At 60.6% G+C, this 115,343-nt stretch carries 109 protein-coding genes, 1 tRNA gene, 1 pseudogene and 1 riboswitch (2 of these 112 only partly in view); of the genes and pseudogenes, 49 read left to right on the top strand and 62 right to left on the bottom strand.

Annotation, left to right across the window (positions count from 1 at the left end; translation table 11 throughout):
- Positions 1 to 377, top strand: the 3' portion of a protein-coding gene (locus GOQ28_RS06760; RefSeq protein WP_160355902.1) for a Bug family tripartite tricarboxylate transporter substrate binding protein. Its footprint begins 616 nt before the window's first position; the window shows 377 of its 993 coding nt (coding positions 617–993); its start codon lies beyond the left edge, outside the window; it ends in the stop codon at positions 375 to 377.
- Here the strand turns inward: GOQ28_RS06760 and GOQ28_RS06755 are convergent, their stop codons facing one another.
- A complete protein-coding gene (locus GOQ28_RS06755) occupies positions 378 to 1,295 on the bottom strand; it encodes a LysR family transcriptional regulator (protein WP_160355901.1) in 918 nt (305 codons plus the stop codon). It lies immediately after the preceding gene.
- A gap of 181 nt (positions 1,296 to 1,476) precedes the next feature.
- Between GOQ28_RS06755 and GOQ28_RS06750 the strand changes: the two genes are divergently transcribed.
- Positions 1,477 to 2,445: a FecCD family ABC transporter permease gene (locus tag GOQ28_RS06750; RefSeq protein WP_160355948.1), complete on the top strand. Its 969-nt coding sequence runs from the start codon at positions 1,477 to 1,479 to the stop codon at positions 2,443 to 2,445.
- Positions 2,445 to 3,302: a heme ABC transporter ATP-binding protein gene (locus GOQ28_RS06745; RefSeq protein ID WP_160355900.1), complete on the top strand. Its 858-nt coding sequence runs from the start codon at positions 2,445 to 2,447 to the stop codon at positions 3,300 to 3,302. The genes GOQ28_RS06750 and GOQ28_RS06745 overlap by 1 nt, the downstream gene beginning before the upstream one ends.
- Here GOQ28_RS06745 and rodA read toward each other — a convergent pair.
- The 5 genes from rodA to GOQ28_RS06720 all read right to left on the bottom strand — a co-directional run bounded on the left by rodA (position 3,299) and on the right by GOQ28_RS06720 (position 9,236).
- Positions 3,299 to 4,435 (bottom strand): rod shape-determining protein RodA, encoded by a 1,137-nt coding sequence (gene rodA / locus GOQ28_RS06740; protein WP_160355899.1) that lies wholly within the window; start codon positions 4,433 to 4,435, stop codon positions 3,299 to 3,301. The two genes, GOQ28_RS06745 and rodA, sit on opposite strands and share 4 nt — an antisense overlap.
- Complete coding sequence (gene mrdA / locus GOQ28_RS06735; protein WP_160355898.1) at positions 4,432 to 6,648, bottom strand: penicillin-binding protein 2; 2,217 nt, start codon at positions 6,646 to 6,648, stop codon at positions 4,432 to 4,434. The genes rodA and mrdA overlap by 4 nt, the downstream gene beginning before the upstream one ends.
- 23 nt (positions 6,649 to 6,671) lie before the next feature.
- A complete protein-coding gene (mreD, locus tag GOQ28_RS06730; protein ID WP_336603750.1) occupies positions 6,672 to 7,241 on the bottom strand; it encodes a rod shape-determining protein MreD in 570 nt (189 codons plus the stop codon).
- Complete coding sequence (gene mreC, locus GOQ28_RS06725) at positions 7,228 to 8,112, bottom strand: rod shape-determining protein MreC (RefSeq protein WP_160355896.1); 885 nt, start codon at positions 8,110 to 8,112, stop codon at positions 7,228 to 7,230. The genes mreD and mreC overlap by 14 nt, the downstream gene beginning before the upstream one ends.
- An 80-nt stretch (positions 8,113 to 8,192) precedes the next feature.
- A complete protein-coding gene (locus tag GOQ28_RS06720; RefSeq protein ID WP_160348918.1) occupies positions 8,193 to 9,236 on the bottom strand; it encodes a rod shape-determining protein in 1,044 nt (347 codons plus the stop codon).
- Positions 9,237 to 9,460: 224 nt separating this feature from the next.
- Between GOQ28_RS06720 and gatC the strand changes: the two genes are divergently transcribed.
- Genes gatC through gatB form a run of 3 tightly spaced genes read left to right on the top strand, consistent with a single transcriptional unit; the run spans position 9,461 to position 12,771 of the window.
- Entirely contained in the window at positions 9,461 to 9,769 is a 309-nt protein-coding gene (gatC, locus tag GOQ28_RS06715; protein ID WP_160355895.1) for an Asp-tRNA(Asn)/Glu-tRNA(Gln) amidotransferase subunit GatC, read from the top strand.
- A gap of 3 nt (positions 9,770 to 9,772) precedes the next feature.
- Positions 9,773 to 11,317, top strand: a complete 1,545-nt coding sequence (gatA, locus tag GOQ28_RS06710; RefSeq protein ID WP_160355894.1) for an Asp-tRNA(Asn)/Glu-tRNA(Gln) amidotransferase subunit GatA — start codon at positions 9,773 to 9,775, stop codon at positions 11,315 to 11,317.
- Positions 11,314 to 12,771, top strand: a complete 1,458-nt coding sequence (gene gatB / locus GOQ28_RS06705) for an Asp-tRNA(Asn)/Glu-tRNA(Gln) amidotransferase subunit GatB (RefSeq protein ID WP_160348921.1) — start codon at positions 11,314 to 11,316, stop codon at positions 12,769 to 12,771. The genes gatA and gatB overlap by 4 nt, the downstream gene beginning before the upstream one ends.
- 151 nt (positions 12,772 to 12,922) lie before the next feature.
- On the opposite strand, the gene pyrE is transcribed toward gatB, so the two are convergent.
- Positions 12,923 to 13,588 (bottom strand): orotate phosphoribosyltransferase, encoded by a 666-nt coding sequence (gene pyrE, locus GOQ28_RS06700; RefSeq protein ID WP_160348922.1) that lies wholly within the window; start codon positions 13,586 to 13,588, stop codon positions 12,923 to 12,925.
- Positions 13,589 to 13,810: 222 nt separating this feature from the next.
- On the opposite strand from pyrE, the gene GOQ28_RS06695 reads away from it, so the two are divergent.
- The 4 genes from GOQ28_RS06695 to GOQ28_RS06680 all read left to right on the top strand — a co-directional run bounded on the left by GOQ28_RS06695 (position 13,811) and on the right by GOQ28_RS06680 (position 21,846).
- Entirely contained in the window at positions 13,811 to 14,599 is a 789-nt protein-coding gene (locus tag GOQ28_RS06695) for an exodeoxyribonuclease III (protein ID WP_160348923.1), read from the top strand.
- Between the two features lie 412 nt (positions 14,600 to 15,011).
- Positions 15,012 to 16,355 carry an NADP-specific glutamate dehydrogenase gene (gene gdhA, locus GOQ28_RS06690; RefSeq protein WP_160355893.1) on the top strand — a complete coding sequence of 448 codons (1,344 nt, stop codon included), beginning with the start codon at positions 15,012 to 15,014 and terminating at the stop codon, positions 16,353 to 16,355.
- 751 nt (positions 16,356 to 17,106) lie between these two features.
- Positions 17,107 to 19,377 carry a hypothetical protein gene (locus GOQ28_RS06685; protein WP_160355892.1) on the top strand — a complete coding sequence of 757 codons (2,271 nt, stop codon included), beginning with the start codon at positions 17,107 to 17,109 and terminating at the stop codon, positions 19,375 to 19,377.
- 324 nt (positions 19,378 to 19,701) lie between these two features.
- Entirely contained in the window at positions 19,702 to 21,846 is a 2,145-nt protein-coding gene (locus tag GOQ28_RS06680) for a hypothetical protein (protein ID WP_160355891.1), read from the top strand.
- Between the two features lie 127 nt (positions 21,847 to 21,973).
- Here the strand turns inward: GOQ28_RS06680 and GOQ28_RS06675 are convergent, their stop codons facing one another.
- The 4 genes from GOQ28_RS06675 to metX all read right to left on the bottom strand — a co-directional run bounded on the left by GOQ28_RS06675 (position 21,974) and on the right by metX (position 25,857).
- The gene (locus GOQ28_RS06675) at positions 21,974 to 22,612 is read right to left on the bottom strand and encodes a trimeric intracellular cation channel family protein (protein ID WP_160355890.1); all 639 of its coding nucleotides are present in this window, start codon (positions 22,610 to 22,612) and stop codon (positions 21,974 to 21,976) included.
- A 96-nt stretch (positions 22,613 to 22,708) separates the two neighbouring features.
- A complete protein-coding gene (locus GOQ28_RS06670) occupies positions 22,709 to 23,953 on the bottom strand; it encodes a muropeptide transporter (RefSeq protein WP_160355947.1) in 1,245 nt (414 codons plus the stop codon).
- 54 nt (positions 23,954 to 24,007) lie between these two features.
- Positions 24,008 to 24,625 carry a methionine biosynthesis protein MetW gene (metW, locus tag GOQ28_RS06665; RefSeq protein ID WP_160348928.1) on the bottom strand — a complete coding sequence of 206 codons (618 nt, stop codon included), beginning with the start codon at positions 24,623 to 24,625 and terminating at the stop codon, positions 24,008 to 24,010.
- The gene (gene metX, locus GOQ28_RS06660; RefSeq protein WP_160348929.1) at positions 24,622 to 25,857 is read right to left on the bottom strand and encodes a homoserine O-succinyltransferase MetX; all 1,236 of its coding nucleotides are present in this window, start codon (positions 25,855 to 25,857) and stop codon (positions 24,622 to 24,624) included. The genes metW and metX overlap by 4 nt, the downstream gene beginning before the upstream one ends.
- Positions 25,847 to 25,926: riboswitch (SAM riboswitch) on the bottom strand. (Overlaps the previous gene by 11 nt.)
- Positions 25,927 to 26,154: 228 nt before the next feature.
- Between metX and GOQ28_RS06655 the strand changes: the two are divergent.
- Positions 26,155 to 26,379: pseudogene (locus GOQ28_RS06655) on the top strand (LuxR C-terminal-related transcriptional regulator); the annotation flags it as partial.
- A gap of 73 nt (positions 26,380 to 26,452) precedes the next feature.
- Here the strand turns inward: GOQ28_RS06655 and GOQ28_RS06650 are convergent.
- Entirely contained in the window at positions 26,453 to 27,010 is a 558-nt protein-coding gene (locus tag GOQ28_RS06650) for a hypothetical protein (protein WP_160355888.1), read from the bottom strand.
- A gap of 144 nt (positions 27,011 to 27,154) precedes the next feature.
- Between GOQ28_RS06650 and gshA the strand changes: the two genes are divergently transcribed.
- Complete coding sequence (gene gshA, locus GOQ28_RS06645) at positions 27,155 to 28,750, top strand: glutamate--cysteine ligase (RefSeq protein WP_160355946.1); 1,596 nt, start codon at positions 27,155 to 27,157, stop codon at positions 28,748 to 28,750.
- 35 nt (positions 28,751 to 28,785) lie between these two features.
- Here gshA and GOQ28_RS06640 read toward each other — a convergent pair whose 3' ends face one another.
- Complete coding sequence (locus tag GOQ28_RS06640; RefSeq protein WP_160355887.1) at positions 28,786 to 30,072, bottom strand: ankyrin repeat domain-containing protein; 1,287 nt, start codon at positions 30,070 to 30,072, stop codon at positions 28,786 to 28,788.
- Positions 30,073 to 30,503: 431 nt separating this feature from the next.
- Positions 30,504 to 30,842 (bottom strand): STAS domain-containing protein, encoded by a 339-nt coding sequence (locus GOQ28_RS06635; RefSeq protein ID WP_160348933.1) that lies wholly within the window; start codon positions 30,840 to 30,842, stop codon positions 30,504 to 30,506.
- Positions 30,843 to 30,880: 38 nt separating this feature from the next.
- Here GOQ28_RS06635 and GOQ28_RS06630 point away from each other — a divergent pair, with 38 nt between their 5' ends.
- From GOQ28_RS06630 to GOQ28_RS18605, 6 genes are all read left to right on the top strand, one after another.
- The gene (locus GOQ28_RS06630; protein WP_236844251.1) at positions 30,881 to 31,393 is read left to right on the top strand and encodes an ATP-binding protein; all 513 of its coding nucleotides are present in this window, start codon (positions 30,881 to 30,883) and stop codon (positions 31,391 to 31,393) included.
- Between the two features lie 189 nt (positions 31,394 to 31,582).
- Positions 31,583 to 33,580, top strand: coding sequence for a SpoIIE family protein phosphatase (locus GOQ28_RS06625; RefSeq protein ID WP_236844250.1), 1,998 nt, complete (start codon positions 31,583 to 31,585; stop codon positions 33,578 to 33,580).
- 143 nt (positions 33,581 to 33,723) lie between these two features.
- Complete coding sequence (locus GOQ28_RS06620) at positions 33,724 to 34,872, top strand: ABC transporter substrate-binding protein (RefSeq protein ID WP_336603749.1); 1,149 nt, start codon at positions 33,724 to 33,726, stop codon at positions 34,870 to 34,872.
- A 158-nt stretch (positions 34,873 to 35,030) separates the two neighbouring features.
- Entirely contained in the window at positions 35,031 to 35,612 is a 582-nt protein-coding gene (locus tag GOQ28_RS06615) for a hypothetical protein (protein WP_160355884.1), read from the top strand.
- 311 nt (positions 35,613 to 35,923) lie between these two features.
- Complete coding sequence (locus tag GOQ28_RS18610; protein WP_236844249.1) at positions 35,924 to 36,139, top strand: RNA polymerase sigma factor; 216 nt, start codon at positions 35,924 to 35,926, stop codon at positions 36,137 to 36,139.
- An 18-nt stretch (positions 36,140 to 36,157) separates the two neighbouring features.
- Entirely contained in the window at positions 36,158 to 36,481 is a 324-nt protein-coding gene (locus tag GOQ28_RS18605) for an RNA polymerase sigma factor (RefSeq protein WP_336603748.1), read from the top strand.
- Here the strand turns inward: GOQ28_RS18605 and sctC are convergent.
- The 21 genes from sctC to GOQ28_RS06505 all read right to left on the bottom strand — a co-directional run bounded on the left by sctC (position 36,454) and on the right by GOQ28_RS06505 (position 52,144).
- The gene (sctC, locus tag GOQ28_RS06605; protein WP_336603747.1) at positions 36,454 to 38,259 is read right to left on the bottom strand and encodes a type III secretion system outer membrane ring subunit SctC; all 1,806 of its coding nucleotides are present in this window, start codon (positions 38,257 to 38,259) and stop codon (positions 36,454 to 36,456) included. The genes GOQ28_RS18605 and sctC overlap by 28 nt on opposite strands.
- 28 nt (positions 38,260 to 38,287) lie before the next feature.
- Positions 38,288 to 38,683, bottom strand: a complete 396-nt coding sequence (locus tag GOQ28_RS06600; protein WP_160355882.1) for a type III secretion system chaperone — start codon at positions 38,681 to 38,683, stop codon at positions 38,288 to 38,290.
- Complete coding sequence (gene sctU, locus GOQ28_RS06595) at positions 38,683 to 39,735, bottom strand: type III secretion system export apparatus subunit SctU (RefSeq protein WP_160355881.1); 1,053 nt, start codon at positions 39,733 to 39,735, stop codon at positions 38,683 to 38,685. The genes GOQ28_RS06600 and sctU overlap by 1 nt, the downstream gene beginning before the upstream one ends.
- Positions 39,732 to 40,532: a type III secretion system export apparatus subunit SctT gene (gene sctT / locus GOQ28_RS06590; RefSeq protein ID WP_160355880.1), complete on the bottom strand. Its 801-nt coding sequence runs from the start codon at positions 40,530 to 40,532 to the stop codon at positions 39,732 to 39,734. The genes sctU and sctT overlap by 4 nt, the downstream gene beginning before the upstream one ends.
- A gap of 14 nt (positions 40,533 to 40,546) precedes the next feature.
- Positions 40,547 to 40,810, bottom strand: coding sequence for a type III secretion system export apparatus subunit SctS (gene sctS, locus GOQ28_RS06585; protein ID WP_160348942.1), 264 nt, complete (start codon positions 40,808 to 40,810; stop codon positions 40,547 to 40,549).
- Positions 40,811 to 40,828: 18 nt separating this feature from the next.
- A complete protein-coding gene (sctR, locus tag GOQ28_RS06580) occupies positions 40,829 to 41,503 on the bottom strand; it encodes a type III secretion system export apparatus subunit SctR (RefSeq protein WP_160348943.1) in 675 nt (224 codons plus the stop codon).
- Positions 41,500 to 42,669: a type III secretion system cytoplasmic ring protein SctQ gene (gene sctQ / locus GOQ28_RS06575; protein ID WP_160355879.1), complete on the bottom strand. Its 1,170-nt coding sequence runs from the start codon at positions 42,667 to 42,669 to the stop codon at positions 41,500 to 41,502. The genes sctR and sctQ overlap by 4 nt, the downstream gene beginning before the upstream one ends.
- Complete coding sequence (locus GOQ28_RS06570) at positions 42,669 to 43,307, bottom strand: hypothetical protein (protein ID WP_160348945.1); 639 nt, start codon at positions 43,305 to 43,307, stop codon at positions 42,669 to 42,671. Before GOQ28_RS06570 ends, sctQ begins: the two co-directional genes overlap by 1 nt.
- The gene (gene sctO / locus GOQ28_RS06565; protein WP_160355878.1) at positions 43,304 to 43,798 is read right to left on the bottom strand and encodes a type III secretion system stalk subunit SctO; all 495 of its coding nucleotides are present in this window, start codon (positions 43,796 to 43,798) and stop codon (positions 43,304 to 43,306) included. The genes GOQ28_RS06570 and sctO overlap by 4 nt, the downstream gene beginning before the upstream one ends.
- A 2-nt stretch (positions 43,799 to 43,800) precedes the next feature.
- Positions 43,801 to 45,132, bottom strand: coding sequence for a type III secretion system ATPase SctN (gene sctN, locus GOQ28_RS06560; protein WP_160348947.1), 1,332 nt, complete (start codon positions 45,130 to 45,132; stop codon positions 43,801 to 43,803).
- A gap of 27 nt (positions 45,133 to 45,159) precedes the next feature.
- Entirely contained in the window at positions 45,160 to 45,798 is a 639-nt protein-coding gene (locus GOQ28_RS06555; protein ID WP_160355877.1) for an HrpE/YscL family type III secretion apparatus protein, read from the bottom strand.
- Positions 45,768 to 46,418, bottom strand: a complete 651-nt coding sequence (locus GOQ28_RS06550) for a SctK family type III secretion system sorting platform protein (protein WP_160355876.1) — start codon at positions 46,416 to 46,418, stop codon at positions 45,768 to 45,770. Before GOQ28_RS06550 ends, GOQ28_RS06555 begins: the two co-directional genes overlap by 31 nt.
- Positions 46,415 to 47,248: a type III secretion system inner membrane ring lipoprotein SctJ gene (sctJ, locus tag GOQ28_RS06545; RefSeq protein ID WP_160355944.1), complete on the bottom strand. Its 834-nt coding sequence runs from the start codon at positions 47,246 to 47,248 to the stop codon at positions 46,415 to 46,417. The genes GOQ28_RS06550 and sctJ overlap by 4 nt, the downstream gene beginning before the upstream one ends.
- A gap of 29 nt (positions 47,249 to 47,277) precedes the next feature.
- Positions 47,278 to 47,718 carry a type III secretion system inner rod subunit SctI gene (gene sctI, locus GOQ28_RS06540; protein WP_160355875.1) on the bottom strand — a complete coding sequence of 147 codons (441 nt, stop codon included), beginning with the start codon at positions 47,716 to 47,718 and terminating at the stop codon, positions 47,278 to 47,280.
- Complete coding sequence (locus GOQ28_RS06535; protein WP_160355874.1) at positions 47,715 to 48,149, bottom strand: hypothetical protein; 435 nt, start codon at positions 48,147 to 48,149, stop codon at positions 47,715 to 47,717. Before GOQ28_RS06535 ends, sctI begins: the two co-directional genes overlap by 4 nt.
- Before the next feature lie 18 nt (positions 48,150 to 48,167).
- Positions 48,168 to 48,638 carry a tetratricopeptide repeat protein gene (locus tag GOQ28_RS06530; protein ID WP_236844248.1) on the bottom strand — a complete coding sequence of 157 codons (471 nt, stop codon included), beginning with the start codon at positions 48,636 to 48,638 and terminating at the stop codon, positions 48,168 to 48,170.
- 19 nt (positions 48,639 to 48,657) lie between these two features.
- Complete coding sequence (sctE, locus tag GOQ28_RS06525) at positions 48,658 to 49,887, bottom strand: type III secretion system translocon subunit SctE (RefSeq protein ID WP_160355873.1); 1,230 nt, start codon at positions 49,885 to 49,887, stop codon at positions 48,658 to 48,660.
- Between the two features lie 14 nt (positions 49,888 to 49,901).
- On the bottom strand, positions 49,902 to 50,654 hold the full coding sequence (gene sctB / locus GOQ28_RS06520) for a type III secretion system translocon subunit SctB (protein WP_160355872.1): 753 nt from the start codon (positions 50,652 to 50,654) through the stop codon (positions 49,902 to 49,904).
- Entirely contained in the window at positions 50,641 to 51,150 is a 510-nt protein-coding gene (locus GOQ28_RS06515) for a SycD/LcrH family type III secretion system chaperone (RefSeq protein ID WP_160348954.1), read from the bottom strand. Before GOQ28_RS06515 ends, sctB begins: the two co-directional genes overlap by 14 nt.
- Positions 51,151 to 51,174: 24 nt before the next feature.
- Complete coding sequence (locus GOQ28_RS06510; protein ID WP_160355871.1) at positions 51,175 to 51,474, bottom strand: hypothetical protein; 300 nt, start codon at positions 51,472 to 51,474, stop codon at positions 51,175 to 51,177.
- Positions 51,475 to 51,595: 121 nt separating this feature from the next.
- Positions 51,596 to 52,144 carry a hypothetical protein gene (locus tag GOQ28_RS06505; protein WP_160355870.1) on the bottom strand — a complete coding sequence of 183 codons (549 nt, stop codon included), beginning with the start codon at positions 52,142 to 52,144 and terminating at the stop codon, positions 51,596 to 51,598.
- Between the two features lie 304 nt (positions 52,145 to 52,448).
- Between GOQ28_RS06505 and GOQ28_RS06500 the strand changes: the two genes are divergently transcribed.
- The 7 genes from GOQ28_RS06500 to GOQ28_RS06465 all read left to right on the top strand — a co-directional run bounded on the left by GOQ28_RS06500 (position 52,449) and on the right by GOQ28_RS06465 (position 58,654).
- Complete coding sequence (locus GOQ28_RS06500) at positions 52,449 to 53,447, top strand: TyeA family type III secretion system gatekeeper subunit (RefSeq protein WP_160355869.1); 999 nt, start codon at positions 52,449 to 52,451, stop codon at positions 53,445 to 53,447.
- A complete protein-coding gene (locus GOQ28_RS06495; RefSeq protein ID WP_160348958.1) occupies positions 53,447 to 53,827 on the top strand; it encodes a hypothetical protein in 381 nt (126 codons plus the stop codon). Before GOQ28_RS06500 ends, GOQ28_RS06495 begins: the two co-directional genes overlap by 1 nt.
- 17 nt (positions 53,828 to 53,844) lie before the next feature.
- Positions 53,845 to 54,243: a hypothetical protein gene (locus GOQ28_RS06490; protein ID WP_160355868.1), complete on the top strand. Its 399-nt coding sequence runs from the start codon at positions 53,845 to 53,847 to the stop codon at positions 54,241 to 54,243.
- Positions 54,244 to 54,250: 7 nt separating this feature from the next.
- Positions 54,251 to 54,637, top strand: a complete 387-nt coding sequence (locus tag GOQ28_RS06485; protein WP_160355867.1) for a tetratricopeptide repeat protein — start codon at positions 54,251 to 54,253, stop codon at positions 54,635 to 54,637.
- Positions 54,638 to 54,646: 9 nt separating this feature from the next.
- Complete coding sequence (gene sctV, locus GOQ28_RS06480; protein ID WP_160355866.1) at positions 54,647 to 56,743, top strand: type III secretion system export apparatus subunit SctV; 2,097 nt, start codon at positions 54,647 to 54,649, stop codon at positions 56,741 to 56,743.
- Between the two features lie 28 nt (positions 56,744 to 56,771).
- A complete protein-coding gene (gene sctD, locus GOQ28_RS06475; protein ID WP_160355865.1) occupies positions 56,772 to 58,073 on the top strand; it encodes a type III secretion system inner membrane ring subunit SctD in 1,302 nt (433 codons plus the stop codon).
- A 323-nt stretch (positions 58,074 to 58,396) separates the two neighbouring features.
- Positions 58,397 to 58,654 (top strand): EscF/YscF/HrpA family type III secretion system needle major subunit, encoded by a 258-nt coding sequence (locus GOQ28_RS06465; protein WP_160348964.1) that lies wholly within the window; start codon positions 58,397 to 58,399, stop codon positions 58,652 to 58,654.
- Positions 58,655 to 58,684: 30 nt separating this feature from the next.
- On the opposite strand, the gene GOQ28_RS18790 is transcribed toward GOQ28_RS06465, so the two are convergent.
- Positions 58,685 to 59,125, bottom strand: a complete 441-nt coding sequence (locus GOQ28_RS18790; RefSeq protein WP_160355863.1) for a type III secretion system chaperone — start codon at positions 59,123 to 59,125, stop codon at positions 58,685 to 58,687.
- 525 nt (positions 59,126 to 59,650) lie between these two features.
- Here GOQ28_RS18790 and GOQ28_RS06455 point away from each other — a divergent pair.
- Complete coding sequence (locus tag GOQ28_RS06455) at positions 59,651 to 60,115, top strand: type III secretion system chaperone (protein ID WP_160355862.1); 465 nt, start codon at positions 59,651 to 59,653, stop codon at positions 60,113 to 60,115.
- Between the two features lie 78 nt (positions 60,116 to 60,193).
- Entirely contained in the window at positions 60,194 to 62,011 is a 1,818-nt protein-coding gene (locus tag GOQ28_RS06450; protein ID WP_160355861.1) for a hypothetical protein, read from the top strand.
- Positions 62,012 to 62,266: 255 nt separating this feature from the next.
- On the opposite strand, the gene GOQ28_RS06445 is transcribed toward GOQ28_RS06450, so the two are convergent.
- Positions 62,267 to 62,341, bottom strand: a tRNA-Arg gene (locus tag GOQ28_RS06445).
- 210 nt (positions 62,342 to 62,551) lie between these two features.
- On the opposite strand from GOQ28_RS06445, the gene GOQ28_RS06440 reads away from it, so the two are divergent.
- Complete coding sequence (locus GOQ28_RS06440) at positions 62,552 to 63,454, top strand: c-type cytochrome (RefSeq protein ID WP_160355860.1); 903 nt, start codon at positions 62,552 to 62,554, stop codon at positions 63,452 to 63,454.
- A gap of 123 nt (positions 63,455 to 63,577) precedes the next feature.
- Here the strand turns inward: GOQ28_RS06440 and GOQ28_RS06435 are convergent, their stop codons facing one another.
- The 5 genes from GOQ28_RS06435 to GOQ28_RS06415 form a co-directional block, all read right to left on the bottom strand.
- A complete protein-coding gene (locus tag GOQ28_RS06435) occupies positions 63,578 to 65,104 on the bottom strand; it encodes a 3-hydroxyacyl-CoA dehydrogenase (protein WP_160355859.1) in 1,527 nt (508 codons plus the stop codon).
- A 144-nt stretch (positions 65,105 to 65,248) separates the two neighbouring features.
- Entirely contained in the window at positions 65,249 to 66,475 is a 1,227-nt protein-coding gene (locus GOQ28_RS06430; RefSeq protein WP_160348982.1) for a CaiB/BaiF CoA transferase family protein, read from the bottom strand.
- 164 nt (positions 66,476 to 66,639) lie between these two features.
- A complete protein-coding gene (locus tag GOQ28_RS06425; RefSeq protein WP_160348983.1) occupies positions 66,640 to 67,788 on the bottom strand; it encodes an acyl-CoA dehydrogenase family protein in 1,149 nt (382 codons plus the stop codon).
- 59 nt (positions 67,789 to 67,847) lie between these two features.
- Positions 67,848 to 68,471, bottom strand: coding sequence for a TetR/AcrR family transcriptional regulator (locus GOQ28_RS06420; protein ID WP_160348984.1), 624 nt, complete (start codon positions 68,469 to 68,471; stop codon positions 67,848 to 67,850).
- Positions 68,472 to 68,667: 196 nt separating this feature from the next.
- Positions 68,668 to 69,501: an enoyl-CoA hydratase/isomerase family protein gene (locus GOQ28_RS06415; protein ID WP_160355858.1), complete on the bottom strand. Its 834-nt coding sequence runs from the start codon at positions 69,499 to 69,501 to the stop codon at positions 68,668 to 68,670.
- 119 nt (positions 69,502 to 69,620) lie between these two features.
- Here GOQ28_RS06415 and GOQ28_RS06410 point away from each other — a divergent pair, with 119 nt between their 5' ends.
- From GOQ28_RS06410 to GOQ28_RS06400, 3 genes are all read left to right on the top strand, one after another.
- Positions 69,621 to 70,511, top strand: a complete 891-nt coding sequence (locus tag GOQ28_RS06410) for an NAD(P)H-hydrate dehydratase (protein WP_160355857.1) — start codon at positions 69,621 to 69,623, stop codon at positions 70,509 to 70,511.
- Between the two features lie 96 nt (positions 70,512 to 70,607).
- Entirely contained in the window at positions 70,608 to 70,841 is a 234-nt protein-coding gene (locus GOQ28_RS06405; protein WP_160348987.1) for a hypothetical protein, read from the top strand.
- Between the two features lie 394 nt (positions 70,842 to 71,235).
- Complete coding sequence (locus tag GOQ28_RS06400) at positions 71,236 to 72,861, top strand: ABC transporter substrate-binding protein (protein ID WP_160355856.1); 1,626 nt, start codon at positions 71,236 to 71,238, stop codon at positions 72,859 to 72,861.
- 54 nt (positions 72,862 to 72,915) lie between these two features.
- On the opposite strand, the gene GOQ28_RS06395 is transcribed toward GOQ28_RS06400, so the two are convergent.
- The gene (locus tag GOQ28_RS06395; RefSeq protein ID WP_202109640.1) at positions 72,916 to 73,797 is read right to left on the bottom strand and encodes a LysR substrate-binding domain-containing protein; all 882 of its coding nucleotides are present in this window, start codon (positions 73,795 to 73,797) and stop codon (positions 72,916 to 72,918) included.
- Between the two features lie 311 nt (positions 73,798 to 74,108).
- Here GOQ28_RS06395 and GOQ28_RS06390 point away from each other — a divergent pair, with 311 nt between their 5' ends.
- The 10 genes from GOQ28_RS06390 (at position 74,109) to GOQ28_RS06345 (ending at position 85,104) form a co-directional block, all read left to right on the top strand.
- Positions 74,109 to 75,080 (top strand): succinylglutamate desuccinylase/aspartoacylase domain-containing protein, encoded by a 972-nt coding sequence (locus GOQ28_RS06390; protein WP_160355854.1) that lies wholly within the window; start codon positions 74,109 to 74,111, stop codon positions 75,078 to 75,080.
- 35 nt (positions 75,081 to 75,115) lie between these two features.
- Complete coding sequence (locus GOQ28_RS06385; RefSeq protein ID WP_160355853.1) at positions 75,116 to 76,729, top strand: ABC transporter substrate-binding protein; 1,614 nt, start codon at positions 75,116 to 75,118, stop codon at positions 76,727 to 76,729.
- 190 nt (positions 76,730 to 76,919) lie between these two features.
- Entirely contained in the window at positions 76,920 to 77,897 is a 978-nt protein-coding gene (locus GOQ28_RS06380; protein ID WP_160355852.1) for an ABC transporter permease subunit, read from the top strand.
- Between the two features lie 4 nt (positions 77,898 to 77,901).
- Positions 77,902 to 78,819, top strand: coding sequence for an ABC transporter permease (locus GOQ28_RS06375; protein WP_160348993.1), 918 nt, complete (start codon positions 77,902 to 77,904; stop codon positions 78,817 to 78,819).
- Complete coding sequence (locus GOQ28_RS06370) at positions 78,819 to 79,802, top strand: ABC transporter ATP-binding protein (RefSeq protein ID WP_160348994.1); 984 nt, start codon at positions 78,819 to 78,821, stop codon at positions 79,800 to 79,802. Before GOQ28_RS06375 ends, GOQ28_RS06370 begins: the two co-directional genes overlap by 1 nt.
- Complete coding sequence (locus GOQ28_RS06365) at positions 79,799 to 80,800, top strand: ABC transporter ATP-binding protein (protein WP_160355851.1); 1,002 nt, start codon at positions 79,799 to 79,801, stop codon at positions 80,798 to 80,800. The genes GOQ28_RS06370 and GOQ28_RS06365 overlap by 4 nt, the downstream gene beginning before the upstream one ends.
- A 6-nt stretch (positions 80,801 to 80,806) precedes the next feature.
- The gene (locus GOQ28_RS06360; RefSeq protein WP_160348996.1) at positions 80,807 to 81,709 is read left to right on the top strand and encodes an alpha/beta hydrolase; all 903 of its coding nucleotides are present in this window, start codon (positions 80,807 to 80,809) and stop codon (positions 81,707 to 81,709) included.
- Positions 81,710 to 81,742: 33 nt separating this feature from the next.
- Positions 81,743 to 82,873, top strand: coding sequence for a M20 family metallopeptidase (locus tag GOQ28_RS06355; protein ID WP_160348997.1), 1,131 nt, complete (start codon positions 81,743 to 81,745; stop codon positions 82,871 to 82,873).
- Between the two features lie 86 nt (positions 82,874 to 82,959).
- Entirely contained in the window at positions 82,960 to 83,865 is a 906-nt protein-coding gene (locus GOQ28_RS06350) for an amidohydrolase family protein (RefSeq protein ID WP_160355850.1), read from the top strand.
- Positions 83,866 to 83,874: 9 nt separating this feature from the next.
- Entirely contained in the window at positions 83,875 to 85,104 is a 1,230-nt protein-coding gene (locus tag GOQ28_RS06345; protein ID WP_160355849.1) for an MFS transporter, read from the top strand.
- A 44-nt stretch (positions 85,105 to 85,148) separates the two neighbouring features.
- Here the strand turns inward: GOQ28_RS06345 and GOQ28_RS06340 are convergent, their stop codons facing one another.
- From GOQ28_RS06340 to GOQ28_RS06325, 4 genes are all read right to left on the bottom strand, one after another.
- Positions 85,149 to 87,206: a UvrD-helicase domain-containing protein gene (locus GOQ28_RS06340; RefSeq protein WP_160349000.1), complete on the bottom strand. Its 2,058-nt coding sequence runs from the start codon at positions 87,204 to 87,206 to the stop codon at positions 85,149 to 85,151.
- 13 nt (positions 87,207 to 87,219) lie between these two features.
- Positions 87,220 to 89,298, bottom strand: coding sequence for a primosomal protein N' (locus GOQ28_RS06335; protein WP_160355848.1), 2,079 nt, complete (start codon positions 89,296 to 89,298; stop codon positions 87,220 to 87,222).
- Positions 89,299 to 89,635: 337 nt separating this feature from the next.
- On the bottom strand, positions 89,636 to 90,712 hold the full coding sequence (gene hemE / locus GOQ28_RS06330; RefSeq protein WP_160355847.1) for a uroporphyrinogen decarboxylase: 1,077 nt from the start codon (positions 90,710 to 90,712) through the stop codon (positions 89,636 to 89,638).
- A 71-nt stretch (positions 90,713 to 90,783) separates the two neighbouring features.
- Positions 90,784 to 91,623 (bottom strand): hypothetical protein, encoded by an 840-nt coding sequence (locus GOQ28_RS06325; protein ID WP_160351006.1) that lies wholly within the window; start codon positions 91,621 to 91,623, stop codon positions 90,784 to 90,786.
- 217 nt (positions 91,624 to 91,840) lie between these two features.
- Here GOQ28_RS06325 and GOQ28_RS18755 point away from each other — a divergent pair, with 217 nt between their 5' ends.
- On the top strand, positions 91,841 to 92,926 hold the full coding sequence (locus tag GOQ28_RS18755; protein ID WP_160355846.1) for a methylated-DNA--[protein]-cysteine S-methyltransferase: 1,086 nt from the start codon (positions 91,841 to 91,843) through the stop codon (positions 92,924 to 92,926).
- A gap of 39 nt (positions 92,927 to 92,965) precedes the next feature.
- Here GOQ28_RS18755 and GOQ28_RS06315 read toward each other — a convergent pair whose 3' ends face one another.
- From GOQ28_RS06315 to GOQ28_RS06305, 3 genes are read right to left on the bottom strand one after another with little or no spacing between them, the layout of a single operon-like run.
- Entirely contained in the window at positions 92,966 to 93,784 is an 819-nt protein-coding gene (locus GOQ28_RS06315; RefSeq protein ID WP_160355845.1) for a substrate-binding domain-containing protein, read from the bottom strand.
- Positions 93,781 to 94,524 (bottom strand): ABC transporter ATP-binding protein, encoded by a 744-nt coding sequence (locus GOQ28_RS06310; protein ID WP_160355844.1) that lies wholly within the window; start codon positions 94,522 to 94,524, stop codon positions 93,781 to 93,783. The genes GOQ28_RS06315 and GOQ28_RS06310 overlap by 4 nt, the downstream gene beginning before the upstream one ends.
- A complete protein-coding gene (locus GOQ28_RS06305; RefSeq protein ID WP_160355843.1) occupies positions 94,521 to 95,264 on the bottom strand; it encodes an ABC transporter permease in 744 nt (247 codons plus the stop codon). The genes GOQ28_RS06310 and GOQ28_RS06305 overlap by 4 nt, the downstream gene beginning before the upstream one ends.
- Before the next feature lie 233 nt (positions 95,265 to 95,497).
- On the opposite strand from GOQ28_RS06305, the gene GOQ28_RS06300 reads away from it, so the two are divergent.
- Positions 95,498 to 96,613 carry a substrate-binding domain-containing protein gene (locus tag GOQ28_RS06300; RefSeq protein WP_160355842.1) on the top strand — a complete coding sequence of 372 codons (1,116 nt, stop codon included), beginning with the start codon at positions 95,498 to 95,500 and terminating at the stop codon, positions 96,611 to 96,613.
- Positions 96,614 to 96,618: 5 nt separating this feature from the next.
- Here the strand turns inward: GOQ28_RS06300 and GOQ28_RS06295 are convergent, their stop codons facing one another.
- From GOQ28_RS06295 to apbC, 12 genes are all read right to left on the bottom strand, one after another.
- Complete coding sequence (locus GOQ28_RS06295) at positions 96,619 to 97,479, bottom strand: formate dehydrogenase accessory sulfurtransferase FdhD (protein ID WP_202109639.1); 861 nt, start codon at positions 97,477 to 97,479, stop codon at positions 96,619 to 96,621.
- Positions 97,480 to 97,493: 14 nt separating this feature from the next.
- Positions 97,494 to 97,880 (bottom strand): hypothetical protein, encoded by a 387-nt coding sequence (locus GOQ28_RS06290; protein WP_160355841.1) that lies wholly within the window; start codon positions 97,878 to 97,880, stop codon positions 97,494 to 97,496.
- A gap of 69 nt (positions 97,881 to 97,949) precedes the next feature.
- Positions 97,950 to 99,146, bottom strand: a complete 1,197-nt coding sequence (locus GOQ28_RS06285; protein ID WP_160351013.1) for a formate dehydrogenase subunit gamma — start codon at positions 99,144 to 99,146, stop codon at positions 97,950 to 97,952.
- Positions 99,147 to 99,159: 13 nt separating this feature from the next.
- Positions 99,160 to 99,390 carry a hypothetical protein gene (locus tag GOQ28_RS06280; RefSeq protein ID WP_160355840.1) on the bottom strand — a complete coding sequence of 77 codons (231 nt, stop codon included), beginning with the start codon at positions 99,388 to 99,390 and terminating at the stop codon, positions 99,160 to 99,162.
- The gene (gene fdh3B, locus GOQ28_RS06275; RefSeq protein WP_160355839.1) at positions 99,387 to 100,049 is read right to left on the bottom strand and encodes a formate dehydrogenase FDH3 subunit beta; all 663 of its coding nucleotides are present in this window, start codon (positions 100,047 to 100,049) and stop codon (positions 99,387 to 99,389) included. The genes GOQ28_RS06280 and fdh3B overlap by 4 nt, the downstream gene beginning before the upstream one ends.
- A gap of 10 nt (positions 100,050 to 100,059) precedes the next feature.
- Complete coding sequence (locus GOQ28_RS06270; RefSeq protein WP_160355838.1) at positions 100,060 to 103,026, bottom strand: formate dehydrogenase subunit alpha; 2,967 nt, start codon at positions 103,024 to 103,026, stop codon at positions 100,060 to 100,062.
- An 11-nt stretch (positions 103,027 to 103,037) separates the two neighbouring features.
- A complete protein-coding gene (locus GOQ28_RS06265) occupies positions 103,038 to 103,247 on the bottom strand; it encodes a formate dehydrogenase (RefSeq protein ID WP_160351017.1) in 210 nt (69 codons plus the stop codon).
- 136 nt (positions 103,248 to 103,383) lie between these two features.
- The gene (locus tag GOQ28_RS06260; RefSeq protein WP_160355837.1) at positions 103,384 to 104,004 is read right to left on the bottom strand and encodes a TorD/DmsD family molecular chaperone; all 621 of its coding nucleotides are present in this window, start codon (positions 104,002 to 104,004) and stop codon (positions 103,384 to 103,386) included.
- A complete protein-coding gene (locus GOQ28_RS06255; protein ID WP_202109638.1) occupies positions 104,001 to 106,097 on the bottom strand; it encodes a 4Fe-4S binding protein in 2,097 nt (698 codons plus the stop codon). Before GOQ28_RS06255 ends, GOQ28_RS06260 begins: the two co-directional genes overlap by 4 nt.
- Before the next feature lie 72 nt (positions 106,098 to 106,169).
- Positions 106,170 to 106,877 (bottom strand): DUF3306 domain-containing protein, encoded by a 708-nt coding sequence (locus tag GOQ28_RS06250; protein ID WP_160355836.1) that lies wholly within the window; start codon positions 106,875 to 106,877, stop codon positions 106,170 to 106,172.
- Positions 106,874 to 107,434: a DUF3305 domain-containing protein gene (locus GOQ28_RS06245; protein WP_160355835.1), complete on the bottom strand. Its 561-nt coding sequence runs from the start codon at positions 107,432 to 107,434 to the stop codon at positions 106,874 to 106,876. The genes GOQ28_RS06250 and GOQ28_RS06245 overlap by 4 nt, the downstream gene beginning before the upstream one ends.
- An 8-nt stretch (positions 107,435 to 107,442) precedes the next feature.
- Positions 107,443 to 108,531, bottom strand: a complete 1,089-nt coding sequence (gene apbC / locus GOQ28_RS06240; protein WP_160355834.1) for an iron-sulfur cluster carrier protein ApbC — start codon at positions 108,529 to 108,531, stop codon at positions 107,443 to 107,445.
- Between the two features lie 272 nt (positions 108,532 to 108,803).
- Between apbC and mobA the strand changes: the two genes are divergently transcribed.
- The 6 genes from mobA to GOQ28_RS06210 all read left to right on the top strand — a co-directional run.
- Entirely contained in the window at positions 108,804 to 109,397 is a 594-nt protein-coding gene (gene mobA / locus GOQ28_RS06235; protein WP_160355833.1) for a molybdenum cofactor guanylyltransferase MobA, read from the top strand.
- On the top strand, positions 109,394 to 110,686 hold the full coding sequence (gene moeA / locus GOQ28_RS06230; protein ID WP_160351023.1) for a molybdopterin molybdotransferase MoeA: 1,293 nt from the start codon (positions 109,394 to 109,396) through the stop codon (positions 110,684 to 110,686). Before mobA ends, moeA begins: the two co-directional genes overlap by 4 nt.
- Before the next feature lie 13 nt (positions 110,687 to 110,699).
- Positions 110,700 to 111,275, top strand: a complete 576-nt coding sequence (gene mobB, locus GOQ28_RS06225; protein WP_160351024.1) for a molybdopterin-guanine dinucleotide biosynthesis protein B — start codon at positions 110,700 to 110,702, stop codon at positions 111,273 to 111,275.
- A gap of 137 nt (positions 111,276 to 111,412) precedes the next feature.
- A complete protein-coding gene (gene nudC, locus GOQ28_RS06220; protein WP_160351025.1) occupies positions 111,413 to 112,177 on the top strand; it encodes an NAD(+) diphosphatase in 765 nt (254 codons plus the stop codon).
- A gap of 47 nt (positions 112,178 to 112,224) precedes the next feature.
- Complete coding sequence (locus GOQ28_RS06215) at positions 112,225 to 114,120, top strand: LTA synthase family protein (protein WP_160355832.1); 1,896 nt, start codon at positions 112,225 to 112,227, stop codon at positions 114,118 to 114,120.
- Positions 114,121 to 114,498: 378 nt separating this feature from the next.
- Positions 114,499 to 115,343, top strand: partial view of an HlyD family secretion protein gene (locus GOQ28_RS06210; protein ID WP_160355831.1) — the 5' portion only. It continues 424 nt past the right edge of the window; 845 of the gene's 1,269 nt are visible here — the first part of the coding sequence; the start codon lies at positions 114,499 to 114,501; its stop codon lies beyond the right edge, outside the window.

Raw genomic sequence — 115,343 nt, 5'->3', positions numbered from 1 at the left:
TCGACATGTCGTTCGATACCATCACGCCGGTGCTGCCCCACGTGAAATCCGGCAAGCTACGGGCGCTGGCGGTGACCACCGATCAACGATCCGCCGCGCTACCCGATGTGCCCACGCTGCAAGAAGCTGGCCTCAAGGGCTTCAACATGGGTACTTGGTTCGGCCTGCTAGCACCGGCGGGCACGCCCCCTGACGTCGTATCCAAACTCAATACCGAGCTCGTCAAGATTCTGAAGTCGCCCGAGTTCGGTCAGCGCATGGCGGAGATCGGCGCCGTACCGATTGGCGACAGCAGTGCGGAAATGGCGCAACGTATCAAGACCGATACCGACACCTACGCCAAGCTCGTGAAAGAAGCCAACGTAAAGGTGAACTGACTACCAGGACGCGCCTTCGCCTCGCTGGCGCCGCGAGCGAAAATAGTCGACCAGAAAATCGATGAACACCCGTACCTTGGCGGATAAATGAAGACGCTCGGGAAACACCGCGTGGATATCCGCGGGCGGCAAGGCATAGTCCTGCAACAGCAGCTCCAGCCGCCCCGCCCGCAGATGCCGCGCGAGATCCCATTCCGCACGCTGCAAGATACCCAGGCCCGCTAACGCCCAGGTCAAGGTGACCTCGCCATCATTGCTGCTCAACGCACCGCGCACCTTGACCGTCTCGGTCTCGCTGCCGCGCGTAAAACGCCACAGCCCATACGGGTCATCATTTTGGCGCAGCACGATACATTGATGCTTGGCCAGGTCCTGCGGCGTCATCGGACGCCCATGCTTTTTCAGATAATCGGGCGAAGCGCAGACCAGCCGACGATTCGGCGCAATACGGCGGGCAATCAGCCGCGTGTCCGGGATGTCGCCAAAGCGTATGGCCACATCGAAAGCATCCTGTACGAAATCGCCGGGGCTGTCAGTCAATAGCAGCTGCACTTCGACCTCGGGATAATGGCGCGCGAACATAACGATGGCCGGGGCAATATAGGTGCGCCCAAAGCCCAGCGGCGCATTCACCTTCAAACGACCACGCGGGTGCGTCTGACGGCTGGCAATCAGCTGGTCGAGGTGTTCGATATCGTGCAGGATGCGCCGCGCGTTCTCGAGATACAGCTCACCCTCCGCCGTGGGGCTCAGCCTGCGCGTATTGCGATTGAGCAGGCGCACACCCAGTCGATCTTCGATCTGCGCCAACCGTTTGCTAATGGCGGCCGTGGTAACGCCCATCTCGCGCGCCGCCGCGGACAGGCTGCCCGCGCGGACCAATTCGACCAATAGCTGCAGTTCCTGGGACTGACCCATCGAAGTCTGAACCTCCCGCGAATGATGAGTGCGATAGTAGCGCAGCACTCACGCCAGCCCCCACAGCGCTTGCCTTTAAAATGCCTAGTCCCGGTCATCAGGCCGCCGGAGACGCCCTGTGCCGCTTTCCCATTCTGTTCGCCCCCTCCCGTCCACCGCAACGCCTCGCCGGCCTGCGCTGCTGATTGTGCTGGGTATCGCCCTTCTGCTCGTCGGTCTGCTTGCCGCCTCTCGAGGCGCCGTCGATATTCCGGTCAGCGACGCTGTACACATCCTGATATTCGGTGCGGCCAATGACACGCAATCGCTATGGCGCGACATCCTGTTGGAAATTCGCCTGCCGCGCGTGCTGTTCGCCATCGTCGCGGGCGCGGGATTATCGATCGCTGGGGCGACCATGCAGGCCCTGTTTCGCAATCCCCTCGTGGAACCGGGGCTGATCGGGATCTCAGCGGGAGGTGCGCTAGGCGCCGTCGCGGCCATTGTGTTGACGGCCGGCGGCCTCGCCGTCACGGCACCGGCGGCGTTCGTGGGTAGTCTGCTCGCCACCGCGGCCGCTTATGCCGTCGGCAGACATATGGCCGGCGTCGCGGGCATCCTATTGGCCGGTATTGCGATCAACACGATCGCCAGCAGCCTGATCGGCGTTCTCATTTATCTCGCCTCGGATGCGCAGTTGCGCAACCTGACTTTCTGGAATCTGGGCAGTCTGGCCGGTGCTTCCTGGCCCATGCTCGCCGTGCTCGCTCCCTGGACCCTGCTTTGCTCGCTCTGGCTGTTGCGCCAATGGCGGGTCTTGAACGCACTGTTATTGGGTGAACGCGAGGCGCACCACATAGGCTTTGATATGGTCAGCGTGCGTCGCAAGCTCGTCGTCGTGACGGCGCTCATCATCGGACCGCTGGTCGCGGCGACGGGCGGGATCGCCTTTATCGGCCTGATCGTGCCGCATCTGGTGCGGCTATTGATGGGCCCCGATCACCGCTGGCTGCTCACAGGCTCCATGCTGCTGGGGGCCTTGGTACTCACCGTGGCGGATTGGGCGGCTCGCGTCGCGGTCGTGCCCGCCGAGCTGCCGATAGGCTTGGTGACTGGCCTCATCGGTGGTCCTTTCTTTCTTTGGCTCCTGACCCGAGCCCGGCGATTCTAATGGCCTTGCAAGCAAACAATCTGTGCGTATCGCGGGATGGCAAGCCCATCTTGCGCGACATCACGGTCACGCTCGTCCCCGGCCGGATGATCGGCCTCCTGGGTGCAAACGGCGCCGGCAAGTCCACGCTGCTCGCCGCCTTGGCGGGCGAGCTGACTCTGGACGCCGGCCACGTCGAATTGAACGGCACGCCGCTCGCCTCGCTTAGCGCGAAAGCGCAGGCGCGACAGCGCGCGGTACTGCCTCAGAACCCGGCCTTGAGCTTTGACCTTTGCGCCCACGAAGTCGTCAGCGCAGGCGCTTATCCCTTTCCTGAACTGGCTCCCGCTGCGGTCGAGCAACTGGTCCATGAAGCCATGACACTGGCGGGCGTCGCCGATCTGTATGGATCGCCTTACCTGAGCCTGTCCGCCGGCCAACAGCAGCGCGTGCAATTCGCGCGCGTGCTGGCCCAGATGCTCGTCATTCTGCCCGACACCAACACACAGACGGACGTGGGCCGCGCCGATGGCACGACCGACGCCGGTGCCGGTGCAGAAGCCGAATATCTACCACGCTACCTGCTGCTCGATGAGCCGATATCGGCCTTGGATCCACGCCATCAGATCGAGCTGCTACGCACCACATCTGAACTGACCGATCAACGCCACATCGGCGCATTGATTAGCCTGCACGATATCAATCTTGCCGCGCATTGGTGCGATGAACTCATTTTGCTAGGTGGTGGCACGATCATCGCGTACGGCACGCCTGCACAGGTCCTCACACCGGCGAACCTACGCAGCATCTACGACATCGATGCGGATGTACTGCGGCACCCGACGCAACCGGGACGCTTGCTCGTATTACCGCGCTAAGCCGGCTCGCCCCGATATCGCGAGATGCTCATCAAAATCCCGCAGGCGATACCCATCGTCAGCAACGCGGTACCACCGTAGCTCATAAAGGGCAGCGGCACGCCCACGACCGGCAAGATGCCTGTCACCATGCCGATATTCACGAAGACGTAGATAAACACCATCATCGACAACGCGCCGGCCATTAACCGGCCAAACTGCGTCGCCGCCCGCCTCGCGATCGTCAATCCCCGCGCAATGAAAAGCGCATACAACAGCAGCATCGCCACGCCGCCATACAGACCGAACTCCTCCGCATAGACCGCGAAAATAAAGTCCGTCGTACGTTCGGGAATAAAGTCCAGATGCGTCTGCGTGCCGCGCATATAGCCCTTGCCGTATAAGCCGCCCGAGCCCACCGCGATCATCGACTGAATCGTGTGAAAGCCCTTGCCTAAGGGGTCCGAGCTCGGGTTGAGCAGGGTGCAGACACGTTGTTTTTGATAGTCATGCAACACCACCCAGTCCACGGCGGGTTCGCACAATTGGTCTTCGTAATAGATCAACGTCCCTATGCCAATCACGCCGGCAATCACGATAGGCGTCAGCAGCTTGAACGACAAACCGGCGAAATAGATCACGCAAAACCCGGTGCCGAACACCAGCAGTGCCGTGCCGAGATCGGGCTGCAAGACGATCAATCCAAATGGCGCGGCCAACATCGCGGCGGCGACAAAGAAGTCCCGTATCCTCACCTCGCCGTCATGCCGCTGGAAATACCAGGCCAGCATCATCGGCACCGCGATCTTCATCATCTCCGAAGGCTGAATCCGGGTCACGCCCAGGTTCAGCCAGCGCGTGGCTCCCTTGCTGGTCTCGCCAAAAAACTCCACCCCTAGCAGCAACACCACACCGACGATGTAAAACGGCAAGGCCAGGCGCATCAACATGGGCGGCGGCACCAATGCCACTACCCACATGGCGCCGAATGCGATCAAAAAATTGCGCGATTGCTCGGCAAAGCGCCAATCGGTATTACCGACGGCCGAATGCATGATCGTCAGCCCCAGAGCGGCAAAGAGCAACAGGATGACCAGCAACGGCCAATCGAACGCGAGGAACACACGCGCCAGAATGGCGCCCAGACGTTTCATGGCTTGACCCTCGAGCCAGAAGACTCAAACAAGTCCGTCAGATCGGACAACGCGGGCGCCGTATACGGGCGTCGCGTCACGGTAGGCGCTTGGGGCGCGGGCGCGGGTTTCGGCGCGGGCCGTGGTCGCAAATTGGGCGGCGGCGTGTCCGAGCCGGGCACCAGGGGCGGCAGGGAGTCCTCCTCCGACAGCTCGCCCAGCACCACGCCGGGCGGCGGCTCCACGGGATCTTCCGGCCGCGTGGCGCCGGGCACGCGTTCGGGCACCATCATTTCTTCGTCTTCCGGCTCGGACGCGGGCTGGGTCGGCGGCACATTCAAAGGCGACACCCCCGACGGTGCGAGCACCGACGTCCCCGGCGTTTGCTCGTTGTGACGCAATAGCCAATAGTCGAACACGGTCCGCGCAATCGGCGCCGCGACGCTGGCGCCCCAGCCGGCGTTCTCCACCAGCAACGCCACCGCGATGCTGGGATTCTCGACCGGCGCAAAGCCCATGAAAAGCGCATGATCGCGCAAGCGCTCATCGATCTCGGCCGCCCGGTACTTTCCCCCACGCAGGCTGAACACCTGTGCCGTACCTGTCTTGCCGGCCGCCTGATACGGCGTATTGGCAAACGCCCGCCGCGCCGTCCCGCTGCGGACCACGCCAACCATCGCATTTTTGACGATATCCACGTTTTCCCGTTTTAAAGGAATCCGGTATTCGGGTGTAGACGGCGTGGGCGTGGTCTCGCCCGTATCGGCATTTCGGGTGGCATGCACGAGATGCGGCTTGCGATAGGCGCCGTAGTTCGCCAAGGTCGACGTCGCCTGCGCCAACTGCAGCAAGGTGAACGAGTTATAACCCTGCCCCACCGCGACCGAAATCGTTTCCCCCGCATACCACTGCTGTTGTTTCCGGTCTTTATAAGCGCGACGCTTCCAATCGGTAGAGGGCAGCACGCCCATACGCTCGCCATCCAGATCGATCCCCGTGATCTGACCGAAGCCGAACTGCTTGGCAAAGTCATGCAGCCGATTCACGCCGATCTCCGGACCCAGCGAATAAAAATACGTATCCGAAGACACCACAATCGCCTTGTGCATGTCCGTCATGCCATAGGCCGCGCCGCCCGCATTACGGAAGCGCTGGTTGCCGAACTCGTAATAACCAGGGTCGGAGAACCGCGTCTTGGCATCGCGTACGCCCAGCTCCAGCGCGGCCAGGGCAACAAAGGGCTTATACGTCGATCCGATGGGATAGGTGCCATAAAGCGGCCGGTTAATCAGCGGGTGATCCGGCGATTCGTTCAGCAGCCGCCAGTTCTCTACATCGATGCCGTCGATGAACAGATTCGGATCAAAGGCGGGCTTGGACACGAACGCCAGCACCTCGCCTGTATTTGGATCGATCGCCACCAGCGCGCCGCGGTGCTTGCCGAAAGCCTCTTCGGCCACACGCTGCAAGCCCAGGTCGATCGACAGCATCACATCCACACCGGGCTCGGGATCGATACGCTTTAACGTACGTATCGGTCTGCCGCTCGCGTTGACCTCGACTTCTTCGAACCCGGTCTTGCCATGCAGCGCGGTTTCCCAACTTTTCTCAATGCCCTTCTTGCCGATGACGTCCGTGCCGCGGTAATTGCCTAGCTCGCCGGCTTCCTCCAGCGCTTCGACATCGCTCTCCGAGATACGGCCGATGTAACCCACCACATGGCCTGCCGTCGCGCCTTGTGGATACTCCCGCACCCAGCGCGCGCGCAATTCCACGCCCGGGAATTCAAACGCATGCGCCGCAAACCACGATGCCTCGGTGTCGTTCAGGTTATTGCGCAGGATGATTTTGGCGTAACGCCCGGACTCTTTGACCCGGCGCTTGAACCGGCGTTGATCCCCAGGGCTGATGTAAACCACCGGGGTCAGCCGCTCCAGCATGGCATCAATGTCGCCGACCTGGCCGGGCACCACCTCCAACGTATAGGTCCGGTAGTTCCTGGCCATCACCACGCCATTGCGGTCCAGAATCTCGCCACGACGCGGCGGGATAGGCACCACCGCAATGCGGTTGCGATCGGCGCGCTCGGACAGGCCTTCGTAGCGATCCACCTGCAAATACCAGAACCGCCCAACCAGCACGCCAAAGCACACCAGCGCAAACAAACCGCCCACCCACGCGCGCAGCGCAAAGCGCTGCTTTTGCTGGATCGCGGTTTTCTTGAACTCAAACATGACGGGCCATCATCCCCGGGGCGCTAGACCGCGGAGGAGTCCACATCGTCGGCGCCCCGCTGCGGCAAATGCAGCACGAAGCCCAGCACCGGCCACATCGCCGTCATCAGCAGCACGCTAATGCCCCAATCCCAACCAGGCCAACTTCCGGCCAGCCAGGCCGTGACGATTTGCTGCACCAGTCTCGCCACGAAAAAAACGGGCAGCATATGGATGGCCTGCCTCAGCAAGTCAAAATGCACGAGCCGGCGGTGCAGGGCCACCGCGCCGTACGCCACCAAGGTGTACGACAGCGCATGTACGCCCAGCACGCTGACATCATGCACATCCATCAACAACCCAAAGCAGAACGCGGCCGTCAAACCGATGCGGCGCGGCTCGTGGACACACCAGAACGCAATCACCATAAGCAGTACATCGGGCGCGCCTTCCCAAACCCGCCAGGGCAGCATCGACACCAGCCACGCGACCAGTACCGTGCCCCATACGACAAACACACTCGCCGAGCTCGCCAGATGTTCCGGCGGCACATTGCGGGGCGTACCGATTCGCCGAGGCGCTCGCGATACAGATGAATAGTTATTGCGATCCACCGGACTCGGCCTCCTTAAGCTCGGATCCAGCACGAGCGACATCCACCTGCAGCACGAGGAAATGGCGATGCCGTTCGGGGTGGGCGAGCGGTTCGCACACCGCGCGCGCGAAGCCCGAGGCGGTATCGCGCTCGACCGTCAGCACCTTGGCGACCGGCAAACCGGCGGGGAACAATCCGCCCACGCCGCTGGTTACGATGGTATCGCCTTCCTGGATATCCGCGTTCGCCGCGAGGTAACGCACCTCCATCCGGCCGGGCGTGTTCGACCCGAATGCGATCAGCCGCAAGCCATTGCGCAGCACCTGTACGGGGACAGACACTCTTTCGTCCGTCACCAGCGCCGCCTCGGACGCTTGCGGCGTCACGCGCACAATCTGGCCGACCACGCCGCCCTCATCGATCACGGGCATGCCCGCGGCCAGGCCGTCTCGACTGCCTTTGTTAAATACCAGGCGTTGTTGGAAACTGTCGGCCGGCTCATAGAGGACCTCGACCACCACCGTGGCTTGATCCACCGTGTCGGTCACGCCCAGCAACCGCCGAAGCTGCGCGTTCTCCGCCGCCAGCTGCGCGGCGTGCGTGGTGACTTGCGACAATTCGATCCGCTGCCGCTGCAGCGCCTCATTCTCGGCGCGATTATTGTTGGCCGCGTCGACCCATTCGGTGAATTGCCGCGTCAGATCGCGCGGCGCCATCACCGTGCGTTGAAAGGGGTACAGACCGATAGAGATGACACGGCGCACCGGCTCGAGCAAATGGAATTGCGCGTCGAGCACCAGCAGGATGACCGACAAGGTAACCAGGGCGGCCAGCCTGATTTCTACCGGCGGCCCACGCCTGAACAGCGGTGGAGACCCTTGTCGTTGCATGAAAACCCAGGTTCGGCGTCAGTCGGGATCGATCACGCCGGGCGTCGCCCTCTGCGTGACGCCCCGCTGACCACACAGACTTATTCGTTGATGAAAATCGCGCCGAGTTTTTCCAGATGCTCGAGCGCTTCGCCGCAGCCGCGCACCACGCAGGTCAAGGGATCATCGGCCACCACCACGGGCAGACCGGTTTCCTCCTGGAGCAGCCGATCCAGATCGCGCAGCAAGGCGCCGCCACCGGTCAGGGCAATGCCCTTGTCGGTAATGTCGGCACCGAGTTCCGGCGGCGTCTGTTCCAGCGCAATCTTGACGGCGGACACGATCTGGTTGAGCGGATCGGTCAGCGACTCCAGGATTTCGTTGGACGACACCGTGAAGCTGCGCGGCACGCCTTCGGCCAAATTACGACCCTTGACCTCGATTTCGCGCACCTCGGAGCCGGGGAAGGCAGACCCGATTTCCTTCTTGATGTATTCGGCAGTGGGTTCGCCGATCAACATCCCGTAATTGCGGCGGATATAGGTCACGATGGCTTCGTCGAACTTGTCGCCGCCCACGCGCACCGAACCCTTGTACACCATGCCGCCCAGCGAGATCACGGCCACTTCGGTCGTACCGCCACCGATATCGACCACCATCGAGCCGCTGGCATCCGATACCGCCAGACCAGCGCCGATTGCCGCCGCCATCGGTTCTTCGATCAGATACACCTGCGAGGCGCCCGCGCCCAGAGCCGATTCGCGGATTGCCCGGCGCTCGACCTGGGTCGAACCGCAAGGCACGCACACGATGATGCGCGGACTCGGGGCCAGCATGTTGCGCGGGTGGACCATGCGGATGAACTGCTTGAGCATCTGCTCGGTCACCGTGAAGTCGGCGATCACGCCGTCCTTCATGGGCCGGATGGCCTCGATATTGCCGGGCACGCGGCCCAACATCTGTTTTGCTTCCTGACCGACGGCCTGGATGATTTTTTTGCCATTGGGTCCGCCTTCATGGCGGATAGCGACGACCGAAGGCTCGTCGAGCACGATGCCCTTGCCCCGGACGTAGATCAGCGTATTGGCGGTACCGAGGTCGATCGCCATATCGCTGGAGAAATAACTGCGCAGGAATCCGAACATGAGGGCTCAGCGAGATTCAGAAATAGTGCCGGGCCGCAGCGCGCAGGCCATATGCACCAGCCCGCCGCCAAGCTGCAGCGATTAAACCGTGAATGATAACTTATAATTTCCCTCTAAATAGCGCAAAAATAGTGGTATTACATGCTTTGTCATCTGGGCCGGGCTGCGCAAAACCCGTAGCCCGCTCCGTTGCGACTCCTTCGATTTCTCTCATATTCCCCTACATGGCGCTCAACGAACAAGACGTGGCCCGCATTGCCCGGCTGGCCAGAATTGAATTGACTCCCGACCAGCGCGCCCGCGCGCAGGACGAGCTCAATGGCATCCTCCATTTGATCGAACGCCTGCAGGCCGCCGATACCACCGGGGTCGAGCCGCTCGCGCATCCACTTTCGGCACACCAGGACATCAGCCTGCGTCTGCGACCGGACGCCGTGACCGAAATCGCCTCCGACGCCAAACGCGCCGAACTCCTGGCCAACGCCCCGGACGCGCAAGACGGCCTGTTCCTGGTCCCCAAGGTCATCGAATAAATCATGTCTACTTCCGCCTTGCACACCCAATTCGGCGGGATCGCCGAACTGCGCGCCGCGCTCGCCGAGCGCCAGGTCAGCGCCCGCGAGCTGGCTCAGAGCGCGCTGGCCGCGATTGACGCTGCCCGTGATCTGAACAGTTTCCTGCACGTGGACGAAGCGCTCACGCTGGCGCAAGCCGACGCGGCCGACGCGGCCCTGGCCGCCGGCACCGCCGGACCCCTGGCTGGCATCCCGATCGCCCACAAGGACGCCTTCGTCACCCGTGGCTGGCACACCACCGCCGGCAGCAAGATGCTCAAGGGCTACGCCAGCCCGTTCGACGCCACTGTCGTGCAGCGCCTGCACGCCGCCGGCGCCGTCTCGCTGGGCAAGCTCAATTGCGACGAATTCGCCATGGGCTCGGCCAATGAAAACTCCGCCTACGGCCCCGTGCGTAACCCCTGGGACGCCAATGCCGTCCCCGGCGGCTCCTCGGGCGGCTCGGCGGCCGCCGTCGCAGCGCGCCTGGTCGCCGCCGCCACAGGCACCGACACCGGCGGCTCCGTGCGCCAACCGGCTGCGCTCTGCGGCGTGAGCGGCATCAAGCCCACCTACGGCACCGTTTCGCGGTTCGGCATGGTGGCCTTTGGCTCCAGCCTGGACCAAGCCGGCCCGCTCGCGCCCAGCAGCCGTGACCTGCTCGAACTGCTCGACCCCATGAGCGGCTTCGATCCGGCTGACGCCACCAGTCTCGAGAGCTGCGACGGCGCGCCCAATGTCCCGGGCCGCATCCGCGCCGCCTTCGATTCGGCTCAGGCCGGCTACGACGCCTCGGGCAGCCAGCCGCTCAAAGGCCTGCGTATCGGTGTTCCGCAGGAATACTTCGGCGCGGGCCTCGCCCCGGATGTCGCCGCCGCCGTCGAAGCCGCCCTCGCGCAATTCGAAGCCCTCGGTGCCGAGCACGTATCGATTTCGCTGCCGCGCACCGAGCTGGCCATCCCGGCCTATTACGTCATCGCCCCCGCCGAGGCCTCCAGCAACCTCGCCCGCTATGACGGCGTGCGCTACGGCCACCGCGCGCAGGAATACGCCGACCTCAACGAAATGATTGCCCGTTCGCGTGCCGAAGGCTTTGGCGACGAGGTCAAGCGCCGCATCCTGATCGGCACCTATGTGCTGTCTCACGGCTACTACGACGCCTATTACCTGCAAGCGCAGCGCGTGCGTCGCCTGATCGCGCAGGACTTCCAGCGCGCCTTTGCCGACCATTGCGACGTCATCATGGGCCCGGTCGCCCCCACCGTGGCGAAAGATCTCGGCGAAAACCGCGACGATCCCACCGCCGACTGGCTTGCCGACGTCTACACGCTGGGCGTGAGCCTCGCCGGCCTGCCGGCCATGTCCGTCCCCTGCGGGTTTGGCGGCACCGGTCAGCGCCGTCCGGTCGGCCTGCAAATCATCGGCAACTATTTCGACGAAGGCCGCCTCCTGGCCATCGCCGACCGTTATCAACAAGTCACCGACTGGCACCGTCGCGTGCCCGGCCAGCAAGGCAGTGAGCAATGAACTGGGAAATCGTGATTGGCCTGGAAACGCACACGCAGCTTTCCACCGACGCCAAGATTTTTTCGGGCAGCAGCACGCGTTTTGGCGCCGCGCCCAACACGCAAGCCAACGTGGTCGACCTGGCCTTGCCGGGCAGCCTGCCCGTCATGAACCGCGGCGCCGCCGAACGTGCCATCCGTTTTGGCTTGGCCGTGGGCGCCACTATCGCGCCGCGCTCGGTCTTTGCGCGTAAAAACTATTTCTATCCCGATTTGCCCAAGGGCTACCAGATCAGCCAGTACGAGTTGCCCGTGGTTCAGGGCGGCTCGATCTCGTTCTTCGTCGGCGATGAGGAAAAAACCGTCAACCTGACGCGCGCGCACCTCGAAGAGGACGCCGGCAAGTCGCTACACGACGACTTCACGCTGGCCAACGGCAACCCCGCCAGCGGCATCGACCTGAACCGCGCCGGCACGCCTCTGCTGGAAATCGTCACGGAACCAGAGATGCGCTCGGCCGCGGAGGCCGTTGCCTACGCGCGTGCCCTGCACAGCCTGGTCGTCTGGCTCGGCATCTGCGACGGCAACATGCAAGAAGGCTCCTTCCGCTGTGACGCCAACGTCTCCGTGCGCCCGGTCGGTCAGAAGGAATTCGGCACCCGCACCGAAATCAAGAACGTCAACTCGTTCCGCTTCCTCGAACGCGCCATCTTGTTCGAGGCCCGGCGCCAGATCGAACTCATCGAAGACGGCGGCACGGTCGTACAGGAAACGCGTCTTTACGACGCCGACCGCGACGAGACCCGCAGCATGCGCAGCAAGGAAGACGCGCACGACTACCGCTACTTCCCCGATCCTGATCTGCCGCCGCTCATCATCTCGCCGGAATGGATCGAGCAAGTGCGTGCCGACATGCCCGAATTGCCCGCCGCCCTGCGTGAACGCTTTGTGCGCGACTATGGCTTGTCCGCCTATGACGCCGCCCAGCTGTCCGCCAGCCGCGACGTGGCGAACTACTTCGAAGCCGTCGCCCGGGCCCTGCCGGCCGGCCAGGCCAAACAGGCCGCCAACTGGGTCATGGGCGAAGTCACCGCCACGCTTAACCGCGAGGAAAAAGACATCGCCGACGCGCCGGTCCAGGCCCCTGCCCTGGCAGCCCTGATCGGCCGCATCCTTGACGGCACGATCTCCAACAAGATCGCCCGCGATGTCTTCGCCGCCATGTGGGCCGGCGAACAAGGCGGCAATCCGGACGCCATCATCGAAGCCCGAGGCCTCAAGCAAATCAGCGACACCGGCGCCATCGGCGCGATGATCGACGAGGTGCTTAACGCCAACCCTGCCATTGTCGCGGAATACCGCGCCGGCAAGCAGAAAGCCTTCAACTCGCTGGTGGGCCAGATCATGAAGGCCGCCAAGGGCAAGGCCAATCCGCAGCAGGTAAACGAACTGCTCAAGCAGAAACTTGACGCATAAATACCCTGAGCAATCAGGCAAAGAAAAGGGCCAGCAGAAGTGAACTGACCCCCGAAAGTTGGACTTTGATCCACCCTTCGGGGTCAGTTCAAAACGCTGGCCCTTTCTTCACATAGCGGCGCAGCGGGCATGAACCCGCGCCCTGCTGTTTTTAGAGAATGCCGTATTTCGCCCGGTACGCAGCCACCGCATCGCGATGGCTGGCGAACTCGTCGTCACCTTGCAGCAGCGTCATGATGTCGGCCAGCGAGGCGATACTCACGACCGGAATTCCATAGGTCTGCGCCACATCTTGCACCGCCGAATGCGGCGAGAGCGCATCATCGGCGCCCGCGCGCTCTTGCCGGTCCAGCGCGATCAGCACCGCCGCCGGCTGCGCGCCCGCGGCACGGATGATCTCCACCGACTCGCGCACCGAAGTACCCGCCGTGATCACATCATCGATGATCACAACCTTGCCCTGTAGCGGCGCACCGACGAGCGTGCCGCCCTCGCCGTGATCCTTGGCTTCCTTGCGATTGAACGCAAACGGCACATCGCGCCCCTGCATCCCGGCATGCCCGGCCAGCGCCACCGCAGTCGCCGTCGCCAGCGGAATGCCCTTATACGCGGGCCCAAAGAGCATGTCGAACTCCACGCCCGAGTCCAACAAGGCCTGCGCGTAAAACTGCGCGAGCTTCCCTACCGAGGCGCCGCTATTGAACAGCCCGGCGTTGAAAAAGTACGGGCTGATACGGCCGGACTTGACCTTGAAACTGCCAAAGCGCAGCACGCCTTCATCAAGCGCAAAACGGACAAAGTCGGTAGAGGTAGCCATAAAAAAGGGATTCCAAATTAATGATCAAATTAGCAGCAGCATCCCGCGCCTAACCGACAGACGGATAAACGGAATCTGCCTACGCCGCAGCCATCGCTGCCGCGTCGCGCATTTTAACTCCCGCGCCTTGTTGGCCGCTTCCGTCATTCGCCGCGCATGCCCAGTCGGTTAAAGTCCTGCCTTCAGCCCTCGCCGACTCACCGCTATACAGGAGTTCTCGTCGTGTTACGCATTACCTCGCTCAATCTCAACGGCATCCGATCCGCGTTCCGTAAAGGCCTGCAGCCGTGGATGCAGACCCACGCCGCCGACATCCTGTGCTTGCAGGAAATCAAGATTGCCGAAGCGGACTTGACCGACGACCTGCGCAACCCGCCCGGCTACACGGGCCATTTCTTCCATGCGGCCAAAAAAGGCTATAGCGGCGTAGGCATCTACCTGCGCAACGCCGCCGAGCGCGTGACCATCGGCTTTGACTGCGAAGAATTCGATGCCGAGGGCCGCATCATCCGTGCCGACTGGAAAAACCTGTCCGTCATCAGCGCCTACCTGCCTTCCGGCTCCAGCGGCGATGAACGCCAACAGGCGAAATACCGATTTCTCGCCCAGTTCGGCGACTGGCTCGACGGCCTCATGGACGAACACAAAAAGACCGGCCGGGAATTCGTCATCTGCGGCGACTGGAACATCGCGCACAAGGAAATCGACCTGAAAAACTGGAAGGGCAATATGAAGAACTCCGGTTTCTTGCCCGAAGAGCGCGCCTGGCTCACCGAAGTGTTCGACCGTCGCGGCTTTGTCGACGTGTTTCGTCGTATCGACGAACGCCCGGAGCAATACACGTGGTGGAGCAACCGCGGCCAAGCCTGGGCCAAGAACGTCGGGTGGCGGATTGACTACCAAATCGCGACTCCCGGCATCGCGGCACGCGCGCGCCATGCCGCAATCTACAAAGACGAACGATTCAGCGATCATGCGCCACTGACCGTCGACTACGACGCGTCGTTGTAGATTAAGGCCCGGGAACAATACGCAAATTTATTGGGGACACATAGGTCGCTGAACGAAATTGTATCAGCGTCAACTGCGGTCTAACCTCATCATTTGCCTGAGAAACGTGAACGGTTAAGGAAACACATATTAATAGGGACAGAACATTTTCTAGAGACAGTGATTGATAGAAAATCCGAAGAGGCCGGCCTCCCAGATACGCATAACGCCTCCTTCCCTACAAACTGTCCCTAATTTATCCTCGCTGTAACTCCAGTATTCACGCGGGTTTTCAAGGCTACATCGCTTTGCGTGCGCTTTGGGATGCTCCTACAATTGCGCACCGTGACAGTGCCTGATGCACTGATTTGGTTCAGAAACGCACCACATCCGGGCAGCCTTGCACCGGTTTGCGGCCCCCAGGAGATTCCCTTTGAAACTGCAGAGTCTTGACGACTTCTTGCGTCAGGTCGCTGTGCGCGACCCCCATCAGCCCGAATTCATGCAAGCGGTCCACGAAGTGATGTCCAGCTTGTGGCCGTTTATCCAACAGCATCCGCAGTACGCCGAGCAGGCTCTCCTGGAACGACTGGTCGAACCCGAGCGCGTCATCCAGTTCCGCATTTGCTGGACCGACGATCAGGGCAAGCCTCACGTCAATCGCGGCTTCCGTGTGCAGCACAGCTCGGCCATCGGCCCCTACAAGGGCGGCATGCGCTTTCACCCGTCGGTCAACCTGTCGGTGCTGAAGTTCCTGGGCTTTGAGCAAACCCTCAAAAACGCCTTGACCACCCTGCCCATGGGCGGCGGCAAAGGCGGCTCGGACTTCGATCCGAAAGGCAAGTCCGACGCAGAAGTCATGCGTTTCTGCCAGGCCTTGATCCTGGAACTGCACCGTCACCTCGGCCCGGATACCGATGTCCCGGCCGGCGACATGGGCGTGGGCGCGCGCGAAGTCGGCTACATGGCCGGCATGATGAAAAAAATCTCCAACTCCGCCGCCAGCGTCTTCACCGGTAAAGGCCTGACCTTCGGCGGCAGCCTGATCCGCCCCGAAGCCACCGGTTACGGCACGGTCTATTTCGCGCAAGAAATGCTCAAACGCGTCGGTCTGTCCTTCGACGGTCTGCGCGTTTCGGTCTCCGGCTCGGGCAACGTCGCGCAATACGCCATCGAAAAAGCCATGCGCCTGGGCGCGCGCGTCGTCACGGTGTCCGACTCCGATGGCGTGGTCGTCGATGAAGCCGGCTTCACCGACGAAAAACTCGCCGCGCTGATGCGCGTGAAAAACGAGCAGCGCGGCCGTCTGGCCGAGTACGCTGGCCTCTTCAAGCTGACCTACGTTCCCGGCAAGCGTCCGTGGCATGTCCCCGTGGACGTGGCCCTGCCCTGCGCCACGCAAAACGAACTGGACATTGAAGACGCCCGCACACTCATCGCCAACGGCGTCAAATGCGTCGCCGAAGGCGCCAACATGCCCTCCACGCTTGAAGCCGCCAACGCCTTCATCGAAGCCGGCGTCCTCTACGCGCCGGGCAAGGCCAGCAACGCTGGCGGCGTGGCCGTGTCGGGTCTGGAAATGAGCCAGAACGCCAACCGTCTGTCGTGGACGCGCGAAGAAGTCGACCAACGTCTGCACGCCATCATGTGCGATATCCACGAAAATTGCGTGCGCCATGGTCAAGGCCGTGGCACCAGCGTCAACTATCTGGACGGCGCCAACATCGCCGGCTTCGTCAAAGTCGCCGACGCTATGTTGCAGCAGGGTCTGTACTAAGCCGCTGCCCGAGGCCCCATCGGCTTCCGAGCCCGCTACCTGCGTAGCGGGCTTTTTTTTGCCTGCTATTCGCGGCGTGAGGAGCGGTCACGCATTCAAGGCATTTTGGATTTTCATTTATCGCGTTATTCCCGGTCCGCCACTACATTTAGTCCTATAGCTGCGCTCTATCGGAACCCACAATCGCGCCTCGTTCCTCAATCAAAGAAGTAGCGATGCGGGCGCGACGGTGAAGCCATAAGCTTCATCACACGTTCACACATACCCCCCATTTCCATCCGCCATCAAGCTCGCTGCTTCCGATCTTGAGGCCAATTTGGCACGCAGCATCCAGCTCGCCTGCCAATTCATCATGGAAATTCTGTATGTCTCCTCTTCCCGACTCGCTTGCGCCGTCATGCCAGAGTGGCAGTCGTCCATGGCCCTGCGTTAACTGCTTCGTAGAAGCGGGTGGATCATTGCTCAACGCCTCTTGCCGTGCCAGCCCCTAGCAACCGCACACCTTGTTTGGTTCGGCAAACCCGAACCAACACGTTCGTAGCCTCTGGCTACGAACACCCAGCCGGCGAGGCGGTTGCGCCCATTCCGCAAGCGTCCTCGCCCTCCCATCCACGGCCGTCACCAACTTGATCCTAACGCTTTCTCTAAATGGATCTGCAGGCTCCGCGGACAGTGAACAGCCTGCTGGGCCTAGGTGCGGCGCGCGATCATTCCCATCCACGTTCTCTTGACCTTAACCAGGACACCAAACATGAGCGACATCTCCATACCGACCGTCGTCCCTCCCAGCCCTTATCCAATTAACGAAGCGCCGGGCAAAGGGGACCTACACACCGAGGCCCCCACAGCGAAACTGCTCGGCGAGATCAGACTGATCGAAGGCTACGAGGCCGACGCGCGACCCGAAACCGCCGGCGGCGCAGCCCAATCGGGCGACGACGTGCTCAACGCCTCCCGCGCAACGAACGGCACTGACACTCACCCGCAGACCTGGGACACCCCGGACGAATCGTCCTCCCTGCTGCGCAGCTTTATTATGCTCGACTCTCCGCCGGACACCTTCAATGACGGCTACCAACCCGTGCCGGGCGCCAAAGAGCACGCCAAGTCAGCCGATACAGAGGACATCGACGACTTTGAGGTGATGGACTACGACACTGCCAAAGTCGACCTTCCTCGCGCGACAGCATCGGCCAGTAACGCGCCTGCTCTCAATTCATTGAGCCGCGCACTTAACGCGGTCTGCGCAATGACCATCGGGACAACCCAACCCGAACCCAGCGAAACCCCTCGCACACACTTTAGCCAGCGTCTTGAACAGGCTAAAGGCGTCGCGATGGAAATACAGGACCAACTGGATCTGTTGCAGCAGCGCGTGGCCGCGCTCACCGACCAACCGGCAAAGGGCCCTGTCAGCGGCCGCATCGACAGGGCCCAGCTTTCGAGTTGGGACAAGTTTGATCTCTTGCATTGCCGTGTGCGTGGGGCGGCCACCGCACTGATGGACACGGCCGAAACATTGGGCTACGCCGGCGCAGTCGCGAGCGTGGGCACGCTTCTCGGTCCCATCGGCATGCTTGGCCTGGGCGGAGTCGCGACGGTCATGACAGTCAAAGGTGTGCGCAACACGTCGGAGAACGCGAACAAGGCCGCTGTAGATGCGCAAGTCCAGACCGCGACCAAGACGATCAACCATAAACGCGCCATGCTGACTGCCCTGCAGGCTCAGGAACAGCATCGTGCAGCGGTCAACACACGTCTGCAAGCCACGATGGACCTGCGAAGTCTCCATCGAACAGCGCTTGAGCGCGCCCTCGCGGAGGCCGAGGCGGCTCTGGCTAACCGTGTAGAGACACCAACGACTGACACGCTCAATAGTGCCGCGCAACTGACGCAAATGGCCAACCCCGTAGAAACCATCCCCGCTTCCGAATTGGAAAGGTCGGAAGCCGCGCGTAGCTCAACGAATCTGTTGAATCGCGTGTTCGAGACTTTATATCGAATGGTCGATACGCTTCTCCAAGAATTCAATGCCCTAAAAGACTACCTATACCCGCCTGCCCCCGTGAGCACCGCGCGTAGGTACGACCAGAAGGCTGAGCACGACGAGAAATCCTTCCGTACTAATCATAAGGCGATGCTCGAATACTTGTCGTTGGGCAAGGACGACAGTCGTATCAATGAGAACGCACCCTATATCGCTCATGAGAAGCTGGTTCGCGCGGGCGGGTCGCAAAAAATCCGCTTCGAGGACCTGCAGAAGGATATCCATGCGGGTGAAAACATCACGCACGCCGTCTTGACATCGCAATTGAACTTCGGTGCGATAGATTACACAGTGAGAGCCGGCGAACGTGAGCAGCGATATGCGGTGCCCAGCAACCTCACCACGGCACGATCGATCGCTCGTTACATTGAAGCCCTTGCCATCACTAACCAACAACTCCCCGAGGAGCAGAAATTCGCCTTAGTCTCGACTAAGGAGGACGGCTCTTATATCGTTGAGGATCCAAACGGCAAACTGTACAGTTTCCTCGCGAGTTCGGCCGCCGCTCGTCTTAATGCGCAAAGCAATGACGGACAGCCCACGGATGCCCTGAGCAAAAACGCCGGACGCATGACTATCACCGACTACAGCAGTTCGTTCCCCGGCGGCACGCAGACGATGGAATTCGAAATGCAAGTCGGCGAGGACGGCGCTTTGGCAGTGGCGATCCGCTTTGGCAAAGAGGACGCCAAAGCCCCGGTCAGACCTGACGCAGAGCAACTCGCGGATGCCGCCGTGCTGGCGAGAAAGAAATCCTTGAATCTGGTCCCCCACGAAGCCTCTGTGTCTGCCGCTTCTCCGCATGCCAAGAACTTCGCCACCATGTCGCCTGATGAGATCGTGAGCTATCGAGATCAGCTGCACAAAAAACTTAAGGATGAGTCCCGCCTGCTCGATGCCGAAAAGCGTCATGCCGAGGAGCTGTGCTACTGGGAAAACCCCGTCTTCGCCCGCGTCCTCGCGGCTCAAGCGTAATAGCACTTAACTCGTAGCCTTAGGCCCCGTCCATCGAGCCCACCTCGATCGACGGGGCTGCCGACACCGGTAGAAGCGCCGCGCGACGATGTCCTAGCGCATGACAGACCACACGATTGCCTAACCTCAGTTGTACTCAGCTCGCAGAACTATGCCTGCCAATTTGTTCCTCAAGAAAGGACATAGCTGCAAATACCCACACCATCCGAACCGGCTGGGCTGCACCCTCCTCTCCTAACTACGTACATACGCCTAGCCACAACCGCATACGCAGGCGTTTCGAGCACATTCGGACAATTAGAGCTCTATCGGGTGCCAGACGGGTTGCAGCATCGCAGCTGGTCACCTAACGCTTTGACTTCAGGACCCCATATCGTGACTATCAACTCTTCCACTACATATATCGCCGCTTCCATCGATTACACGGACCATCAGCACGAAAACCACGCGACCGCATTTGACGAAAACCTCCTTAAGCCGGCTGAGGCCAGTGGGCTAGGCGAGCATCAGACGGTCGATGACTGCCACACCGAGAATCGCACACACGCGCAGGCCGAGCCCGATCCCGACCTTGAAAATGCGGTGTTCTACGATGCCGAAGAAGGGCCTGACGATGAAGAGAAGGACATCACGGACAACGCCGCGCCCGCAACAACTTGGGGACTCTTCGGGCCATTCAATGCCCTAACTGGCGCAATAACCGGCGCGGTTACTAACACGTTTGACGCCGCGAACGGTCTGATCGGTCGCGTTTATGACGGCGGTCACGCCACAGCCGAGCGTCTCACAGGCGCGACGGCGCCGCAGGCCGTCAACATAGCACCTCCCCGCGCAGACAAACATCTCGAACTCGCCGAAGCGTTAAGCATGCGCATTGATCGAAAACTTCGTGGGCTCAATCAATACGTCGCAGAACAACTTCAGATCACCATCATGCCGCAAGAGGAAGGCCGCATCGATGCGCCCGCGCTCACGGGTTGGGAAAAGCTCGGCCGATACGGCGCGCAGGTACGTGGCTACGTCACCGCCGCAGCGGACACTGCCGAAACTACGGCCAACGGAGGCATCGTGGCGGGCATCGGCATGACTGGCTTATTCGGCTTAGGGGGTATGTTGGCCGGCCTGGCCTTTGGCTCAGGCAGAACCATCCAGAGCGCTCGAAGCTTAGCCGAAAGAGCGAACCTTCACGCGGTCACCAACGAAATAGACCGGGTCGTCGCTGATGTTGAAACCGACCTGAAAGAGCTAGAGTCCCTGCTGACACAAGAAGACCAGCGTCAGCAAGCTTCAGAGCGCATCATGGCAGGCCTGATCATGGGCACGATCTATTGCCAAACCCTAGACCGCGCCATCAAAGAAACCGAGGCTGCGCTCAGCCCGCAGGCCCTGCCCGCCACCGCCGACAATACCCATGGATCAGCATCCGGCACACTATCGCGTGCACGCGACGCGCTCTACGCCATGCTGGGGTCGCTCATTAAGAACTTTCAGCTCGTGACGAGTTGGATCATCCCCTCGGCCGCTACGCGTGCGCAACAGGATATCGCGTTAGCCGACAGGAATGCCGAAGCGGCTTTCCGGAAAGCCCATGAAGGAATGCTCGCTTCTCTGGCGCAACCAACCAAAGATTCCAATATCAGGGGAGCTGTTCACCACACGGCGCACATGAATCTAAGGAACGCTGGCGGCCCCCCGGACATTACGGTGCGAGCGCTGTCGGCCGATATCAGAATTGGCGAAAACCTGACCCGCAAGATTCTGTCATCCGAACTGAATTTCGGAGAGGTTCTGCATATCCGGAAAGTCGGCGACGAAGTCCGCCATGATGTAGTGCCGAGCGATCTCGTCACCGCGCGGGCGATCGCACGCTTTATCGAGGCACAATCGCTCTCAAACCAGAACAACCCCACCGACCAGGCGAACGGCCCTGTCGTATCAAAACGCGAAGACGGCGCTTACGTCATTCGCGACCCCGAGCGCAAACTTTACCGCTTCCTGGCCAACGCCCCGACCGCGTATGCGAACTTCTTGACCCTGCCCAAAGAACAAAAGCTTGAGAGCCTCACGGATCTCAATATGGAACGGATGACCATTGCGGACCATAGCCACGGCATGCCCGGCGGCGCGGCAAAAATGGAATTCGAAACCGAAGTAGATGAACAGGGCAGCCGTAATCTGGTTATCCGCTTCGACAAGGAAGACAACACCCCTACCATGCGCCCTGATCGCGCCCGGTATCAAGCACTGATCGAAGAAGGCCAACGCGCTTTCCATCTCGGCAAAGAAGACACCATGCTGCCCGTATCCGACAAGGCCATGAATTTTTCCCACATGACGCCCACCGAACTCCTCGCGCACCGGTCGAAACTGATCAATGCACTCGAGCAGCAGGTCGAGCTTTTGCAAGACAATGGCCGTCACTACGAGGCGCTAAAGCAATGGAACAACCCTAAGTTCAAACGCGCCTAGCCCTTGAGCGAGCGGTATAAAACCTAACAGAGAAGTCGCTTCGATGCCCTTGGCTGACAATCAGACGCCAAGGGGCATCGTTTATTCCGATGTGCGGCGATTAAAGCTGGACACAGAACGCAGAACGTCAATGCCACTCATCCCGGTACACAAACCGCGGCATTTGCCAGTTGAACCGCAAAGCCAGCATCCGAAACGTGAGCCCGACCACCATCACCACTGGCACCACGACTCCCAGCATCAAGCCCTGCTTCAACAACATCACGTATAACCCGCCGCACACCACCGATACGCTGGCATACAGCTCCTTGCGGAACAGCAAAGGCACGCGGTTACACAGCACATCACGCAGCACGCCGCCCGCGCAACCTGTAATCATGCCGCTGATCATCACAATGCTCGTCGACATCTGCATCTGCTGCGCCACCTGACATCCGATGATGGTGAAGGCAACCAGCCCCACGGCATCCAGCCACAAAAACAATCGTTGCAATCGCTTCATCCACGGCGCGATAAACGCGGTCAACAAGGCCGCGCCAGCCGTCATCGCTAAATACTCAGGATGCCCCACCCACGTCAATGGATAATGTCCGAGCAGCACATCGCGCAACGACCCTCCACCCAGCGCCGTGACGCAAGCAATAATGCACACACCAAACCAGTCCATGGCACGACGCCCGGCCGCCAGTGCCGCCGTCATCGCCTCGGCCACGATGGCGACCAGAAACACGATGTGCAGCAGCGTTGCGGACGTATCTGCAGGCATAAATCCCTCTCGAATAGGCCGGCCAGCATAGTGGCGATCAGCACACCACCCTCACACGAGGCACATGATCAAACATCCCTGTGCCCCTCACGCCCATCATGACGTCGATCGCTCCAATGCGTCAATGTTTCGGCGCTGATGCCACAGCAGCAACAAACCCGGCAGCGCAATCAGCACGGTAAACACGAAGAATCCTGGCCAGCCCAGCCAATTCACCAATGGCGGCGTCAAGGGTCCCGCCAGATAAATACGGCCCACCGCCGACAAGGCTGACAACAGCGCGAACTGCGTCGCCGAAAAACGCTGCTGGCACAAACTCATCAACAGGGCCACGAACGCAGCTGTTCCCAAACCGCCACACAGATTCTCGACGCCCACCGCCGCGGCCATCAGCCAGATGTTCTTAGGACTGACCGCAATCACCCAATAACCCAAGTTGGACACCGCCTGTAGCAATCCAAACGCCATCAGGGATCGATACAAGCCCCAGCGCGCCATGATCGAGCCGCCCGCCAGCGCGCCTACAATCGTCGCCGCCAGTCCCAACACCTTGTTCACAGTCCCGACTTCAGTCGGATCGAAGCCCGCGCCGCGTATCAAAAACGTGGTGGACAACGCCCCCGCAAAAGCATCGCCCAGTTTATAAAGCACAATCAACGCAAGGACCGTGTATGCCCCTCGCCGAGAAAAGAACTCACGAAACGGCTCAACCACAGCCAATCGCAATGAGCGTGGCGCGGTAACGGGCTGCTCAGGCTCCGGCGCCCACAGTGTGGCCGCCGAACACAGCAGCATAAGCACACCCATCAGCATGTACATCCGTCCCCAGCCCAGCCACTGATCAGCCAGAATCAGTGCCAACCCGCCAGAGACAATCATCGCGAGCCGATAGCCCAGCACCTTCACCGCCGCGCCCGCGCCTCTTTCTTCGCGGCGCAACACGTCCGTGCTATAGGCGTCAAAAACGATATCCTGCGTGGCAGAGAGAAACGCGACCGCTACCGCCAGCAGCGCCAACGGCAACAACGCCGAGCCGGGCGACATCCATCCCATCGCCATAATCGTCACGGCCAACAATAGCTGCGTCAGCAACATCCAGCCACGGCGCCGGCCGAGCAAGGGCGGCACATAGCGATCCAGCAGCGGCGCCCATAGAAACTTCAGCGTATAAGCCGAGCCCACAAGGGTCAAAAACCCGATTTCCGCGAGAGAAACGCCTTCGACCGTGGCCCACGCCTGCAGCGTGCCTCCCGTCAGGGCAATAGGCAAGCCGCTGGCGAACCCCAGCACGAGCAGAGGCGCGACACGGCGGCTGAAATAGACTCGGGAGGCGGCGGAAATAGGACACTCCTACAGCAATGACGACAGTCGCGTCAGACACCCCGCATAGTAACGTCAGTCCGACGTAAAGCGATAAACCGCCAGCGTGCTGCGCCATCCGGGCAGCACGCGGATCTCGCGTCCCTCATGGAACGTCGCGCGCTCCACGATACGCAGTCCCACATCGGCGGCCAGGCTCTCAAAATCCTTCAGCGTGCACAGATGAATATTCGGCGTGTTGTACCACTGATAAGGCATCTGCCCGGTCACCGGCATACGCCCCCGCAAGATCGACCACCCATGAGGCCAGTAGCCAAAATTCGGAAACGACACAATGCCGTCACGCGCGACCCGCATCATTTCGCGCAGAATATGCTCAGTACGATGCATGGACTGCAGCGTCTGCGACAGCACCACGGTGTCGAACTGCTTATCGTCAAACAGCGCCAGCCCGTCTTCCAGGTTTTGCTGAATAACTTCGACCCCACGCTGAACGCAAGTGATCACGTGTCCGTCATCGATCTCGACGCCCGCGCCGCGCACGCCCCGCTCGTCGCGCAGATAGGCCAGTAGCGCGCCATCCCCGCAGCCCAAATCCAGAACCCGACTGCCGGGCTGAATCCAGCTGGCGATGCGTACCAGATCAGGACGCATGTTCTGCACACGCCCGGGCTTCACCGATACGGGACTCATTGCGTCTCTCCTGACCGGGCATTCAGCCCCAGTTCGCGGGCAATCCGTTCGTAATAGCCTCGCATCACCGCGTGATAACGCGCGTCATCCAACAAGAACGCGTCGTGACCATGCGGCGCGTCGATCTCGGCATAGGTAACCGGGCTGCCATTCTTCAATAGCGCGCGCACAATCTCGCGTGACCGTTCCGGCGGGAAACGCCAGTCCGTCGAGAACGACACCAGCAAAAAATCGGCAGTGGCTGGCGCAAGCGCGCGCGCCAAATCGCCGCCCGTACTTCTAGCCGGGTCAAAATAATCCAGTGCACGCGTGATCAGCAAATACGTATTCGCATCGAAATAGCGCGAGAACTTCTCGCCCTGATAACGGAGATACGATTCGACCTCGAACTCGACGTCATAGCCATACCGATAGGCGCCGTTGGCCGCGGGCTCGCGCTGCGTGCGGCCAAATTTTTCGGCCATATCGTCGTCGGACAGGTACGTGATGTGCCCGATCATCCGCGCCACGGAAAGCCCACGGCGCGGCACCGTCTGCTGCGCGTAATAATCGCCGCCATGAAAATCGGGGTCCGTAATAATGGCGCGACGCGCCACCTCGTTAAACCCGATATTCTGCGCCGACAATCGGGGCGTACTGGCGACCACGATGCAATGCGCCACGCGTTCCGGGCAGGTAATCGACCAGCTCAACGCCTGCATGCCGCCGAGCGATCCGCCCATCACTGCCGCGAAGCGCTCAATACCGAAATAATCCGCCACCCGCGCCTGCGCGTGGACCCAGTCTTCTACTGTCAGCACGGGGAACGCGGCGCCCCAGGGGCGGCCGGTTTCCGGATTAATACTCGCCGGCCCTGTCGAGCCAAAACAAGAACCCAGGTTATTGATGCCGATGACAAAAAACACATTGGTGTCCAGCGGCTTACCGGGACCCACCATATTGTCCCACCATCCGATATCTTTCGGGTCATCGCGGGAAACCCCGGCCACATGGTGCGACGCATTCAGCGCATGGCACACCAGGACGGCGTTGGTGCGCTGTTCGTTCAGCGTTCCATACGTCTCCACCGCAAGTTCATAAGACGGCAGCGATTGCCCGCTCGCCAGCGGCAAGGGCTCGTCAAAGCGGATGAACTGAGGAGACACGACTCCCACCGAGCCGACGGCGGCGGGAGATTTCGATTCGATAACGGGGACAGGCCCCTCGGCAGGATGCAAGGCAGCAGTGGTCATACGGACCTCTTTAGCAGGATTTATAGAGGCGCCCGCAAGCGGATCAGGCAAATCGGCGCCGGTTTGTTTGAAGGCAAGATTCTAGCACTGCATGAGCTCTCACTACGCCGCCGCAGCCTTCACCTCGACACAGGGAACCACTGCGCCGTCCTTCCCCGGCCCTTGCTTCGACCTCGGATGGGTCTGAAAAACCTCAGTACAAGAACCCACGCGCGCCTTCCCTGCGCGCCAGAGTGCAAAATACCGCTGCGGTATATAGAAAAACGCCTATTCGGCCAGTTAACTTCCGGACCTTCAATGCCCGATACGAATCTGTCCGAGCGCGAAGTCGCATGCTTGCACTGGTCCTCGCTGGGGAAAACCAGCTGGGAAACCGGCCACATCCTTGGCATGGCCGAGCGCACCGTCAATTTCCACATTCGTAACGCCTGCCAAAAGCTCGGCGTGAATAACCGGCGCGCAGCGGTAGCCATTGCCTTATGGCGGGGGCTTCTGCCCTCCTTCGAGCACGGTTCGACCCCGGACCTGCGCGAGCCGCCGGGCCGCGTCTACCAGGTGCGCCGCGTTGCCCTGCCACCCGACTTGTCCGCGCTTATTACTGCCCCGCCAGGCCCTTGACTTGCACACCGCGCAGGAATCTGGTCACTTCCTCCTCCGAGGCTTCATCGCCTGGGCCGCTGACGACTGCCTCGACGACCATACTGTCGGTCACCCAGACGCGGCCCCGCACCCATGCCGTACGCTGTCCTACCCGGCCGGTCACCGCCACGTCTTCGCCCAAGGACGGCAAAGGCGTAGGCACCGCCGCACCCACATTGGTATAGAGCGATCGCATCAACGCCTGACCCAGCTTTTCCCGCGCCGCGCGGTCCAGCCCCAATGCCGACGGTAAGGGCGCGGAGCCCACTGCGAACATTGTCTGATTCACTTGGGCGACCGCCAGCGTGAAAGGCAGCGTCTGCCCCGCCAACAGCAATGTCCGCGTCTCCGAATCGACTCTCGCGGGAAATACGGCTTGAACGTGCCCGTCAGCCACGACAACTTCGCGCCAGTTATATTCAGGCGTACAGCCAGCCAACACGATGCAGGTCGCCAGCGCTATGCCAGTCAGACGCTTGCGCCATCCGCCTGGATGAAATCCCCGAGAAGTCATGATGCTATGGTCTCCGGTATAGATATTAATATGCCATCATCCCCTGACCGTGAACGATGAACGACATAACTCGCCAGAAATCGCCAGAAATCGCGCGTACCTCGTAAAATCGGATCTCATTATTATCAGAATTTGCTCATGACTGTGACCGACACTGCCGCCAGCCGCTTGGCTCGCCTCGAGGCTAACGCTGGCCTGCTCGCCCAGACCCTTCGCGGTATTGAAAAAGAAGGTTTACGTGTAGATACACAGGGCAGGCTGTCGCGCGCCGCACACCCAATAGGACTGGGATCGGCGCTCACGAATGAGCATGTCACGACCGATTATTCCGAAGCACTACTGGAACTGATCACCGGCACCCATACGCGGGTGGACTCGGTGCTTCAGGAACTCGAACACACGCATCGCTTTGTCTACAGCGTGCTTGACGGCGAGCTGATCTGGAATCAGTCCATGCCCGCCGCGCTGCCCGCCGAGGCCGACATTCCCATCGCCTGGTATGGGACGTCCAACACCGGCATGCTCAAGCATGTCTACCGTCGTGGCTTGGCCGAACGCTACGGCAAGTCGATGCAGTGCATTGCTGGGGTCCACTACAATTTTTCCTTGCCTGATGACGTGTGGGCGATTCTGGACCCACAGGCCGCCGATCCGCGTGAACGGCAGTCGCGAGGCTATATCGGGATGATCCGCAATTTCACGCGGTATTCCTGGCTATTGATGTATTTGTTCGGCGCCGCGCCTGCGCTATCGCGCGAGTTTCTAGGCGATCAGGCCCAGCAACTGCAATCGCTGGGCCGCGACACCCTGTATCTGCCCTATGCGACCAGCCTGCGTATGAGCGATCTGGGCTATCAGAACAAAGCACAATCCCAACTCCAGCTCTGCTACAACGATCTGGACACGTTCCTGGGTCGTTTGTATGACGCGGTGACGCGCCCCTGGGCGGATTACCAAGCCATCGGCACGCATCGCGACGGTGAATGGATCCAGCTCAACACCAATATTCTGCAGATCGAGAACGAATACTATTCGAGCATACGGCCGAAACGCACCACGGGCCGGTGCGAGCGCCCCATCACCGCCCTGGCCGAGCGCGGCGTGCAATATGTCGAGGTCCGTTGCCTGGATATCGACCCCCAGCAGCCGATCGGCATCGACGCCAATACCGCGCGATTCGTGGATGCGTTCCTGCTATTTTGCGCGGCGTCCGACAGCCCGTATTTCTCGCAAAACGGCTATTGCCAGCGTAGCGCAGACAACTTCGCCACCGTGGTCAAAGAGGGGCGCAAGCCTGGCTTGCAGCTGAATCGTGACGGAGAAACGATAGACCTGCGCACCTGGGGACATCAACTTCTCGACCAGATCGCGTCCTACGCGGCGCTATATGACCGCGCGCTTGGTGGCGATACCTATACGCTTGCCCTGGCGGCACAGCGCCAAAAGCTTGATGACTCCGAGCTTACCCCTTCTGCGACGCTGCTCAACGCCCTGCGCAAGAGCGGCTTGTCTTTTCACGATTACTCATTGCAGCTGAGTCAACAGCACGCCGATACGTTACGCGCACGGCCCTTGCCTGATGAAGTACGGGCTGCCTTTACCCAGGCCGCAGAACAATCCATCATCGAGCAAACCCGACTTGAGCAGAGCGACAAGGTCGATTTCGACACCTATGTCGCGCAATATCACGCAGCGCTAAAGGCGCCGAAGTCCGTCACCACACCGGACACCGGCGCCTGATTGGCATCGCATACGCTAATGGCGGTGTCGGTCCCTCAGCCAACACACGCCATCAAGCGCGCGCGTGACGGTGCTCCCGCACCCTCTTCTGCTCCATGCTCCACGAGCAAACTGATAATCACGGGATCGCCTCTACGCCGGGCAACCGTCAATAAATCGGCATTAGAAGCGTCATGCCAGAAATTAACGTTGGCACCGTACTTGATTAATAGCTTCGCGGCCTCCCGATTCCCATTAACGACCGCATGAAATAAGGGAGTGCGACCGCCATGGTCCTGCGCATCCACCCGACGCGTATTCAACTGCAGCAAATACCTTAAGGCCAACACATTATTCGTCTTGGCCGCCAGCGCCACCGCGCCGCACCCGGTGGGATCCAATGCGTCAGGGCTCGCGCCACCTGCCAGCAGACACTCGAGGGCGATGTCGGAACCATGGTGGGCCATGCGCAGTACCGCGGTATGGCCATCGTGGTCGCGCATCTCGGTACGAATGCTGCGTTTGAGAAGCAGATTCAGGATAGAGGAATCATAGGTAGCAGAGGCGTAGTCAGCCGCCTGCATAAGTGGAGTCACCCCCTTGGGGTCCATCGCATTGAGGTCCAGCTCCTGCCGATCGCACAGCAATCGGACCATCCGGTGGCGGCCAAGCGCAATGGCGATAGACAGTGCACGCTCACCATGCATGTTCGCCGCATTGACATCGGCACCTCGTGCGATAAGCACCTCGACGACCTCGTAATGTCCGGCTCGGACCGCCAGCATCAACGCCGTATTGCCGTGCTGATCCCGGCGGTCTATGCCCACCGGGTGGTCGCTCTCGGGGCTGCGTTCGCACACCTCATAACCTAGCAACACCTTCACCGTATCGGCATGCCCTGCGGCAGCCGCCCACATCAATGCGCTATAGCCCGCGCGATCCGTGACATCCACACTGGCATGGCCGGCTAACAGCGTATGCACGGCGGCGCTCAGACCCTGTTCGGCCGCGCACATCAGCGGCGTGCGAGTGGTCTCGTCCTTGAGGTCCAGCAAGTCGGTGGGAAGCGCATCCACCAACGCTCTCAGGACGCCTGAGTGCCCTGAAGCCACCGCCGCGTGGATCGGGAAGTATCGGGGTGAACGCAAGCTCTCGATTAAGTCTGGCGCCCCGGCTTCGGCGAAGATGGCCTTGATGCCGGCCGCGTCCTTGGCATAGACACATACCATCAGTTGCGCCTGCGCCCGTATCGCGGCGGCGGCATCCCGCGTCTCCTCTGTCCCGGCCCGAGGCACTGATCCCACGTATTGTTTGAGCTCGCTGTACGAATCAACGGTCATCATAAGGCCCCCCTTTGCGTGGCAATGGCGCTGGCCTGCCACCTGCAAGAACGTTTTTGGAATAAAACTTCTCGCTTGAGTAACCGTAAAACACGTGCAGTTCCATTTTTTGCAATAGAAGTGCAGTTCCGTGTTCAAGAGTTACATTTTGGGGCCCGATACGCAGCTACGCGGGGGGTCCACTTCGCTCCGCGGCCAAGCCTTTGGCACGTCCCTACATATGGAACCCGGCACGCCGCAAAGTTACCTACACCGGTCGCACGCGGCGAAACTCGTTCTATCTCTGTACGTTCCCAACCATCATGACCAGTGAAAACGACCCGATACGCCGATGCGTTCACATGTTGGAGCCGCCTGGGCGGCGAAATAGGCGACCGGTTGACGTGGCGAGCCAGAACAACGCCCCGCCGATGCCACCCCTTGCTGGCATCGGATTACGCGCTGGCCAGCCGCAGCGCCTCCTCGCGCGTATCCACGACCGTGAGAATCGTGAGAAAACCGCTGATCTCAAAAACCTCGCGTACGCGCGATTGCAATCCGCATAGCACAAGCTTGCCTTTTTCCTGCTTTAGACGCTTGGCCAACAGCAAAACCACGCGCAGCCCGGCACTGGAAATATATCCGAGCATGGCCAGGTCGAGCACCATCCTGCGCTCACCTCGCTCTACTTGCGAAATAAGATCGGCCTCTATGGCGGACGCGTTGCCGCTGTTCATCTGTCCTCCGACAGAAACTAACACTACGTCATCGACTTTATCGATCACTAAATCCATCGCATCGCCCGCCTAATTAAGCCAACATAGCTATCAATATGGAACGAATGATACGCCAACATGTCACGCAAGTTGATAGGTTGCAATTACCCGCCGATCAAAATTCGGTGAGGCTAGCGATACAGTGGTTAGATGCCATCGGTGAACGGGAAAAATGGTCCGCGGAATTAAAATTTTCCTTGTCGATTAGTGTGGATGAAGTCTTGGCGAATATTGTTTCGTATGCCTTTATCCATCCGTCTTCACACAACGCTAAACAGAATCCCGACACGCTGATCGCAACACCCAAGATCGTGCTGCGTTGCCTCTCGCGGTCTACCCATGTGCAAATTGAGGTGATAGACAACGGCCATCCCTTCGATCCGACTCAAACGCCCCTGCCATCGCTGGCCACGTCTTTGGAACAGGCACGCGTGGGCGGCCATGGTCTTCGACTGATGCGCCATTACCTATCGACCATCGCCTACTCACGCCGAGCGGGCCATAACTGCCTGCGGATGATCGCGCGGGCAAAAAAAACCGGACCTATATCCGGAACTAATTCCGACTAGCTGTTACCCACTACGCTGGGCACCTTTCACGGACGGTGCCCGCCCGAATTCGCCCTTCTGCCGGTGCAGCGCTGTGCCGACGGACCTCACGAACTACAGCGTAACGACGCGGTCGCTGCGCCGTGCGCTGATTGGACTCTCTTCGCCGCCTTCATGCCGTTTCAGTCGCTCCATAACAAAATTTTTGTCATGGTGACCTCTATTCTGGTTGCGGTGGCAGTGACGGTCATGTTGACGTCGCGGCGAAATGTCACCGACACCGTCGTGACCAGCGTTCAGCACGCGATCACCAATGTCTTGCAACTGGTCCGGCATGAACTGGCCGCGCGCTGGTCCACCATGCTCGATACCAAAATCGCGATTGTCCGAAACGGACGACGACAGCTCTTGCAAACCGGCGAGATCATCGAAACCACCCTGCAGTCTTATGCCTCGCTCGTTGATCGCGGGATCATCACCGAAGCCGCGGCCCAAGACATGGCGCGTGATTGGATCAACCAACTGCATTTCGATGACGACCGCTATGCTTTTGTCTTTGATCACGACGATATCGTGCTTGCCAGCGGCAGCACTCCCATGATTGGTCGCAGCCTCTCGAAACTGCGCGATTATAAAAACCGGCTGTTGGCAGAGTCCGTGCGCGCGGAAAGTCGCGACACCGGCTACAGCTTCGCTATTTATCGCCGGCCTTCAGCGCCCGAGGACCCTGAAAATCGCGACGGTGCCAGCACCTCTCCGACCGACGATGATCACGCGCGATACGCGTACTTCGGTTACTTCCGGCCCTGGCAATGGGTGTATGCCGTGAGCGACAGCGCAGCCGATGTCGTCGAGCAAATCAAAGACCATCGCACCGAAATGGAAGAGTCAGTGCGCAAGAGCCTGTTGCCCCTGAAACTCATTCATTCCGGTTTCGTCTTCATCATGGCCGAGGACGGCCGCTTTATTGCGCGGCCACCCGATGCGCATGCGCAGCTGCTGGACGGGCGTACCGACAACGGCCAAACGTTGCGCCAACGGCTCATTGCTCCGCGCCGGGAGTTGCACGCGGTACAAGTCACCGACGGCGCCGAGGTATGGCAGGTCGAGAGTGTGTACTACGCCCCATTGCGTTGGAAAATCATCGCGGCCGTTCCAGAGCAGGACCTCAGTACCCCCGCCCATGTACTGCTACGAAGTCAGGCGGCGACATTCGGCATCATGTTGATGATCGCCCTGCTCATTGCCTGGTTTTTTTCTGTCCATCTTGTGCGCCCCCTCCGACGCCTCACGGCGTTCGCACGGCAACTGCCCGAGCAGGCCTTGCAGCCAAAAACCGCCGTGCCGCGACATATCGCCAGACTGCCAACACTGCATAGAGATGAGGTCGGGCGCCTCGCTGAAGCGTTTCTGTACATGGATAGCAAGCTGCGCGACAACATCACGCAGCTGATGCATGAAACCACCGTTCGCGAGCGTTTCGAAAGCGAACTGAATGTCGCGCGGTCGATTCAGCTCGCTTTATTACCGCCTCCGCCAGACGAGGCTCAGCGGCAGCATATCGACCTGCACGCGCACATGCGCCCCGCCAAAGAAGTTGGCGGCGACCTTTATGACTACTTCAGCCTGCCGGACGGCAAGCTCTGCTTCGTCATAGGTGATGTCTCCGACAAAGGCGTACCCGCCGCGCTGTTTATGGCCATCACCCGCACGCTAATCCGCGCCGCAGCGGAGGACGAAAGCCATCCCGCTCGCATCGTGCAGAAAGTCAACGACCGATTGGCCGAGAACAATCCCAGCATGATGTTCGTCACCCTGCTGCTCGGCGTGCTCGATGTGCAAGACGGCAGCCTCATCTGGGTCAACGCGGGTCATCTCGAACCTTACGTCTTGACGGAATGTGGCGTCGTGCGCGCCTTGTGTGGCCGCAGCGGGCCGGCTTGCGGGGTGCAGGCCGACAATGAATACATCACTTATCAGTCGACATTGCTGCCAGGCGATACCCTGGTGGGCTATACCGACGGCGTGACGGAAAGCATGAACCGCCAAGGCGAACAATTCGGCGACGAACGACTGGTTCAAGCCCTCGCGAGTTCATCGCGGCGTGGCTCACTGTTAATCGACACGCTGTTGGCGGACACCGATGCCTTCACAGACGGTGCCGACCAAGCCGACGACATCACGCTCCTCGTGGTTCAGCGCACATGACACCTGTTTTGAGACGCGCCGCCTGTGCCGCAGCCCTTTGGCTAGTGGCCAGCCTCTGTAATTCAGCTCCGCCGGAGCGAATCGGTCCTGCGATATCGGCACGTCCGCAGGATTCGCGGACAACACCTGCCAGGTCGGCATCCGTGGCAGCCAAGTCGGCAGCCAGCAGCAGCGTGGCTGAATCCGCGGCTTCGGAGGATGCCGGCTTGCGCCCCACTCGCCGCCCCGACGGGAAAAAGTGGCGCATCGGCTATGTCGATAGCGGCGACTATAGCGAATACCCGCGTACGCTACGCGCGATCGTGCAGGGCTTGGCACAACTCGGGTGGCTGTCCACAATCGAAATTCCGCCATATCTGGACAGCGCGGAGCTTTGGCAGTTTTTGGTGACCCATACCCGCAGCGAGTATCTGGAATTCGTGGCCGACGCGTGGTGGCAGCCCAGCCACGCCGACCCGCAGCAGCGGCCCGCCGTTCGTCGGGCCATCGCCGAAAGGCTCGCCAAGCAAGCCGATCTGGACCTGATTCTCGCCATGGGGACTTGGGCAGGACAAGACATGGCTGCATTGCAGGCGCCGGTTCCCACGATTGTGGCGTCGACCAGCGACGCGGTGGCGGCGAAAATCATCCGTTCAGTTGAGGACAGCGGGCTGGACAATCTTCATGCCCGCGTCGAGCCACAACGCTATCAGCGCCAGATCCGCCTGTTCCATGACATCTATCCGTTTAAACGCTTGGGCATTGTCTATGAAGACAGCCCGGAAGGCCGACTTTATGGCGGGGTGGACGCGGTTCACGAGATCGCGCGCGAAGCGGGCTTTTCGGTCATCGCCTGCCACACGCCTTCGAACGGCGTGCCTCAATCCGAGGCAACTCGGGGCGTTTTGGACTGCTATCGCCGGTTGGCCCCTAATATCGACGCGGCCTATGTCACCGTGCACCGGGGCGTGACGCCCACATCCATCCGTGCCGTGGCGGAGATCCTGAGCCACGCTGCCGTACCCAGCTTCTCCATGCTCGGGTCGGGGCAAGTCCAACAAGGGATTCTGCTGAGCGTGGCCGAAGCTGACGCCTCCTACGTCGGCCGCTTCTACGCCAGGACCATCGCACACATCCTCAACGGCGCCAAACCGCGCAGCTTGAATCAGGTGTGGATCGATCCGTCCAAACTCGCCATCAACCTGCAGACGGCCCGGCTGATCGGCTTTGACCCCCCGGTAGAAGCCCTATTCGCGGCCGACGAATTGTTTTCACACGATACACCGGGGACCCCACGCGTCGATCTGCAATGAAAACGAAAGTTTCATATAAACTTCTACACTTACTGATTTACTAGGTTTGTGCCAGCAGAATAAGTGCTTGGAACTAGTCTGGGTGAGGGGTTACTTATGCGGTATCGCTTATGTGTATTTGCTTGCTTCCGACTCACTCCACCTGTATCTAAGGCAGTATGAATTTTTCTCCGGTCAGCCCCTTGTCACCTGTGCCTTCGCTGGAGACCTACACCGAAGCGGCCAAGGACGGGCAAGATCTCTACGTAAACATCGACGGCAAACAGCGTCAGGTATTGAGTTGGGGAAAAACGCCAAATGGCCGTAGCGTGGCCTGGCTTGAACCAGACGTCGATACCACATCCATGTTCACCCAGGCACTGGCGCAGGTCTATGGCGCCGGTATTGCCAGCGCCGTCTCCCGCCAGCTCGGACTGGAGCCTGCGCCCGGCAAGCCTATTTCCGCGCGAGTCGTGATGTCCGCCGTGGATATGGCAAAGACCGCCAAAGATGCAATGACCGGCGTAGATTTCCTCTCCCGGCTGAGCGCCTCTGCGGTGGCCGATACCCCAGTGTTCCGCCAAGCGTGTAAAGATTGTCAGGTAAACCCTGCCACGCTCAGCGCCGCGCAGCGCGCCGCCTTGGATAACGCCATGGAAACGCGGTTCGAGGCAGCGGCACAAGCAGGCGGCAGCCCGGTGTCCTTGCAAACTGCGGCGCAATGGCTACGCGAACTGCTTCAGTCCGGCATCCAACACTGATCTGCACTAAGCAATCACGCCCCACTTGCGCCTGATGGGCGCGCCCTCCTCTTTCCTCCTCAAGGCATGCCTGGAACCCCGGTGCATGCCTTCCGTCGTTGCTTGTCGCTTCCAAACAGCAGGACTGGTCTGATTGCGGGCCCAAAGCCCGTCAAAATGTTGCGCAGTAACAATTTGAAAACACATCTTGGATTTATTTTGAGATTATATTAAATAATATAACTAACTCGCACTGTTTGACGGATTGTCTCGATGCTATGTGCAACTCCAGGACTACTCTCAGCGCTGCAGACTCGTCTGGCGCCATTCCTATGGACGATTCGTCGAGCGCCGTTTCCGGCGAGCAAAGCGACTCGGAACTGTTACGCGCGCTGGTCATCAAGCATTCCGACCGCCTGCAGCGATTCATCATGAAGCACATCGGCAACGCCACGGAAGCCGAAGAGCTCGCGCAGCAGGCATTTGTCGAAGCGGCTGCTTCTTATAAGGCGTTTCGGGGGGAGTCGCAACTGTCTTCGTGGCTCTAGGGTATCGCCCTCAATCTGGTGCGCAACTACCTGTCGCGTGCCCCAGAGCGTCGCCACGAATTCGTGAGCGAGTCAGCATTAGACATCCAGTCGTCTCCCGACCTGTCGCCCGAAGAAACTTTCGAGCAAAACCAGACCATTGCACTACTCGAAGAATCGATCAGTGAGCTGCCCGAAAACATGCGCGAGATCCTGCTGCTCGTCGGCTTCGACGAGCTGTCATACGAAGAAGCTGCGACCCTCCTGACTGTCCCCATAGGCACGATTCGCAGCCGCTTATCGCGGGCGCGTATCGCCCTACGGGAGAAACTACGTCAGAAAGGACTGTCCTTGGAAAAATAGTCCGCTACATCGATCGGCGTCGCCTTGGCCGTTGGCTGACGCGTCGCCGTCCAGCGGCGCAAGCGTGTCGATCCAGTATCAGCACGCTCTAGCCACCTCCCCCCCATCAAAGGATGGGTGTCGTTCCATGTCGCGTCCAAGAAGACAGGCGTCTCTGGAATCAGAGGTTGCACAACAGGCTTGCCATTGATGGCAACCACGCGCGGGCGGAGGAGGAATAGGCGTTCTCGACGTTGCAGCGTTTTTGAACGATGCGAAAATAGCGCCCCCAAGAACGGAATATCGCCAAGAAAAGGCACTTTCTCGGTTTTATTGCTGTCTTGCGTGCTGTTATAGCCGCCGATTAGCAGTGTCTGGTCATTCTCGACGACGGCCAGGGTACTGATCGTACTCTTTCTGACTGTCGGCAGCTTCTCGAGGATTTCATCCTGGATTCGGCCGTCCTCGATGTCGACCGTCAACTCCACGCGCATGCCTTCCGAGGCGCCGATATATCGGGGCGTAACTCGAAGCGATGTGCCCGCAGTGATGGGTGTCACGGTTGCAACGCGCTCGCCGCTGGTCTGCACGTAAAACGTGTCTGAAAGATCGATCACGGCGCCCATGTTGTCCGTGGTCAGAATCGATGGTTGCGACAGGATCGTGGCCTGGCCCTCCGTCTGCAAAGCGCGTAACCGTGCCACCAAGGAATCGCCCACGCTCAACCCGAGCGTACCCAGGCCTGGCAGCACGCCGTCAGCGGGTGAGAGCCCCCGGCTGGGAGCGGCCGTCAGATTGTTGTATCCAACAGAGACATCACCCGATAAGAGCCCCCAACTCACGCCAAGGGTCCGCACTAGCTCCGAATTGACATCGACGATCATCGCCTCTATCTCGATCAAAGTGCTCGGCACGTCGAGCTGTTCGATCAGCGCGCGGTAGACGGGGATACGCTCGGGGACATCTTGCACGATGATGGCGTTCAAGCGTGTATCGGCTTGAACGGTGGCCTCGCGCAGTCGCAATCCGCTAGACCCCGGGCTGGCCTTGCCGGCAGAACTGACGACCCCGGACGACTCTCTCGTCGGCTCGGAATCGACAGATACGAGGGGCGGCTTTTCTCGCAAGGGCGCGGCCATAGTGACCAGCGTTTCATTTCCGACCCCCGAACTGTCGCCGGTAATGAGGTTGCGCAGCACTGTCGCCAACCCGGGCGTCACCATGGTGGAGTCGCGATAGGTGACCGTGCGGTCATTAACGGACGCATGCTTGAGCTTGAACACGGCGACTTCCTGCCCGCCCGGACCTATCGGCAGGGCCTTGACCGTCTTTTCGACCAGTGCCACGTAGGCGGGCGGGCCCGAGACCAACGCGATACCCTGATCCGCTAGCTCGCCCCAGCCGAACCGGGGATCCAACACGCCCAGTTGTTCCAGTGCATCACGTATCGCGGTGATCGAACTGCCCTGCGAATCGATGGTGCGCGTCTGCATATCGTCGCTACGACTGACAAACAAGGTGCCGGAATGGACGAACCAATTAAACCCATACACGCCGCCCAGCCGATTCAGAAACTCAGTGGGCGAATTCGTATTGAATTTGCCGTTGACCACGCCTTTCACGTTCGGACCTATCTGCAAGGCCAGACTAAAACCGCCGGCGAATTCGCGTAGCAACGTGGGTAGATCTTCTTGATTAGCGTAATAGCTGTAAGGCACTAAAGGCCAATTGGGCGCGGCCAGCGCCGTGCCGAGTAGTCCGATGGATAACACACCAGCCAATATTGAATGTTTGAACACGTGCACTCCCCCCTGATGCCGCATAGGACTAGGCCTGACGCGGCAACGCGCCCGTCCAGAAAGACAAAGCATTAACAAACTGACCCATGGACTCGTCCAGCGAGATCCCTTCACCCGGTGTCAAGATGTGCTGCAACCACAGCGCGTTTTCGTTGGGGTCGATCACGCATGACGCAGGGCACATGCTCACGGTACCCAGGGCAAGCTTGCCTACGTTAAGAAGCCATTGGTCACGCGTGGCGCCGCCAGCCGGCAAACTCGCCAATCGGCATATCATCGCCACCGCATTCTCGCCGGCGGCTTGCAGATGGACGCGATAACGTTCGTCGACCACGACCGTCACCCGCCCCCGAAAAGGCTCGGGCACTGTGATGCCATGACGCGCCACATAATCGGCAATGACTGGGTGCATACTCTGATTCATTACTTCTCCTCCCGCTCTTGGGCCAATCTCTGTACTAACAGCAATACTTCCGCGACGGGTTCAATCAATTCGCTGGGAATGAACTGATCGATCTCCGTTGAACGCCACAAGCTACGCGCAAGCGGCACGTTCTCCATCACAGGCACGCCGGCCTCACGGGCCTCGCGTTTGATTCTTTCCGCGTTAATACCCTCGCCTTTTGCGACGACCTTGGGCAGTGGCGTCTCACCTTTTTGGTAATAAAGCGCGATGGCCAAATGCGTGGGATTGGTGATCACCACGGTCGGTTTACGCGCCGGCGCTCCGCCTTGCATGGCCATTTCCTGGTGCAAATGCTTGCGCTTGTGCTTGATGTGCGGGTCGCCTTCGGACTCTTTGTATTCCCGCTTGACCTCGTCTTTGGTCATCATCAAGCCCTTGCGGTACTGTTTACGCTGCCAGACCAAATCGGCGAGCGCGATGATGACGTAGACCAACGCGACGTTCAGCAGCAAGGTCAGCATCAGGGCGCCTATCGCCTCGCCCAACGCTTCGAGTCCTGCGCGCGGCATCGCCATCAACTCAGGAAGGTCTTTTTTAATCACGAGCGTAATCAACGTGGTGAGAAACACCACCTTGATCAGCGACTTCAGCGACTCCACCAGGTTCTTCTTGGAGAACATGTTCTTCAGATTCGCGATGGCGTTAAGCTTTTTGCCCGAGGGCTTCAACTTCTCGAACGCAATGACCACCCCGACCTGCAAGAACTCGCTGAGCATTCCAACAAGTAAAACGATCAACACAAAGGGCAATACCAGTGTCAACGCCTCTTGTAATGCCGCCGTCATCGCCGTAGGCAAGGCATCAAGAAATGGCATCGAGGTCAGGTCTGCCGGAATCAGAATCAAACGCCCGAGCGATTCGGTAATATCGCCCGCATTGAAAATCATGTAGCCGAACAACGCCAGAATGAGCAGCGTCTGAGTGAAGTCCTTGCTATGGGCGACGTCGCCCTTTTTGCGCGAATCGCGCAATCGCTTATGAGTTGGCTGTTCGGTCTTTTCGCCGCTCATGGAGACCACCACTGATCATTCAAAAACGGCAGGATCGATGAAACTCCCTGATTGGTCTCATACGCATATTCGAATAGCGTGCTCATATACAGCACCAGCACCAGCAGCGCGAGGGCGCTCTTGATCGGCATGGCCAGAAAAAACACCTGCAACTGCGGCGCGAACCGGCTGGCCAGCGCCAGTCCAAGCTCCGCGAGGAACATTGCGATAATGGCGGGCGAGGCCCAAAGCAGCGTCATGCGCATCAGCTTGGAGAACTGATCCAGCATCAACGGCACACTTTCCGCGCGTAAGGCAGGTGTCCAGTGCCAAAGATCCCATAAAAGAAAGCTGTCATAGAGCATCGTCAGCGTCAAACCAAAGCCGCCGCTGACAAGAAAAAACACGATATAAGCCTGATTGAACAAAATGCCCAATGGCGAGGAATCGCTGCCCGTCGCGGGATTAAGAATCGCGCCCATGCTGGCGCCACGTTGGTTATCGATGACAAACCCCACTGCCTCAAATATCCAAAATGGAATCGCCGCCATCCATCCCAGTACAAGGCCGATAAAAATTTCTTTGGCAATAATGAGCAGGAAATCCAGTGCCTGCAGGTCGAGCGCGGCGTATTCCGGTGACAACGCGGGCGCCAATATCAGCCCTAACGCCGCGCAGATGCCGTAACGCAACATGCCAGGCATGACTTGCCGAGTGAATAAGGGAAGCATCACACACATGGCCAAAATGCGCGGCTGTGTCAACGCCAATGTCGTCAGAAACATCTGGGCTTCGGTATAGACGGCGCCTTCGGACATGGTTGCAGCACCTGTCAGAGCCGATGAAACACATCGAACACGGAAATCGTGAAGTTATAGAGTTCGCCGCTTAGCCAGCGCGCAGTAAAAAGTATCGTCACGAATACGGCGATCAGCTTCACCGCGAACGACAGGGTCTGCTCCTGAATCTGCGTTAACGCCTGAAATAATGAAAAAAGCGTACCCACAATGGCGGCCACGGCGATGGGTGGCATAGAGAGCCACAACACAAGATAAAGGGTCTGTGTCATGTACGAAACGATGTCTACGGTTTCCATATTTGTGCAACCGTCCGCTTAGCGATAAGACAAGACCAAGCCCTGAATGAGCCGCGTCCAACCGTCCACCATGACAAACAAAAATAGCTTCAACGGCATCGAGATAGTGACTGGCGAAACCATCATCATGCCCATCGCCAGCAAAATATTGGAAACGATGAGATCGATCACAATAAAGGGCAGATAAAGCAAAAATCCCAGCTGAAATGCCGCCGTCAGTTCCGACACCAGGAACGCCGGCACCAATACAAACAGGTTGTTTTCTTTTAAGCCTTCCGCCCGGTCCGTGCCCCACAGGCGTTGTGCGGTGCGCATGAAAAAGTCACGCTGCTCGGGCTTGCTATTGCGTAGCATGAAATCCTGCATCGGCACTACACCTGCCTCTAGTGCCTGCAAGATTCCGATCAACTGCTTATGCTGCGCTTCTTCGGACGGCTCATGCGTGGCACGACTCGCCAAGGGATCGCGCATCGCCGTGTTGACCTCGTGGATCACGGGCGCCATCACATACGCCGACAAGACCAGAGCAAGGCCGTATAACGCCATATTGGGCGGTACTTGCTGCACTCCCAACGCGTTGCGCACCAATGACAAGACAATCGCGATTTTCAAGAACGACGTGGTCATCACCGCGGTCAGCGGGACCAGCGCGAGCAGCGCCAGGACGATTGCGAGGCTGATCGGATCGCTCATACTTCGGACTCGCCGAGCGCGCGCAATGTCACGCCCACACGACCATCGATGTCCACGATATCGCCCGTCGCGAACAAGCGCCCGTTAGCCCGCACCATCACGGGCCCACCTGTCAATGGCCGAGTTAGGTCGAACACCTCGCCCGGCTGCAGATGGCGCAGCTCGCCCAACGTCACCTGACGCTCACCCAGAGAGAAGGACAGCACGACAGGGACCCCATCAACGTCAAAGCTGGCGTCGGCCTTGGCCTCGGCCGGTGGCTCATCATCCAGAAAGTCGTCGGCGTCGAATCCCCGCGAATTACCCAATAAATCATTCATCATGGAAGTCCAACCTTGCGTGACACAATAAGAATCCCCTTGAGGCCGAAGGCGTATACCTTGCCCATTGGCGAGCAGCCATAGTTCGCCATCCGAGGTCACCCGGTAATCATCGATAAAGACGGTGTCCTGAGGACGCAGGCTCTCCAAGTCCGATAACGCCAATTCGGTGCGTCCGATGTCCGCGTAGACCGTAATCGGAATGTCGTCTTCCGCCAGACCGTTACGCGCGGCCGGCGCGCGTTTAAGCAGGTTCGCAAGCAGCAATAAGCCCAAGGTATCGGCCTCGAGCAAAGCGAAGGCAAGCTGCCCGGAGGCCCCGTGCCGTGCCGTCAATGTCCATTGATGCGCAAGCGGCACGTCCTCCGGGTCGCCCTCCAACACGCGAGGCCGTCCGCAAGTCGCCGCCGCATCCAACGCCGAGAAAATGTAGTCGAGTAAAGTTTCGACCGCCGTGGCCAACAGCGGATCGCCAATCTCGTCCAGGGCGATCGCGGGCAGGCTGGCATTGAGCCAAGCAGTAATCGTTGTATTCGATAGCGCCAGACGCAGGCGCCCCCCCGCCCATTCCAGATCGCGTCGGATAGGGCACAGCTCGGCGAGAGAATCCGCCCATCCCGACGTGAATCCTAACGTCCAGGGATCCCGGACACGCGGGTCGTCCAACGCCTCATGCACGTCCTCCATGTCGTCAGTCGGACGCAGTCGACCCATCGCATCCGCGGGCGGGATATTGATCTGCAGGGCGGTGCCATGCCGCGCGATTAAGCTATGCGCCTGTGATTCCGTCAGGCTCATACGCGGCAAAATGGCGGGAGAGAACTTCAACACGGTGTTGTCTGTCATCACGTTCGCTGCCCCTGCGCTTTACTCACAGGCGGGGCGCCTGCAGGGCTGGCTTGCGTAGGCGAGCCATCTATATGAAAGGGGTCTGGGTCTTCGGGGTCTTCGCTGCGGACACATACGCGGGTATCGCGATTGAGCTGATTCGCCAGCTCCGTGCTCAAGCGCGGAGCGATCTCGCGTAAACAGGCGCGCGAGGGTTCCGCGCTGCACATGAAATCCACATTGACCCGGCCCTCATCCTCATGAATCGACAACATCACGCCTGGCAACACATGCTCGGCCAGACGCACGCTGACGCGACGGTCCGCGATATTGTCATCAGAGACGTACACCTCGCGCACAATTTCACGCACGATGTCTGGCACGGCTTGAGCGGGAATCGGGAGACTGTCGGATGCGGTATTCGTGTGCATTTTGGGAAAGAGGTCAAACGGACTGGGACGTCGTGAGCCGTCATCGTCCGAGGATGCCTCGTCGTCGTCGTGCTTGAAGGGTTGAGCGAGCTTCTGTTCGAATGCGCCGGCATCGGCTTCGAGCTGCTGCGTGCTCCATGCATCCGGGCGATCCAGGTCCGTCGAACGACGGCGTAGTTCAAAGAGCGCGTGCAGCACACCCTGCGGTCGGTCTACTTTGATCATGCTTCGTCCCCGTTGTCATCGGAATCCGGACGCTCCCACAGCAACGAGGCCACCTCTTCGAGCGCTCCGTCTTCCTTGCGGCTCTCTTGCTGTGCCATCTCGTCCCAGTGCGACTGCGCCAGTTCAAGAAACTTCCCCGTCATGCGCACCGTCTGGACATGTTCCTCCCGACGTTCGCCCAGGGTGACGATCTCCTGTTCCAAGGTCTCGCGGGCGGCCTCCAATGCGCTGGCATATTGGCTTTCGTCGAGTTTCATCTCGGCCACCTTGCCCAGGACGTCCTGTATATCGCGGGGACGCACGATGCGTTCACACAGTTCGCGAAACAGCGCGCGTTCGTGTTCCTGGGCCCAGTCCTGATACTTCGCCAGGCTGACACGAGCCGTTTCCACTTTGTCTTCGGCCTCTGCCCGGCGCTGCCGCTGACGCAGCAGCGCCAGCTCGGCTTGCTGCTCGCGAAAGCGTTTGATGGCAAGCATTTCGTCGAACATCTTTAAGCGACCTCCGTGATGGCTTGCATGGTGGAGACGGCTTCCTCCAGCGACGATCGCTCATCGGTGCGTTGTCGCAAGAAGTCGAGAATCGTGCCGTTTTTGTCGATGGCTTCGTCGGTTGTCGCATCACCGCCGCGTTTGTATTCCCCAATTTTTACGAGCAGTTCCACTTCCTGATACTTGGCCATCAGCTCGCGCATTCTGCCCGCGGCGCGTTTGTGGGTGTCGGTGACGACGGCGTTCATGACGCGACTGGTTGAAGCAAGGATGTCGATGGCCGGATAGTGATTGGCGGCCGCCAGCTTGCGCGACAGCACGACGTGACCGTCGAGGATGGAGCGGGTTTCATCGGCCACGGGCTCGGTCATATCGTCGCCTTCGACCAGCACGGTATAGAGCGCGGTGATGGAGCCGTGTTCGTTCATTCCGACGCGCTCCATGAGCTTGGGTAAGGTGGCGAATACCGAGGGGGGGTAGCCACGACGTGTCGGAGGTTCACCGGCCGCCAGGCCGATTTCGCGTTGCGCGCGCGCAAAGCGCGTGACGGAATCCATCAGGAACAGCACCCGCATGCCCTGATCGCGGAAGTACTCGGCTATCGCCGTTGCGACATAGGCCGCCTTGGCACGCTCCATTGACGATTTGTCGCTGGTGGCGCAAACAATGACGCTTTTGCGGCGTCCCTCCAGGCCGAGCTCATGTTCAAGAAACTCCCTGACCTCGCGCCCGCGTTCGCCGATCAATGCGACGACAGTCACATCGACGGCGGCGCCTTTGACTAGCATGCCCATCAGCGTGGATTTCCCGCCACCCGCCGCCGCGAAAATGCCCAACCGTTGACCTTCCCCACAAGTCAGCAGGGCGTCCAGTGCCCGTACGCCGAGTTCCAACGGGCGTTCGATGATGCGCCGCTTCAAGGGGTCGGGGGCATCCGCGTAAACGGGATAGAACTTGCTCGCTTCCAATGGCCCGAACTCGGCTTCGTCCAACGGCCGGCCTAGGCCATCCAGGACACGGCCAAGCAACCCGGGGCCTACTGGAACCATATGGGTGCGCCCGGTGGGAATCACCTCGGTCGCCGTCGAAATGCCAAACATATCGCCGATAGGCGTCAAGAGCGCGGCATCGCGCGACAGCCCCACGACCTCGCCCTTCATCTCGAAATCGTCCCCGGGATTGCGCAGAAGGCACACCTCTCCGACTTTCACCGCGGGAACGACGGCCTTGATGATCGTGCCCGTCACTTGCGTGACGCGTCCCTTGATACGCAACGTCGGCGCATCGTGTAGGGCCAAGCTCATCATCTCGCTGATGTAATCCAGTTGCCGCACAACGTTATCCTCGATAGTCCCGGCGCACTACACCCGGCTGCCCAACGTGCGTTGAAAAGAACGACGCAATGCCTCGATCTGCCCGTCCAGACTGGCCTCCACCATCCCGATCTCGCTCTCCAGAATGCAGGCGCCGTGCGCGAGACGGGCATCCCCGATGATGTCGAGGTAGCCCACCCCGGGGTACGCGGCCAGCAACTCGTTGACGCGCTCGCGCACCACGTCGACCTCGTCGGGGTGCAGGCGCAGCGTCATGTGCTTCTGATTGCGCACGACCGCCAGCGCGTTTCTCACGACTGTCACGACGGTTTCTCGACTATCGAACCCGTCCACGACTTTGCGTACCGCCTGCATCACGAGTTCGACCATCTTGTTTTCGACGCCGGCGAAGTAATCCACCGTGCGGCCAACGGTCTCGATCATCTTCTCGGCCTGATCCAGTAGCGCCGCCTCGCGTCCATCGGCATACCCTCTTTCACGCTCGGCGTCATAGGCCGCCTGCGCGCCAGCCACAATCGCATCGGCCTGCGCTTGTGCGTTTTCCAGAAGCGCCTGGGCATCCGCCCAAGCCACGCGTTCGCTGCCGCGCAGCACGCGGACGGCGGGATCAATCGACGGCGCTACCGGCGGCAGCGTCAAAGGATCTCGGGGAACCAGGAACACCATGTTTGATCCATATCTTTCAATACCGCTATACAAAGCGGCCAGGCCTGTCCCGCGGTTAAAGGTGAATCGCTCGCGCGTATATCCAGGGGCAGCTTGAGTTCGAACCGACGCAATAGCGCGGGCTCGGCCATGCTCGCGCTCGCCAGCAAAATGCTCTGGCCTAACCGCTCGACTTCCTCGACAGTGCCCGGCAGCACGAATTCACTCGGCGTTGGCAGATACTGGACATACCGGACGCCATCGCGCCGCGCGAACGCCAAAAGGTCCTTTCCAAGACGCAACTCCAATGCGCGCAACGCATCGCCATCGATGGTCTGCCGCAATGTTGCGCCACACAACACCATCGCTATGCGTCGCGCCAATTGCGCCAGTGCGTCTTCGCGCAACAAGGCCAGCACCAGCTCCCGATGCGCCCCGTGATCAACGGGATCAACATCCAGCTCGCGCAATATGCTGCGCGACCAATGACGGTGCCAAGACGCGCGCCAAGCGGGCGCATCCACCAGTGCGCGCCCGACGCCGGGCGGCGCGAACGCGTCATGCCGGCTGCGATGCAAGGTGCGGCTCGGTAGGAAATTGAATTCCAGCATCCGAGAGGACAACCAGCGATCAGGCGTCATGACGCGCCGTTATTCGCAAGGGGCTGCTCGGAACGATTCGCTGGCGTGGCAGCCCGAGCCAATGCTTTCTTCTTGGTCGGCCAACCCGTTTTCCAAAGCAAGTACCCCACCAGACTAGCCAGCGTCACGATGAGCAGCATCAGCAGCGATACGCCAGCCGCCAGGGGACCCACCGATTCGTCTGCCACTTCCAGCCCGAGTATTCGCCGCACCGCCGCAGCGCTGGCGGGATTGGAATGCAACGGCTGCGCGGCGACCAGGGCCACCGAAACACGGTCCTCCGTCAGCCCGGGAATGGAGTGTGTCACGAGCTTACGAATTTGCGGCTGCAACGCGTCGAGGTTGTAACCGAGCTGATGCTTGATAAACACCGCCGCGGTCGAAGGCGTCGCCGCTTCGCCCACGTTGCCGCGCTCAGGCAGCACCACGTGGACGCGTGCCGTGACCACGCCATCGAGCTGTGTCAACGTGCCGGCGAGCTCCTGAGACAGCGCATAGATATAACGCGCCCTTTCCTCTAGCGGCGACGATACCAGCCCTTCTTTACGGAAGATCTGGCCCATGCCGTCAAAGCGGTCACGGGGCAAGCCACGGCTACGCATGATGTCAAGCGCGCGAGCGACATCTCGACCATCCACCGCCACCGACACGCCGGCTTTGCTAACGGACTTGGTCGCGTCGATACCCGAGTCCAACAACACCGAAAGCACTTCATTGGCCTCGCTCTCGCTCGTCGTGGAGAAAAGCTCGAGCCGCGATCCACAGGCGGTGAGCATCACCAGCATTCCGAACACCGCCGTACGCATCAACGTGCCAAACATCCGATGCATCCCTGGACACCAAGCGATCGTCGTGTGCATCAAGACATCCTGACCAGCGTATCGATATTCTGGGTACTGCGCGAAATCGCCTTTCCTACCAGTTCATACTGCACGGAGGCTTGGAGTAGCTCGGATTGCACCTTGAGCATATTGGCAGCGGAAGGGTGACGCGCCACCTGTTCCAATCCTATCGCCATGTCCTTCCAGCGTTGCGTGTAACCCGAAGAGGCCGATTGCAGACCTGCCAGAATCTGATGGCCGAGTCCTTGCCCTTGCAATGCGGAGGAAGCTGCCGTGCTTATCATTGCGCCAGCTGGCGTAGCAGTCGTGGCAACGGCATGTACGGGTGCGGAGCTCATCATGGCGTTGAAGCGTTCAGTCACCAGCTCGGATGGGGCCGACGAGGGCGATACAGACGCCACAGCGTTCGTGCCCTGTGACGATACGACTGCGTGAGCAAGACTACTGATATCCATCATTTAGTTCCTTCGCTAAGGCCTAACAAGGATCGCGCCAGCGTGGTGCCGGGTCCCGATCCATCCACAAGCTGTTCTAGCAGGGCTCTGGCCCTGGCGGCGTGCCCGGACACCTGCAGGGTCAACCCCCACCAGGCTTGAAGTAAATTCGCCTCTTCCTCATCCGCCATCTTGGGCATCTGCTGTTCGAGAAATTTCGCTGCTTCGTCGGCGCGGCCCACATAAAGACGCGCCAGCGCTTTACCCACCCAGGGGTACGCCCTGCCCGGGCGCACGCGGGCAAGGCCATCGAACACGGCATCGGCGTTCACCACGTCGCCCTGATAGGCCGCGATGAACCCGATCTCCGTGAGCAGTCTGGCGTCTTCCGCCTCGAGCACGAACGCCAATTCCGCAGGACCCGCTGAAGCAATAACCGGCTGGGCATCGATCACGCGGGTCTCCCGTAAGCCTTAAGCGCCCGCATGAGCTTCGATACGATCCATCATGCCGCGCACCTTCTCTTCCAGACCGGCGTCGCCAGCGGCGCGGGCTTCTTCCAGCAGATCGTTCAACGCGAGGCGGGCGGCCTCGGGACGTCCCGCGCTCACATGGCATTGCGCGATGCGTTGTACGGCCTCATGCGCGTCGGGATACAGCACGGCGCACAGGGAATACATGCCGATAGCCTCATCCAGATGATTGAGCATCTGCAGACTGAGCGCGAGACCATACAAATACTGGCGCTTCGTCGGCCCGTACTGTGCCAGGAAGGCCAGCAGCGGCAAGGCCTGACCGTATTGCCCTTGAGCCAGATGCGCGTAAGCCAGGGCGTAGATGGTTTCGAGCTGTTCGCGCGTGAAGCGTTTGGAGGAAGGCAGCTCTTCTAAGCCTTCGTATAACGCTTGGGCGGGTGCGGAACGTTGCATTGCGGTATTGCTCATGATTTACCCCTTTACGTGGTCAGGCGGTTTCACGCCGGCCGATGTTGTTGCTGATTTGAGAGAGGTTGTCGAATACGCCTCTGAGAACATCGGATGCAGACTGCATACCGTCCTGCACGGTTTGCAGCAGGAAACGCAACATCTCCTGGTCGTTTTTCATTTGTCGCTGATCGCCGAGATTCTCAGCCTTGAGCTCAGCAACATCAGCGCGGATGTAATCCCCATCTCGTCTGATAAATGCGGTATTAATGGAGAACCCGCCCTCAACGCCTTGCGCTATTGCGCCCACACCCCTAACCAGCATATTAGCGATTCGTGGTATCCCCTCCAGAAGCTTCTGCGCTCCGGCCGCGCCCACCGACGCGACGCACGCAACGGTTACTACGACAGCCGCTAAAGCGCTAGCTAACGCAGCGACCAATTGAGTCGTTTCGGGACTCAGGTCAAGTGCCTTGCAGACACGAGCCGCTATCTCTCCGGCATACTGGGGTTCTAGCAAAATCAACACGGGCGCTGCGAGGTCCAGTAAAGCGTCGCTGACGCTTTTCGCTTTATCCGAATCCATACCGAAAGCCTCCAGCACACCAATAGTCAACTTGCTGAGCGCGCCGCTTAAACTCACCCCGCCTCCGCCGAGCTCCCGGGAAACCTGATCGGCCAGTGACAACGTCGCTGAGACTAAAGAAACGACAGACGCCACCAGCAAAGGCGTTGCCGCACCGGCCGTAGCAACCGTAGCCACCACCGCTACTGCCGCGCCAACGAATGCGGCGATCTTTCCTATCCAACCGAAAATCTTGCCGCGACGCGAACTCTTTGCCTCTTCAGCGGCCTTTGCCTGCGCCTCCTGTTGTTTAGCAAGCAGAGACACAAAGTTTCGGTCCTGCTTTTCTTTCGTCACCGCCACATTCGCCTTTACGAGTTCCGTACTCTCATTGGCCGAGTCCGCCATCATGACCGAAAGGCGCGTATAGACGTCGATGGGCGACATGCCGCCTTGAGGCACATACAGCGACGGTGCACGTCGGGCGTTGGTGACCCCGTCGTCGAACGCCGTGCCTGCGGACTGGAACGGAGGGGCCTCGGAAAGCCCTGTCTGATCGCCTAAGAAACGGGCATTGGACTGCGCCGAGAACGGACCGCGTGTGCTGTCGCGTTGGGCTACTCCGTCTGATAGCGTACCGTTCACGTCGCTGGATGGTATTTCCGCGATAATCCCGGGTAACGGGGAAGATGATTGGATGCTCATGTCAGCGCTCCCGATCAAACGTTACGGGCGATACCGCGCGCAGTATCCTGACGCGAGGATTCGATTGACCGCAGCTTCTCGAGTGCGTCACGAACCATCTGAAGCATCTGGTCCATGGTCTCATTGGCCTCGTTGCCCATCTGCCCGCGCCGCGTGGCTGCTGCATCCAACTCAGCTCTGTGTGCTTCGGACTCACCCGCAGCGCTGTTAAGTACTTCTTGGCCGAATTTCCCCACACCGCCAAGAGTTTGCGCGATTGCACTGCCCTTGTGTGCCTCGGGAGACTTCTCGTCGAACTTCGCGTATTTGAGAGAGACCAGTGCCCCCGCAATCTGGAAGGCCCCCCCCACTATCGCGCCAATGAGACGTTCCTGTGCACCCTCACGAATCTGAGCGGCGGCCGCGACTTGCAGTTCGGATTGAACGCGGTAATCCGCCTCTCTAAGTTCGCGCGAAGAGTTCCGTTGTTCCTGCGCCGTCTGCGCGATTAGCTGCATCAATGCATAAAGATCCGTGGTGGCCTGTTGCGCAGTGACCAAGACCAAGGCGCGGCTCATTGAATCCACGGCGGCTTGCAAGTCCTTGGGCGGAACAGGCGCGGTCAGCGTATCGTCGACATCCACCCCAGGCAATCGATCCGGGAACATACCGGGATCAAAGACGGGGGTCGCGTTGTGGCCAACCTTGTCTCCGTTGATGGATTTGCCGGACACATCGTTATAGTGGTCCAGCGTGGTGGGGCTGTAATTAGTATTAATGGTGTTCATGAGTAGCTCCTTCTGCAGCGCCCGTATTCTGTAGTTCGTCCAATAACATTTGGGCGCGGTTACGCAGTGAGGTTTGGTGTTCAGGGCATATATCTAGGACTAATTCAAGCGACTCGCGCGCCTCATCGACATGGGAAGTTGCAATCAGGCACTGCGCCGCGTGGAAGATGGGTAGCGGGTCGTCGTCTAGCCCCATCGCTGCCGCCATATAGTGCTGCAAGGCTTCGGTGTACTTACCCAACATCTGGCACGCGCCGCCCAAGGCAAACAGGTACCGCGGTTCCAGATGGTTTCGGATAACGAGCAACGAGAAAACCTTAAAGGCCTCAACGTAGCGACCTTGTTCGTACATACCGTGACCCACGGCATATATCGCCTCGTTTTCCTCGGCCTGCGACTCGCTGGTAAAGGCCGCGCCTGATCGCAGTAACTTCACGACAGACTGACCCAAATCAGCCACTTCGTCATCGACGCTGTGCATACTTGTATCGGACATGAGGGACACCTTCAGGTATCTTGATTACACCGTCGAACGCGGAAGCTTTTTACCGCCTGCGTGGGCCGCCGGATCCAGGCCGAGCTCTCGGCGGTTCTGCGCGACTTCCCGCTCGACCTCTCGATTGAGCTCGGCGTACATCTGCGCTGCCTCTTGAGACATTTCGTCAGTCATTAATGCGGGCAGTGCCGCACGGAATTTCTCCGGATCAATACCTTGCTCGCGCAGGAAAACATCGACATTTTTTATGGCTTCGCGCGCCTGCTGCAACAAGGCTTCCGATTGGCGCTGGACGTCTGCCTGACGGTTGGTCGTGACTGTCATAGATTGCCTTTACTGAGGGTCAGTGCGCATAAGTGACATCGGCACGTCGGGAGTTCCCTGCGTCCCAATTTTTTCGCTGTGAGCGACAACGTCACATCCGCGCACTCGGTCGTGATACGGATTAGAGGTTTCTGATGATCGAGGCGATGGTGTCCAGGGCCTTCTTCAGCGTATTGCTCAGCAGCTCAAAGATCTGATTGCGTTTGCTGAACACCGACTGCAGGTTGAACATTTCGTTTTGCTGAATGGTCGTATTGCTATCCATCAAGCCAGTCACCTTGGTAATCGCGGTCTCCACATTGCTGCGGGTGATCTTGCCCTCGCTTTCCAAGGTGAGCGTAATTCCCGCCGCGCTCAGCTTGCCGTTCAGTGCGTCAATGAGGTATTGATTCTTCGGCAATGCGAGTACGTCGTTACTCTGCGGATTTTCAGTCGGAAACGCCGCCAACACATCATTTAGCGCGTTCACAACCTCCCTCAGCTTTGTGGCCTGCACATTCTTCGCCTGCAGTTCGTCCATCTGGTTCTGCATACGATCGTCGACCAGACCAAGCGTTCCAAAACAGATTACGGAGAGCCGCGCATTGGGGTCCATCGATCTTCCCCCGTCATACAAGGTGCCCGTGGGGTCAATATTCGCACCAGCAGGTAGAGTTGGCATCGTGCCCATTTTCTTTCCTTTTGTTCAATGTGGGAGAAATGCTCCCAGTGGTAATTTGGTCCTACACGGCGTAAGTAACTCGTTCTGGTTTTCGGTTCCGTCGAGCAATCGGTGGAACTATTTTTTTTCCCCGGTTACTACGTAAGCCAATAAGTCTTTAGCTTGGCAAAGGTGCCTCATGCAAACACGAGATCCATTGAGTTCCCTGCGTATACCAGACCTGATGTCTGACGTTTCCCATCCGGATGCCCTAACGCGAGATGTACGCTCGCCGGCCGGAGCAAACATTGCAGCGGCGTTGCCTGAATTCTCTTTGACGGATTCAGCTGAAGAGATCACGCTGCACATGGCACATCGGATTGAAGACAAACTTCATTCCGAACGCAAGGTGCGCGGCGAAAAGCAGACGATCGGCATCGAGATTGAAACTCTGCTTTCCTACATGGATCAGGCGCGCGAAGACGACGCGCAGGCACGCCTGGAGGAACTGGCCTCTCGCATCCTTTCTGGTAATGTCGACCCGCGCACCGAAATCGCGAATTTTGCGAAACGGATGTCGGTTCAGTATCTGGCCTACCACTATGTTCTGCAGCGCGGCCGGCAGCAAAATGCGTCCGAAGAGATCTTGTCCGACTTGGGCGATGCACTCGCGGATCTGGAACAACGCGCGGGACGTTCGATCCGAGCCGACATCAACACCATCGATGCTGCGGCCTCTTACGGTAAGACAGCAAACGAAATCACGCATTTTCAGGCCGCCTATGAGAATGTCGTTCGTCTGGAAGTCGCCCAGAACCGCGTAGAGGCAGTACTGGGCGATGCGACACTGGCGAAGACGCTGTCGCTGGCCCTGCAATCGTTTGGTACTAAGCGCATTGCCGATGGCTTGAAGGCGCTGACATCCGCCCTGGGCCTGGATCTGTCTGCGACGCGTTCCTCCGTTAGTAAGCCGTGGCTACATGCTTTGCTCAGCAACATGTTCCATGTCCAGTCGGCAGTGTCGGTGCTGGAGAACTGTCGCAACCTGGGTGCGCGCCTGTCCAAAGAGGTTCAAGCCGGCTTCGACGAGGAAAAGCTCATGAAGAAAATCGTCGAGACCGTGGAATCCAGCTCGTTGTGGCCGCAGACTTTCTCCAGCATGCCGACTGAATTCGGCGTGGCCTCTCTGGCGGAAAGGCTTACGTTTCTGGACGGTGTACGAGGGATCGTGCGTGATCTGCCCGTGCAATTGTTCGTGAGCGACGACGCGCGAACAAACGTCCTGGAAGCCGTTCAGATTGCTTACGAAGAAGCCGTACAAGAAGAACTGTGATGCACGCCTGGGAAACCGCTATCCGCCAACTCGGCGACCAGTTGGGCCTGCCGCAGCTCAGGCTGGGGGTAAATGGCCGCTTCGCTTTCCCCTTGGAAGGCGGCCGACACATCGGCGCGGAGGTCCTGGGCGACGGGCTGCTGGTGTACGCCTCGGACCCCGTACCCTACGATGGAGCGCAACGGCTGATGCGAGCGTGGACACGTAGCTACGTGACACGCTTGGCCGGTCCACCGGTGCAAACCGTCCTACGCGAGCAAGACAACGAACTGCGCATGCTGGCCATCGCGAGGTTATCCGCGCGTCAGAGCTCACCGCGTTCCGTGCATGCAGCGATACGTCGCGTGTCAGAGTGGCTGGACGATATACGGCGCCCTTAATTTGATCGAGATCTACCATGACAGACCTATATACAAACGCGCTCGCGTTGGAAAGAGGAATCGAGGGCGTCACCCATCTGCGCCGCGATACGGAACACCGCGATTTCTGGCCGGAACATCAGTCGCTGCCCCCGCCTTCTCAGACGGTCAAGGCGCAGTTGTCCGAGTTGCTGGAGTCCCCCGATATAGCCTGCTACCTGAACAGCGCGCTGGAGCCCACGGTGAGCAATCCGGAGTTACTAACGCCGGCGCGCTTTCACGCCACGCTAGGCAGCGCGCTAGAACAATTGCGGGCAGAGACACGTGTCAATGCTGGCGACGCAAAACACCTGACGCGTGCCGTGCGGCTGCTTGCTGAAGAAATAGGACTGCGCGAACTAGCCCATATGTACCGTAGCTCTCTATACCAAGGCTGACACCTGCATGCCATTCACGAATGATGCTCACGAATTGCTAGGTCTGCTCGCGTACATTCATCTCGAACATCATCAGCCGGAGAAATCCGTCGTCCTGCTACAGGCCTTGCACGCAATAGGGGTTTCGACTCCGAAAGAAGAAACCATGCTTGCGTTGTCCCTGCTACAGGCCGGCAAACCCGAGGCCGCGTTGGCCCGGCTCGACCAGCTCGCGCTCAACGGCGTGTCCGACGCAGCCTGTCATCTCATCCGCTCGCAAGCGTTGCACGCCTTGGGCCGTAAGGTCGAAGCGCGAGCCGCCATGCGGGCTTATCTGCGTGCCCGCGCTGCCAGCGTAACCAGCCGCCCGGATCCGGCGTCACTCAATTTGTCTGCCCCCTCCTCCTTGGCCTAAGGCTGCTCGATGCTACAAGTCCTGAATCGCGCTGTCGCGGCCGCTACCAGCCGCAATGATATTGTCCTGGCGGTACTGATCGTCTCGATCATCTTTATGATGATCTTGCCGCTACCCACCGCGTTGGTCGATGTGCTGATCGGCACCAATATGACGATATCGGCCATCCTGCTGATGGTGGCCATGTATTTGCCTTCACCGCTGGCCTTTTCGTCGTTTCCGTCCGTCTTGTTGGTCACCACGCTGTTTCGGTTGGGCATCTCGATCGCGACGACTCGCCTGATTCTGCTGCAGGGCGACGCCGGGCACATTATCGAGACGTTCGGAAACTTCGTCGTCGGCGGCAATTTGATCGTCGGCCTGGTGGTTTTCTTGATCCTCACCATTGTGCAGTTCGTGGTGATCACCAAGGGCGCCGAGCGCGTGGCGGAAGTCGCGGCCCGGTTTTCCCTGGATGCCATGCCAGGAAAACAAATGTCCATTGATGCCGACCTACGCGCCGGCACCATCGACATGAACGAGGCGCGCCGCCGGCGTCAGCTGGTCGAAAAGGAAAGCCAACTCTATGGCGCCATGGACGGCGCCATGAAATTCGTCAAGGGCGATGCTATCGCCGGGATCATTATCGTTGCCGTGAATTTGTTGGGTGGCATACTCATTGGCACGATGCAGCGTGATCTGTCAGCGGGTGAAGCCGTCCAGGTTTATTCAATTCTCACCATCGGCGACGGTTTGATCGCGCAGATCCCAGCACTGTTCATCGCGATCTGCGCAGGCATCATCGTGACACGCGTGCAGACGGGAGACGGGCCATCGAACGTGGGCCGCGATATCGGCGCACAGGTGCTGGCACAGCCGCGCGCACTGCTGATTGCGGCGGCCATCGCGGTAGGCATGGGGTTGATCCCCGGCATGCCGTCGCTGACTTTCCTGTCATTGGCGGCAGTCGTAGGGACCATCGGGTTCGTCCTGTTACGGGGAACCCGAAAGGTGGTCGATGCGAAAACGGGCAAAATCACTGAAATCCCAGCCCTGGCCGCGGATGGCCACCCCAAGCAAAGCGGTGGCGAAGAAGAAGGCAAAGGCGAATTCGCCCCCACCCTGCCTCTCATGATCGATGTTGCTGCGTCGTTGCAAACCCACTTTAATGTGGACGAGTTAAACAGCGCGCTGCTGAAAATCCGACGCGCGCTCTATTTTGATATGGGCGTGCCGTTTCCCGGTATTCAGCTACGTTTTAATGAGTCGCTGGAGCACGAGAGCTACGACATTCTGCTTGCAGAAATACCCGTATCCCAGGGACGGCTGCGTCCGGATGCCGTACTGGCGCGAGAAACCGAAACCAATCTGCAGAACCTGCAGATCCCTTATGAAACGGACAAGAAGTTTCTGCCGAACGTAGCCACCCTATGGGTCAGCAATGCGTTGATTCCTGCCCTGAAATCCGCAAACGTCCCCTATATGGACGTCCACCAGATATTGACGTGGCACCTGGCATTCGTACTGAAGAAGTACTCGTCGGACTTCATCGGCATACAGGAAACGCGTTTCCTCTTTAACGCGATGGAAAGCCGCTTTCCGGATTTGGTCAAGGAAGCACTGCGCGTGATGCCCGTACAAAAAGTCGCGGAAATCCTGCAGCGGTTGGTATCCGAGGATATCTCTGTGCGAAACCTGCGCACCATCCTGGAGGCGCTGATCGAATGGGGCCAGAAAGAGAAGGACTCCGTGTTGTTGACGGAGTATGTACGCGTCTCGCTGAAACGCCACATCAGCTACAAGTACTCGAGCGGCCAGAATATTCTGCCGGCCTATCTCCTGGCCCCGAACGTCGAGGAGACCATCCGCGGTTCCATCCGCCAAACTTCGGCAGGCAGCTACCTGGCGCTGGATCCTGGCACGTCCAAGGCTATCGTCGAAAGTCTGGTTCGTACGGTGGGTGATTTATCGTCCCTCGCGCAAAAGCCCGTGCTGCTCACCTCGATGGATATCCGACGCTACGTGCGCAAACTGATCGAACAAGATCTCTACGACTTACCCGTATTGTCCTATCAAGAGCTCATTCCTGAAATTAACGTGCAGCCATTGGCGCGTATTGATTTGTAGTCCTCATCTTTATCGTGCCGCATAAACCATGACGCCCACCTTCGAGTTTCGCGTATTAAAAGGCCTGCATCGTGAAGCGCACTGTGCAGTCGCGGATGGCGCAACCGTAGGTGCTGATGTCAGTTGTGACCTTGTCCTGGCCGACGACGGTATTGCGCCCCATGCGGCGCAAATACGCCTGCAGCCCAACGGATGGATGCTTATAGCCGATGATGGGGAGGCTGGCGCAGCCCAGACGCTGATCCCGTGGAACCGAGCCGTGTCCCTGGGGGAGGCCTGGGTGACCGTCGCGCCCGAAGACGCCCCATGGGTATTTGTCGAAGGCAGGGAAGATCTGGACGCTCAGGACGACATGGACCGTCAATCGAACGCTGTAGCGTCCAGCGCGCCGAATGACCGCCATCAAAGGGCGATAATCCCACCGGGCCTCAAGCGAGACAGCCAGCAAGGCTGGCCGACTTTGATGGTGCTTGGCGCGATCGCCATGGTGGCTCTCGCGCTTATCGGTTGGGTCGTCGTTTCGGGAGGAGATGAGCCCGCTGACGACTCCGGGCGCTCCGCGACGTCCGAACAATCTCTAGGTCAAATTACTGCGACGTTGGAACGCCTGGGACTAGGCTCCTCGGTACATGCCACCCTGTCGAAGACGGGCACGGTGACGGTTTCCGGGTGGGTACGGGACAAACAGCAGTATGAGGCCGTAGCCTCGGCCATGTCGCAAATCTGGCCCATGCCAGCGCTACGCGTCAGCCTCGAATCCGAAGCGATTCTGACGGCGCGTGGCATCTTGCAGCGGTTCTCCGTTAAATATGATCCGCTATACCAAGGCAACGGGCGCATGGATGTGGTGGGCATCGCCTCGGATGCAAGGGAACGCGCCCTGGCACTCGACGCCGTGCGCGAACAGCTACCGGGGCTCACGGTGTTAGGCAATGGCATCGAGTTAGCCCAGGACGTGGGCGATGCGCTTGCCAAACAATTGAGCAGTATCGGCATATCGGGCGCGAAGCTAACGTGGCAGCCCGGCCACCTGGAGGTGCAGCCGCCCGAATTAGATGCCGCCCAGGATGCAGCCTTTGACAAAGTGATGGAAGCGTTCAACAAACGTTACTGGAATGTGGCACAAGCTGGCGCCGTACCGGAGGCGACAGTCGCAGACAGGGTGCCCTTCCAAATACGCAGCGTGATCGGGGGACCTCAGCCGTTTATTGTGCTCGGCGACGGAACCAAACTACTCGTTGGTGGCACATACAAGCGTTACCAGCTGATTGCTGTAGAAGATACCCGCTTGATTTTCGACGGACCTCGTCGCGCCATAGTCACTCGATAAATCTGATGCCGAATACAGCTGACTCCCCGCTATCTACCATGCGCACCGACCTAGAAGCCCGCCTTCGCGGACCAGAGGGCGCGGCATTGCGTCATACGCATTTGACGCGTCTGCATACGCTAGCGGGGCGCTTGCATACCGAATTAGGGCGGGGCCTCGGGCCCGATGCCTATGCGACCGGTCGTGCACTCGCCCATTCGATCGATGCCGCGATAACGATACTGGATAGTGTTGCCTCCGAAGTCCAACCGGAAGGAAATCATTTCCCGCCCGGTTCACTCTATTCCCCGCGTGTTAAACGCGTTTCACGTTAGGAGAACGCCATGGCCCTACCCATCACTGGAGGCCTGAATGTTAATTCGGTCAACAATACGCTCGGCAGCGCCCTGCAGACCAAAGAAGCCCAGTTTGCAAGCACCATGTCATCCATCGAAGCGCGCGGTTCCGATAGCATGACGGCAGTAGATCTGCTGCAAGTTCAGCAGCAGCTTCAGCAGATCAATATGTTTGTCGACCTGATGAGTACGATCATCAAGTCCTTCTCGGATTCGGTCAAAGGCGTCATCCAGAAATCCGGCTAGCGCTTCCCAGGGGAAGCACGTAGCGCGTTTTCAGGCGGGTTGCCTGTGTAGCAGTGCGTCCCGCCGCCTCGGCCTCGGGGCGGTCGGGACACGCGACAGCGAGACTTCCCATTTTTCCACTTCGTCGATCAGCGACTCTATCGCCGACAGAACAGTCTCTGGCGGGCAGGACCCGGCTACGCCAAGCTGAAGCAACAGTCTCCCATCAGGTGCCGTGCAAGCCACCGCTCCGCCGGCCGCTTGCATAAAATTGCTGCGCGCCATCAGCACTGCCAACTCGGGGGTCACAGTACTGGGGCCAACGGGGCAAGACAACAAAATCAGCCCACGCCGGCTCACATCGACAATTTGTAGCAGATGTCGGCCGTCTATAGCCAACTGGCACATCCCCTCGACGGTCGGCGTCAGAGAGGGAATTCCAAGCTTCTGACCTAGGTCAGAGAGTAGCTGCGTAAAGGAAAGACTTGGCACAATAAGCTCAACGTAACAGAGGTGGAAGTTAAGGGAAGCCGGGCTTCTCCAGAGCACTCGAATGCCGCTTATTCTTTCTGGAACCGCGAAAATATCACTAATATATCGCCAATGAAATTGGTAATAACATCATGTTTCGAATCTATTCGACGTTTATTCGAAATTGATGCCGATCAACTGAGGCGACGCGGCGCCACATCTTGTCGCCACAGCCTCGTCCGCGCAAGCCTTGAGCTTGACATGCGCAGGGGGCTCCCAGGGGTATCGGACTGACGGCAAGGTCTGTGCTTTCTCCCGCTTGAGTCGACGTCCTCACCGATGCGTTTCCAATCATGCGTGCCATGCAGTGCAAACGCGTTACGCCGGCCACGAGCGATGATATTTAAATTCACACTCCCACGGAACCTCCCTCTTACTGTCGTCACTAACTGGGCGGTAGCAGCACGCAACATTGTCGGGCCTCCGAATGTGCCTTAGCGATTCGGCCCTTGCACCGAAACCCAAACTTTTTCGTGTGGAGTGACCATGAAATTTGAAGAATTTCTTGTAGCCTTGAAACTAGACCAGCGCTTGGACCTGGCCGACGCCGTCAAAGCCGGGGCATGCTCTATCGAATTCGACAATCGGATCACCATCAACATTGAGTACGACAAGGTGCAAGCCGTTGCGCAGGTGTATTGCATCGCCGGACGCGCGCCAACCGTTCAACGCGACGCGTTCTTCGCGATGCTTTTACAAGCGCATATGTTCGGCACCGCGACAGATGGCTGCATGTTCGGTTTTGCACCGCAAAATGAAGAAATCATTTTGTTTAAGACGATATCGCTTGGTGAACTCGATACAGCGACGGCCATAAAACAGCTGGAGTCAGTGGTCAATCAGTCCATACGGTGGACGGCCTACCTCCCCGAGCTATTAGACGATTGGGAAAAGAAAATTGCCCATGCGGCCCTCAGCATGGCGCCCACGATGATGAACGTTCGCAACTAATGTCGTCATACCAGCGCTGAGCTGATCAGCGCAGTCCGTTGTCGGGCATACGCAGTCGCGACTACTTATTTGAAAACGATGAATATTTCGCTCACTCATTCCGCCGCCCTCGCAGTCAACGCCGCCGCCTTTGCCGTTCTCGAGTGTTCGGATCTGTTAAACAGCTTGGTTTCCCGCATCACCGGCGGCAGCATCAACCGCAATACCCTCGCCGAAAATGTGCTGCATCGTGCCACACAACTAGGCCTGGAAATGTCTCAGCACAGCGCACAAGCTGCACTTGGCATCGACGGAGAAGATTTTGTTCTCCATGCCAACAACGTGCTCTTCAGCAACGATGACACCGCTTTTTCGCAGAGCGTACAGCACCTCGTTCAATGCGCCTTGCGTGACCAGGCCAGCAATGAGGTTATCCCCGCCTCCATGCTGAACTCGGTCCCGACGTTCGCAGCCGAGCTAGCGAAAGAGTACGTAGGGAAGCAGGCTCTGCAGCAGTTTATGGGCGTATATATCAAAGAGCACGGCTGGGACGCGATCCACGCTCAAATCGAGGCCCAGGCCGGCGTGGACAAACTGGGGTCGAGCTTTAAAGACAAGCTCATCCTGGCGGGTGTCCGCACGACGTCAAGTTTCCTGCAACGCGTGCTGACCCGAGCGAGCATTGATAATCCGAGGCTCACCGCACCGGCAACACCCGAATTGAAGCTGGCTGCGGGCTGCCTGCACTCCTATCTGACCAACGAAGCAAACTGTGCGAAGGCGCTCCTGGCGTATACACCCAACAAAGCACTCATTGATGAGGAATTTCTCACGAAAGTGCTCGACCTCACCGTGGACTATGCGCAGCATCAGGCAGACTTGGCTTATCGTGATCTTGCGGGCGCGGAGGAGATGTTCCAAGGTGATGTGAAACACTTGAATACCGACGACGAATCAGCAGGTCAGGCTAGCGCGTCCGATGCAGAGATGACAGCGCGAAAGGTCGACGCATCTTTGCACGAAGTAGCCCAGGCCAAGAAAACCTACGAAGACGCTAAAAACCTGGCTGACTTGCTAAAGGTGGCGAAGGACTTACTGGTATCGAACCCGGATAAAACGAATGAAGAAAGAGTATCCGGCGCGCTAGATGCTCTGTTTAAACAAATCCCGTTGAAGCTGGATGGCTACGCCATGCTCGGATATCGTCTCGACGAGGGGTTACTCAGCTTGGGGGCGAGCATGCTGGCAGCACGGCTGCGTTCCGATAACGGCATGATCCCGGCTAACATCATTGGCACTTATGTTGCCGAGTACGGTTGGGGTAGCCTGGAAAAGTTGCTGCTCGCGCAAGTCGACAAGCCAGCGACCAATGCAAACGACGGTGTGTCGGAGGAACAAAGCTGGGTGTCGCGAGCGACGCCCCTGATCACCGTACGGTTGGCCATCGCTCATCTCAAACCTTATATCGACCAAGGTGACTTCAACAAATCGGACAATCCGGAATACGTGGCAGTGGTGCGCGGAATGCACGACAGTGCGGCTCTTCAAGCCGGCGACACCACAGCACTACGCCAGATAGTTTCCGAATATGCCTTGAGCACGGCGTACAACGCCACCACGACGGTCGGGGCTGTAGGAAACATCGCCTACAACACGGCGGGCGCCGTCGGCAATATGGCGTACAACACAGCAGGTTATGCCGCCTCTTTGGTTCAAGCGGGCGTGGCTACCGTTGGCAATCCGTTGCCCGAGGCAGGTAGCGTGGTAGAGGCATTGCGAGATCATGCCTCTAACGTCAGTATTGAAACCGCGAACTATGTGAGCAGCGCCTGGCGCGCCTTTGCGGCAACTGCAATGAGTCTGACTTCCGCCGCTGCTCCAGCTAATGCGATGCCCGTAACCGAGATATGGGCATAAGCAGCAACAGACCGGTCTCTCGGTAAGCTTGGCTGTCGCGGGGGATCGGTTAGCTTAGGCCTCGTAGTTGGTTGCCAGACCGGCGCGGGGCATCGAACATCGAGATCGTAACCACGTTCGCCCTGCTAGCCGCGGCAGACGCGCCGCGCCGCGCCGATCATCGACAAACGCTATGAGATGGTCAAACAAGCGTCGGCCAACTAGGCCGTTTTGGTCACACAAAAGTCACACGCGTGACCTAAGTGCTTGATAAATTGGCGCGCCCGACAGGAATCGAACCTGTATCAAGAGCTTCGGAAACTCTCATTCTATCCATTGAACTACGGGCGCAAAGAGGCGGTATTGTACCTAACTTTTGCCCTCTTGCGGCGTTGTATTCGCAATACCGTTGGCGTCCCCGTTTTGCCGCGCATCGCGTAATATAATCGGGCGTTTGTTGCGAGGTGGGTCCTGCTTTGCGACCATTCCTTGCGTAGTAGTTGATTCGTCGTCAGTTGCCGCCATCAGGCGCCCCGGTACCCGATTTGCAGGATATAGGATATGAGCAACGAGCAGGAACACAACGAAGAGCACGCCCCGCCAATCAAAACCCCTAAGCAGCTGATCACAACGGTCGTGCTGGCTTTTATCCTCCCCATCATCATCATTCTGTTGCTGGTCAACATGGTGGCCTCAGGCACCAAGGTCGGCGCAGGCTCTGATACGCTCACACAGGAAGCCATCGGCAAACGCATCGCGCCCGTCGCAAGCTTTGAGTTGGTTGACGCTAACGCACCCAAGGTCTTCAAGACCGGCGAACAGGTCTATCAAACCGTCTGTACGGCCTGCCACGCGGCAGGCGTGGCAGGCGCACCCAAGGTCGGTGATCAAGCCGCGTGGGCGCCCTTCATCAAGAGCGGCTTTGAATCCATGTTGAACGTCGCGATTCACGGCAAGGGCGCCATGCCACCGAAGGGCGGCAACCCCGCGCTGAGTGACTACGAAGTCGCACGCGCGGTGGTTTACATGGCGAACCAGTCGGGCGGATCGTTTGATGAACCGCCCGCGCCGGATGCGGATACACCCGCCAAGACCGAGGCCCCGCAGCCCGCGGCTAAACCCGGGCAAGATCCCGCAGCACCCGTAGCGGCTGCGCCGCCTTCGAACGCCGCGCCGGCGCCGGTGAAGGCTGACGAATCCGAGAATAAGCAAGCCGCCGTCGATCCAGCTGGCGAGAAGCTTTATAAGAGTACCTGCTTTGCCTGCCACGGCACCGGTGTGGCCGGTGCGCCGAAGTTCGGCGACAAAGCCGCCTGGGCGCCTTATATCGAAACTGGCATGGATGCCATGGTGAAGGTGGCGATTCAAGGCAAAGGCGCCATGCCGCCTAAGGGTGGCGCCACCAACGCGTCGGACGATGAGATCCGCGCCGCTGTGCAGTATATGGTGGACGCTGCGAAGTAACGCGGAGCCGGTCGCGGGGCATAGCCAGGATTGCGGTGCAGCCCCCTTTCTTATGCCTCCAAAAAAAAATACCGCCGGACATGCCGGCGGTATTGTCGTGAGCGGCGTGTGCGCCTGGCGCGTTTACGCGGATGGCTCTGCCAACAGCGACAGGCCAAGCTGCACGCGGCGCTGCAACCACAGGCTCGGGCGATAGCGCATATCGCCGGTCACGCGTTGCAGATTGCGCAAGATCTCCAAAATGCGCTCGCCCCCTAATGCATTGCCCATGGCCAAGGGGCCCGCGGGATAGCCCAGGCCCAAGGTCACGGCGCGATCGATGTCAGACGGCGTCGCGATGCCTTGTTGCGCGATTTCCGCGGCAACGTTGACGATTGCCGCCACCATGCGTTGTGCGACAAAACCCGCGGAGTCCTGAATTACGGTGATCGGCGCGCCATCACCGGCGAGCAGGGCGTGCGCTGCGTCGCGCCATTCGGCCTGCGTTGCGGGTGAAAGCATCAAAGTGCGACGCTTGCCCGGCGCAAAAGCATGCAAGGTGTCCAAACCCACGGTACGCGTAGCATCCAGGCCTTGTGCATAGACACTGCTGGAGACGTCTTCGCCGAAAGGCGTGACGATGATGAGCGCGTCGGCGGGTGGCGTGGCGCCTTCGACCACGCTTGCGTTCAACGTGCGCAGCAGTTGCGTCGCGCGCGCATGGCCTTCTGCGTGAGCCGGACTAACCCATACCTGCAAGCCAGCTTTCGCGGCGGGTACAGCGGGCTCCGCGGGCGTTTGCTTTTGGCCTTCCGGATAGGCATAGAAGCCCTCACCGGATTTGCGACCCAACAGGCCACCAGCCAGGCGCACGGCGGTGATGGGCGAAGGACGGAAGCGCGGCTCGTCATAGAACTGCTGATAAATGGACTCCATCACCGGGTGCGAAACGTCTAACGCGGTGAGGTCCAGCAGCTCGAACGGACCCATGCGGAAACCCGCTTGCTCGCGCATGATGGCATCGATCTGTGCAAAAGACGCCACCGACTCCTGCGCCACGCGCAGGCCTTCGATATTCATGCCGCGACCGGCATGATTGACGATAAAGCCCGGCATGTCCTTGGCGCGCACGGGCGTGTGGCCCATGCGGCGCGCCAGGGCCGCGAGCGTGTCGCCCACTGCCGGGTCACTACGCAGGCCGTCGATGACTTCGACGACCTTCATCAATGCAACAGGGTTAAAGAAATGGAATCCCGCGACACGCTGCGGGCGCTCGCATGCCGCAGCGATCGCGGTGATAGACAGAGATGATGTGTTAGACGCCAGTATGCAGTCCGGACCCACAATGCCTTCGAGCTGCTTGAACAGATCGCGCTTGATGTCCAGGCGTTCAATGATGGCTTCCACCACTAGCTGTGCGTCGGCGAGGTCCTGCAGACTCGCGGCCGGCACAACACGCGCAAGCGCCGAATCGGCGTCGGCAGCGCTGAGCTTGCCTTTTTGCGCGAGCTTGTCCCAAAGTTGGCGCAACGATTCGCGCGCGGCGGCGACGGCGTCAGCGTTGGTATCGTAGAGGCGCACTTGCAGACCAGCCTGCGCGGCGATCTGCGCAATGCCGCGGCCCATGGCGCCAGCGCCGACAACGGCTAGGGTTTGGATATCGGCTGTCATCACATCTTCTCCATGTTTTTTGCTTTGTCTGTTCCTTGAGCGAATCCACGAGATGGCGAACCACTCGATAACGATTGAGGGCCGTTATTGCTGCCCTACGGTACCTTAGCGTTTCGCCATCCACGCAGTAACGTCGCTCGCGGATTATTTGCCGGCCGATAAGGCCTCGATCTCAGCGTCCGTCAGACCGAGACGCTGCGATAGCACCTCGCGCGTATGTTCGCCGAGCAAGGGTGCCGGACGGCGGTACTGCACGGGGCTATCCGAAAACTTCAACGGACTGGCGGCAATCGGCGCCTTGCCCGCTGTGGGGTGCGGTAATTCACGGCGCATTTGGCGGGCCAGCACATGCGGGTCCTGGTAGACCTGATCGAGCGTATTGATGGGGCCCGCGGGTACGCCCGCCGCCTCCAGTTCGGCCAGCCAGTGATCGCGCGCACCTTCGGCCATGCGGGCGGCCAGAATCGGCACCAGCTCATTGCGGTTCTTGACGCGCGCAGGGTTCGTCGAGAACCGCGGGTCTTGCGCGAGCTCGGGCATGCCGATGACACGGCAATAGTTGCGGAACTGGCTGTCATTACCGACCGCGACGATCAAGTGGCCATCCGACGAGGCGAATACCTGATACGGCACGAGGTTCTGGTGCGCATTACCCGCGCGGCGTGGTGCCACGCCCGAGGTCATGTAGTTCAGGTTCTGGTTGGCCAGCATCGCGACCTGGCAATCCAGCAGCGCCATGTCGATATGCTGTCCCAGACCACTGCGGCTGCGTTCATGCAAGGCGGCCAGAATTCCAACAGTGGAATACATGCCGGTCATCAGGTCCGCCACCGCGACACCCGCTTTTTGCGGACCGCCGCCGGGCAGATCGTCGCGCTCGCCGGTGATGCTCATCAAGCCGCCCATGGCCTGAATCATGAAGTCGTAGCCCGGACGGCTGGCATACGGGCCCGTCTGACCAAAGCCCGTGATCGAGCAATAGATCAAGCCAGGGTTTTCCGCTTTGAGGCTTTCGTAGTCCAGACCGTACTTGCGCAGTCCGCCTACCTTGAAGTTCTCAACGAAGATATCGCTTTGGCGCGCCAGCTGACGCACGACTTCCGCGCCGCGCGGCGTGGCGATGTCGAGCGCGACCGAATACTTGTTGCGGTTGGCGCTGAGGTAGTAGGCCGCCTCGGTCGTGTCGGCCCCGTTCTCATCCTTGAGATACGGAGGCCCCCAGGCGCGGGTGTCATCGCCCGTGCCGGGACGTTCGATTTTGATGACTTCAGCACCGAGATCTGCGAGATTCTGGGTGCACCAGGGGCCGGCCAGGACGCGCGTCAGGTCCAGAACGCGTATGCCGGTCAAGGGAGCGGGTCGTTGTGACATGGTCAAAGTGAGACAGTGTGCGTGAGCAAAAGATCAGGAGAACTTTGGGATATTAGCCCTAGCCGCAAGCGAGGCGTCGTTTGATTTGCGCACGTGATTGTGCGCGTTTCGCACATGACGCCTCGATACATGCCGGTCAGGCGCACTCACCGGCATGACGGCGATCAGGAGTACGCCTTGATCGTTTCGCGCGCGATCACGAGCTGCTGGATCTGCGAGGTGCCCTCGAAGATGCGGAACAGACGCACGTCGCGGTAGAAGCGTTCAACCGCGTATTCAGAGATATAGCCGGCGCCGCCGTGAATTTGAACAGCACGGTCGGCCACACGGCCCACCATTTCGGTGACGTACAGCTTGCAGCAGGCGGCTTCGAGCGTGGTGTTTTCACCGCGATCGCGTTTGCGCGCGGCGTCCAGCACCATGCAGCGCGCCGCGTACAACTCGGCCTGGCTGTCGGCGATCATGGCTTGGATGAGCTGGAATTCGGAAATGGGCTGGCCGAACTGTTTGCGTTGCGTGGCGTATTGAACGGCATCACGAATCAGACGTTCGGCGATGCCCACGCACAGCGCCGAGATGTGCAGGCGGCCCTTGTCGAGCACGCGCATCGCGGTGCGGAAACCATTGCCTTCCTCGCCGCCCAGAAGCGCGGATGCCGGCACACGGCAGTTTTCGAAAATCACGTCGCAGGTCAACGCACCGGCCTGGCCCATCTTCTTATCGGGCTTGCCCAGCGTCACGCCCGGCGTGCCGGCTTCGACCAGGAAGCACGAAATCGAAGAGGCCTTGCGTTCCGGCGCCGTGCGAGCCATCACGGAGAACAATCCGGCGATGGGGGCATTGGTGATATAGCGCTTGGTGCCGTTGATGATGTAGTGGTCGCCATCGCGAACCGCGGTGGTGCGCAGCGCCATCGCGTCGGACCCGGCGTCGGGTTCGGTCAGCGCGAACGAACCGATCAGCTCGCCGCTGGCCAGCTTGGGCAGATAGCGGCTGCGTTGTTCGTCGGTGCCGGCCAGCACGATGGATTGCGAGCCGATGCCGATGTTGGTGCCGGCCAGCGAGCGGAAAGCTGGCGAGGTCTGACCCAGCTCGAACACCACGCGCACCTCTTCTTCCATCGTCAGGCCCAGGCCGCCATAGTCGGGCGAGATGGACAGACCGAACAAGCCCAGGTCACGCATTTCGGCGACGATGTCTTCGGGGATTTCACCGGTATGTGCGAGTGCGTCCTCGGCGGGCACCAGCCGTTCGGTGACAAAGCGGCGGACCGCATCAAGCAGCAAAGTGAGGGTTTCGGTATCGAGAGCCATGGGGCACCTGTCTAGCGGCAAAGAGTTTAAGAAACGGGCGTTTGAGCGGGGCGTGAGACCTATTTGACGCTCATGCCCCCAATGAGTAAATCGAAATAGGTCGCTGCAATCGCCTCGGCGCTTTGCGGACCGTCAGGGCGGTACCAACGCGCCATCCAATTCAGCATGGACAGCACGGCGCGACCGGTGGCCACCACATCGACCGGGCGGAATTCGCCCTGCGCGATGCCCTCGGCGATGATGGCGCGCAAAAGCTGTTCGTATTCGTCACGCAGCCGCGCGGCATCCTTGCGATCGCCCACGCCCATGCCGGAATATCCGATCAGCATGGTGACGAAGTGCGCATGGTGACTTTCAAAATACCGTGCATGCGCGAGCATGAAAGCACGCAGGCGTTGCGGCGCCGATGAGGCCTGGGACACCGCCTCGGAAACGGTCTGCGTCAAACCGGCCAGCACGTCCACAATAATGGCGTCGTAGATGGCCTGCTTAGTCGGGAAGTAGTGATAGATGGCTGCCTTGGAAACGCCCAGCGCAGCCGACAGGTCCGCGATCGAGCTGTTTTCATAACCGCAACGGGCAAACAGAAACGCCGCCGCATCCAGAATGCGCTCGCGCGGCGCTGCCATCGTGGGCGGGCGACCCGCACGCGGACGCTTGGCAGGGGAGATATCAGCGGACATGAAAAGATTCTGTGAGGGCTTCGCGCAACGTGGAGGCGACAGCAAAATTAAATACCGGACGACCGGTTAATAATTATAGGCAGCGCAACCGCGTGAATGCAAGCGCGTTACGTCCGCGGCGCAGAGGGAGTTTGCTACGGGGACTTTCCGAGCCGGAAGAGGTGCCGGTACGGCGCCCCCAACCAGCGCGGTGCGGTTAGAAAGGTGACCCCGGCGGAAACTGCGGCGCGCGCCGTTCCCGCAACGACTGGATGCCTTCTCGCACATCCGGACCGGAGAAACCTAGGAATTCCAATGCCAAGGATGCGTCGAAGCTGGGGCCAGCCAAGCGCAGCCAATTGTTCAACGCATATTTGGTCCAGCGTATTGCCGTTTGCGAACCCCGGGCGAGCTTGCCGGCCACTTCGAAGGCACGCGGGATAAGGTCTGCTTCGTCCACGCACAACGACACCAACCCGATGCGCTCGGCTTCCTCGCCCGTGACGGTTTCGCACAAGAGCAGGTAATACTTGGCCTTGGCCATGCCACACAATAAAGGCCAGATAATCGCGGCGTGATCCCCCGCCGCGACGCCCAGGCGGGTATGACCGTCGATGATCCTGGCATCGCGCGACGCGATCGAAATATCGGCCAGCAACCCCGCGACCAGACCCGCGCCCACGGCCGCGCCATGCATGGCAGAGACGATCGGCTTATTGCAGTTGATCACGTTGTAGACGAGATCGCGGGCTTCGCGCCAGACGCGTGCACGCACGTCGAAGTCATCCGCCATTTGCCCGACCAGATCCAGATCACCGCCACCGGAAAAGCCTTTACCTTCGCCACGAAGCACCACCACGCGGGTATGCGGATCCGTGTCCACATCGCGCCAGATATCGGCGAGCTCACGGTGTAGATTCGCGTCTGCCGTGGAAAGCTTACCCGGCACGCCGCCTCGCGGCCCCATGATGATTTCAAGAACGCCTTCGGGATGGCGGCGCAATTTCAGGGCCTGATAACGGGCGTAATGATCCAGCGAGGTGTCGGTCATGAAAGATGGCTCCGCGAGAGAGTAGCTGACTTGCTGGCACTATATAGTGGATAGTTGCGTGATTGTTGCCTTTATGGGGTTCGTCCGCGCGAGCCCTTCGCCGCCACAGGATTGACCACATGTTTGACGCTTCCCCGACCGAGCCCCCATTAGCAGCCACGGCCGATATCCATCCGACAGCCATCCGGCCGCAAGAACTGCCCGCGCTGTTCGCGAAACGCCCCACCGATTCGCATAAGGGCACCTTTGGCACAGTTGCCATCGTAGGCGGCGGCCCGGGCATGGTGGGGGCGGTTCTGCTGGCCGGGCGTGCGGCATTGAAAAGCGGCGCAGGCAAAGTCCTGGTCGGCTTCGCGAGTGCCGAATGCCCCGTTCCCTATGATGCGATGCAACCCGAGCTGATGTTGCGGGCGGCCACGGCGTTGTTTGACGGCTCGGTGCCCATCGATGTCTGGGTCGCGGGCTGCGGCTTGGGAACGACGGCCCAGGCAAAGCAGACCTTGCAGACGCTGCTCAGCGTCCGCGGAAACAGCCCCCTCGTCCTGGATGCGGATGGGCTAAACCAACTCGCGACCGGGCAACTTCACGGCTGGGAATCCGGCCCGTTGATATTGACGCCCCATCCCGCCGAAGCGGCGCGTTTGCTGGGCTGTACACCGCGCGAGATCCAAGCCAATCGCCAGCACGCCGCCCGGGCACTGGCGAACCGTTTCGGTGCCTGGGTCGTGCTAAAGGGCGCGGGCAGCCTCGTTTGCGAGCCGTCCGGACGGTGCTGGATCAATCATAGCGGCAACCCGGGGCTGGCCACGGCCGGCACCGGCGACGTATTGGCGGGTTTATTGGGCAGTCTGCTCGCCCAGGACGTGCCGCTCGAGCAAGCCGTCCCAGGCGCGGTCTGGCTTCATGGCGCCGCAGCCGACAAGCTGGTCGCCGCTGGTACCGGCCCGATCGGGCTGACAGCCGGGGAACTGGCGGATGCCATACGTGAGTTGCGAAACCACCACGGTTAAAAGGGGTTACAACTTATCCACAGGTTTATGTTGCACTGCACTTAGGGTTATCCCTATAATGGTTTACCCCATGACGAAACGGACTGGAGAAACACCATGACTGGAATGACCTTGAACGCTAATGCCCGCCTGACCGATGCACTCGAACGCGACTTGTTGCGCGAAGCGATGCAAACCGAAAAGAACACCAACCTGCTTGCCATGCTGAAGCAAGCTGGCACCGCAGTTGCCGGCGCCGTGATGGCCGTCGTTGACTACATCGACGAAGTGCACGACGCCATGAACCGCGCCCGCGCCGCCAGCGCCCACTACACCGGCTCGCAGTGGTAATCAGCCGGGTAGCGATCGCCTCGCGCTGAAAAGCGCCTGGCGATCCGGCCTGCCCGCTGACCCCCGGCCCCGCCGGCGACCACGCAGGAGTTTTCGCACGCGTGCCACGAGATGTGGCGATGCAGTCCGCTGAACTAAGCTCTTGTTTTGTCGTCTCCGGGCCCGAGATAGGCTGGCGCGAGTGTCGCGATGGCAGGCTTCCCAAAGCGCCGCACCCAATCGGGTCGCGGCGCTTTTTTTCGCCTTTTTCCCGGCCGGGGAACGGCCACTAGAGAGTGATGCGAATTGACAACGCGTGAAAGCGGTCCCGATAATCGGCCCCTTGCAATGGGTAACATTGCGCTCGGCGCCCCGTCGAACGCGTGTCAGCCATTTGCCGATTGGAGCTCTCTCAATGAAAATCCGTAATTCCCTGGCCCTGATGCTGGCCAGCGCGGGCCTCGCGGCCGCGCCGGCCGTACTGGCCCAATCTCTGACGATCGCGTTGTCGTCCGAGCCCACCTCCGCCGACCCGCACTATCACAAGCAAACCCAGAACGATGCGTTCGCAGCGCACGTCTATGACTCGCTGATCAATCGCAACGCCAACATGGAACTGGTTCCGGGGCTGGCGACGTCGTGGAAGAACCTCGACGACAACACCTGGGAATTGAAGCTGCGCGAAGGCGTGAAGTTCTCGAACGGAGAGCCCTTTACCTCGCAAGACGTGCTGTTCTCGATCTGCCGTACGCTGAATAACGAAACCAACGTTTCGCAGTCGTACATGACGCTGACCAAGCTGTTGAGCGACGTGCAAACGCCCGACGATCACACGGTCATCTTGAAGACCTCCGAGCCCCTGCCGCTGATGCCGGCCGAACTGGCCCGCCAGTTGCCCATCATCTGGAATGGCATCGTCGAGCACGGCCCGCTGAAGTTCGCGCCTAAAGAAGGCTGCGGCGTCACCGGCGCATGGCCGACCGTGGTGGATTTCAACAACGGCAAGGACGCCATCGGCACCGGGCCTTTCACGCTGAAGTCGTACGTCAAGGGCACGGGCATCGAGCTCGAGCGCAACGAAAACTACTGGGGCGAAAAGCCGGCATGGAAGACGGTGAAGTTCGTGCCGGTGCCCAACGCCGGCCCGCGTCTGACCGGCCTGCTCTCGGGTGACTTCGATGTGATCGAAAACCCGGCCGCACGTGACCTGCCACGCCTGAAAGACAACGACAAGTTCGAATACGTGGCCACGCCCTCGACCCGCCTGATTTTCTTCCAACCGGACGTAGGTCGTAACCCCAGCCCGTTCGTCAAGAGCGCCGACGGCAAGAACCCGCTGCAAGACGTGCGTGTGCGTAAAGCGATCAGCATGGCGATCGATCGCAAGACCATCAACCAGCGCATCATGGACGGTCTGGCCACGCCGGCAAATCAGTTCATGCCCGAAGGCATGTTCGGCGCTCTGCCGAATGCGCCCGAGCTGAAGTACGACCCGGAAGGCGCGAAGAAGCTGCTGGCCGAAGCCGGCTACCCCAACGGCTTCGAACTGACGATTTCGTCGACCAACAACCGTTACGTGAACGACGGGCAGGTGGCACAAGCGGTCGCGCAGTACCTGTCGCGCATTGGCATCAAGACCAACGTCGATGCGATGACCGGCTCGATCTATTTCCCCAAGCGCGCCAAGCGTGAGTTCAGCTTCTCGATGGGTGGCTGGCCCTCGGAAACGGGCGAAGCCTCGGCACTGTTCCAACTGTGGGTGGCATCGCTGGATTCCGCGCGCAGCCTGGGCACCAGCAACTACGGCGGTTTCTCCAACCCCGAGTTCGACAAGGTCTACGAAGAGGCCATCGTGACCGTGGATCCGGAAAAACGTAAGCCGCTGCTGGAAAAAGCCACGCAGATCGCGCTGGACAATATGCCGCTGATTCCGCTGCATTTCGAAAGCAGCATCTGGGCATACCGTAAGGGTCTGCAGTACGAAGGCCGTCGCGACCAGTACACGCTGGCGACCTCTGTGAAACCCACGGACGCGAAGTAAACCGGACTAGTTCCGTGTGAGGCCGGGGGCAACGTAGGGCATGCAAAGCATGCGCTACGTTGCCCCCGCCTCCATTTTGTCGATGCCAGCTTTCAGGTAATCGATAAAGCGCATCACGCTTTCGGGTAACAGACGCCCTTCCATTGTCTGGATTTGCAGATTGCGGGATTGCAGTTCGGGACTGGCAATGGGAATCGCGACCATGCCTTCCTCCTCCAGACGCCAGGCGACCGAGATATAGCCGGCGAACATGATGGCGTCGGAATGCCGCACAAAACCGTGCAGAGCCGGAGAATAGTTCGCTACCAGCGCGGCGTTCAATTCAAGTCCCTCCAGCGCACAGGTGCGATTGAGCAATCGGCGCGCGGTGCTGTTGTCGTCCGTTAAAGCCAGCGGATACGGAAGCACGTCCTTCACATCGAGCGAACTGCGTGTCGCCAGCGGGTGATCGGAGCGCATCACCGCGTAGACGGGTGCGCGCCAGGAATGCAGGACTTTCACGCCTTGCACCGGATCGACGTTAAAGGACACGCTGACGTCGATATCGCCGCGGGCGATCGCGCGCGCCGCCTCCGGCGGGGTGACGACATGCAGCGAAAAGCGCGTCCCCGGAAAGCGTGCTCGGAACTCCACCATCACGACCGGCAAGAAACCCTGGGCTGCGCCCTCGGAGGCGCCGACGCGGATTTCGTCCTGCGGTTTGCCCTGCAGCGCAGAAATCTGGCGCAGCACTTCATCGGATTCAAGCTGGGTACGGCGCGCGTGCGCCAGCAGCAAATGCCCGGCTTCGCTAAGCACCATGCCGCGCGGCGCGCGCTCGAATAGCGCGGCCCCGACCTCGTCTTCCAAGGCGGAGATCTGCCGGCTGATGGCCGACACCGCTACGTGCAGGCGCTTGGACGCGCCACTCAGACTGCCGGCCTGAGCTACCTCCATAAAGTATTTCAACGCTATGCCTTGCACGGATCTGGCTCCCTTTTATTCGTGGGCAGGGGGCCGCATTTGGGCAGGCACCCTCGGTCGGCTTTGCCAAAAAAGCAAAGCCCGTCCCAAATATTCTAATTGTTAAGAAAGGTATGTGGCTCCTAGAATCCGCTTTTCACAGTGCAATTCGCGCCGTGCCACGAGGCGTGGCCAGACGAATTCCTGTTGAAACAGCCTGTGAGCGTCACGGGACTGTGCATCAAGTCCGGTGAAACCGCCGCCATTTGCTGGGCGACCTTCGTTTTTTTATCCACCGAGCCTCTATGTCAGCGACTGAATCCCCTGCCGTGTTACGCCCATTCGAACTTGCCTGTCCCGATCTCTCGGCCGAGCGAGCGGGCAATACCGATACCGTCGGCGTCTGGCACTTCGATTCGGGTGCGCCGGGCAAACGCGTGATGCTCACGGCCTTGATCCACGGCAATGAGTTGTGCGGCGCGTGGGCGTTGAAGACATTTCTGGCGAGCGGGCTGCGCCCCCGCCGAGGCTCGCTGACCTTGGCCTTCTGTAATCTGGCCGCGTTCGACCGGTTCGATCCTAAATCGTATATCGCGTCGCGCTTTGTCGATGAGGACATGAACCGCGTCTGGAGCGACGACAAACTGTCGGACCCCAGCTCGCAAGAGCGCCGTCGGGCCGCCGAGTTGCTGCCCTGGCTGAAACAAGCTGATTGGCTGCTGGATTTTCACTCGATGAGCAATTCGGATGTGCCGTTGCAGCTGACAGGGGTGCAGCCGCGTAATATCGAATTCGCCTTGCAGTTGGGCACGCCCGCCAACATCATCGCCGACGCCGGCCATGCCGCCGGTGTACGGATGCGCGACTATGGACGTTTTGGCGAGGCCGGTGAAAACGGCACGCGCTCGCTCTTGATCGAGTGTGGCTTTCATGGAGCGCCCGAAGCGCGCGATGTGGCGCTGGATCAGATGGCCCGTTTCCTGATCGCTGCCGACACCATGGATCGCGAAGACATACCGGCAGCGTGGTTCGCGCCCGATGCCCCGGCTCAGGAAGCCCTGCGCGTCACCGAGGCCATCGCCGCCAAAAGCGCCAATGTGCGTTTTGCGCAGCCCTGGCGTGGCCTGGAAAAACTGCCGCAAGCCGGCACGCTGCTGGGGTGGAATGACGAAGAACCGTTTTATACCCCGTACGACAACTGTGTATTAATCATGCCGTCCCTGGCGAATGTCCGTCCCGGCGTGACCGTGATGCGGCTTGCCCAACCGATTGGTTGACCTCCCTTCAATCTCACCGTCTCAGAGCCTTCACTATGATCGTCTCTCGCCTACGTTATGCCGCTTTGGCCACGCTGCTCAGCGCCGCCGCGGGCGCTCACGCGCAACCGTTGACCATTGCATTGGCCTCCGAACCGACCGCTATGGACCCGCATTACCATCAGGCGACGCCCAATAATGCGATGACGGCGCACATCTTCGAGACTCTGGTCGCGCAAGATGCCAAGATGAGCCTGATTCCGGGCCTGGCCTCGTCGTGGAAGACGCTGGACGACAATACCTGGGAATTCAAGCTGCAAGACGGCGTGAAGTTCTCCAACGGCGAGCCGTTGACGCCGCAGGATGTGGTCTTCACGTTTTGCCGCGCGATGAACAATCCGGAGTCGATCGCCGGATCGTATGCGTCGGTGGTCAAGAAGTTCGCCGATGTGCAAACGCCCGATGACAAGACGATCGTCATCAGGACGCATAAGCCCTATCCGCTGCTGCCCAACGATCTGACGCGCATGGCGATTCTCTGGAGCGGCATCGTCGAGCACGGACCGATCAGCTTCGATCTGGAAAAGCAGTGCGGCGTGACGGGCGCGTGGCCCAAGGTGGTCGATTTCAACCACGGCAAGGTCACCATCGGCACGGGTCCCTTTAAGCTGAAGTCGTATGTGAAAGGCACCGGCATCGAGCTGGAGCGCAATGATTTGTACTGGGGTGAAAAGCCCGAGTGGACGCAGGTGAAGTTCGTGCCGGTACCCAACGCCGGCCCGCGCCTGACCGGCCTGCTGGCGGGCGATTTCGACGTGGTCGAAAGCCCGGCCGCGCGCGATGTGCAGCGCATCAAGAACACCCCGGGATACGGCTATGTGGTCACGCCCTCGGTGCGCGTGATCTACTTCCAATTTGATGTGGGTCGCGAGAACAGCCCGCTGGTGAAGGCCGAAGATGGCAAGAACCCGCTGCAAGACGTGCGTGTGCGGCGCGCGATCAGCATGGCGATCGATCGCCAGACCATTGTGGATCGCATCATGGACGGCATGGCCATGCCGGCGAATCAGTTCCTGCCAGACGGCATGTTCGGCACGCTGCCGAATCCGCCTAAGCTGACCTATGATCCCGAAGGGGCCAAGAAGCTCTTGGCCGAAGCGGGCTATCCGAATGGCTTCGAGCTGACGCTGTCCTCTACCAATGATCGCTACATCAACGATGGGCAAATCACCCAAGCCGTGGCGCAGTATCTGTCACGCGTAGGCATCAAGGCGAAGGTGGATGCCATGACGCGTTCGGTGTATTTCCCCAAGCGCGCCAAGCTGGAATTCAGCGTCCCCATGGGCGGCTGGTCGTCGGAAACGGGTGAGGCGTCGTCGTTCCTGCAGTATTGGGTGACCTCGTTCGCGCCGGAACTCGGCATGGGCACCAGCAACTATGGGCGCTATTCGAACCCCGAGCTGGACAAGGTCTTCCGTGAAGCGGTCACCACCGTTGACGATGCAAAACGGGCCGCGCTGCTGCAGCAGGCCCTGAGGATGACGCTCGAAGACTTGCCCAGCATCCCGCTGCATTTTGAAAGCAGCATCTGGGCGTTCCGCAAAGGATTGACGTACGAAGGGCGCGCTGACCAGTACACTCTGGCCACGTCCGTGAAATCCGCTAAATGAGCAAGTTGGTATAGTGCGGGCCTCACCGATGGTGCCGCGCCCTTGCGGCCTGCACCATCGCATGGGCGGAGTTACCCGGCGCCGCAGCAGCGCGCCGCGCCGTCCACCGTACCGAGGCATCCTGGCGTCGGTTGACCACCCGCCAAGATGCGCCTCGTGGAAGTTTTATTCAGTCTGAGGAACACATAACGTGGTTCTGTTTACCTTACGCAGGTTGATTCAAAGCCTGTTTGTCCTGCTGGCCGTGTCGGTCGTGGTGTTCTTCGCGGTGTATGCCGTGGGAGACCCCATCGAACTGCTGGTCAGCCCCGAAGCCTCGGCGGAAGCGCGCGCCGCCACGATCGCGCGTTTGGGCCTGGATCAGCCGATCTGGGAACAGTATTTCACATTCTTGTGGAATGCGCTGCATGGCGATCTGGGCAATTCCTTCGTGCATGGAATCCCGGCGATCGAACTGATCTTGCAGCGCATGCCGGCCACGCTCGAGCTGGTGGTCGTGGCCATTGGCCTGACGGTTATTTTCGGCATCCCGCTGGGTCTGGTGGCCGGTCTGTATCGTGATCGCGCGCTGGGCCGTGGCATCATGGGATCGTCGGTGCTGGGCTTTTCTCTGCCGAACTTCTGGCAAGGCATGATGCTGATCCTGCTGTTCGCGGTGTGGCTGGGTTGGCTGCCGGCATCCGGCCGAGGCGATACCGTCAGCGTATTCGGTGTGCGCCTGTCGATTCTGACCGCCGATGGTTGGTCGCATCTGATCATGCCGGCGCTGAACTTGGCTCTCGCGAATATCGCCCTGGTCTTGCGTCTGACGGCCACCGGCGTGTCGGAAGCGCAAAACCAGGAATATGTGAAGTTCGCGCGCGCCAAGGGCGTGAAGCCCGGACGCATCGTGCGCCGCCATATCCTGCGCAATATCTTGATCCCGGTCGTGACCGTGGTCGGGATGGAGTTCGGCAGCCTGATCGCCTATTCCACCATCACCGAGACGGTGTTCGCGTGGCCGGGCATGGGCAAGCTGCTCATCGACAGTGTGTATCAACTCGACCGCCCGGTGGTGGTGGCCTATGTGATGCTGGTGACGCTGATCTTCGTGATCGTCAACTTCATCGTCGATATTATGTATGCCGCGCTGGATCCGCGTGTGCAATTAGTCAATCCTTCGCACTAACGCTATGGCTCATTCGACTCAAAACGGCCGCACGCGCACCATCCAGCCGTTGGATAACACGCCGCGTCGCGCCAGCATTCTCAAAAAACTCCGGGGCCGCCCCACCGTCAAAGGCTCGGTCATTGCACTGGCTATTTTGATGGTGCTGGTCTTGGTGGCGCCGTTTTTCGCGCCGCAGAACCCCTATGATCTGGCCAACCTGAACCTGCTCGACGGTCGCCTGCCGCCGCACTCGGAATCGATGGACGGCATGATGTACTGGCTGGGTACGGACGACCAGGGCCGCGACATGTTGAGCGCGATTCTGTACGGTCTGCGTATCAGCCTGCTGGTGGGTCTATCCGCCGTGGCGCTGTCGACCGCGATCGGCAGCATGGCAGGCTTGATCGCGGCTTACGTAGGCGGCTTTGTCGATACGCTGATCATGCGTATCGTCGACTTCATCCTGGGCTTTCCGACCATTCTGGTGGCGTTGGTGCTGCTGTCGATGATGGGACGCGGCGTGGATAAGGTGATTCTGGCGCTGGTGGTGGTGCAATGGGCGCATTACGCCCGCATCATGCGTGGCCGCGCGCTGCAAGAACGCCGCAAGGAATACGTCGAGGCGGCCGCCAACCTGGGATTCCCCTCCTGGCGCATCATGGTGTTCCACCTGCTGCCTAACTGTATCGGGCCCGTTATGGTGTTCGCGACCATTCAGATCGCCACCGCCATCTCGCTGGAAGCGACCCTGTCGTTCCTCGGAGTCGGCGTGCCCATTACCGAACCTTCGCTGGGTCTGTTGATCGCCAACGGCTTCCAGTATCTGCTGTCTGGGGATTACTGGATCAGCATGTTCCCGGGGATCGCACTGCTGCTTTTGATCCTGTCTATCAACATCGTGGGCGACCGCCTGCGCGAAGCCCTGGATCCGCGACGCTAATGAACGACATTCTCTTAGAGGTACGCGGCCTGCGTACCGCATTTCATACCGAAGCCGGCGCATGGCCGGCGGTCGACGGCGTGGACCTGACCGTGCGCCGTGGCGAAATTCTGGGCCTGGTAGGTGAATCGGGCTCGGGCAAATCCGTGACGGGCTTTTCCTTGCTGGGTCTGATCGACCCGCCGGGAGAAGTCGTCGAAGGCGAGATCCTGTTCAAAGGACAGGATCTGCGTAAGCTCGACGAAGAAGGCATGCGCCGTCTGCGCGGCGACCGTATCGCCATGATCTTTCAGGATCCGCTCATGACGCTGAACCCGGTGCTGCGCATCGGCGAACAGATGATCGAAGCGATTCTGACGCATGAGAAAGTGCCGATGGCACAGGCCCGTGAGCGCTGCCGCGAAGCATTGGCGATGGTCGGCATCCCCTCGCCGGAAAAGCGTCTGGACAGCTATCCGCATGAGTTTTCCGGCGGTATGCGTCAGCGCGTGGCGATTGCCATCGCCATGTTGAACCGCCCTGACCTGATTATTTGCGACGAACCGACCACGGCGTTGGATGTAACCATCCAAGGCCAGATTCTGTATCGCATGCAGGAGATCTGCCGTCAGCACAATACGGCGCTGATCTGGATCACGCACGATCTGGGCGTGGTGGCAGAGCTCGCCGATCATGTGGCGGTGATGTATGCCGGTCGCATCGTGGAAGCCGGCCCGGTAAACGAAGTACTCGACGCGCCGCGCCACCCCTATACCAAGGGGCTGCTCGACTCCATGCCCGCGAACTCGGAGCCAGGTGAACGCCTGCACCAGATCAACGGCATGGCGCCCAGCCTGACGGGGCGCCCGGCCGGCTGTGCCTTCCGCCCGCGTTGCACCAACGCCATTCCGCGCTGCGCCGAACAGGCCCCCGCTGCCCTTCAAGAAGGCTCGCGTAGCTATCGTTGCTATGTGCCCATCGCCCTCGAGACCGCATCCGCATGACCCAGCAAGACACCCCCGTTATCGAGCTACGCAACGTTCACAAGCGTTTCGAGCAACATCCCGATCTCGCTCAGCGCATACTGGCGCTCGGCGGCCGGCCCATTGATCGTCGCACCGTCCATGCCGTCAATGGCGTGGACCTGACCATCCAGCGCGGAGAAGTGCTGGGTTTGGTGGGTGAGTCCGGCTGCGGCAAATCGACGCTGGGCCGCGTCGTGGCGGGCCTGCATCGTCAGTCCGAAGGCGAGATGTTCTATCAGGGCAAATCGACGGCAGACTTGCGCGGCGCTGAACTGTTGGCCTATACGCTGGGCGTGCAGATGATTTTCCAGGACCCGCAAGCGTCCTTGAATCCGCGTCAGCGCCTGCGTCAGATCCTGGGCGAATCGCTGAAGGTGCACAAGCTGGCACCGAGTTCGGAAATCGAAGCCCGTATCGATCGCGCGCTCTCGGAAGTCGGCTTGGACCGCGAGTATCGCGACCGCTTTCCGCATCAGATCTCTGGCGGGCAACGTCAACGTATCGGGATCGCCCGCGCATTGATGGTCTCGCCCAAGTTCCTCGTTTGCGATGAACCCGTGGCGGCGCTGGACGTGTCGATTCAGGCGCAGGTAATCAACCTGTTCATGGATCTGCGCGAGCAGCATGGCTTTACGTACATGTTCATCAGCCATGATCTGGGCGTGGTCAAACATATCTCCGACCGCGTGGCCATCATGTATTTAGGCAAGATCGTCGAGCGTGCGCCAGCCGCGGAGATCTTTACGCGCGCCAATCATCCGTATACCCAGGCATTGTTGGCCGAGGTGCCGAAGGTCGATCGGCGCGGGCGCAAGTTCACTCCGATCAAGGGTGAAATTCCCTCGCCCTTGAATCCGCCCCCGGGATGTACGTTCCACCCGCGCTGCCCGCACGCCATGCCGCGTTGCCGCGAAGAAGTTCCCGAGCTGCGGGAAATCGCGCCCGACCATTGGTCGGCCTGTCACCTGAACAACTGATCCGCCATGAAAGAAGAAATCTCCAACGTAGACCGCATCGCGCTTGAGCTTGGCCATGCGGGCCGCAATGCTTTCACGTACGTCGATGATGATCGCAATGCGGATCGTCCTTTCACGCTCAATACGTATCGCCCCTATGGCTATACGCCGGATCGCCCGGTCGTGATCGTGCAGCACGGGGTGCTGCGTAACGGTGACGACTATCGCGATTTCTGGATTCCCGCGGCCGACAAACACAACGTACTGATCGTGGCGCCTACGTTCTCGAATGAGATCTGGCCTGGCGTGGAAAGCTATAACAATGGCCGCGTCTTCAGCCCCGGCGGCAACCCGCGCCACGTGGACGGCTGGACCTATGCACTGATTGGCAAAGTGTTTGCCGATCTGCGCCGCGCCGGCATCACCGAGGTCGAAAAGGCGCACCTGTTCGGCCATTCGGCCGGCGGTCAGTTCGTACACCGCTTGATGAGCAGTCAGTCGCACGAGCCGTTCTGCAAGGTCGCGGCCGGCAATCCGGGCTGGTATACGCTACCGACCTTCGATCATCCGTATCCGGAAGGCCTGGACGGTGTGGGTCTGAACGAAGAGCATCTGGTGCGTCTGCTGGCGTTTCCGATGACGATCCTGGCAGGCGATCAGGATATCTCCACCACGGACCCCAACTTGCCGTCCGAACCCGCCGCGCTGCGTCAAGGCCCGCATCGTTTCGCCCGCGCGAAGAACTACTTCGAAGCCGGTCGTCGCGAAGCCGAGCGCCGTGGCGTGCCGTTTAACTGGACGCTGGAAGTCGTGCCCGGTATCGGCCATGACGGGCGCGTGATGTCGGCGGCGTGCGCGAGCCTTTGGTTCGAAGGCAAGCTGCCCAGCGAGGCCGAATTGGCCGCGCTTGCCGGTCAGCACGTTGCTTGAGTTTGTTTAATTACCGCTAATCTGGAAACCGCTATGTCCGCGCTACCGTCAACTGAAGCCCTGGTCGCCGGCATCCAATCCTGGGTGCTGTGCGAGTCGCCGTCGAATTCGCCCGAGGGCATCAAGCAAATGGCCGCGCTGGTCGAAGCGCATGCGCGCGCGGCTGGCCTGCGCACCGAGGTGACGTCGTTGGGCGACGCCACGGGCCCGCTGCTCTATATCACCAACCGTGCCGCCGACGACACGCGGCCTGGTGTGCTGGTGCTGGGTCACTTGGATACGGTGCATCCTATCGGCACGTTGCAGGACAATCCCTGCCGTATCGAGGGCGATCGTCTTTACGGTCCGGGGACCTACGACATGAAGGCCGGCATTTATCTGGCCTTGAGCGCCATGGCGACGCTCGCCCAGCCCGGTTCGTCGCAATTGCCGATCGATTTCCTGCTGGTGCCCGACGAAGAGACGGGCAGCCACGCCTCGCGCGCGTCGATCGAGCGCTACGCTGCCAATGCCAAATATGGCTTGGTTTGCGAACCGGCGCGTCCGGATGGCGGCAGCTGCGTGACGGCGCGTAAAGGTACCGGCATGCTGCGTCTGAACGTCAAGGGCCGTCCGGCTCACGCGGGCATGCAGCATGAAAAGGGCCGCAGCGCGATTCGCGAGATGGCGCATCAAGTGTTGGCGCTGGAGGCGATGACCGACTATGACCGTGGCGTGACGGTGAGCGTGGGCACGATCGCCGGCGGCACGGTGACCAACACGGTCCCGGCGCAATGCCGCTGCGTGGTGGATTTCCGCGTGCCCGATATGGGCGCGGCCGAGGACGTGCTGCGCCGCATGCGCAACCTGTGCGCGGTGGGCCCCGATGTGGAGCTGGATATCGACGTCGAATTGAATCGTCCGCCGATGGTGCGTACCGATGCGGCAGTCGCCCTGCTGGAACGCGCACAAAGCTTTGCACGCGAAGCCGGTTTTGATCTGGCCGAGGCCCCGATGACCGGTGGCGGCAGCGATGCGAACTTTACGTCGGCGATGGGCGTGCCCACGCTCGATGGTCTGGGCGCCGATGGCAATGGCGCGCATACGCTCAACGAGTACATCTTGATCTCCACGCTCGAGACTCGCGTAAAATTCTGGGAACTGCTGCTGCGCCAGTTGGCTTGATTCCTCAGGTCCGGCACATGCGGTAGCACGACGGCCCTGCCAGCGATCACGCTGGCAGGGCCGTCTTACCTTTGGAGACACGTTACATGTTTTCACCTTCCGCCCATCCCGAAAAAGAAGTGCCGTTCTGCCTGCCGCCTTTACCGCTGTCTGAACAGGAGCCTGCAAAGTTCGAGGTACCGCCTGGCGCATGCGATACGCACGCCCACGTCGTGGCCGATGATCCGATCGCCTATCCCATGGTGTCATCGCGCACCTATACGCCCCACCCCGCCACCGAATCGTCTTATCTCGCGATGCTCGATACCAACGGCATGTCGCGCGGCGTACTGGTGCAGATCAGCGTGTATGGCACCGATAACCGCTACATGCTGGAAGTGCTACGCCGGCATCCCGATCGACTGCGAGGCATCGGCGTCGTCGATCCCTCGGTGACCGACAAAGAACTCGAAGCCATGCACGAAGCCGGGGTGCGCGGACTGCGGATCAACGTGCTGTTTGGCGGCGGCATCGGCTTTGATGCCATGGAAACGCTCGCCCACCGTATCAAGGATCTGGGCTGGCATATGCAATTCCTGATGGACGCGCGGCAACTGCCGGAGTTGCTACCGCGCATGCGCAAGCTGCCTGTTCCCGGCGTGATCGATCATATGGGTCATATGCCGGTGTCCGAGGGTCTGCAAAGCCCAGGCTTTCAGGCCATGGTCCACATGGTGCAGGATCACGGCTGGTGGGTGAAGTTGTCTGGCGCGTATCGCATCAGCGATCAGTTTGATCACTACAGTGATGTCATCCCGTGGGCGCAAGCCTTGATCGCTGCCGCCCCCGATCGCATGGTATGGGGCAGCGATTGGCTGCATGTGCACATCAACCCCATGGTCAACACGGGCAAGCTGCGCAACCAGCTGGCCGAGTGGGCACCCGATGAGGATATGCGTCACCGCATCCTGGTGACCAATCCTCAAACCTTATACGGCTTTCCGACCTTTTAAGGAAATACCATGCAGTGGTATAGAGAGTTAAATCAAACTGAACGGCGCACCTTTATCGGCGCATTCGGCGGCTGGGCCATCGATGCGTTGGACTTCATGGTATTCACCTTTGTGATCTCTACGCTGATCCAGCTATGGGGCATCGAAAAAGGTCAGGCTGGCATGCTGGGGACAGTGACCCTGTTGTTCTCGGCAGTGGGTGGCTGGCTCGCGGGCGTTTTGGCCGACCGTTATGGCCGCGTGCGCGTGCTGCAGATCACGATTCTGTGGTTTTCGGTGTGCACGGTGGCTATCGGTTTTGCGCAGAACTTCGAACAACTATTCGTGCTGCGTGCTCTGCAAGGCCTGGGCTTTGGCGGCGAATGGGCAGTGGGCTCGGTGCTGATGGGCGAAATCGTGCGCGCCCAGCATCGCGGCAAGGCCGTAGGCACCGTGCAAAGCGGCTGGGCCGTGGGCTGGGGCGTAGCGGCGATTCTGTACACCGTGGCGTTTTCGGTGTTGCCGCCGGAATGGGCATGGCGTTCGCTCTTCTGGATTGGCGTGCTGCCTGCATTCCTGGTGCTGTATATCCGTAAGCACGTGCCAGAACCCGAAGTGTTCCAACGCAGCCAGGCCAAAGTGCAAGCCTCGGGCGATCGTCCTTCGTTTTGGACGATCTTTTCGCCCGCGCTGCTGAAAACCACGATCGTCACCTCGGTGCTTTGCACGGGCGTGCAAGGCGGCTATTACGCCATCACGACGTGGTTGCCGACGTTCTTGAAGACCGAGCGTAATCTGTCCGTCTTGAATACGGGCGGTTATCTGATGGTCATCATCCTGGGTTCGTTCTGCGGCTATATCGTGGGCGCGTATCTGGCCGATAAACTCGGCCGGCGCGCGAATCTGTTGATCTTTTCGGTGTTGTCCGCGATCAGCGTCTATGTCTATACCCTGGTGCCGCTGACGGATACGCAGATGCTGTTCTTGGGGTTCCCGCTGGGCTTTGCCGCGTCGGGGATTTTCAGCAGCATCGGCGCGTATCTGACCGAGCTGTTCCCATCGAACGTACGCGCATCGGGTCAGGGCTTTGCCTATAACTTCGGACGTGGCATCGGCGCGCTGTTTCCGAGTCTGGTGGGCTTCCTGAGTCAAAGCCATGGCTTGGCGTGGGCAATCGGTGCGTTTGCCACCGGCGCCTATGCCATCGTGATTTTGACGGTGTTCCTGCTGCCTGAAACCAAGGGCCGCGTGCTCGATTAAGCCGTGATTGCGCGATGCCGGGCCTTTGCCCGGCATCGCGTGCTTTACTTCTTCAGCAAGGCTTTCAACATCCCGAGGCGTTCCTTGGGACTCATCGCGCGCGTGGCTTCGTCTTCCTCCACGCGCACTTCACCCAGCCCCATTTCCTCGATAAAGCGCGACGGCTCGCGCACGAGGTCTTCGCGTGCGCGCCGCCGCTTTTTGCACCAGCTGATGTTCAGACTGCGTTGCGCGCGGGTGATGCCTACGTACATCAAACGCCGCTCTTCCTGAATGCGCGTGGCCAGGTTTTCCGCCGCGCGCGCGGGGTCGCCTTCTTCATCGTCCTTGCCCCAGTGCGGCAACAAGCCTTCTTCCACGCCGACCAGATAGACGTGGGGATACTCCAACCCTTTCGAAGCATGCAACGTGGACATCTTGACCGCGTCGGGTTCTTCTTCCTCACCACGCTCGAGCATGGTGATCAAGGCGACATGTTGGACGAGGTCAAACAATGACATGCCGTCTTCGTCGGCCTTGCGCTTGAGCCAGCCGACGAGTTCGAGCACGTTTTCCCAACGCGTTTGCGCGGGTTTTTCTTCCAGTGTGTCGTACAGATAGCGTTCGTACTGGATCGCAGTCAACATATCGTCGAGGATCGCGCCTGCGGGCTCGGGCGAGCCCTGACCATCGGTACGCCCGCGGCCCGCGCGCCATTGCAGTCGGCGGATGTACTCGGCGAAGGTCCGCAGCGATTCGAGCTGTCGGGCTTGTAGCAGGCTTTCCAGGCCGGACTCCGACGCCGCTGCCAGAAGCGAGACCTCGCGCTGCGCCGCGTACTGGCCCAGCACTTGCAAGGTCGCTTGCCCGATACCGCGCTTGGGCGTCGTGGCCGCGCGGATGAATGCCGGATCGTCGTCATCGTTGGCGACCAAACGCAGATACGCCAAGATATCGCGGACCTCGGCCTTATCGAAAAAGCTTTGCCCGCCCGCGATGGTGTAGGGGATCTTCAGATTGCGCAGCGCCTGTTCGAGAATGCGCGACTGGTGATTGCCGCGATAGAGAATAGCGAAATCTTTCCAGTGTGCCTGGCGCTCGAACCGCGCCGCCGAGATTTTCATCGCCACCGATTGCGCCTCGTGCTCATCGTTTTCCATCGGCGAGACGATGATGGGTTCGCCCGTGCCCAGATCGGACCAGAGCTTTTTCTCGAAGAGCTTGGGGTTGCGTTCGATCACCGCGTTGGCCGCGGCCAGGATGCGCTGTACGGAGCGATAGTTTTGTTCGAGCTTGATGAGTTTGAGCTGCGGATAATCGGTGGTGAGCTTGGCCAGATTTTCCATCGTGGCGCCGCGCCAGGCATAAATCGCCTGATCATCATCGCCCACGGCGGTAAACATCGCGCGATCGCCGCTGAGTAATTGCACTAGCCGATACTGGCAGGCGTTGGTGTCCTGATATTCGTCCACCAACAGATACCGCACACGGTTCTGCCATCGCGTACGCACCTCTTCATTGGTCTCGAGCAACTGTGCCGGAATACGAATCAGGTCATCGAAATCAACCGCCTGATAAGCCGCCAAGGTTGCCGCGTAGTTGCGATAAATCCTCGCGGCCTCCGCTTCCGCGGGCGTCGCGGCCATGCGGGCGGCGTCGTCCGGGCTTAGCATCGCGTTCTTCCACAGCGATATGGTGGACTGCACCGCACGCAAGCGGCCGCGATCGGTGGTGGCCAGGAGTTCCTGGATGATGGCCATCGCATCGTCCGCATCGAGGATGGAGAACTGCGGTTTAAGCCCGGCGTGCTTGGCCTCTTCGCGCAGCATTTTGACCCCGAGCGCATGGAACGTGCTGATGGTCAGCCCCTTGGCCAGCTTGCGATCGACCAGCGAATGCAAGCGCTCATCCATTTCGCGCGCGGCTTTGTTCGTGAAGGTCAGGGCCACGACATTGCGACCCATATAGCCGCATTCCCGCAGCAAATAAGCGATCTTTTGCGTGATCACGCGTGTCTTGCCGCTGCCGGCTCCAGCCAGAACGAGGCAGGGTCCATCGAGATAGAGCACCGCCTCCCGTTGGGCAGGATTCAGGCCGTGGCCGATGGGTGTGCTATCAGACATAAACAATCAAGACTCAGATTTCCAAGGGGTCAACTTCCAACTGCCAGCGCACGCGCGATTGTGACGCGACGGCAGGCAGATGCGCGGACCATTCCGTCAGGAACGCCTGCAACGCCGGGCGGCTCGTACTCTCCAGCAGTAACTGCGCGCGTTCGATGTTCGCCACACGTACCACGCGCAGCGGCACGGGGTCGTACAGGGTGATTGAGGCCGCGCCCGCGAAGCCGCCGTCCGCACCGAGCTGGCGCGCCTCTTGCAAGAATGCCAATGCCTGCGCCAACTCGCGTGCCTCGGCGGTCAATAGCGCCTGATACGCATAGGGCGGCAGGCCCGTGGCTTCGCGCTCTTCGAGCGCGTGTCGCGCAAACCCGGCGTAGTCGTGACGCAACAGCGCCTGATAGACGGGCTGCTCGGGATAGTTGGTTTGGATCAGTACCTCTCCGCCCAGCGTATGCCGTCCCGCGCGGCCAGCGACTTGCATGAGCTGTGCGAACAGTCGCTCGGGCGCACGAAAGTCATGCGCGAACAACATGGAGTCGGCATTCAGAACGCCCACCAGACCCAATCGCGCGAAGTCATGGCCTTTGGCCACCATCTGCGTGCCGACCAGGATATCCACCTCGCCCGCATGAACGGCCGCGAACAGGGTTTGCGCGCTGCCTTTGCGGCGCGTGCTGTCCGCATCGATACGCGAGATACGAGCTTGGGGGAAGAGCTCGGCCAAATGCTCTTCGACCCGCTGCGTCCCGCGGCCCATCGGTTCCAGATCCTGATCGCCGCACTCGGGGCACGCGCACGGCACCTGAGCCTGATAGCCGCAATGATGGCAATGCAGCCGATTGCCGCGTCCCATCGCGCGATGCAATACGGTGAATGCGGAACATCGCGGGCAGTGACTGACCCACGCGCACGACGCGCAATGCAGCACGGGCGCATACCCGCGCCGATTTAAAAACACCAGCGATTGTTCGCCGCGCTCTAAGCGTTCCGTGATGGCGCTGATCAGTTGGGGCGACAGGCCTTGCTTTAGCTGCAAACGCCGCGTATCGACCAGCTTGATGGTCGGCATGCTGCTCGCGCGGGCGCGGCCCGGCAGCGTCAGGCGCAGATAATGTCCACGACTGGCGTGATGCCAGGTCTCCAGCGACGGCGTGGCCGAGCCAAGCACGACCGGGATATTTTGATCGCGTGCGCGCCATACGGCCAGATCCCGGGCGGAATAGCGCAGGCCGTCCTGTTGTTTGTAGGAGGCATCGTGTTCCTCATCGACCACGATCAGCCCCAACTCAGAGAGCGGCGCGAAAATCGCCATGCGCGTGCCCAACAGCATGCGCGCCTGACCGCGTTGCGCACGCGCCCAGGCGTGCACGCGCTCGCCATCGGCCAGGCCGCTGTGCATGACAGCCAGCCCCTCTGGCCCTAACACCGACTCCAGGCGCGCACGGACGGCGCCCTCCAGCTGCGGCGTCAGATTGATTTCCGGCACCAATAGCAGCACCTGCCGTCCGGCCGCGAGCACACGCTCGGCGATATGCAGGTACACCTCGGTCTTGCCGCTGCCTGTGACGCCATGCAGCAGAACCGGTTTGAATGCCGTAAGCGCCACGACCGTGTCTACGGCCGCCTGTTGGTCGGCATTGAGTTCGGGGGCCTTGTCGGGTGCGACTGGCGCAGCGACAGGCTTTTTCTTGCGCGCGTCCAGACGGGCGACCGGACCCAGTCCAGAGCGTTTCCCCTGGTACGCCGAAAGCTTGCGCAGCGGCGGCGGCATGGCAGGCAGCATCACCTCGCCCAATGGGCGCTGGTAATAATCCGCCGCGAAGCGGGCTAATCGCAACCAGTCCTCGGGCAAGGGCGGCAGATCCTCCAGAATCTGTTCGACTTCCTTGACGTGCGAGACCTCGATCGACGGCTCGGCCGGATTATCCACGACGACGCCGACCAACTTGCGACGGCCGAAAGGCACGATGACCCGGGTCCCGATCGGGATGAGCGCCGTGGCACGGTAGTCAAAAGGACCTTGCAGCGGCACATCCAGCGCCACGCGCACCCACGCGCCTACAGACGTGGACTCTGTCAGCGCGTCACTCATCAGTAGGAAGGTAAGCTTGCATGGCGAAGGAGGATGAAAAAACCACTGAAATCAAGCGTCTATCAAAACTTGAAGGGCCTGGTCCGGGACCGCGGCGACAGCCTGTGGATAACTTTGGGGAAAAAGCTCAGATAACCCGCTGCATGCTTGCCACTTTAGCGTGCACTCCTGCATGGATATACAGCACCACAGCTAAAAATCGCTTAAAAATCAAACACTTGCCAGGAAAATCCAGAAATTTTCATAACTTGTGCTATGCACCGCTCGCTGTGACATTGCTGTGCACAACTGCGGTGCAGACCCCCGTCATCGGGCCGCCTTTCACGAGAGCGGACACTTACTCAACGTGGAAAGCGCGGCTGTAGCGATGCACTTCATCGACCAAAACGGAGACCGCTTCCGGAGGCGTGAACTGCGAAATGCCGTGGCCCAAATTGAAGACGTGTCCGCCCTTGCCCACCCGCCCAAATGCGTCCAAGGTACGGCGCGCCTCGGCGCGGATCGCCTCGGCTCCGCCAAACAGCGTCATTGGATCGAGATTGCCTTGCAGCGCCACTGAGTCGCCCGTACGCTCGCGCGCGCGGCCCAGATTGACGGTCCAGTCCAGCCCCACGGCGTCGCAGCCACAGGCGGCGATGTCCTCCAGCCAAAGGCCGCCGCCCTTGGTAAACACGACGACGGGCACCGGACGCCCTTCGCGTTCACGAATCAGTCCGGCGACCACCTTGCGGGTATAGGCGAGCGAAAACTGCTGGAACAGGCCATCGGCCAGTACGCCTCCCCAGCTATCAAACAACATCACGGCCTGGGCGCCCGCCTCGATCTGGGCGTTCAGGTATTGCAGGGTGGCTTCGGCGTTGATGTCGAGAATCCGGTGCAGCAAATCCGGACGGCCGTAAAGCATCGATTTGATCAGCCGATAGTCGGCACTGCTCCGCCCTTCGACCATGTAACAGGCGATCGTCCAGGGGCTACCGGCGAAACCGATCAACGGCACTTTCCCATCGAGTTCGCGACGGATGACGCTGACCGCGTCGAAGACGTAACGCAGCGACTCCATATCGGGCACGGCGAGCGAGGCGACATCGTCTTCCGTGCGCACCGGTCGGGCGAAACGCGGCCCCTCGCCCGGTGCGAAATCCAGACCCAGGCCCATCGCATGCGGCACGGTCAAGATGTCGGAAAACAAAATCGCCGCGTCCAGGTCGTAACGCGCTAACGGTTGCAACGTGACTTCGGCAGCGAAATCCGGATTTTGCGCCAGCCCCATGAACGAGCCGGCGCGCGCCCGCGTGGCGTTGTACTCCGGCAGATACCGGCCCGCTTGGCGCATTAACCAGATCGGGGTATACGGCACGGGCTGGCGCAGCAAGGCGCGCAGGAACACATCGTTCTTCAGGGGAGCAGCAGACACGGCGATCCTTGGATATCAGGACACGTGATTTTACCGCCTTAGGAATTACGTGCTGCCGCTGCCCTCCACGGTCAGGATACCGGCTCCGGGGTGGTTTCCTGCATCCGAAAATGTGCCGCGTCGATCCTATGCTTGCGCATCAGCGCCCAGAAGGCGCGGCGATGCTTGCAAGCCGCGCGCGCCGCACGCGCCACATTGCCCGAATGCCGATACAGGGCGCCACGCAAGTACGCTCGTTCGAATCCGGCCACCACGCGGGCCTTCGCCTGCCGGAAGGGCTCGTCGATTGCGCGAACATCGAAATACTCGGCATCCTCGCCGGTCGCGCCGGGCGCGCGACCTGTGACCCCGACAATGCTCGGCCGCTCGACGAGCTCGATTGCCCGCACGGGAGAACGCCGCCTGCGTTCAGCGGGATCCTTGGCAGCGGATGAGGGGTTCGTCGGGGTCCATATACCCGATGACGTGGTGGCGGCCTTGACCGACGCGGCCGCCCGGGCCTGACGCTTCGAATGCAGCAGGCGGGCGCGCAATTCGTCCGGGCACACGGGATCGCGCACAAAGTCATTGATACCGAGCGAGAGCAGGTCCAGCGTAGCGGGAGCGGTGATATCGAATAGCAGCGCGATCAAGGGCACGCAAGGCTTGGCGTTCAGCCCTACCAATAACGTGCGCGTCCACGACAGCGATGCGCGTGAAACGGGCAACAGGCACCCGTCGAATCGTCGCATGACCACGGGGTTGGTGGAAATAGGCCCGAACCCACCGCGGCTTGGCAACAAAACACTCGATACGTCCTGCACATATAAGCGCAAGCGACCCAGTTGCCCCCGATGCCGATCGACCCATTCGCGTGCCCAATTCGTGTGGGCAGGGGTGATCAGGACCGCACAATCTAATGTATGACGCACAATGAACTCCTGAATCCTCGGACATGAGCCGGGCAGCTGACGAGCTATCATCGGGTGGTGCGCAGTCGCCACGGCTGCACCGTGAAGGGCTGATGCTGCGATGCGCGTGCCTCGCTCATCGGCCTGAGCTGCGACCTTAGCAATCCGCTGTACAGGAGGTCGCAACACCCTGTTCATGCCTTGAAAATCAGACCGCCAGCAAGAGGAGTCGCCCCTCGTGTCGCTTGTTTATCGAATCATCGAATCCCCCGTTGGCCGCCTTAAATTGGTGGCAGGCGCTGCCGGCCTGAAGGCTGTCACATGGGAAAGTGAAGGCGCTGAACGCGTCCGCCTCGACGCCATGCATGTGGACGAAACGCATCCGACCTTGCATGCGGCACAGCAGCAACTGGCCGAGTATTTCGCCGGGCAGCGCAAGCACTTTGAATTGCTGTTGGATCCGCGCGGCACCGTGTTTCAGCAGGCGGTATGGCGTGCTCTACTTGCTATCCCTTACGGCGAGACGCGCAGCTATCGGGACATTGCGCGACAAATCGGCCGCCCCGAAGCCGTACGCGCGGTGGGCGCCGCGAATGCGCGCAACCCACTATGTATCGTCGTGCCGTGCCATCGCGTGATTGGCAGTTCCGGCGCCATGACGGGATTTGCCGGCGGACTACAGGCCAAATCTCATCTGCTCGCGCTGGAGAGCAACGCAACCGCTCGTGCCGGCACCGGTGTGGTCATGGGTGAGGACGGACTCGCCCGGCCACCCTGGGCAGCGGTCGATCCTTTACTGCGTCATTACTACGATACCGAATGGGGCATGCCGGTACGCGACGAACGGGGATTGTTCGAGCGCCTGAGCCTGGAGTGTTTCCAGTCCGGCTTATCCTGGGCCACGATCCTGCGTAAGCGCGAGGCCTTTCGCGCCGCGTTTAATCAGTTCGACCCCGACGTGGTGGCTGCGTACGACGAGGCAGATGTAGAACGGCTCATGGCAGATGCCGGCATCGTGAGAAACCGCGCCAAGATCCTCGCCACCATCAACAACGCCGCCGCGACGCTTGCGCTGCGCGCACACGGCGGATTGGTCAATTTTATTTGGTCGTTTCAGCCGGCTCAGACGCCCACACCGCGCAGCATCGACGAGATCCCGACCGTATCCGAGGCGTCCACGGCGTTAAGCAAGGCCTTGCGCGCACGAGGCTTTAAGTTCGTGGGCCCCACCACCATGCACGCCCTCATGGAAGCCACCGGCATGATAGACACGCATCTGATGGATAGCCATCGTCGCGGCAGCTCGGGCATATGGCCTGCGTGATGCGAGGCCACACACCCGCGCTGACGCGACCTGTCGCGATTACTTATCCGCGTTCGGGAAGAACAGCTGCTGGCCATTGACCTTGTAGCTGGCAATCGTGTCCTGGCCTGCCGGCGAGGTGACCCAGTCGACGAACTGCTGAGCCTCTTTGGCTTTCACATGAGGAAACTTCTCGGGATTGACCACCATCACGCCATACTGGTTGAACAGACGCTTGTCGCCTTCGACCAGGATTTTCAGGTTGCCGGGGTTTTTGAAGCTCAGCCACGTGCCGCGATCGGACAGCACATAGGCGCCGGTCGAAGACGCCATGTTCAGCGCCGGCCCCATACCGCAGCCACAGGCTTTATAGCCCTTGCCCATGTCGTCCACGCCAGCTGACTTCCAGAAACGCAGTTCGGCCGCATGCGTGCCGCTCTTGTCACCACGAGAGATAAACGATGCATTCTGCTGAGCCAGTTTGCTTAGTGCTGCGACGATGTCGTCACCTTTCACGCCAGCCGGATCATCGGCCGGGCCGATGAGGACGAAGTCGTTATACATGACGGGATAGCGCTTTTTCGAATAGCCCTCGGCGACGAATTTTTCCTCGGCCGCCTGATCGTGCACGAACAACACATCGGCGTCGCCACGACGAGCCATGTCCAGCGCCTGGCCAGTGCCCTGCGCCACGACTTTGATATCCGTCCCGGTGGCTTTCTTGAATGCCGGCAACAGATGCGAGAAAAGACCGGATTGCTCCGTTGACGTGGTCGACGCCATCGTGATCGTTTCCGCGTGGGCCATTGGGGCGAGCCATGCGGTGGCGCTGAGCAACGCGGGCAACGCGGCGCGCCGCAATAAAGTAGCTAGTTTCATGTTATGCGTTCTCCCTTGAGAAACAGACTGGCCGCTTCGGGAAGCGGGCCATCGAAAAAATCCTGCACGGGCAGATCCACCACCACGCGCCCGCGTTCGAGATAAATCACGCGCCGCGCCAGCCGTTTCACCTGCCCCAGGTTGTGACTGCTGAATATCATCGCGGGGGGCTGGACAGCTGGCGTCTGCGCCTGAGCCGACACCACGGGCTGCTGCATAAAGTCCTGCATCATCTGCTCGACATCGCGCTTGGCATGCGGGTCCAGGCTCGCGGTGGGTTCGTCCAACAAGAGCACATCGGGCTTTACCGCCCATGCGCGCGCCATGGCCAGTCGCTGCTGTTGCCCACCCGAGAGGGCCTTGGCATTGCGACCGGCGAGATCACCCATGCCGACTCTTTCCAGCGCTTCCCGCGCCTTGGCCCGGGCCTCGCGCCAGCGCAAACCTCGCAGCCACAACGCCAACGCCACATTGCTCAACACCGACATGCGCAGCAGATAAGGCTGTTGAAACAACATGGCCTGATGCTTGCGTGCTGTGCAAAACGCCTGGCCGCGCGTGGGCTGTATCAGGCAATGCAATACGCGCAAGAGTGTGCTCTTGCCGCTGCCATTCGCACCGACCACCGCAATCGATTCGCCGGGTCTTACGGTGAGCGAGACACCGCGCAGCGCGTGCACGCCGCCAAAATCCACGTCTACATCGCGTAGATCGAATAAGGTCTCGTAGCTTTGCGTCATGCTGGCGTCCCGGCTTGGCCAAACAATCCGGACAGGCCCGCATCGCGACGCTCACGCCACCGCTTTAACGCCGCGGCCGCGAAATTCAACAGCAACACCACACTGAGCAGGACAATGCCTAATGCCAGCGCCAACGGCAGATCGCCTTTGCTCGTCTCCAACGCGATCGCGGTGGTCATCACGCGCGTATAGCCTTCGATATTGCCGCCCACCACCATCACCGCGCCCACCTCGGAAATGGCGCGTCCGAACCCCGCGATCACGATCGTCACCAGGGCGAATCGCTCATCCCACAGCAACAGCAGGCCGCGCAGCCAGGCACGCGCACGCAGGGATCGCAGTTGCTCTCCATGATGCTTGTCGGCGTCTGCAATGGTCTGGCGCACCAATGCGGTAATCACTGGACATACCAGCACCGCCTGCGCGAGCACCATGGCCTTGAACGAGAACAACCATCCCAAAAAGCCCAAGGGTCCGGAGTGCGACAACAGCAGATATAGCGCCAGTCCCACCACCACCGAAGGCATTGCCAGGGAGGTATTCAACATTACTAGCAAGAGTCCGCGCCCACGAAACCTCGCCACGGCCAGCCACGCGCCCGCCCACATACCCACGCCACAAGCGAGCAGACAGGCGCAGGCGCTCACCGCTAACGAGCGCCACACGATGGAGAGCAACACGGGGTCAGCCGACATGATCAGCGCAAAGGCTGTCGCAAAGCTTTCAGATACGGTGTTCATGACGGGTAAGACGGGAAATCAACAGGCGCGCCAAGCGCGCGCTACGCCGTAAAGGCAGGAATCACGAAGTCAACAGGTCGATTCGGCAAGGCGAATATGAAGCCGTCAGCGGCGGCGAGATGCCGTGAGGGTATCGCACCGCAGCGCCCTAGGCCATATGTTCCGGCGTGCATAGGTATGATGGAGAGCCAACCAGGTCCGTCTGCAACGCTTATTTCGGGCATACTTTCGCCGTGCATCGTATCGACCTCTCCTACCAGCTGGGCGCCACTTCGCCTGCTCCCGGCACCATCGGCAACGCGCTGATGGACCTGCTCTACGCCGTGCGCCAGCATGGCTCGATCTCGGCCGCTGCCAAGGCGATGGGGCTGTCGTATCGACACGTCTGGGGCGAACTGAAGCGCTGGGAGCAGACGCTGGGCCGCACGTTGATCGTGTGGGACAAGGGCCAGCCGGCCCGCTTGAACGAGTTCGGCGAAAAACTGCTCTGGGCGGAACGACAGGCGCAAGCCCGGCTCGCGCCGCAAATCCACGCGCTGCGCGCAGATCTGGAACGCGCATTCGCGATGGCCTTTGACGATGCGGCGCATGTGGTGCCGCTATATGCGAGTCACGATGATGCGCTGGGCGCGCTACGCGAACACGCCGTGGCCAGCCACAAGCTCTATCTGGATATCAGCTATACCGGCAGCGTGGACGCGATTCGTGGTTTGAATGAAGGCCGTTGCGTGATTGCGGGTTTTCATACGCGGCAGGATCCTGTGCCAGGGTCCTTGACCGAGCGCGTCTACAAGCCTTTGCTCAAACCGGGCCTGCATAAGATCATCGGCTTCGCGCAACGTAATCAAGGCCTCATCGTCGCGCGTGGCAATCCCGCTGGCGTAACAACGCTGGCCGACCTGTGCCGAGGCATGCGGTTCGTCAACCGAGCATTGGGTACGGGCACGCGCGTGCTGTTTGACGAACTGTTGGAACAGGCAGGCTTGTCGTCTTCCGCCATTGAAGGTTATGACCGTACCGAGCCGTCGCATCACGCCATTGCGCATGCCATTGCCAATGGCCATGCGGACGCCGGGTTCGGGGTACAGCCGAGCGTCGAGCGACATGCGCTGGATTTCATTCCGCTAGTTCGGGAAAACTATTTTCTCGTTTGTCTGAAGTCAACGCTCGACCAGCCGTCGACACAGGCACTGCTGGAGATTTTGCGCAGCGCGCCATGGCAGGCAGCGCTTTCCGCCATGCCGGGCTACGCACCGCTACAAAGCGGGGATGTATTGTCGATGCGGCGGGTACTGCCGTGGTGGACTTTTCCAGCGCGTAAAGCGACTTCGCGTAAACCACGCAGATAGCCGCCTCAACCTGCTGCGTTCGCCGCATCCACATTGCGGGCAGCCGCTAACTCCGGTTGCAAAATCAGCCGATGTGCGCCCGTATAGCAGACAAAGCGACGATTCACCGCCCGCCCGATCGCGCATAAATCCAGATCACGCGCCAGCTCGTAACCCATCTGCGTCATGCCGCTGCGCGACACCACGATAGGCACGCCCATCTGCGCCGATTTCATGATCATCTCGCTGGTCAGGCGCCCGGTCGTATAGAAAATCTTGTCATCGCCGCGTTGTGCGCTTTCCGGCTGCATCCACATCCATCCGGCCAGCGTATCGATCGCGTTATGACGACCCACGTCTTCAACGAACATCAGCATGTCCGCGCCACGAAATAGCGCGCAGCCATGCACGGAGCCCGCCGATTTGTACGTGGTCTCCTGCAGCCGGATCGCGTTTAGCAAGCCATACAGCGACGACTGGGAAAGCCGCGCATCGGCGGGCAACTGGATTTGATCCAGCTCCTGCATCAGCCCACCAAACACACTGCCCTGCCCGCATCCGGTAGTGACCACACGCTGTGCGGTGCGCGCGTCGATATCGGTGATGCCGTCACGGGTTTCAACCGCGGCGGCGTTGACTTCCCAGTCCACCATGATCGACAGCACATCACTGGGCTGCCGTATCAAACGTTGATTACGCAGATAGCCGAGCACCAGCAATTCCGGCATCGCGCCCAAGGTCATCAGCGTGACGACCTCGCGCCGATCGACATAAATCGTCAACGGGCGCTCTGCCGGAATCGAAACGGTTTCGATCTGGCCATGCTCGTTCACTACCGTGACTTCACGCGTCAACGGCGCACTGGCTTGAGTCAGTCGAGGCAACAACGCGAGACTCTGACCTATTTCGCCAGCGGCTTTTCGCCGTTTTCGGGCGTGGACGAGCTGGGCGGACGCTGCGCCGTCTCGGCTGGCGAATGCGCGCCAGAGCCTTCGCGGGGCTGCGTGCCTTCGGCGTTAAAGGTGAAAGGTTCTGGCTCCATGCAAGGCGGCGTGGTCACGGGTTCGGGGGCCGATTTACCGTTTGCCGCCATTTGCTCGCGGTAGTGCGCGGCGACACGATCTTGTGCGACGCACAGCTTGTATGCAGTGACCTTATCGTTCCATGCCGCGCGCGCCTTCGCCTCGGCGGCGGCACGCGCCGCATCGGCGTCCGTGGGCGCGGCTAACAGGGCCTGGGGACTCAACGCCGCCGCGAGCAGCGCCCATATTGCCAATGTTTTTTTCATCTTGTCCCTCTTGTCATCTCATAGGCGGGCGCATCCGCCAGACAGACTGCGCCTGCGCAACGCTAAAGGTTAATGAATATTGGACGAGGGCCGCACAAAGGCCTGACTGCGTCCGTTCTTGGCGCGGTCGGCGCTACGCTGAGCGGGGATCTTGCCGGACTGGATATCGTCGAACCAGATGTCGTGATGCTCGCGCGCCCAGGTCTCGTCGACGTAGCCGGTCTTCATTGCCTTGTACGCGCCATGCATGCCGATCGTGCCGAGATAGATATGCCCCAGCAGCATGCACATCATCAGCGTGACCGACACCGCGTGGATCATGTGCGCGATCTGCATATCGCCGCGCGTATACACGATGCCAGGAATCACCCGATCCAGCCACAAGCCGGACGCCACGACGATTACGCCAAGAAACAGCATGCCGACCCAGAACATGAGCTTCTCGCCAGCGTTGAATCGCCCCGAGGAAACATGTTGCGGCTTGAGCAAACCGCCGCCTTTACGCAGCCAGGTCCAGTCATAACGCCGCCATACGTTGTCCTTGGCGAACGTGATCAACACCACCAGCAACGACACGGCGAACACCGGGCCAACGAAGTTATGCGTGGTCTTCAAGATCCAGGTCAGCTTGCCGAAGATCGCGCTGCCCATCCAAGGCAGCATGATGTACCGGCCAAACGCCATCACGATGCCTGACAGCGCCAGAATCACGAAGGCCGCCGCGTTCACCCAATGCGCCGCCCGTTCGAAATACGTGAAGCGTTCGATCTTGCGTCCCGTCTCGGCGCCATGGACCTTGATGGGACCCTTGGCGAAGTAGAACAACGCAATGGCCACCAAGGCGATGAGCAACAGCGCCCCGCCATAGGGGATCAGCCATTGGTTACGCACCTGACGCCAGGCCTCACCGGCCGTAGTGAATTGCGACCCCGGATACTGCACAAAGCGCTGGATCAACACCCCCGCTTCCGGGGCCTGACTGCGCGGCAGGCTGCTATAGCCCGGCTCACCCGAATTGACCTGACGCCACATCGGTGCATTGTTGCCGGGTTGTACGCGCGCACGCTCGGCGTTGGTCTGCTCGGCATAGCCCGGTTGTTGATCGGCATCCGGCTTCACTTCGAAAATGTTCGCGCTTTGGATGCCGCCCAAGCTGCTACCCGCGGGCGCGGTGGTTTGCGCCGTAACCGGGGCGTTGAGCACGAGTGCCGTCAACAGCAACATGCAGCAGGCGCCCCAGCGCGCCAGAAAATTCGACCGTAACATTGGCAGCCTCCGGTCAGTTAGTTTTGTTGTACTCGTTCTGCCCACGCTGCGTCCGTACCGTCAACTCCCGGCTCCAGCTGGCCTTGTCGCCCTGCGTCCATCCGGGCGCGACGAATTGACTGCCAGTCCCCGTGTATTCCGGAGTCTGGCCAATCTCGGCGGCGGAATGCAGTTCCTGCGACGGCTCGCTGCAACCCGCCAGTGCCAGGACGCTCAGGGCGACGAAAACGGTGCGCGTGTTCATGGCTTGCCTCCGCTTTGCGTAGCTGCTGGCTGAGGTGCCGATGCAGGTTGCTCGGTGGGCGGCTGGCCGGCTTGTTGCGAGCCATATGCCGTGCCCCAACCCCACACCTCGGCGCCTTTGCCGCGATGCAGGACGCGGGTACGGAAAATATCCGCCACGACGTTACCGTCGCCTGCCAGGAGCGCCTTGGTCGAGCACATCTCCGCACAGGCGGGCAGCTTGCCTTCAGCCAGACGGTTGCGGCCGTACTTTTCGAATTCCGCCGCGCTGCCGTGTTCCTCGGGGCCGCCGGAGCAGAACGTGCACTTGTCCATCTTGCCGCGCACGCCGAAAGTGCCCTCCGAGGGGAACTGCGGCGCGCCGAACGGACAGGCGTACGAGCAGTAACCACAGCCGATACAGGTGTCCTTGTTATGCAGGACCACGCCTTCTTCGGTGCGATAGAAACAATTGACCGGGCAGACGGCCATACAGGGCGCGTCGCTGCAGTGCATACAGGCCACCGAGATCGATTTCTCGCCAGGCACGCCGTCGTTCAATGTCACCACGCGGCGGCGATTCACGCCCCAGGGGATTTCGTGCTCGTTCTTGCACGCCGTGACGCAGCTATTGCATTCGATACAACGCTCTGCATCACAGATAAATTTCATTCTCGCCATGGCGTTCTCCTTATGCCTTTGCGATGTTGCAGATCGTGGTTTTGGTTTCCTGCATCATGGTCACCACGTCATACCCGTAAGTCGTGCCGGTGTTCACGGCCTCGCCACGAACAATCGGGGCTGCGCCTTCCGGGTAATGCTCCAGCATGTCCTTGCCTTGCCAACGGCCCGAGAAGTGGAACGGCATGAACGCCGTATCCGGTCCCACGCGTTCCGTCACCAGCGCCTGCACATTCAGACGCGCGCCCGTCGGGGTCAGCACCCACACGCGGTCGCCATTACGAATACCGCGATCGGCGGCCGCCTTCGGATTGATCTCCACGAACGACTCCTGCTGCAGTTCCGCCAGCCACGGGTTCGAGCGCGTTTCCTCGCCGCCCCCTTCGTACTCGACCAAACGGCCCGAAGTCAGCACGAGCGGGAATTTCTCGTACAAGCGATCGTCCACGTTCTTTTGCTGCAGCGAGCTGTACATCGTCGGCAAACGCCAGAACGCCTTCAAGTCCTTGTGCGAGGGGTACTTCGCCACCAGGTCCGGGCGGGTGCCATAGAGCGGCTCCCGGTGCTGCGGAATCGGATCGGGGAAGTTCCACACGACGGCGCGCGCCTTGGCATTACCAAACGGATAGCAGCTGTGGTTCTTCATGACGACGCGAATAATGCCGCCGGACGGATCTGTCTTCCAGTTCTTGCCCTCGGCGGCCTTTTTCTCCGCGTCGGTCAGTTCGTTCCACCAGCCCAGCTTTTTCAGGAGCACATGGTCAAACTCGGGGTAACCGGTGGTCAGGTCCGCGCCCTTGGAGTGCGAGCCATCCTCGGCCAGCAGGCTTTCGCCATTGCGTTCGACACCGAAGTTCGCGCGGAAATTACCACCGCCATCCATGACGTTCAGGCTGGTGTCGTACAGATTCGCCGTACCCGGATGCTTCATCTCCGGCGTGCCCCAGCACGGCCAGGGCAGACCAAAATAATCGCCAGTAAAGTCATAGCCCGTTTCGGGATCCTTGCCGCCCTTGGCGCGCAGCGTCTTCACGTCGAAGAGATGCATATTGCGCATGTGCGCTTTCAGACGCTCGGGGCTCTGACCGGTGTAGCCGATCGTCCAGCAGCTACGATTGATTTCGCGCAGCACGTCTTCGATCACCGGCTCGTCCATGCCGTTGACTTGCTGCAGCTTGTAGTTCTTGACGAACTCCTGGCCAAAGCCCAGCTTTTGCGCGAGCTGGTACATGATCATGTGATCGGTACGACTTTCCCACAGCGGTTCGATGACTTTCTCGCGCCATTGCACGGAGCGATTCGAGGCAGTACAGGACCCGCTGGTTTCGAACTGGGTCGTGGCCGGCAGCAGATACACCGCGCGGTTGGGATTCAGATCATCCGGATTGCCCGGCATGGCCGCCATCGCCGCCGTGGCCGACGGATACGGGTCCACAACCACCAGCAGATCCAGCTTGTCCATGGCCCGTTTCATTTCCAGGCCGCGGGTTTGCGAGTTGGGAGCGTGGCCCCAGTAGAACACTGCCTTGAGGTTGGTCGGCTGATCGATCAGCTCGGGATTTTCCAGCACGCCATCGATCCAGCGCGACACGGTAATGCCGGGCTTGGTCATCAGATCGGGCGAGGCGTAGCGGCTCTTGATCCACTCGTAATCCACGCCCCAGACGTTGGCGAAATGCTTCCACGAGCCTTCGGTCAGACCGTAGTAGCCCGGCAGCGAATCGGGGTTGGGGCCGACGTCGGTCGCGCCCTGCACGTTATCGTGGCCGCGGAAAATGTTGGCACCACCACCGGACTTGCCGATGTTGCCCAGCGCGAGCTGCAAGATACAGGACGCGCGCACCATGGCGTTGCCAATAGTGTGCTGCGTCTGGCCCATGCACCATACCAGCGTGCCGGGACGATTTTCGTGCATTGCCTTGGCAATACCGAACATGGTGGCTTCGTCGACACCACAGACTTCCTGGACCTTGTCCGGCGTCCACTTCGACATCACGTCGGCCTTGACCTGGTCCATGCCGTAAACGCGTGCCTGGATATAGTCCTTGTCTTCCCAGCCGTTGTTGAAGACGTGATACAGCAAGCCGAACAAGAACGCGACGTCCGTGCCCGAACGAATGCGTACATGTTGATCGGCCTTGGCGGCCGTGCGCGTAAAGCGCGGGTCCACCACGATGACCTTACAGCCGTTTTCCTTGGCGTGCAGCAGGTGCAACATGGACACCGGGTGCGCTTCGGCGGCGTTCGAACCGATGTACAACGCGATCTTTGCATTCTGCATGTCGTTGTACGAGTTCGTCATGGCGCCGTAGCCCCACGTGTTGGCCACACCGGCCACGGTGGTGGAGTGACAGATACGCGCCTGGTGGTCGCAGTTATTGCTGCCGAAATAGCTGACGAACTTGCGCAGCAGATAGGCCTGCTCGTTATTGTGCTTGGACGAACCAATCCAGTAGACCGAATCCGGCCCGCTTTCTTCGCGCAGCTTGAGCAAGCGCTCGGAGATCTCGTTTAATGCCGTGTCCCAGCTGATGCGCTGGTACTTGCCGTTAACCAGCTTCATGGGATAGCGCAAGCGGTGATCGCCATGGCCGTGCTCGCGTAGCGCGGCTCCCTTGGCGCAATGCGCGCCCAGGTTGATCGGCGAATCGAACACCGGCTCTTGGCGCACCCACACGCCGTTTTCCACCACGGCGTCGACCGAACAGCCCACCGAACAGTGCGAACAGACCGTGCGTCGTGTGACGGCCTTGGTCTTGCCGACCAAGACCTCTTTCGAGTCGGCGGCCTCTGCCTTGCGCACCAGCGCCAGCGGCGCGGCAGCCAGACCCGCGCCTACGCCTATGCCGGAACGGCGCAGAAAAGTACGGCGATCCATCGTGGGCAGCGCCTGGGCCATGCCCCGGCGCAGGCTCTGCACGAAGTTTGATTCCGCCGCGCCAGCCGGCGCGGCCACAGTTTTTTTATTCAGCAACATGCCGGACTCCGTCAGAGGAGAGTAGTCTGGTAATAGCGCTTCACGTGTTCGCTAAGGTGGTAACCGCCGCCGTTCTTGGGGGCAGGCTTGGCCGGCGCGGCCTGTGCCGGCGCTGACAAACCAACGTTGCCTGCAGCCACGGCTCCGGCCGCTGCCGCGCCCGCTGTCGCCGCGCCAGTGAGAAATCGGCGGCGCGAAAGCTGAGGATTTTGTTGTGACATATCGGTCTCCTCTGGGGCTGATAGATATGAAGTGATGTGCATACTGTACCCCGAGTCAAGGGGCAGGGACAATTTCCCTAGTGTGGACAGGGATATTTCGGAAAAGTGCTGGCCGCGGAAACCCGGGGCCGGCATTCTACGACAGCATGTCGAAGGCCTGGGCCTCCACGCTGTTGAAATCACGGAAAAACTCGGCAAGCCGGGCATAAAACCGTGCGGCCGGTTGCGCCACGATCGCGTCGTGCAAGTCGTCCGCCCAAGGCCGGATATGCGCCAGGTAAAACTCGCGCTGCAAGGCGAGGCTGGAACCGTCGGCCTCCGGCCGGGTGATCAGCAAACGCATCGCGTCGCACAGATAAGCGATGTGGTCTTCCGTCTCGGGCATGGCGGGCGCACGCGCCAGACCGAGCTTTGCCAGGTCATCGCGCAGCTGCACCAAGGGCTTTTCATTGAGAAAGCCGGACAGATAATGCGAGCCAAACAGGTAGACATCGGGCTTGCCCACGCCACCGAATAGCGTGTCGTATTCGGCGGAGATCGCCGCCACATCAAGATCGCGCGCCACACCTAGCAGCGCATTCCACGACGGCGCCAGCGCGCTTTCCAGCTCGGCCTCGGGTGCGGCACGCAGATGCGCCAACAACTCCGCCGAGGGCGGCGCGTAGAACAGATGCGCCAGCAGCGTGTAGACCTCCGCGCGGGCGGCGTCCTCGTCCTCTAGGGCGAAGGATTGATCAGGTAAAGGATTCGTCGTCATAAATCGGTGATCCGCGCTTCATCGGAGGAAGAATACATATCGATGACGCGGCAGTCGCCGCACATCTTCAGACGCTCCAGCGCCGCGCCCTGGAACATGGAATGGCCGCCCAAGCGTTGCAGCATCGCGTCCACGCCCTTTTGCGTGCCAAACGCCTTGTTGCACCGTATGCAGTGGAAAGGCTGCGCCTCGTTGAGCACGACGGCCTGTTTGCGTTGGTCGGATAGCAGCAGACGGGGCACCAATGCGATGGCATCCTCGGGGCACGTTTTCTCGCACAAACCGCATTGCACGCAGTTGCTCTCGATAAAGCGCAGCTGCGGCAGTTGCGAATTATCCTTTAGCGCGTTGGCGGGACAGGCGCTCACGCAGCTCATACAAAGCGTACAGGCGTCCTTGTTGACAGCGATCGCACCGAATGGTGCGCCCAGCCCAGGGGCCCCCTGCGGTAATGCGATGGCCTCGGCCGCGCGTGCAGGCGCCCAGGCGATCAGATGATCCAGCGCCAGGCTCAACGTGGTGCGCTTTTCAGGTGCGGTTGCAAAGCGGGCGGTTTCATTCGGGACGGCAGGTGCACGCTCGGCGACGAGTCGCAGTTCGCGATCCAGCGCAGCCGGATCGGTCGCGTTCAACAGATGCAGATGGTGGCCCGTATAACCCAACCCGTTCAGAATCTCCTGCGCGATGCCCATCTGCGCTTTCAGGCCTTCCTGGTATTGGGGCGCCTCTTCATCGGTGAGCAACACCGCGATTTGCGAAGCTCCCCATGCGATGGCCGATAGCCACAGGTCTGGGCCGGTGCTGGCGGTATGCCACAGCGGGACCGGAATCACATTGGCCGGCACGCCCGACGCCTGCCCCAGCTGCGCGGCGCGACCCAGGGCCTCGATCAGATCCTGTCCGGCTTGCTGACTATGCAGCAGCAATACGGCGTCCTTGCCTCCCGCACGCGAGTAGGTATTCAACAGCGTACGCAGCTTCAGACCCTGATCGCCATTGCGTGGGTAGGTGTACGACAGCGCCCCGCTGGGGCATACGGTCGTACAGGCGCCACAACCCACGCAGAGGTACGGATCGACCACGATGCGCTGATGATGCTTATCGCTGCTGATGGCCTGGGCCGAGCATATATCCACACAGGCGCGGCAGCCCTCCATTTCGTTGCGGCTATGTGCGCAGAGCGACTGCTTATAGTCGAAGAACTTCGGCTTATCGAATTCCCCCACCATCTCGCGCAGGCGCAGCAGCGTAGCGGGATTGCGATCGCGCCAGGTGAAATAGCCTTGTGGCGGCGCATGCCGTACAAACTGCGGCTGCTCGCCTAAATCCAGCACCAGGTCGAAGCTCTCGGCGGCGGTGATCGGCGAGCGCTGAAAATCAATCGCGCCCGCCACCGTACAGGCCGCCGTACAGTCCCGATGCCCGGTACAGCGATTCAGGTCCACTTGATAATCCAGCCCGATCGCGCCTTCCGGACAGGCGGCCACGCACGCATTGCAGCGCGTGCAGAGATCGAGATCGATCGGGTTGCGTTGAGACCAGGTCAGTTCGAACGCGCCGAGCCGGCCCGTCAGGCTTTCAATCGCCCCCGCGATCACGGGATAACGGCGCGTTTGACGCCCTGCGCCTTGGCCCGGCGCCGGCGCGAACAGCGTGACCTCGAGCACATCGTCCAACATGGCGGCGGCGGCCTCGGCCTGATCCAGCGGACCGATGATCAGCAGACGCCCCGCGCTGCGATAGGTCACGGTGGCGACAGGCTCCGGCTCCGGCAGATGGGCCGCGGCCAGCAATGCGGCGATCTTGGGCATCGCGTGCCGGGCATCGCGGCTCCAGCCGCCCGTCTCACGTATGTTGACAAAGCGCACCGGCGCCACGGCGCCCTCGGTCGCGCGGCCCAGTTCCTCGAACAGGCGGGTCTCCTGCGTACAGGCCACCACGACCGTGTCGGTTCCCCGAATGGCCTGCTGGTAATCGCCTGCCTCTCTGCGGCAAAGCAGCGAGTGTGGCGCCAGAGGTTCGCCCATGACCTGGCCCAGCGCGTCGGGCGCCAGCGGCATGGTGCGGTTGCAGTCACAAATCAGGGTGGTCATAAAGGCTAAACCATCAATAACGAATCACGGGCAGAGACAATTGCGCTGGACACAGGCAGCGCGGCGGCGTTCTCAGCGAGCCGATGGCGCTGACTGTGCGTCACGTTTTTCGCTGTCCGGCGAATCGGGTTGCTCCGGCGGCGCGGGCGCGGCATCCGGACGGGCGTCCTCGATACCGCGCGCCCGCTCGGCGTTTTCCCGGTGCTCGTCGCTGGCCTGCGCGATGGGCGCGTTCTCGCCGTCTTCGGTCAAGGCCTCGAACATCTTCAGCGCCTGTGCACTGGCCATGCGACGCAACATGGGCGCCGGCAGCGGCTCGAGCTGGGAATAATCATCGATATAGATATCCAGCCCGTCCATCACATTGTAGTGGGGATCGGAAAAGAGCTTCTTCAGCGCGGCGTTGCGCACCTGCGGGTCCACCTGCTGCGACACGAAAGGCGCGAAATCGGAGTCCGATGTCAGCGTCTTCACATCGTCCAGCGTAAGTGGAGCGGGCTCGGATTCCCCAGAATGCGCATCCGGTCGCGCCGGGCGCGGGTCCTGTGTCAGGCTCCCGGCGGCGGTGACGCCTGGATCAGGGATTTCCGTCGCAGCTGCACCCGATTCGACAGTGTGCGATGGGGCAACGCGCGACGCAGCGGCCCCCACCTCGTCCGGCACTACGCCCGCGACACCCTCATCCTGGCGCGGCTCGTCTTCCAGCCGTTGTCCCTGCCGCGCTTGCACCTTGCGGCGCGACCAGCGATGCAGGAAGCCGCCACGAACTTCGTCCGTCACGATGACCCCTCGCCACGAAACTTCTTCACAGTGGACACCGAGGCCGGGTTGCCAAACCGGTCTTGCAGCGGCTGAAAGCTCGCCGGCCGCTTGCGCCGCTTCGGTTCAGGCACATAGTTGGCCTCGATAAACGCATTCATCCACGCCACGATTTCAGGTGGCGCGGGAACTTGCTCGACCATCTCCTGCGCATCCAACCAGCGCCCCGCATCGTGATAGCTGAGCGTCACGATCTCGGGATGCGCCTGCGGCTCGCCGCCGTCTTCGCTTTCGTGCATGCGCCACAGCACGAACCAGCAGGGCGCCGGCGTGGTCGCGTTAAGCACATAGCCTTCCGCATCGTCGCGAAAAAGCCTGACGGTGTAACCCGGATGCAGCCAACGCTCTTGCGTATCGTCCTTTAGCAACAGACGCGGCGCGGTGCCAAAGGTCGGCTCGTTGACGACCACATCATCGAGTTCCCAGCGCCAGTCTTGCCAACGGCTCATCGGGCCAGTGACGCGCACCTTGCGCATCACCACCGCGACATCCAGGGCCAAGGGGACCGGGTCGCTCATGAGACCTCCTACGACGCCCGGCTGATGGAAATCGCCGAGAGCTTGGCCGAATGGTCTTTCGGCATGTCGGCCACGGCCACCGCCACCTGACGCGCGACCGATTTATACAGCTGCGCGACTTCGCCGTCGGGATCGGCGATCACCGAAGGCTGGCCGCCATCGGCCTGCAGCCGGATATTGATGTCCAGCGGCAACGCGCCCAGATACGCCAGGCCGTAATCGGCCGCCATTTTCTGGCCGCCACCCTCGCCAAAAATATGCTCCGTGTGGCCGCACTGGCTGCACACATGCACCGCCATGTTCTCGACCACGCCGAGGATCGGCACGCCGACTTTCTCGAACATCTTCACGCCCTTGCGAGCGTCCAACAGTGCGATGTCCTGCGGCGTGGTGACGATCACCGCACCCGTGACCGGGACCTTCTGGCTCAGCGACAGATGAATATCGCCCGTGCCCGGCGGCATATCGACCACCAGATAATCCAAGTCTTTCCAATTCGTCTGACGCAGCAGTTGCTCCAGCGCCTGCACCGCCATCGGGCCGCGCCAGATCATCGCCTCGTCGGCGTCAACCAGGAATCCGATCGACATGACTTGCACGCCGTAATTTGCCAGGGGCTCCATGGTGGAGCCGTCCTCGCTTTGCGGGCGCGCGTTGATGCCCATCATCATCGACTGGCTGGGGCCGTAAATATCGGCATCCAGAATCCCGACACGGGCGCCTTCTGCGGCCAGCGCCAGTGCGAGGTTCACGGCGGTAGTGCTCTTGCCCACGCCACCCTTGCCCGAAGCAACCGCGATGACGTTCTTGATGTTGGGCAGCAACGCCACGCCGCGCTGCGCGGCATGGGCTGCGATCGCGGTGCGCAGATTCACGGACACATTGCCCACGCCCGGCACCGATTTCGCGGCGGCGATCAAGGCGCTGCGCAACGCAGATACCTGACTTTTCGCCGGGTAGCCGAGTTCCACATCGAACGCCACGTCCGCGCCATCGATCTGGAGATTCTTCACCGATTTGGCGTCGGCCACGGGGCGGCCGGTGTTGGGGTCTATGACGGCCTGCAAGGCCTGAAGCAGAGTTTCGGAAGCGACCATTGGGTCTTTTATCTAATCAACGTAATTGGGAAAGTAGGCGTCTGCCGTGAATGCACGGCGGGACAACCGCGGGCGCGCACGCTTGGCGCTCCGGGCGCCGTGGCAGCATGCCTTCGGTGGCACTGGCTGCCCTGGGGACGAATCCGGCCCTTTCGGCTCATGTTAGCAGAGCAGCCCGGAGACAGCGATCGCCCTTGGCGCCTGCCGCACGCGGCCTGGTCTATACTGGCCGCCATTGCGCGACGCTGAAGTCGGCGCTTTTTTCGCGTGCCATGATTCAAACCAACGACATCACGGGCCTCATCCTGGCCGGCGGACGAGGCAGCCGCATGGGCGGCGTAGACAAAGGATTGCAGAATTTCCAGGGAATGCCCCTGGCGCTGCATGCCTTGATGCGTCTGTCGCCTCAGGTAGGCGTGACCATGATCAACGCCAACCGCAATCTGGCGGCCTACGAGTCCATGGGCGTCGATGTGTGGCCTGACGATATGGCCGATTTCGCAGGCCCGCTCGCCGGACTGGCGGCCGGCCTGTCGCGCTGCGAAACCGCCTATCTTGTCACGGTGCCCTGCGATTGCCCGCGCTTTCCGCTGGATATGGTGGCGCGTCTGGCTCAGGCATTAAGCGAGCAGGACGCCGATATCGCCATGGTCGCCACGTCAGAAAACGGACAGATACGGACACAGCCGGTTTTCTGCCTGCTGAAAGCCTCGCTGTTGGCCAGCCTGTTGGAATTTCTGCGCAGCGGCCAGCGCAAGATCGACGCCTGGACCGCCCAGCATCGCTGTATCGAAGTGGTATTCGACGATGCACAGGCGTTCGCCGGCGCCAATACCTTGTCTGAATTGCAACAACTCGCTCCATGACCCGTCCTTTGCCCCCCAGTCTGGCCTCCATCGTTTCCTGTATCAGCGGCTACGATCCGAACGCGCTGCCTATCCCGCAGGCGCAGGCATTCATCGACCAGCTGGTACCGCGCATCGACACGGTGGAAATGGTGCCTTTACGCTCGGCGCTGGGCCGTGTGCTCGCGCGCGACGTTGTCTCGCATTTGAACGTACCCGCCCACGACAACTCCGCCATGGATGGCTACGCCTTCGCCGGCAGCGAGCTGCGTGACGACCAGGACACCGTCCTGCAGGTATTGGGATCGCTGCACGCGGGCGAACGCGCCGATCAAACGGTGGCGCCCGGTCAATGCGTGCGCATCATGACGGGTGCGGTCATGCCCGCCGGCCTGGACACCGTGGTCCCGCAGGAATTCGTGCGTCAGGATGGCGATCGCATCGTCATCCCCGCCAACGTGCTGCGCGCCGGCGACAACCGCCGGCTGGCCGGCGAAGATCTGGCCATAGGCGAGCCGGCGTTAAAGGCCGGCCGCGTGCTCAGACCGGCCGATATCGGCTTGATGGCTTCGCTGGGCCGCGCCGAAGTCCCCGTACAGCGTCGCCTGCGCGTGGCATTCTTCTCCACGGGCAACGAACTGCGCTCGATCGGCGAAACGCTGGACGAAGGCTGCGTCTACGACAGCAATCGCTATACGCTGTGGAGCATGCTGCAGCGGCTGGGCGTGGAGGTTCTGGACCTCGGCGTGATCCGCGATGATCCGGCCGCGCTGGCCGAGGCCTTCCGCGCGGCCGCCGCGAACGCCGACGCCGTCATTACCTCCGGTGGCGTGAGCGTAGGCGAAGCCGACCACACCAAAACCGTCATGGCCGAGCTGGGCGAGGTCCTGTTCTGGCGCATCGCCATGCGTCCGGGGCGGCCCATGGCGATTGGCCGCATCCGTGCCGATCATGGCGATGCCATTCTGTTTGGCTTGCCCGGCAATCCGGTGGCCGTCATGGTGACCTTTTACGCCCTGGTGCGCGACGCCTTGCTGAAGATGGCCGGCGCCGAAGGCCAGCCGATGCCGCTGCTGCGCTGCACCGCTGCCCAACGCATCCGGAAAAAACCGGGGCGCACCGAATACCAACGCGCGATTGTCACGCGCGGTCCGGACGGCGGCTGGCAAGCGCGCATCACCGGGTCACAAGGCTCGGGCATCCTGCGCAGCATGAGCGAGGCCAATGGCTTGATGGTGCTGGGCCACGACCAGGCCGACATCGCCGAGGGCGACTGGGTCGATGTTCTGCCGTTTGACGGCCTGATTTAAACGGACGATCGTTGTGACCCATACGTCCAAGACAAGATTGATAGGCTTTGCCGGTTGGAGCGGCGCGGGCAAGACCTCGCTGCTCGCCAAACTGATCCCGTGCCTGAATGCGCGCGGGTTCAGCGTGTCGACGATCAAACACGCTCACCATGCCTTCGATATCGACACGCCGGGTAAAGACTCGTACCTGCATCGCGCTTCGGGAGCGACGGAGGTGTTGGTCGCCTCGTCCGCGCGCTGGGCGCTCATGCATGAATTGAGAGGCGCGCCCGAGCCAGAGTTGCCCGAGCTGCTGGACGCGATGCGTCCGGTCGACTTCATCCTCGTCGAAGGCTTCAAGCGCAATGCGCATGTGAAGATCGAGGTTCACCGCCGCGCCAACGGCAAACCTTGGCTCTACCCCGACGATCCCAGCATCGGCGCCATCGCCAGCGACGCGGAAGACGCCGCGCAACACCCGTTGCCCAGCGTGCCCCTGGACGACATCGAATCGGTGGCGGATCTGGTCGAGCGTCTGGCCTGGCCACTGGAGGTCGCGGTCGCGCGTTTACGCGAGTCGCCCCCCGGCGCGCCATCGGACACACGCTGATCTTCGGACGCGTGGCGCCTGCTCCACAGATTGCCGATCTCCCGCTTCGCGGTATCCCCTTTGCCGGCATTTCCTTGCTCGCCTTTCCCTTGTAAAGTAGCGGCTGCAAAATTAGCCCGCAGGCGTTGAGACCTATCTTGTATTTCATATTCCGAGGCAACGAACTTCTGGTCCGCGAGACCGAAATCGAACTCCCCGACGCCTCGGCTTGCGCCGCGCTGAATCTGTCGCATGATGCCCTGCAGCAAGTATGGCTGCATGATCCTGCAATCCGTACCACGCATGTGCCCCTGACCAGCGAACCGCCGCCCGGCTACGCCTTTCGCAAGCTCCGTGCGTTATTGAGCGAACTGGGCGACCGCTGGGCTGTTGCCGGCCGGGCTTTCCAGGTCGCCGAATGGGCCCGCACGCATCGTTTCTGCGGCGCCTGTGCGACGCCCATGGCGCCCGTCGGCCACGAACTCTGTATGCGCTGCCCCGCCTGCGGCCTGTCGTCGTATCCGCGCATTTCGCCGGCAATGATGGTGTTGATCCGCAAGGGCGACAGCATCTTGCTCGCCCGTCATGCCACCTACGCCACCGCGCGACACACGGCGCTGGCCGGGTTTGTCGAGGCCGGCGAAAGCATCGAGGACGCCATCCATCGCGAGGTGTACGAAGAAGTCGGATTAAAGGTCAACAATCTGCGCTACTTCGGCAGCCAGTCCTGGCCCTTCCCCCATTCGCTGATGATTGCCTTCACCGCCGAATATGTGTCGGGCGAAATCCGCGTTCAGGCCGATGAGATCGCCGAAGCACGCTGGTATGGCCCGGCAGACACGCTACCCGAAATCCCCGCGATTGAATCCATCGCCGGCCGCTTAGTCCGCGCCAACCTTCCGTCAGGCACGTCCTGTCCCTGACACTCCGACCTGCCTGATGGCCCCCGGCCATGGGCGAAAGACGCTCCATGCGAAACGCTACACTGATTTTCATCCTCGCCTCGTTCTTGCTACTCGTCGGCAGCCGTCTTGCGTTAGCCGCCTGGCAATGGCGCCGCGTACGTAAAGCCGGCGGTCTGCGGCCCTTATTGTGGGGCGGGCTGCGCATCGACGCGCATCAAATCGCCGTGCTGGTGGCCTTGCCCGCGGTGCTATCGCCCTGGTTGGCGCACATCCCGGCGGCCGCCGTCGCCACCGGCATCTGGCTGCAAGTTTGCTGGGTCGTGCTCGGATTTTTAGAGATTGCCACGCCCGCCTTTATCCAGGAATACGACACGCGGCCCAATCGCCTGTTTGTCGAATATCTCAAGCATCCCCGCGAAGTCTCCGGCATGCTGTGGCGCGGCTATAAACGCGAGCTCGCGGGCGCGCTGGTAGCGTTGATCGTGTTGGTGGTCATCGGTCATGCCTTGTTTAGCAATCCGCCCGTGGAAGCGCGCTGGTCGTGGTGGCTGATGCCAGTGGGCAGTCTGGCAATCCTGGCCGCCGTCATTCTCGCCATTCGCGGCACGCTCGGACACCGGCCCATCAACCCATCCACCGTTGCTTATAGCAATGACGGACTGCTCAATGCATTGGCGCTGAACTCGCTCTATAACGTGTTTTATGCCATCTACAGCATGAAGCACGAAAAGTCGGCTGGCGCCGTCTACGGCCGCATGCCCGGCGAACGCATGCAGGAGATCGCCTTGACCTGCGCGGGCCTGCCCTACCCGCCCGCGATCGCGACGCATCCCAGCGTACATGTGCAGGCACCAACCCGACAGCGCAGCCGCCCGGCCAATATCGTCATCATTCTCGAAGAAAGTCTGGGCGCGCAATACAGCGCTGCACTGGGCGGCGCCCAAGACCTCACGCCGCATCTCGACGCCCTCGCGCGCCAAGGCTGGGCGTTTACGCGCGCTTACGCCACCGGCACGCGCTCTGTGCGTGGCCTGGAAGCGGTCACCGCGGGCTTTTTGCCCACGCCCGCGCAAGCCGTGCTCAAACTGCCTGCCGCGCAACGCGGATTTTTTACCCTGGCGGCTGGGCTGGCGGGCCATGGCTATCACTCGCGCTTCATCTATGGCGGGGAATCCCATTTCGACAACATGAAGGGATTCTTCCTTGGCAACGGCTTTGACGAAATCGTGGATTTGCCGGACTTCAAGAATCCGGCCTTCGTCGGGACCTGGGGCGCGTCCGATGAGGACATGTTTACCCAGCTCGACGCCAAACTGCGCGCCGATGTCGAAAGCAACACGCCCTCGTTTACGCTGGCTTTCAGCGTATCGAATCACTCGCCCTGGGAATATCCCGCCGGCCGCATCAGCGTGCAGGGCAATCCCGCCACGGTAGAAAACACCGTGCGCTATGCGGATTGGGCGCTGGGGCAATTCTTCGAGCGCGCGCGCCAGGCACCGTATTGGGAAGACACGATCTTCTTGATCGTGGCCGATCACGACTCGCGCGTCTTCGGAGACACGCTGATTCCGGTCACGCACTTCCACATCCCTGCGGTCATTCTGGGCGCCGACATCGAAGCGCGCCGCGACGACAGCATCATCAGCCAGATCGACCTGCCGCCGACACTGCTATCGCTGGCGGGTGTGAGCTGCACGCATCCCATGCTCGGACATGATCTGACGCGCAGCACACCGAATCGCGCCATCATGCAGTATGAAAATAACTATGGCTATATGAAGGGCGACGACTTGCTGGTGCTATTGCCCGGCAAACCCGCAGTGCAGTTCCGCTACAGCATGCCGGAAACCTTCGAACCCGCCAGCGTCAACCCCGCGCTGGCCGAAGAGGCCCTGGCCCATGCGCTATGGCCGAGTTGGGCCTACCGCGAAACACGTTACTGCGTGCCCGTGGACAACTAGAAAACACCGGCCGGCATCGAAAATGTCGGCCATAGCGCCGACGCTAATCGGCGCAAAGCTGTCGCTGAAAAACACAACATGGGGGCGGGCAACACGCCCGTATTCCAGCGCCGCAGTGCAATCAGAAACTACGATTAATAAGAATTGTCTGATTTCCCGGCGAAAGGTTGCATTTCCATTTGAGCCCGATGGGCCTTGCCTAGAATGGCCTCATCCGTAAGTGCCGTCCGACACTTGCTTTAACGATTTCCCATGACTCGTACTCACCGGCCAACCCAGCGCCGTTAGCAGCGAGAGACGAGCCTCATCATCCGGTTCGCGGTCGCATCCTGAATTCGATGCTGTGGGACAACCTTACGCTCAACGCATTGATCGCCTATGTTTCGTAAAGCTGCAATCGAGGCCACGAAAACGCATCCCCTGGGATCCGTGATCGCATTGCGTCCCGTGTCTACCTCATTACTGGTGGGCGTGTTCGCCATATTTGGACTCGCGTTAGTGCTGTTCTTTTGCTTTGGCTCCTATACCAAGCGCGTCAAGGTTTATGGACAGCTCATTCCCGCCAGCGGCCTGGTCAAGGTCCATGCCCCGCAACCCGGCGTGGTCACCGCCAAGCATGTCAGCGAGGGTGCGCTTGTCGCCAAGGGCGACCCCTTGCTCACCATTTCCAGCGAGCGCTACACCCAGTCGGGCGCGGCGGCCCAGGAGAGCATCGGGATACGCATGCAGCGGCGCCTGGAGCTGCTGCAACACGAACGCACCAAACTCGAGGCTATTCACGAGGAAGAGGCGGCGTCGCTCACGCATATCATCGCCACGCTGACGCAGAAACTCGACCGCATCGATAACCAGATCCAGTTGCAGCGCAAACGCGTCGCCATCGCGGACGACAGCACGCGGCGATATGCGTCGCTGGCGAGCGAAAACTTCGTCTCGCGTGATCAGTTACAGGAGCGTCAGGCCGCGCAGTTAGAGCAACGCACCCGTTTGACCGACCTGACACAGCTGCGCGCCGAGACCGCCAAGGACCTCGCCAAGCACGAAAGCGAGCAGCGCATGTTGCCGCTCAAGCAGCAAACCGCCATGGGACGCGTCGAGCGCGACATCCTCGCCATCACGCAGGAGCTCACCGAAAACGAAGCGCGACGTCATCTCGTCATCGTCGCTCCGGAGAGCGGCCAGATCAGCAGCATCCTGGCGGAAGTCGGCCAGCACGCCGAACC

The sequence above is a fragment of the Bordetella sp. 02P26C-1 genome (assembly GCF_009763255.1).
Classification (GTDB): Bacteria; Pseudomonadota; Gammaproteobacteria; order Burkholderiales; family Burkholderiaceae_B; genus Bordetella_A.
The sequence above is the reverse complement of the archived record's forward strand: the minus strand, read 5'-3'. Positions and strand labels throughout refer to the sequence as shown.

Bases quoted from the DNA above. Each gene is read 5' to 3' on its own strand.
- fdh3B (WP_160355839.1), bottom strand. From the start codon at position 100,049: ATGGCGAGAATGAAATTTATCTGTGATGCAGAGCGTTGTATCGAATGC.
- sctJ (WP_160355944.1), bottom strand. From the start codon at position 47,248: ATGCATCGGATGTTTGGCACGTTGATGCGTACGGCGGTGTTCGGAATG.
- GOQ28_RS06280 (WP_160355840.1), bottom strand. From the start codon at position 99,390: ATGAACACGCGCACCGTTTTCGTCGCCCTGAGCGTCCTGGCACTGGCG.
- GOQ28_RS06355 (WP_160348997.1), top strand. From the start codon at position 81,743: ATGTCCGCGCTACCGTCAACTGAAGCCCTGGTCGCCGGCATCCAATCC.
- GOQ28_RS06310 (WP_160355844.1), bottom strand. From the start codon at position 94,524: ATGACGCAAAGCTACGAGACCTTATTCGATCTACGCGATGTAGACGTG.
- GOQ28_RS06270 (WP_160355838.1), bottom strand. From the start codon at position 103,026: ATGTTGCTGAATAAAAAAACTGTGGCCGCGCCGGCTGGCGCGGCGGAA.
- GOQ28_RS06685 (WP_160355892.1), top strand. From the start codon at position 17,107: ATGAGCGACATCTCCATACCGACCGTCGTCCCTCCCAGCCCTTATCCA.
- GOQ28_RS06720 (WP_160348918.1), bottom strand. From the start codon at position 9,236: ATGTTCGGATTCCTGCGCAGTTATTTCTCCAGCGATATGGCGATCGAC.
- sctI (WP_160355875.1), bottom strand. From the start codon at position 47,718: ATGATGGATATCAGTAGTCTTGCTCACGCAGTCGTATCGTCACAGGGC.
- GOQ28_RS06405 (WP_160348987.1), top strand. From the start codon at position 70,608: ATGACTGGAATGACCTTGAACGCTAATGCCCGCCTGACCGATGCACTC.
- GOQ28_RS06365 (WP_160355851.1), top strand. From the start codon at position 79,799: ATGACCCAGCAAGACACCCCCGTTATCGAGCTACGCAACGTTCACAAG.
- gatC (WP_160355895.1), top strand. From the start codon at position 9,461: ATGGCGCTCAACGAACAAGACGTGGCCCGCATTGCCCGGCTGGCCAGA.
- GOQ28_RS06625 (WP_236844250.1), top strand. From the start codon at position 31,583: ATGGTGACCTCTATTCTGGTTGCGGTGGCAGTGACGGTCATGTTGACG.
- metW (WP_160348928.1), bottom strand. From the start codon at position 24,625: ATGAGTCCCGTATCGGTGAAGCCCGGGCGTGTGCAGAACATGCGTCCT.
- mobA (WP_160355833.1), top strand. From the start codon at position 108,804: ATGATTCAAACCAACGACATCACGGGCCTCATCCTGGCCGGCGGACGA.
- sctD (WP_160355865.1), top strand. From the start codon at position 56,772: ATGACGCCCACCTTCGAGTTTCGCGTATTAAAAGGCCTGCATCGTGAA.
- GOQ28_RS06340 (WP_160349000.1), bottom strand. From the start codon at position 87,206: ATGTCTGATAGCACACCCATCGGCCACGGCCTGAATCCTGCCCAACGG.
- GOQ28_RS06650 (WP_160355888.1), bottom strand. From the start codon at position 27,010: ATGACTTCTCGGGGATTTCATCCAGGCGGATGGCGCAAGCGTCTGACT.
- GOQ28_RS06515 (WP_160348954.1), bottom strand. From the start codon at position 51,150: ATGTCCGATACAAGTATGCACAGCGTCGATGACGAAGTGGCTGATTTG.
- mrdA (WP_160355898.1), bottom strand. From the start codon at position 6,648: ATGTTTGAGTTCAAGAAAACCGCGATCCAGCAAAAGCAGCGCTTTGCG.
- GOQ28_RS06390 (WP_160355854.1), top strand. From the start codon at position 74,109: ATGTCAGCGACTGAATCCCCTGCCGTGTTACGCCCATTCGAACTTGCC.
- sctS (WP_160348942.1), bottom strand. From the start codon at position 40,810: ATGGAAACCGTAGACATCGTTTCGTACATGACACAGACCCTTTATCTT.
- GOQ28_RS06600 (WP_160355882.1), bottom strand. From the start codon at position 38,683: ATGAATCAGAGTATGCACCCAGTCATTGCCGATTATGTGGCGCGTCAT.
- apbC (WP_160355834.1), bottom strand. From the start codon at position 108,531: ATGGTCGCTTCCGAAACTCTGCTTCAGGCCTTGCAGGCCGTCATAGAC.
- GOQ28_RS06570 (WP_160348945.1), bottom strand. From the start codon at position 43,307: ATGATCAAAGTAGACCGACCGCAGGGTGTGCTGCACGCGCTCTTTGAA.
- GOQ28_RS06290 (WP_160355841.1), bottom strand. From the start codon at position 97,880: ATGAAAAAAACATTGGCAATATGGGCGCTGCTCGCGGCGGCGTTGAGT.
- sctO (WP_160355878.1), bottom strand. From the start codon at position 43,798: ATGTTCGACGAAATGCTTGCCATCAAACGCTTTCGCGAGCAGCAAGCC.
- gatB (WP_160348921.1), top strand. From the start codon at position 11,314: ATGAACTGGGAAATCGTGATTGGCCTGGAAACGCACACGCAGCTTTCC.
- GOQ28_RS06215 (WP_160355832.1), top strand. From the start codon at position 112,225: ATGCGAAACGCTACACTGATTTTCATCCTCGCCTCGTTCTTGCTACTC.
- GOQ28_RS06395 (WP_202109640.1), bottom strand. From the start codon at position 73,797: ATGGAGGTAGCTCAGGCCGGCAGTCTGAGTGGCGCGTCCAAGCGCCTG.
- gatA (WP_160355894.1), top strand. From the start codon at position 9,773: ATGTCTACTTCCGCCTTGCACACCCAATTCGGCGGGATCGCCGAACTG.
- GOQ28_RS06420 (WP_160348984.1), bottom strand. From the start codon at position 68,471: ATGTCCGCTGATATCTCCCCTGCCAAGCGTCCGCGTGCGGGTCGCCCG.
- GOQ28_RS06260 (WP_160355837.1), bottom strand. From the start codon at position 104,004: ATGACGACGAATCCTTTACCTGATCAATCCTTCGCCCTAGAGGACGAG.
- GOQ28_RS06505 (WP_160355870.1), bottom strand. From the start codon at position 52,144: ATGGGCACGATGCCAACTCTACCTGCTGGTGCGAATATTGACCCCACG.
- GOQ28_RS06255 (WP_202109638.1), bottom strand. From the start codon at position 106,097: ATGACCACCCTGATTTGTGACTGCAACCGCACCATGCCGCTGGCGCCC.
- GOQ28_RS06555 (WP_160355877.1), bottom strand. From the start codon at position 45,798: ATGGTGTTCCTGGTTCCCCGAGATCCTTTGACGCTGCCGCCGGTAGCG.
- sctU (WP_160355881.1), bottom strand. From the start codon at position 39,735: ATGAGCGGCGAAAAGACCGAACAGCCAACTCATAAGCGATTGCGCGAT.
- GOQ28_RS06490 (WP_160355868.1), top strand. From the start codon at position 53,845: ATGACAGACCTATATACAAACGCGCTCGCGTTGGAAAGAGGAATCGAG.
- GOQ28_RS06375 (WP_160348993.1), top strand. From the start codon at position 77,902: ATGGCTCATTCGACTCAAAACGGCCGCACGCGCACCATCCAGCCGTTG.
- GOQ28_RS06415 (WP_160355858.1), bottom strand. From the start codon at position 69,501: ATGACCGACACCTCGCTGGATCATTACGCCCGTTATCAGGCCCTGAAA.
- GOQ28_RS06635 (WP_160348933.1), bottom strand. From the start codon at position 30,842: ATGGATTTAGTGATCGATAAAGTCGATGACGTAGTGTTAGTTTCTGTC.
- GOQ28_RS06435 (WP_160355859.1), bottom strand. From the start codon at position 65,104: ATGACAGCCGATATCCAAACCCTAGCCGTTGTCGGCGCTGGCGCCATG.
- metX (WP_160348929.1), bottom strand. From the start codon at position 25,857: ATGACCACTGCTGCCTTGCATCCTGCCGAGGGGCCTGTCCCCGTTATC.
- sctQ (WP_160355879.1), bottom strand. From the start codon at position 42,669: ATGACAGACAACACCGTGTTGAAGTTCTCTCCCGCCATTTTGCCGCGT.
- GOQ28_RS06745 (WP_160355900.1), top strand. From the start codon at position 2,445: ATGGCCTTGCAAGCAAACAATCTGTGCGTATCGCGGGATGGCAAGCCC.
- GOQ28_RS06385 (WP_160355853.1), top strand. From the start codon at position 75,116: ATGATCGTCTCTCGCCTACGTTATGCCGCTTTGGCCACGCTGCTCAGC.
- GOQ28_RS06400 (WP_160355856.1), top strand. From the start codon at position 71,236: ATGAAAATCCGTAATTCCCTGGCCCTGATGCTGGCCAGCGCGGGCCTC.
- GOQ28_RS06360 (WP_160348996.1), top strand. From the start codon at position 80,807: ATGAAAGAAGAAATCTCCAACGTAGACCGCATCGCGCTTGAGCTTGGC.
- GOQ28_RS06410 (WP_160355857.1), top strand. From the start codon at position 69,621: ATGTTTGACGCTTCCCCGACCGAGCCCCCATTAGCAGCCACGGCCGAT.
- GOQ28_RS06675 (WP_160355890.1), bottom strand. From the start codon at position 22,612: ATGCCTGCAGATACGTCCGCAACGCTGCTGCACATCGTGTTTCTGGTC.
- sctT (WP_160355880.1), bottom strand. From the start codon at position 40,532: ATGTCCGAAGGCGCCGTCTATACCGAAGCCCAGATGTTTCTGACGACA.
- GOQ28_RS18610 (WP_236844249.1), top strand. From the start codon at position 35,924: ATGGACGATTCGTCGAGCGCCGTTTCCGGCGAGCAAAGCGACTCGGAA.
- GOQ28_RS06630 (WP_236844251.1), top strand. From the start codon at position 30,881: ATGGAACGAATGATACGCCAACATGTCACGCAAGTTGATAGGTTGCAA.
- sctB (WP_160355872.1), bottom strand. From the start codon at position 50,654: ATGAACACCATTAATACTAATTACAGCCCCACCACGCTGGACCACTAT.
- GOQ28_RS06530 (WP_236844248.1), bottom strand. From the start codon at position 48,638: ATGAGCAATACCGCAATGCAACGTTCCGCACCCGCCCAAGCGTTATAC.
- GOQ28_RS06265 (WP_160351017.1), bottom strand. From the start codon at position 103,247: ATGTCACAACAAAATCCTCAGCTTTCGCGCCGCCGATTTCTCACTGGC.
- GOQ28_RS06465 (WP_160348964.1), top strand. From the start codon at position 58,397: ATGGCCCTACCCATCACTGGAGGCCTGAATGTTAATTCGGTCAACAAT.
- GOQ28_RS06315 (WP_160355845.1), bottom strand. From the start codon at position 93,784: ATGAAACTAGCTACTTTATTGCGGCGCGCCGCGTTGCCCGCGTTGCTC.
- GOQ28_RS06495 (WP_160348958.1), top strand. From the start codon at position 53,447: ATGCACGCCTGGGAAACCGCTATCCGCCAACTCGGCGACCAGTTGGGC.
- GOQ28_RS06345 (WP_160355849.1), top strand. From the start codon at position 83,875: ATGCAGTGGTATAGAGAGTTAAATCAAACTGAACGGCGCACCTTTATC.
- GOQ28_RS06485 (WP_160355867.1), top strand. From the start codon at position 54,251: ATGCCATTCACGAATGATGCTCACGAATTGCTAGGTCTGCTCGCGTAC.
- GOQ28_RS06305 (WP_160355843.1), bottom strand. From the start codon at position 95,264: ATGAACACCGTATCTGAAAGCTTTGCGACAGCCTTTGCGCTGATCATG.
- GOQ28_RS06350 (WP_160355850.1), top strand. From the start codon at position 82,960: ATGTTTTCACCTTCCGCCCATCCCGAAAAAGAAGTGCCGTTCTGCCTG.
- GOQ28_RS06615 (WP_160355884.1), top strand. From the start codon at position 35,031: ATGAATTTTTCTCCGGTCAGCCCCTTGTCACCTGTGCCTTCGCTGGAG.
- GOQ28_RS06440 (WP_160355860.1), top strand. From the start codon at position 62,552: ATGAGCAACGAGCAGGAACACAACGAAGAGCACGCCCCGCCAATCAAA.
- GOQ28_RS06510 (WP_160355871.1), bottom strand. From the start codon at position 51,474: ATGACAGTCACGACCAACCGTCAGGCAGACGTCCAGCGCCAATCGGAA.
- GOQ28_RS06430 (WP_160348982.1), bottom strand. From the start codon at position 66,475: ATGTCACAACGACCCGCTCCCTTGACCGGCATACGCGTTCTGGACCTG.
- GOQ28_RS06370 (WP_160348994.1), top strand. From the start codon at position 78,819: ATGAACGACATTCTCTTAGAGGTACGCGGCCTGCGTACCGCATTTCAT.
- sctE (WP_160355873.1), bottom strand. From the start codon at position 49,887: ATGAGCATCCAATCATCTTCCCCGTTACCCGGGATTATCGCGGAAATA.
- mreC (WP_160355896.1), bottom strand. From the start codon at position 8,112: ATGCAACGACAAGGGTCTCCACCGCTGTTCAGGCGTGGGCCGCCGGTA.
- GOQ28_RS06285 (WP_160351013.1), bottom strand. From the start codon at position 99,146: ATGTTACGGTCGAATTTTCTGGCGCGCTGGGGCGCCTGCTGCATGTTG.
- GOQ28_RS06425 (WP_160348983.1), bottom strand. From the start codon at position 67,788: ATGGCTCTCGATACCGAAACCCTCACTTTGCTGCTTGATGCGGTCCGC.
- GOQ28_RS06640 (WP_160355887.1), bottom strand. From the start codon at position 30,072: ATGATGACCGTTGATTCGTACAGCGAGCTCAAACAATACGTGGGATCA.
- GOQ28_RS06245 (WP_160355835.1), bottom strand. From the start codon at position 107,434: ATGAGCGACCCGGTCCCCTTGGCCCTGGATGTCGCGGTGGTGATGCGC.
- moeA (WP_160351023.1), top strand. From the start codon at position 109,394: ATGACCCGTCCTTTGCCCCCCAGTCTGGCCTCCATCGTTTCCTGTATC.
- GOQ28_RS06755 (WP_160355901.1), bottom strand. From the start codon at position 1,295: ATGGGTCAGTCCCAGGAACTGCAGCTATTGGTCGAATTGGTCCGCGCG.
- GOQ28_RS06455 (WP_160355862.1), top strand. From the start codon at position 59,651: ATGAAATTTGAAGAATTTCTTGTAGCCTTGAAACTAGACCAGCGCTTG.
- rodA (WP_160355899.1), bottom strand. From the start codon at position 4,435: ATGAAACGTCTGGGCGCCATTCTGGCGCGTGTGTTCCTCGCGTTCGAT.
- GOQ28_RS06335 (WP_160355848.1), bottom strand. From the start codon at position 89,298: ATGAGTGACGCGCTGACAGAGTCCACGTCTGTAGGCGCGTGGGTGCGC.
- sctV (WP_160355866.1), top strand. From the start codon at position 54,647: ATGCTACAAGTCCTGAATCGCGCTGTCGCGGCCGCTACCAGCCGCAAT.
- GOQ28_RS06550 (WP_160355876.1), bottom strand. From the start codon at position 46,418: ATGACGCCTGATCGCTGGTTGTCCTCTCGGATGCTGGAATTCAATTTC.
- sctR (WP_160348943.1), bottom strand. From the start codon at position 41,503: ATGAGCGATCCGATCAGCCTCGCAATCGTCCTGGCGCTGCTCGCGCTG.
- GOQ28_RS06450 (WP_160355861.1), top strand. From the start codon at position 60,194: ATGAATATTTCGCTCACTCATTCCGCCGCCCTCGCAGTCAACGCCGCC.
- pyrE (WP_160348922.1), bottom strand. From the start codon at position 13,588: ATGGCTACCTCTACCGACTTTGTCCGTTTTGCGCTTGATGAAGGCGTG.